Source organism: Mesorhizobium sp. WSM4976, assembly GCF_029625685.1.
GTDB lineage: Bacteria > Pseudomonadota > Alphaproteobacteria > Rhizobiales > Rhizobiaceae > Mesorhizobium.
The window spans coordinates 1-112634 of record NZ_JARTVT010000007.1 but is presented as its reverse complement, the minus strand read 5'-3'; the positions used below and the strand labels follow the sequence as shown (position 1 = coordinate 112634).

General features: G+C 64.0%; 110 protein-coding genes, 1 tRNA gene, 1 other RNA gene, 2 pseudogenes and 1 riboswitch (1 of these 115 running past the window's edge). Of the genes and pseudogenes, 69 read left to right on the top strand and 45 right to left on the bottom strand.

The window, feature by feature from the left end; genetic code table 11:
• Window positions 1-294, top strand: partial view of a dienelactone hydrolase family protein gene (locus P9272_RS10710; RefSeq protein ID WP_128258238.1) — the 3' end only. It extends 603 nt beyond the left edge of the window; 294 of the gene's 897 nt are visible here — the last part of the coding sequence; its start codon lies beyond the left edge, outside the window; it ends in the stop codon at window positions 292-294.
• Between the two features lie 12 nt (window positions 295-306).
• Here the strand turns inward: P9272_RS10710 and P9272_RS10705 are convergent, their stop codons facing one another.
• The 3 genes from P9272_RS10705 to P9272_RS10695 all read right to left on the bottom strand — a co-directional run bounded on the left by P9272_RS10705 (window position 307) and on the right by P9272_RS10695 (window position 2965).
• A complete protein-coding gene (locus tag P9272_RS10705) occupies window positions 307-756 on the bottom strand; it encodes a response regulator (RefSeq protein ID WP_128258237.1) in 450 nt (149 codons plus the stop codon).
• Window positions 753-1850 carry a histidine kinase dimerization/phosphoacceptor domain -containing protein gene (locus P9272_RS10700; protein ID WP_347404049.1) on the bottom strand — a complete coding sequence of 366 codons (1098 nt, stop codon included), beginning with the start codon at window positions 1848-1850 and terminating at the stop codon, window positions 753-755. Before P9272_RS10700 ends, P9272_RS10705 begins: the two co-directional genes overlap by 4 nt.
• 185 nt (window positions 1851-2035) lie before the next feature.
• The gene (locus P9272_RS10695; protein WP_278160517.1) at window positions 2036-2965 is read right to left on the bottom strand and encodes a DMT family transporter; all 930 of its coding nucleotides are present in this window, start codon (window positions 2963-2965) and stop codon (window positions 2036-2038) included.
• A gap of 88 nt (window positions 2966-3053) precedes the next feature.
• Here P9272_RS10695 and P9272_RS10690 point away from each other — a divergent pair, with 88 nt between their 5' ends.
• Entirely contained in the window at window positions 3054-3530 is a 477-nt protein-coding gene (locus P9272_RS10690; protein ID WP_128258235.1) for an Lrp/AsnC family transcriptional regulator, read from the top strand.
• Window positions 3531-3558: 28 nt separating this feature from the next.
• On the opposite strand, the gene P9272_RS10685 is transcribed toward P9272_RS10690, so the two are convergent.
• Complete coding sequence (locus P9272_RS10685; RefSeq protein WP_095815615.1) at window positions 3559-3756, bottom strand: hypothetical protein; 198 nt, start codon at window positions 3754-3756, stop codon at window positions 3559-3561.
• Window positions 3757-3902: 146 nt separating this feature from the next.
• Window positions 3903-4388, bottom strand: coding sequence for a thioesterase family protein (locus P9272_RS10680; RefSeq protein ID WP_128258234.1), 486 nt, complete (start codon window positions 4386-4388; stop codon window positions 3903-3905).
• 161 nt (window positions 4389-4549) lie between these two features.
• On the opposite strand from P9272_RS10680, the gene P9272_RS10675 reads away from it, so the two are divergent.
• Window positions 4550-5965, top strand: a complete 1416-nt coding sequence (locus P9272_RS10675; protein ID WP_278160516.1) for an FAD-linked oxidase C-terminal domain-containing protein — start codon at window positions 4550-4552, stop codon at window positions 5963-5965.
• 13 nt (window positions 5966-5978) lie between these two features.
• Here the strand turns inward: P9272_RS10675 and P9272_RS10670 are convergent, their stop codons facing one another.
• Window positions 5979-6947: a Dyp-type peroxidase gene (locus tag P9272_RS10670; RefSeq protein ID WP_278160515.1), complete on the bottom strand. Its 969-nt coding sequence runs from the start codon at window positions 6945-6947 to the stop codon at window positions 5979-5981.
• A gap of 195 nt (window positions 6948-7142) precedes the next feature.
• Between P9272_RS10670 and P9272_RS10665 the strand changes: the two genes are divergently transcribed.
• Entirely contained in the window at window positions 7143-11066 is a 3924-nt protein-coding gene (locus P9272_RS10665) for an AsmA family protein (protein ID WP_278160514.1), read from the top strand.
• 43 nt (window positions 11067-11109) lie between these two features.
• On the opposite strand, the gene P9272_RS10660 is transcribed toward P9272_RS10665, so the two are convergent.
• Entirely contained in the window at window positions 11110-11544 is a 435-nt protein-coding gene (locus P9272_RS10660; protein WP_128258230.1) for a helix-turn-helix domain-containing protein, read from the bottom strand.
• Between the two features lie 189 nt (window positions 11545-11733).
• Here P9272_RS10660 and P9272_RS10655 point away from each other — a divergent pair, with 189 nt between their 5' ends.
• Entirely contained in the window at window positions 11734-13542 is a 1809-nt protein-coding gene (locus P9272_RS10655) for a chloride channel protein (protein WP_278160513.1), read from the top strand.
• On the opposite strand, the gene P9272_RS10650 is transcribed toward P9272_RS10655, so the two are convergent.
• The 4 genes from P9272_RS10650 to P9272_RS10635 form a co-directional block, all read right to left on the bottom strand.
• On the bottom strand, window positions 13539-13766 hold the full coding sequence (locus P9272_RS10650; protein ID WP_128258228.1) for a ribbon-helix-helix domain-containing protein: 228 nt from the start codon (window positions 13764-13766) through the stop codon (window positions 13539-13541). The genes P9272_RS10655 and P9272_RS10650 overlap by 4 nt on opposite strands.
• Before the next feature lie 8 nt (window positions 13767-13774).
• Window positions 13775-13972 carry a DUF4169 family protein gene (locus P9272_RS10645; protein WP_278160512.1) on the bottom strand — a complete coding sequence of 66 codons (198 nt, stop codon included), beginning with the start codon at window positions 13970-13972 and terminating at the stop codon, window positions 13775-13777.
• Window positions 13973-13981: 9 nt separating this feature from the next.
• Window positions 13982-14512, bottom strand: coding sequence for an SspB family protein (locus P9272_RS10640; RefSeq protein ID WP_278160511.1), 531 nt, complete (start codon window positions 14510-14512; stop codon window positions 13982-13984).
• 117 nt (window positions 14513-14629) lie between these two features.
• Window positions 14630-15313 carry a TetR/AcrR family transcriptional regulator gene (locus tag P9272_RS10635; protein WP_278160510.1) on the bottom strand — a complete coding sequence of 228 codons (684 nt, stop codon included), beginning with the start codon at window positions 15311-15313 and terminating at the stop codon, window positions 14630-14632.
• 213 nt (window positions 15314-15526) lie between these two features.
• Here P9272_RS10635 and P9272_RS10630 point away from each other — a divergent pair, with 213 nt between their 5' ends.
• On the top strand, window positions 15527-16732 hold the full coding sequence (locus tag P9272_RS10630; protein ID WP_128258224.1) for a multidrug effflux MFS transporter: 1206 nt from the start codon (window positions 15527-15529) through the stop codon (window positions 16730-16732).
• 40 nt (window positions 16733-16772) lie between these two features.
• Here the strand turns inward: P9272_RS10630 and P9272_RS10625 are convergent, their stop codons facing one another.
• On the bottom strand, window positions 16773-17324 hold the full coding sequence (locus tag P9272_RS10625; RefSeq protein WP_278160509.1) for an AAA family ATPase: 552 nt from the start codon (window positions 17322-17324) through the stop codon (window positions 16773-16775).
• A gap of 100 nt (window positions 17325-17424) precedes the next feature.
• Window positions 17425-17785, bottom strand: a transfer-messenger RNA (tmRNA) gene (ssrA, locus tag P9272_RS10620).
• 167 nt (window positions 17786-17952) lie between these two features.
• On the opposite strand from ssrA, the gene P9272_RS10615 reads away from it, so the two are divergent.
• Both P9272_RS10615 and P9272_RS10610 read left to right on the top strand, forming a co-directional pair.
• Window positions 17953-18264, top strand: coding sequence for a DUF2853 family protein (locus tag P9272_RS10615; RefSeq protein WP_040982174.1), 312 nt, complete (start codon window positions 17953-17955; stop codon window positions 18262-18264).
• 143 nt (window positions 18265-18407) lie between these two features.
• Window positions 18408-19202, top strand: a complete 795-nt coding sequence (locus P9272_RS10610) for a thymidylate synthase (RefSeq protein WP_128258222.1) — start codon at window positions 18408-18410, stop codon at window positions 19200-19202.
• A 5-nt stretch (window positions 19203-19207) separates the two neighbouring features.
• On the opposite strand, the pseudogene P9272_RS10605 reads toward P9272_RS10610, so the two are convergent.
• Window positions 19208-19417 (bottom strand): annotated as a pseudogene (locus P9272_RS10605) (molybdopterin-binding protein).
• A gap of 161 nt (window positions 19418-19578) precedes the next feature.
• Between P9272_RS10605 and modA the strand changes: the two are divergent.
• The 4 genes from modA to P9272_RS10585 all read left to right on the top strand — a co-directional run bounded on the left by modA (window position 19579) and on the right by P9272_RS10585 (window position 22633).
• A complete protein-coding gene (gene modA, locus P9272_RS10600; protein WP_278160508.1) occupies window positions 19579-20373 on the top strand; it encodes a molybdate ABC transporter substrate-binding protein in 795 nt (264 codons plus the stop codon).
• 22 nt (window positions 20374-20395) lie between these two features.
• Window positions 20396-21100, top strand: a complete 705-nt coding sequence (modB, locus tag P9272_RS10595) for a molybdate ABC transporter permease subunit (RefSeq protein WP_278160507.1) — start codon at window positions 20396-20398, stop codon at window positions 21098-21100.
• A complete protein-coding gene (modC, locus tag P9272_RS10590) occupies window positions 21097-22206 on the top strand; it encodes a molybdenum ABC transporter ATP-binding protein (protein ID WP_278160506.1) in 1110 nt (369 codons plus the stop codon). Before modB ends, modC begins: the two co-directional genes overlap by 4 nt.
• An 85-nt stretch (window positions 22207-22291) precedes the next feature.
• Entirely contained in the window at window positions 22292-22633 is a 342-nt protein-coding gene (locus P9272_RS10585; protein ID WP_040982165.1) for a winged helix-turn-helix domain-containing protein, read from the top strand.
• 5 nt (window positions 22634-22638) lie between these two features.
• On the opposite strand, the gene cobF is transcribed toward P9272_RS10585, so the two are convergent.
• Complete coding sequence (gene cobF, locus P9272_RS10580; RefSeq protein WP_128258218.1) at window positions 22639-23412, bottom strand: precorrin-6A synthase (deacetylating); 774 nt, start codon at window positions 23410-23412, stop codon at window positions 22639-22641.
• Between the two features lie 141 nt (window positions 23413-23553).
• Here cobF and P9272_RS10575 point away from each other — a divergent pair, with 141 nt between their 5' ends.
• The 6 genes from P9272_RS10575 to P9272_RS10550 all read left to right on the top strand — a co-directional run bounded on the left by P9272_RS10575 (window position 23554) and on the right by P9272_RS10550 (window position 29247).
• The gene (locus tag P9272_RS10575; protein ID WP_278160505.1) at window positions 23554-24570 is read left to right on the top strand and encodes a DUF4424 domain-containing protein; all 1017 of its coding nucleotides are present in this window, start codon (window positions 23554-23556) and stop codon (window positions 24568-24570) included.
• Window positions 24570-25088 (top strand): dihydrofolate reductase, encoded by a 519-nt coding sequence (locus P9272_RS10570; protein WP_278160504.1) that lies wholly within the window; start codon window positions 24570-24572, stop codon window positions 25086-25088. The genes P9272_RS10575 and P9272_RS10570 overlap by 1 nt, the downstream gene beginning before the upstream one ends.
• A 247-nt stretch (window positions 25089-25335) precedes the next feature.
• The gene (hflK, locus tag P9272_RS10565) at window positions 25336-26442 is read left to right on the top strand and encodes an FtsH protease activity modulator HflK (RefSeq protein WP_128258215.1); all 1107 of its coding nucleotides are present in this window, start codon (window positions 25336-25338) and stop codon (window positions 26440-26442) included.
• Window positions 26442-27392, top strand: coding sequence for a protease modulator HflC (locus tag P9272_RS10560; protein ID WP_128258214.1), 951 nt, complete (start codon window positions 26442-26444; stop codon window positions 27390-27392). The genes hflK and P9272_RS10560 overlap by 1 nt, the downstream gene beginning before the upstream one ends.
• 6 nt (window positions 27393-27398) lie before the next feature.
• The gene (locus P9272_RS10555) at window positions 27399-27587 is read left to right on the top strand and encodes a DUF2065 family protein (protein ID WP_278160503.1); all 189 of its coding nucleotides are present in this window, start codon (window positions 27399-27401) and stop codon (window positions 27585-27587) included.
• 142 nt (window positions 27588-27729) lie between these two features.
• Window positions 27730-29247, top strand: coding sequence for a DegQ family serine endoprotease (locus P9272_RS10550; RefSeq protein WP_278160502.1), 1518 nt, complete (start codon window positions 27730-27732; stop codon window positions 29245-29247).
• Window positions 29248-29291: 44 nt separating this feature from the next.
• Here the strand turns inward: P9272_RS10550 and P9272_RS10545 are convergent, their stop codons facing one another.
• Window positions 29292-29864: a GNAT family N-acetyltransferase gene (locus P9272_RS10545; RefSeq protein WP_278160501.1), complete on the bottom strand. Its 573-nt coding sequence runs from the start codon at window positions 29862-29864 to the stop codon at window positions 29292-29294.
• Window positions 29861-30748 carry a phosphoserine phosphatase SerB gene (serB, locus tag P9272_RS10540; RefSeq protein ID WP_128258210.1) on the bottom strand — a complete coding sequence of 296 codons (888 nt, stop codon included), beginning with the start codon at window positions 30746-30748 and terminating at the stop codon, window positions 29861-29863. The genes P9272_RS10545 and serB overlap by 4 nt, the downstream gene beginning before the upstream one ends.
• Between serB and miaA the strand changes: the two genes are divergently transcribed.
• Window positions 30738-31682: a tRNA (adenosine(37)-N6)-dimethylallyltransferase MiaA gene (gene miaA, locus P9272_RS10535; protein ID WP_278160607.1), complete on the top strand. Its 945-nt coding sequence runs from the start codon at window positions 30738-30740 to the stop codon at window positions 31680-31682. The genes serB and miaA overlap by 11 nt on opposite strands.
• A gap of 126 nt (window positions 31683-31808) precedes the next feature.
• Window positions 31809-32600, top strand: a complete 792-nt coding sequence (locus tag P9272_RS10530; protein WP_278160500.1) for a GGDEF domain-containing protein — start codon at window positions 31809-31811, stop codon at window positions 32598-32600.
• A 136-nt stretch (window positions 32601-32736) separates the two neighbouring features.
• On the opposite strand, the gene P9272_RS10525 is transcribed toward P9272_RS10530, so the two are convergent.
• Window positions 32737-34560 carry an ATP-binding protein gene (locus P9272_RS10525; RefSeq protein ID WP_278160499.1) on the bottom strand — a complete coding sequence of 608 codons (1824 nt, stop codon included), beginning with the start codon at window positions 34558-34560 and terminating at the stop codon, window positions 32737-32739.
• Between the two features lie 152 nt (window positions 34561-34712).
• Here P9272_RS10525 and P9272_RS10520 point away from each other — a divergent pair, with 152 nt between their 5' ends.
• Genes P9272_RS10520 through P9272_RS10510 form a run of 3 tightly spaced genes read left to right on the top strand, consistent with a single transcriptional unit; the run spans window position 34713 to window position 36170 of the window.
• Window positions 34713-35279 carry an XRE family transcriptional regulator gene (locus P9272_RS10520; protein ID WP_128258207.1) on the top strand — a complete coding sequence of 189 codons (567 nt, stop codon included), beginning with the start codon at window positions 34713-34715 and terminating at the stop codon, window positions 35277-35279.
• 5 nt (window positions 35280-35284) lie between these two features.
• The gene (locus P9272_RS10515; RefSeq protein ID WP_278160498.1) at window positions 35285-35593 is read left to right on the top strand and encodes a hypothetical protein; all 309 of its coding nucleotides are present in this window, start codon (window positions 35285-35287) and stop codon (window positions 35591-35593) included.
• Window positions 35594-35630: 37 nt separating this feature from the next.
• A complete protein-coding gene (locus P9272_RS10510) occupies window positions 35631-36170 on the top strand; it encodes a GNAT family N-acetyltransferase (protein WP_128258205.1) in 540 nt (179 codons plus the stop codon).
• Here the strand turns inward: P9272_RS10510 and P9272_RS10505 are convergent.
• On the bottom strand, window positions 36162-37046 hold the full coding sequence (locus P9272_RS10505; RefSeq protein WP_278160497.1) for a LysR family transcriptional regulator: 885 nt from the start codon (window positions 37044-37046) through the stop codon (window positions 36162-36164). The genes P9272_RS10510 and P9272_RS10505 overlap by 9 nt on opposite strands.
• A 109-nt stretch (window positions 37047-37155) precedes the next feature.
• Here P9272_RS10505 and P9272_RS10500 point away from each other — a divergent pair, with 109 nt between their 5' ends.
• Both P9272_RS10500 and P9272_RS10495 read left to right on the top strand, forming a co-directional pair.
• Window positions 37156-38307 (top strand): gamma-butyrobetaine dioxygenase, encoded by a 1152-nt coding sequence (locus P9272_RS10500; RefSeq protein ID WP_278160496.1) that lies wholly within the window; start codon window positions 37156-37158, stop codon window positions 38305-38307.
• Entirely contained in the window at window positions 38304-38894 is a 591-nt protein-coding gene (locus P9272_RS10495) for an HD domain-containing protein (RefSeq protein ID WP_278160495.1), read from the top strand. The genes P9272_RS10500 and P9272_RS10495 overlap by 4 nt, the downstream gene beginning before the upstream one ends.
• Window positions 38895-38945: 51 nt before the next feature.
• Here P9272_RS10495 and P9272_RS10490 read toward each other — a convergent pair whose 3' ends face one another.
• Both P9272_RS10490 and P9272_RS10485 read right to left on the bottom strand, forming a co-directional pair.
• A complete protein-coding gene (locus P9272_RS10490) occupies window positions 38946-40754 on the bottom strand; it encodes an NAD(P)/FAD-dependent oxidoreductase (RefSeq protein WP_278160493.1) in 1809 nt (602 codons plus the stop codon).
• A 155-nt stretch (window positions 40755-40909) separates the two neighbouring features.
• Complete coding sequence (locus tag P9272_RS10485; RefSeq protein ID WP_278160492.1) at window positions 40910-42829, bottom strand: sigma-54-dependent Fis family transcriptional regulator; 1920 nt, start codon at window positions 42827-42829, stop codon at window positions 40910-40912.
• Window positions 42830-43216: 387 nt separating this feature from the next.
• Here P9272_RS10485 and P9272_RS10480 point away from each other — a divergent pair, with 387 nt between their 5' ends.
• The 9 genes from P9272_RS10480 to P9272_RS10440 all read left to right on the top strand — a co-directional run bounded on the left by P9272_RS10480 (window position 43217) and on the right by P9272_RS10440 (window position 53960).
• A complete protein-coding gene (locus tag P9272_RS10480) occupies window positions 43217-44998 on the top strand; it encodes an acetolactate synthase 3 large subunit (RefSeq protein WP_278160491.1) in 1782 nt (593 codons plus the stop codon).
• 78 nt (window positions 44999-45076) lie between these two features.
• Window positions 45077-45649 carry an acetolactate synthase small subunit gene (ilvN, locus tag P9272_RS10475; protein ID WP_042644054.1) on the top strand — a complete coding sequence of 191 codons (573 nt, stop codon included), beginning with the start codon at window positions 45077-45079 and terminating at the stop codon, window positions 45647-45649.
• Between the two features lie 122 nt (window positions 45650-45771).
• Window positions 45772-46368 carry a LysE family translocator gene (locus P9272_RS10470; RefSeq protein WP_128258198.1) on the top strand — a complete coding sequence of 199 codons (597 nt, stop codon included), beginning with the start codon at window positions 45772-45774 and terminating at the stop codon, window positions 46366-46368.
• Window positions 46369-46581: 213 nt separating this feature from the next.
• The gene (locus P9272_RS10465; RefSeq protein ID WP_128258197.1) at window positions 46582-47877 is read left to right on the top strand and encodes an efflux RND transporter periplasmic adaptor subunit; all 1296 of its coding nucleotides are present in this window, start codon (window positions 46582-46584) and stop codon (window positions 47875-47877) included.
• Complete coding sequence (locus P9272_RS10460) at window positions 47874-51026, top strand: efflux RND transporter permease subunit (RefSeq protein ID WP_278160490.1); 3153 nt, start codon at window positions 47874-47876, stop codon at window positions 51024-51026. Before P9272_RS10465 ends, P9272_RS10460 begins: the two co-directional genes overlap by 4 nt.
• A 61-nt stretch (window positions 51027-51087) precedes the next feature.
• Window positions 51088-51705: a nitrile hydratase subunit alpha gene (gene nthA, locus P9272_RS10455; protein WP_278160489.1), complete on the top strand. Its 618-nt coding sequence runs from the start codon at window positions 51088-51090 to the stop codon at window positions 51703-51705.
• Window positions 51702-52361 (top strand): nitrile hydratase subunit beta, encoded by a 660-nt coding sequence (nthB, locus tag P9272_RS10450; RefSeq protein WP_278160488.1) that lies wholly within the window; start codon window positions 51702-51704, stop codon window positions 52359-52361. The genes nthA and nthB overlap by 4 nt, the downstream gene beginning before the upstream one ends.
• Window positions 52348-52698, top strand: a complete 351-nt coding sequence (locus P9272_RS10445) for a nitrile hydratase accessory protein (RefSeq protein ID WP_128258194.1) — start codon at window positions 52348-52350, stop codon at window positions 52696-52698. The genes nthB and P9272_RS10445 overlap by 14 nt, the downstream gene beginning before the upstream one ends.
• 134 nt (window positions 52699-52832) lie before the next feature.
• On the top strand, window positions 52833-53960 hold the full coding sequence (locus P9272_RS10440; protein WP_278160487.1) for an ATP-dependent RecD-like DNA helicase: 1128 nt from the start codon (window positions 52833-52835) through the stop codon (window positions 53958-53960).
• A 12-nt stretch (window positions 53961-53972) separates the two neighbouring features.
• Here the strand turns inward: P9272_RS10440 and P9272_RS10435 are convergent, their stop codons facing one another.
• The gene (locus P9272_RS10435; RefSeq protein ID WP_278160486.1) at window positions 53973-54386 is read right to left on the bottom strand and encodes an STAS/SEC14 domain-containing protein; all 414 of its coding nucleotides are present in this window, start codon (window positions 54384-54386) and stop codon (window positions 53973-53975) included.
• A 109-nt stretch (window positions 54387-54495) separates the two neighbouring features.
• On the opposite strand from P9272_RS10435, the gene P9272_RS10430 reads away from it, so the two are divergent.
• The 4 genes from P9272_RS10430 to P9272_RS10415 all read left to right on the top strand — a co-directional run bounded on the left by P9272_RS10430 (window position 54496) and on the right by P9272_RS10415 (window position 59574).
• Entirely contained in the window at window positions 54496-55233 is a 738-nt protein-coding gene (locus P9272_RS10430) for a pyridoxine 5'-phosphate synthase (RefSeq protein WP_278160485.1), read from the top strand.
• Window positions 55234-55321: 88 nt separating this feature from the next.
• Window positions 55322-57235 carry a potassium transporter Kup gene (locus P9272_RS10425; protein ID WP_278160484.1) on the top strand — a complete coding sequence of 638 codons (1914 nt, stop codon included), beginning with the start codon at window positions 55322-55324 and terminating at the stop codon, window positions 57233-57235.
• Between the two features lie 147 nt (window positions 57236-57382).
• Window positions 57383-59302: a potassium transporter Kup gene (locus tag P9272_RS10420; RefSeq protein ID WP_128258189.1), complete on the top strand. Its 1920-nt coding sequence runs from the start codon at window positions 57383-57385 to the stop codon at window positions 59300-59302.
• Between the two features lie 128 nt (window positions 59303-59430).
• On the top strand, window positions 59431-59574 hold the full coding sequence (locus tag P9272_RS10415; RefSeq protein ID WP_278160483.1) for a hypothetical protein: 144 nt from the start codon (window positions 59431-59433) through the stop codon (window positions 59572-59574).
• Between the two features lie 36 nt (window positions 59575-59610).
• On the opposite strand, the gene P9272_RS10410 is transcribed toward P9272_RS10415, so the two are convergent.
• A complete protein-coding gene (locus P9272_RS10410; RefSeq protein ID WP_278160482.1) occupies window positions 59611-60504 on the bottom strand; it encodes an SDR family oxidoreductase in 894 nt (297 codons plus the stop codon).
• Window positions 60505-60772: 268 nt separating this feature from the next.
• Between P9272_RS10410 and P9272_RS10405 the strand changes: the two genes are divergently transcribed.
• The gene (locus P9272_RS10405; RefSeq protein WP_128258187.1) at window positions 60773-61183 is read left to right on the top strand and encodes a helix-turn-helix domain-containing protein; all 411 of its coding nucleotides are present in this window, start codon (window positions 60773-60775) and stop codon (window positions 61181-61183) included.
• Window positions 61184-61256: 73 nt separating this feature from the next.
• Window positions 61257-62486: an NAD(P)/FAD-dependent oxidoreductase gene (locus tag P9272_RS10400; protein WP_278160481.1), complete on the top strand. Its 1230-nt coding sequence runs from the start codon at window positions 61257-61259 to the stop codon at window positions 62484-62486.
• Here the strand turns inward: P9272_RS10400 and P9272_RS10395 are convergent.
• Window positions 62440-63160 (bottom strand): annotated as a pseudogene (locus tag P9272_RS10395) (glutathione S-transferase family protein). The gene P9272_RS10400 and the pseudogene P9272_RS10395 sit on opposite strands and share 47 nt — an antisense overlap.
• Window position 63161: 1 nt before the next feature.
• Window positions 63162-63467 (bottom strand): Rieske (2Fe-2S) protein, encoded by a 306-nt coding sequence (locus P9272_RS10390; protein ID WP_278160480.1) that lies wholly within the window; start codon window positions 63465-63467, stop codon window positions 63162-63164.
• 95 nt (window positions 63468-63562) lie between these two features.
• Here P9272_RS10390 and P9272_RS10385 point away from each other — a divergent pair, with 95 nt between their 5' ends.
• The 4 genes from P9272_RS10385 to P9272_RS10370 all read left to right on the top strand — a co-directional run bounded on the left by P9272_RS10385 (window position 63563) and on the right by P9272_RS10370 (window position 66352).
• On the top strand, window positions 63563-64018 hold the full coding sequence (locus tag P9272_RS10385) for a MarR family winged helix-turn-helix transcriptional regulator (protein WP_128258183.1): 456 nt from the start codon (window positions 63563-63565) through the stop codon (window positions 64016-64018).
• A 127-nt stretch (window positions 64019-64145) separates the two neighbouring features.
• Window positions 64146-64799, top strand: a complete 654-nt coding sequence (locus P9272_RS10380) for a TetR/AcrR family transcriptional regulator (RefSeq protein WP_128258182.1) — start codon at window positions 64146-64148, stop codon at window positions 64797-64799.
• Window positions 64800-64824: 25 nt separating this feature from the next.
• A complete protein-coding gene (gene ilvC, locus P9272_RS10375) occupies window positions 64825-65844 on the top strand; it encodes a ketol-acid reductoisomerase (RefSeq protein ID WP_128258181.1) in 1020 nt (339 codons plus the stop codon).
• A 235-nt stretch (window positions 65845-66079) separates the two neighbouring features.
• Window positions 66080-66352, top strand: a complete 273-nt coding sequence (locus tag P9272_RS10370) for a hypothetical protein (RefSeq protein WP_278160479.1) — start codon at window positions 66080-66082, stop codon at window positions 66350-66352.
• Window positions 66353-66368: 16 nt separating this feature from the next.
• Here the strand turns inward: P9272_RS10370 and P9272_RS10365 are convergent, their stop codons facing one another.
• Window positions 66369-66653, bottom strand: a complete 285-nt coding sequence (locus tag P9272_RS10365) for a PilZ domain-containing protein (RefSeq protein ID WP_278160478.1) — start codon at window positions 66651-66653, stop codon at window positions 66369-66371.
• A gap of 166 nt (window positions 66654-66819) precedes the next feature.
• Window positions 66820-67398, bottom strand: a complete 579-nt coding sequence (locus tag P9272_RS10360; RefSeq protein WP_278160477.1) for a BA14K family protein — start codon at window positions 67396-67398, stop codon at window positions 66820-66822.
• Between the two features lie 166 nt (window positions 67399-67564).
• Between P9272_RS10360 and P9272_RS10355 the strand changes: the two genes are divergently transcribed.
• Window positions 67565-68677 (top strand): endonuclease/exonuclease/phosphatase family protein, encoded by a 1113-nt coding sequence (locus P9272_RS10355; protein ID WP_278160476.1) that lies wholly within the window; start codon window positions 67565-67567, stop codon window positions 68675-68677.
• A 5-nt stretch (window positions 68678-68682) separates the two neighbouring features.
• Complete coding sequence (locus P9272_RS10350) at window positions 68683-69396, top strand: hypothetical protein (RefSeq protein ID WP_128258268.1); 714 nt, start codon at window positions 68683-68685, stop codon at window positions 69394-69396.
• A gap of 18 nt (window positions 69397-69414) precedes the next feature.
• On the opposite strand, the gene P9272_RS10345 is transcribed toward P9272_RS10350, so the two are convergent.
• The 3 genes from P9272_RS10345 to P9272_RS10335 are packed head-to-tail and all read right to left on the bottom strand — an operon-like array spanning window position 69415 to window position 72627.
• Window positions 69415-70632, bottom strand: a complete 1218-nt coding sequence (locus P9272_RS10345; protein WP_278160475.1) for an ABC transporter permease — start codon at window positions 70630-70632, stop codon at window positions 69415-69417.
• Window positions 70629-71336: an ABC transporter ATP-binding protein gene (locus P9272_RS10340; RefSeq protein WP_278160474.1), complete on the bottom strand. Its 708-nt coding sequence runs from the start codon at window positions 71334-71336 to the stop codon at window positions 70629-70631. The genes P9272_RS10345 and P9272_RS10340 overlap by 4 nt, the downstream gene beginning before the upstream one ends.
• Before the next feature lie 4 nt (window positions 71337-71340).
• Window positions 71341-72627 (bottom strand): efflux RND transporter periplasmic adaptor subunit, encoded by a 1287-nt coding sequence (locus P9272_RS10335; RefSeq protein ID WP_128258174.1) that lies wholly within the window; start codon window positions 72625-72627, stop codon window positions 71341-71343.
• A 132-nt stretch (window positions 72628-72759) separates the two neighbouring features.
• Here P9272_RS10335 and P9272_RS10330 point away from each other — a divergent pair, with 132 nt between their 5' ends.
• Both P9272_RS10330 and P9272_RS10325 read left to right on the top strand, forming a co-directional pair.
• A complete protein-coding gene (locus P9272_RS10330; RefSeq protein WP_278160473.1) occupies window positions 72760-73662 on the top strand; it encodes a PhzF family phenazine biosynthesis protein in 903 nt (300 codons plus the stop codon).
• A gap of 105 nt (window positions 73663-73767) precedes the next feature.
• Window positions 73768-73843: transfer RNA gene (locus tag P9272_RS10325), tRNA-Lys, on the top strand.
• A 124-nt stretch (window positions 73844-73967) separates the two neighbouring features.
• Here the strand turns inward: P9272_RS10325 and cobT are convergent.
• From cobT to cbiE, 7 genes are read right to left on the bottom strand one after another with little or no spacing between them, the layout of a single operon-like run.
• Window positions 73968-74993 carry a nicotinate-nucleotide--dimethylbenzimidazole phosphoribosyltransferase gene (cobT, locus tag P9272_RS10320; RefSeq protein ID WP_278160472.1) on the bottom strand — a complete coding sequence of 342 codons (1026 nt, stop codon included), beginning with the start codon at window positions 74991-74993 and terminating at the stop codon, window positions 73968-73970.
• 24 nt (window positions 74994-75017) lie between these two features.
• A complete protein-coding gene (gene cobS / locus P9272_RS10315) occupies window positions 75018-75785 on the bottom strand; it encodes an adenosylcobinamide-GDP ribazoletransferase (RefSeq protein WP_278160471.1) in 768 nt (255 codons plus the stop codon).
• Complete coding sequence (locus P9272_RS10310; RefSeq protein WP_278160470.1) at window positions 75782-77098, bottom strand: cobyrinate a,c-diamide synthase; 1317 nt, start codon at window positions 77096-77098, stop codon at window positions 75782-75784. Before P9272_RS10310 ends, cobS begins: the two co-directional genes overlap by 4 nt.
• Complete coding sequence (cobA, locus tag P9272_RS10305; protein WP_278160469.1) at window positions 77095-77892, bottom strand: uroporphyrinogen-III C-methyltransferase; 798 nt, start codon at window positions 77890-77892, stop codon at window positions 77095-77097. The genes P9272_RS10310 and cobA overlap by 4 nt, the downstream gene beginning before the upstream one ends.
• Window positions 77893-77906: 14 nt before the next feature.
• Window positions 77907-78671, bottom strand: a complete 765-nt coding sequence (gene cobM, locus P9272_RS10300; protein WP_278160468.1) for a precorrin-4 C(11)-methyltransferase — start codon at window positions 78669-78671, stop codon at window positions 77907-77909.
• Entirely contained in the window at window positions 78668-79048 is a 381-nt protein-coding gene (locus tag P9272_RS10295) for a cobalamin biosynthesis protein (protein WP_278160467.1), read from the bottom strand. The genes cobM and P9272_RS10295 overlap by 4 nt, the downstream gene beginning before the upstream one ends.
• Window positions 79045-80286, bottom strand: a complete 1242-nt coding sequence (gene cbiE / locus P9272_RS10290; protein ID WP_278160466.1) for a precorrin-6y C5,15-methyltransferase (decarboxylating) subunit CbiE — start codon at window positions 80284-80286, stop codon at window positions 79045-79047. The genes P9272_RS10295 and cbiE overlap by 4 nt, the downstream gene beginning before the upstream one ends.
• A gap of 1 nt (window position 80287) precedes the next feature.
• Here cbiE and P9272_RS10285 point away from each other — a divergent pair, with 1 nt between their 5' ends.
• Complete coding sequence (locus P9272_RS10285; protein WP_278160465.1) at window positions 80288-81055, top strand: cobalt-precorrin-6A reductase; 768 nt, start codon at window positions 80288-80290, stop codon at window positions 81053-81055.
• On the opposite strand, the gene P9272_RS10280 is transcribed toward P9272_RS10285, so the two are convergent.
• From P9272_RS10280 to P9272_RS10245, 8 genes are all read right to left on the bottom strand, one after another.
• Complete coding sequence (locus P9272_RS10280; protein ID WP_278160464.1) at window positions 81019-81783, bottom strand: precorrin-3B C(17)-methyltransferase; 765 nt, start codon at window positions 81781-81783, stop codon at window positions 81019-81021. The two genes, P9272_RS10285 and P9272_RS10280, sit on opposite strands and share 37 nt — an antisense overlap.
• Window positions 81780-82544, bottom strand: coding sequence for a precorrin-2 C(20)-methyltransferase (locus P9272_RS10275; RefSeq protein ID WP_278160463.1), 765 nt, complete (start codon window positions 82542-82544; stop codon window positions 81780-81782). The genes P9272_RS10280 and P9272_RS10275 overlap by 4 nt, the downstream gene beginning before the upstream one ends.
• Window positions 82541-83173: a precorrin-8X methylmutase gene (locus P9272_RS10270; protein ID WP_278160462.1), complete on the bottom strand. Its 633-nt coding sequence runs from the start codon at window positions 83171-83173 to the stop codon at window positions 82541-82543. The genes P9272_RS10275 and P9272_RS10270 overlap by 4 nt, the downstream gene beginning before the upstream one ends.
• Window positions 83174-84550: a precorrin-3B synthase gene (gene cobG, locus P9272_RS10265; protein ID WP_278160461.1), complete on the bottom strand. Its 1377-nt coding sequence runs from the start codon at window positions 84548-84550 to the stop codon at window positions 83174-83176. It lies immediately after the preceding gene.
• Entirely contained in the window at window positions 84547-88128 is a 3582-nt protein-coding gene (cobN, locus tag P9272_RS10260; protein WP_278160460.1) for a cobaltochelatase subunit CobN, read from the bottom strand. Before cobN ends, cobG begins: the two co-directional genes overlap by 4 nt.
• Before the next feature lie 18 nt (window positions 88129-88146).
• Complete coding sequence (gene cobW, locus P9272_RS10255) at window positions 88147-89184, bottom strand: cobalamin biosynthesis protein CobW (protein ID WP_278160459.1); 1038 nt, start codon at window positions 89182-89184, stop codon at window positions 88147-88149.
• Between the two features lie 2 nt (window positions 89185-89186).
• Window positions 89187-89612, bottom strand: a complete 426-nt coding sequence (locus P9272_RS10250) for a DUF1636 family protein (protein WP_278160458.1) — start codon at window positions 89610-89612, stop codon at window positions 89187-89189.
• 39 nt (window positions 89613-89651) lie between these two features.
• Window positions 89652-89855: riboswitch (cobalamin riboswitch) on the bottom strand.
• A gap of 30 nt (window positions 89856-89885) precedes the next feature.
• On the bottom strand, window positions 89886-91085 hold the full coding sequence (locus P9272_RS10245; protein WP_278160457.1) for a winged helix-turn-helix domain-containing protein: 1200 nt from the start codon (window positions 91083-91085) through the stop codon (window positions 89886-89888).
• A 334-nt stretch (window positions 91086-91419) separates the two neighbouring features.
• Here P9272_RS10245 and P9272_RS10240 point away from each other — a divergent pair, with 334 nt between their 5' ends.
• From P9272_RS10240 to proS, 20 genes are all read left to right on the top strand, one after another.
• Window positions 91420-91785, top strand: coding sequence for an NADH-quinone oxidoreductase subunit A (locus P9272_RS10240; RefSeq protein ID WP_278160456.1), 366 nt, complete (start codon window positions 91420-91422; stop codon window positions 91783-91785).
• Window positions 91776-92357, top strand: a complete 582-nt coding sequence (locus tag P9272_RS10235; RefSeq protein ID WP_128258156.1) for an NADH-quinone oxidoreductase subunit B — start codon at window positions 91776-91778, stop codon at window positions 92355-92357. Before P9272_RS10240 ends, P9272_RS10235 begins: the two co-directional genes overlap by 10 nt.
• Window positions 92358-92361: 4 nt before the next feature.
• Window positions 92362-92967 carry an NADH-quinone oxidoreductase subunit C gene (locus P9272_RS10230; protein WP_278160455.1) on the top strand — a complete coding sequence of 202 codons (606 nt, stop codon included), beginning with the start codon at window positions 92362-92364 and terminating at the stop codon, window positions 92965-92967.
• 9 nt (window positions 92968-92976) lie between these two features.
• Window positions 92977-94167, top strand: coding sequence for an NADH-quinone oxidoreductase subunit D (locus P9272_RS10225; RefSeq protein WP_128258154.1), 1191 nt, complete (start codon window positions 92977-92979; stop codon window positions 94165-94167).
• Window positions 94168-95499 carry an NADH-quinone oxidoreductase subunit E gene (locus P9272_RS10220; protein WP_278160454.1) on the top strand — a complete coding sequence of 444 codons (1332 nt, stop codon included), beginning with the start codon at window positions 94168-94170 and terminating at the stop codon, window positions 95497-95499.
• A 10-nt stretch (window positions 95500-95509) separates the two neighbouring features.
• On the top strand, window positions 95510-96814 hold the full coding sequence (gene nuoF / locus P9272_RS10215; protein WP_112127350.1) for an NADH-quinone oxidoreductase subunit NuoF: 1305 nt from the start codon (window positions 95510-95512) through the stop codon (window positions 96812-96814).
• Between the two features lie 67 nt (window positions 96815-96881).
• Window positions 96882-97562, top strand: a complete 681-nt coding sequence (locus tag P9272_RS10210; protein WP_128258152.1) for an NADH-ubiquinone dehydrogenase — start codon at window positions 96882-96884, stop codon at window positions 97560-97562.
• 73 nt (window positions 97563-97635) lie between these two features.
• Entirely contained in the window at window positions 97636-99717 is a 2082-nt protein-coding gene (gene nuoG / locus P9272_RS10205; RefSeq protein WP_278160453.1) for an NADH-quinone oxidoreductase subunit NuoG, read from the top strand.
• Between the two features lie 2 nt (window positions 99718-99719).
• Entirely contained in the window at window positions 99720-100763 is a 1044-nt protein-coding gene (gene nuoH / locus P9272_RS10200; protein WP_128258150.1) for an NADH-quinone oxidoreductase subunit NuoH, read from the top strand.
• Window positions 100763-101254: an NADH-quinone oxidoreductase subunit NuoI gene (gene nuoI / locus P9272_RS10195; protein WP_042643165.1), complete on the top strand. Its 492-nt coding sequence runs from the start codon at window positions 100763-100765 to the stop codon at window positions 101252-101254. The genes nuoH and nuoI overlap by 1 nt, the downstream gene beginning before the upstream one ends.
• Window positions 101255-101381: 127 nt before the next feature.
• On the top strand, window positions 101382-102002 hold the full coding sequence (locus P9272_RS10190; protein ID WP_278160452.1) for an NADH-quinone oxidoreductase subunit J: 621 nt from the start codon (window positions 101382-101384) through the stop codon (window positions 102000-102002).
• Between the two features lies 1 nt (window position 102003).
• Window positions 102004-102312: an NADH-quinone oxidoreductase subunit NuoK gene (nuoK, locus tag P9272_RS10185; RefSeq protein WP_027168992.1), complete on the top strand. Its 309-nt coding sequence runs from the start codon at window positions 102004-102006 to the stop codon at window positions 102310-102312.
• A gap of 11 nt (window positions 102313-102323) precedes the next feature.
• Window positions 102324-104297: an NADH-quinone oxidoreductase subunit L gene (gene nuoL, locus P9272_RS10180; RefSeq protein ID WP_278160451.1), complete on the top strand. Its 1974-nt coding sequence runs from the start codon at window positions 102324-102326 to the stop codon at window positions 104295-104297.
• Window positions 104297-105802 (top strand): NADH-quinone oxidoreductase subunit M, encoded by a 1506-nt coding sequence (locus P9272_RS10175; RefSeq protein ID WP_128258148.1) that lies wholly within the window; start codon window positions 104297-104299, stop codon window positions 105800-105802. Before nuoL ends, P9272_RS10175 begins: the two co-directional genes overlap by 1 nt.
• Before the next feature lie 14 nt (window positions 105803-105816).
• The gene (gene nuoN / locus P9272_RS10170) at window positions 105817-107253 is read left to right on the top strand and encodes an NADH-quinone oxidoreductase subunit NuoN (RefSeq protein WP_278160450.1); all 1437 of its coding nucleotides are present in this window, start codon (window positions 105817-105819) and stop codon (window positions 107251-107253) included.
• A gap of 4 nt (window positions 107254-107257) precedes the next feature.
• A complete protein-coding gene (locus P9272_RS10165) occupies window positions 107258-108079 on the top strand; it encodes a biotin--[acetyl-CoA-carboxylase] ligase (protein ID WP_278160449.1) in 822 nt (273 codons plus the stop codon).
• A 94-nt stretch (window positions 108080-108173) separates the two neighbouring features.
• Window positions 108174-109844 (top strand): ribonuclease J, encoded by a 1671-nt coding sequence (locus tag P9272_RS10160; RefSeq protein ID WP_128258145.1) that lies wholly within the window; start codon window positions 108174-108176, stop codon window positions 109842-109844.
• A 129-nt stretch (window positions 109845-109973) separates the two neighbouring features.
• Entirely contained in the window at window positions 109974-110378 is a 405-nt protein-coding gene (mce, locus tag P9272_RS10155; protein ID WP_128258144.1) for a methylmalonyl-CoA epimerase, read from the top strand.
• Window positions 110375-110659 carry a DUF1467 family protein gene (locus P9272_RS10150; protein WP_128258143.1) on the top strand — a complete coding sequence of 95 codons (285 nt, stop codon included), beginning with the start codon at window positions 110375-110377 and terminating at the stop codon, window positions 110657-110659. The genes mce and P9272_RS10150 overlap by 4 nt, the downstream gene beginning before the upstream one ends.
• A 576-nt stretch (window positions 110660-111235) precedes the next feature.
• Window positions 111236-112564, top strand: a complete 1329-nt coding sequence (gene proS / locus P9272_RS10145) for a proline--tRNA ligase (protein ID WP_128258142.1) — start codon at window positions 111236-111238, stop codon at window positions 112562-112564.
• Window positions 112565-112634 lie beyond the last annotated feature (70 nt).

The following is a 112634-nucleotide window of genomic DNA, read 5'->3' as shown; positions in this document are numbered from 1 at the left end:
CCTGATCTCAGCGCCGGCGTTGCCTATTACGGAATGCAGCCCACGGCGGAAGATGCTGCGAAGATCAAGGCACCGCTGCTTCTTCACTATGCCGGTCTCGACAGCCGGACCAATGCGGGCATCGATGCCTACAAAAAAGCGCTCGACGCCGCGCACGTCGAATATAAGGTCTATGTCTATGAGGGGGCCAACCACGCCTTCAACAACGACACCTCGGCCGCGCGCTATGACAAGAAAGCCGCCGATCTCGCCTGGGGCCGGACGATCGCGTTTCTGAAAGAGAAAATTGCCTGACGCCTGTGTGACTCAGGGAATCGAAGGCGCCCACACGGCCAGAAAGTCGGGCGCGAGCGTGAAACCTGCCGGTAGTACCGAGACGGGAGGCGGGCGCCGCACGCCTTCCTGCAAATAGCGCAGGGCCGACCTCACGCCGTTCATCGTATACGGCTTCGCAATGACGCCTACAGCCCCGACGAAGTTCTCGGGGATGCGCTTCGGGTTTGCTGTCATGAACACGACCATGGGCTGGCCCGATCGCTGAATATGCTCGGCCACGTCAAGGCCCGTCGGGCCATCCGAAAGATGGACATCGACAAAAGCAATGTCGGCTTTGCTGGTATCGACCATCGCTTTCGCTTCGTCCGACGACATCGCCCAGCCCACGACGCTATGGCCAGCTTCCTCGATGAGGCTTTCCAGTTCCATCGCCAGAAGAGCTTCGTCTTCGACGATCAGCACGTTCAGCGGTTCGGTCATGACACGTCCCCTTTATGCTGAGGCCCGTTCGGCATTTTTACAACAACTTGCGTACCCGGACTTGTGTTCCGCCATTCGACATCGGCGCGAAGTTGCCGCCCGAGTTGCCGGATAAGGCGCATGCCGAAGGTGCTGCCGCTGGCCTCGCCGTCCATGCCGGCACCGTCGTCGGAAACTTCAATGATCAGGTGCCCGTCGGGTTGGCTCATCCTGACGCCGATGCTGCCGGGCACCGCCTCGTCCTTGAAGGCGTGCTTGAGGGCGTTGGTGACGAGTTCGTTGACGATCAGCGCCACCGGCGTAGCTTTGTCGGCCGGGACGATGATCGGCTCCAGGTCTAGTTTCGATCTGATCTGGGGGCGGCCGGATGCGGTGAGCAAATCCGAGACGAGATCCCTGGCAAAATCGGAAATGTCGAACTTGCTGACATCCTTGGACTGGTAGAGCCTCCGATGGACGGTGCTCAGCGCCTCGATGCGCTCCAACATTGTCCTCAGGGAGCTTTTTACCGCTTCGTCGCGGATGGTGCGGCTTTGCATCAGGATCAGCGATGAGATCATCTGCAGGTTGTTCTTCACACGATGATCGACCTCGTGCAGCAGCGCAGTCTGCGTTTCGAGCGCAGCTTCGAGTTCCCTGGTGCGCTCTTTGACAGCCTCTTCAACGCGCTCCTTGTCTGCCGTGATCTGCTGCTCCGACCGCTTACGATCTGACACGTCCAGCTGCGACGCAAAGAAGAACAGAAGCTCGCCCTTGTCGTTGGAGACAGGGCTGACATAGAGCGCGTTCCAGAAGGTGGAACCATCCTTTCGGTAGTTCAAAAGATCGATGCTGATATCGTTGCCATCGGCAACGGCAGCGCGGACTTCGGCGACCGCGGCGGCATCCGTGTCAGGGCCTTGAAGAAAGCGGCAATTTCTGCCGATGACCTCTTCGCGTGTGTAGCCAGTCAGTCTCAGGAAAGAGTCGTTGGCGAACACGATTGGATTGTCCGGCTTGCGCGGATCGGTGATGATCATCGACATGCGCGTGGCCCGGATGGCTGCGGCAAAGGGATCGCCTTTGCCCTGTTCGGCATGAAGATCATCTGTCATGTGCCAGGCGTCTGGCGCCTCTCTCGTACGTTTTCCGTCCATTTCTCAACTCCAAGCCAATATTCGCCGCGACAACGGCGCAGGCTTGGAATTGGTTCAATCCCGGGTTTTGTTGCCTCGGGGGGAAAAGTGAAGGAACAAAAACGTTGTTTACGCAAGTTTCTGAGCCGCAGTTGTTTTCTAAACTATTGCGGCATCGGCTTGTGCATCGCCACGCCTGCGATCACCATTGCGATACCAAGGCAGCCGGGAATGCCTGGCATCTGGCTCAACACGACGATGCCGATGAGTGTCGCCGTGAGCGGCAGAAGCGAGAGCATCAGCGCGAAGCTCGCGCGCGGCAGCCTCGCCATGGCGAGCTGGTCGCAGATATAGGGGATGACGGAGGAGCAGATGCCCACGCCGATCGCAGCGACAAACAGTTGCGGCGACGAGAAGGCGGGCAGCGCCTCGCGGAGGCCGATCGGGAACACGATGACGAATGCGATTGCCATGGCGGCGCCGAGGCCGGCGATGCCGTAGCCTACCTGGGCGACGCGATGGCCGATCACGATGTAGCCGACGAAGAGAGCGCCGTTGAGAAAGGCCCAGAACACGCCGAGCGGATCGCTTGACCATTTGACGTCAATGAGCAGCAAGGTGCCGATGACTGCGACAGCCAGCGCCGCAAAGTTGCGCAGGCTGCGCAGGCCGACCAGCGCGACCCCGATCGTGCCGACGAACTCGATCGCCGCGACCAGCGAGATCGGCAGGCGCTCAAGCGCCAGGTAGAACGAGCAGTTCATCACCGCGAGGCAGGCGCCGAAGGCCAGCAATAGCAGTCGCTGAGCGCGGGCGGCGCGCGCGAAGATGCGCCAAGGCGTGGTCAAAGGGGCGAAGATGAGAGCCGCAGTGGCGATGCGCAGCCAGGCCATGCCGAGCACACCGACCTGGTCGAAAAGCAGCACCGCGAAAGCCGGTCCGAGATAATGAAACACGGCGCTGACGCAGAACCAGACATGCGGCGGCAGCGCATTGGCTAATCCGCCGAGGGCAGGGCCGGTAAGGACAGGATGGGTGGCGTCGGCCCTGCCGACGGCCCGGTTTGCGGCTCGAGTTTGCGTTTGGCGGGTCATGAGCGCATTATCACAGGCGAAATGCATGGCTTACAGGCGTGATCGGTGTGTCATTCGTCCTTCTGGCTTCCGATAAAAGAGAGAAAAGCTGAGAAACCTTCGAAACGAAAATGCTGACCTGGATGCCGTGGACCTGAAGATCCTGCGGCTCCTGGAAAAGGACGCGCGCATCAGCACAGCGGAATTGGCGCGCGGGGTCGGGCTGTCGGCGCCAAGCGTGGCGGAGCGCCTCCGCAAGCTGCAGGAGAACGGCGTGATCGAGTCCTATACGGTCAGGATCAATCCGGCCGCTCTCGGCATGAAGCTGTCGGCATGGCTCAGGATCAGGCCGGTGCCGGGACAGCTTTCCGTGGTGACGGACATCATTCGCGAACTGCCGGAAATCGCGCAATGCGACCGCGTGACCGGCGAGGACTGTTTCATCGCGCTCGCCCATGTCGGCTCGGTCAGCGAGCTCGAGCGCGTGATCGACCGGATCATCCCGTACGCGATGACCAACACGGCCATCATCCAGTCGTCACCGGTCGAGCCGCGCTCGCCGCTGGGCGGCTTCAGGCAGAAGTGACGGGCAGGGATGATGGCGGATGGGATAATCAGGCGTGGCCGCGCCGCATGCGCGCCTGAGTCAGAATCGCGCGCCAGCGGATCATGTCGAACGGGATGGGTTCGTTGTTGTTGGCGATGTGGAAGATCTCGTTGTTGACGTTCTTCAGCGATCGCCAGAAATCATAGTCGGTGATGCGTGGATCGGCCGCCAAGCGCTCCACCTCGACCTTGATATCGGTTTTCATGCACTGTCCTCGCACCGCATTCCGCCAGCCGCCCGCGCGCAAACCCGGTACGGCGGTTTTCAAACGCGTCACTGAGTCGTTCAACGGACTCAAGCGACTTGTTCACGTTAAAACCCTGGTAAGGTTAACGCCGGCGGTGAGGTGCTTCAAGCGCTCTTGCGTTTGATGCCGATCGAGCGCCCGGCGCGCTCCGGCATTGGCAGGCTCGCGTGGGCGGTGCGCATGGCTTCGACCTTCGCCATCACGTCGGCAGGGAATGGGGCGACCCGCGGCCCGGCCATGTCGACATGCAGCGCCAGCTGCTCGGAGGTGGCGGCCAACCAGCCGTCGACATGGCGGATTTCCTGATAGGCCCTGAGCCGCTTCTCATCGTGGTCGATGAGCTGGAACGAGACCTTCACCTTGTGGTCGAGGTGCAGCTCCTGCACATAGCAGACATGGACTTCCGCCGTGTAGATGGTGAGGCGGCGATCCCTTGCGTAGTTCGGCCCCATGCCCATCATCTCGAAGGCGACATCCGAACAGCGATCGAACAGCACGTTGTAATAGGCCATATTGAGATGGCCGTTATAGTCGATCCAATTTTTCTCGATGCCCATCGGGTCGGAAATGAAGGGGGCGGGGATGGTCATCTGATTTTCCTTGACGCTCGACAGGGCGTGGTGGGTGAGGTTCTCTTTGTTCTGGCGCAATTCCGGAAGGAAAACCGCTTCACACTTTTCCTGGAATTGCTTTAGGCATCATCCATAGCTGCATATCAAGAGTGGCCGCTGGTCCATTCGCGGAGGAATTCATGGCTTTAAGCGACCTCAATCCCGTCGAACGCAACGAGGAAGGCATCGCCGCGGTGCTCGGCATCCTCAAGCAGCGCCTTGGCGAACGATTCCAGACAGGCGAGGCGATACGAGGCCAGCATGCGCACACCACCACCTATATCCCGACCCAGGCTCCGGACGGCGTCGCCTTCGTCGAGACGACCGAGGAGGTGCAGGAGATCGTGCGCGCCTGCGCTGCCCACCGCGTGCCGGTGATCGCCTTCGGCGTCGGCTCCTCGCTCGAGGGGCACACCAATGCGCCGGGCGGCGGCATTTCCATCGACACCTCGCGCATGAACCGGATCCTCGCCGTCAATCCGCAGGATCTCGACTGCACAGTCGAGCCCGGCGTGACGCGCGAGGACCTCAACAGGCATCTGCGCGACACCGGCCTGTTCTTTCCGATCGATCCGGGCGCCAATGCTTCGCTGGGCGGCATGGCGGCGACCAGGGCTTCCGGCACCAACGCGGTGCGCTACGGCACGATGCGGGAAAATGTGCTGTCGCTGACCGCCGTCATGGCCGACGGCGAGAGGGTGACGACCGGCAAGCGGGCGAAGAAAAGCTCGGCCGGATACGATCTGACCCGGCTTTTGGTCGGCTCGGAAGGCACGCTCGGCATTATCACGTCGCTGACGTTGAGGCTGCAGGGCATTCCGCAGGCGATCTCCGGCGGTGTGTGCCCGTTCCCCAGCCTGGAGGCCGCCTGCAACACGGTGATCGCGACCATCCAGATGGGCATACCGGTGGCGCGCATCGAGCTGGTCAATGCGCTGCAGATGCGGGCGATGAAGAACTATTCCAAGCTCGACTATCCGGAGAGCCCGTGCCTGTTCGTCGAGTTTCACGGCAGCGATGCGGGCGTGGCCGAACAGGCCGAGACTTTTGGCATGATCGCCGAGGAGAATGGCGGCGGGCCGTTCCTGTGGACCAGCGTCGCGGAGGAGCGGACAAAGCTCTGGAAGGCGCGGCACGACGCCTACTGGTCGTCGCTGACGCTGCGCCCCGGCGCCAAGGGGCTGTCGACCGATGTCTGCGTGCCGATCTCCAGGCTTGCTGAATGCGTCACCGAAACGGAGGCAGACATCGCCGAGATGGGGCTTATCGCGCCGATTGTCGGCCATGCCGGCGATGGCAATTTCCATGTGCTGGTGCTGATGGATGTGGACAATCCGGCCGAGATCGCGCTTGCCGAAAAATTTGTCTCCAGGCTCAACATGCGTGCCATCGCGATGGACGGCACCTGCACTGGCGAGCACGGCATCGGCCAGGGCAAGGTCGGCTTCCTGCGCCATGAGCTCGGCCACGGCGTCGACGTCATGCGCACGATCAAGCAGGCGCTCGACCCGCTGAACATCATGAACCCGGGCAAGATTCTGCCGACGGCGGGGTAACGCGTCGCCCGATCTATTCCACCGCGCCTTCGACCAGCTTCTGCAGCATGGGCCGCGTCGGCGCGAAGAAGGTCGTGCCGGTGTGCGGGGTGGAGAAGTCGAGCAGCCGGTCATAGGCGCCGGGTGGCTCGCCGACATACATGCGCTGCAGCATCCTTTCGATCACCCACAGATAGCGCGTGTAGCCGATGAAATAGGTGCCGAACTCGTTCTGCCCGGGACGGCCGAACGGCATGTTGTCGCGCAAAATGTCGTATTCGTTGCCGGCGTCGTCCTCGATGCTGGCCAGCGACTTGTGCGACTTGCGCGACTTGTGGTCGTCATCGATCTCGATGTTGTCGATCTTGGTGCGACCGATGATCTCTTCCTGGACATGCGTCGGCGTTTCTCTCCAGGCGGCCATGTCGTGCAGGTATTTCTGCACGACGACGTAGCTGCCGCCGGCAAAGTCGTCGTCCTCGTCGCCGACCAAGGCGGAGGTGGGCAGGTCGAGACCGGTCGGGTTGGCGGTGCCGTCGACGAAGCCGAGCAGGTCGCGCGCGTCGAAATAACGGAAACCGGAGACCTCGTCGACGACGGTCACGCTGCGGCCAAGGGCGTCCAGCAGGATGCGCTCGAGCTCGAAGCACATATCCGGCCGCTCGGCACGGATGTGGAAAAGCAGATCGCCCGGGGTCGAGGGCGCCGAATGCGCCGCTCCCTCGATCGGCGCGAAGGGTTTCAGCTCGCGCGGCCGCCGGTTGGGCGACAGACGGTTCCAGAGCCCGGCGCCGATGCCGGCGATGCAGGACAGCCGGCCCGACAGGTCGCGGAAGCCGACATTCTTGACGAGATCGTCGAGCTCGCCCAGCACCGAGGCGGCGGTCGAAAGCGCGGCCTGGTCACTGCCGACCGTGACGACGAGGAAAATCGCAGCCGTCGACAGCGGAGCGTCGACGCTCTGCGCGTCGATGGGCACTCTATCCCAGTTTTTGCCTGACATCGGGAACGCTCCGTGTTGGGTTCAGATCTATCGCGGCCAAGGACATGGCCGGAAGGGCAGGGATGGGCAAAAGAGATATCCCGACGGCGAGCGATCGCGCAACTGGAGAGGTTGGCGGCCGCCGGGCGCTGAATTGCCTCTTTATCGACACGCGGATGCGGGTAGAGTGCGGCAGACTTTCAACCCGGGAAACAGATGCTCGCCCGCCTGTTCGTGATCTTCGGTGGCCTGTTCGTGCTGGTGCTGTGCGCGGCGCTGGTGGTGCCGTATTTCATCGACTGGACGGGTTACCGGGGTGATTTCGAGCGCGAGGCGAGCGCCATCCTCGGCCGCAAGGTGACGGTGAAGGGCGATGCCACCGCGCGGCTGTTGCCGTTTCCGTCGGTGACTTTCTCCAATGTCGAGGTCGCGGGCGGACCTGAAGGCCAGCCGGCTATGACGGTCGAGACCTTTTCCATGGATGCGGAGCTTGCGCCGTTCCTGCGCGGCGAAGTGCTGATCTTCGACATGCGGCTGGTCCATCCGAAGGCCATCATCAATGTCGCCGGTGACGGCACCGTCGACTGGACGCTCCGGCCGTCGACACCCTTCAACCCCGGCCAGATCGCCATCGAAAAGCTGTCGGTGACCGAGGGGCAGATCGAGTTGCGCCATGCCGCCGGAGGTCGCAGCCATCTGGTTTCCGAGATCAACTCGACGATCTCGGCCAAGGCGCTCACCGGCCCATGGCGGATGGACGGCACATTGCGCTTCGATGGTCTCCGCACCGATGTCTCGGCTTCGACCGGCAAGGTGGAACCGGACGGGCAGATGCGGCTCAGGCTGAAGGCAGATCCCGGTGCCTATCCGCTGGTCATCGAGACCGACGGCAATGCCGGCATCGTCAAGGGTGCGGCGGTCTATTCCGGCCAGTTCAAGATTTCGGGCGCGGACAAGAACTCGGCGGAGCTGCGCGGCACGGACGGGGAGCCGGTCAAGATCAGCACCGGCAAGCCCGATCCGGGCTTCCGGCTGAACGGCAAGTTCGCGCTAGACCACCAGAAGCTCAATGTCGACGCGTTCCGCTTCGAGACCGGACCGCTCGACAATCCCTACACCGCCGACGGCAAGGCTTCGGTCGATCTCGGGCTGAAGCCGCATTTCGCGGTCGAGGCCAGCGGGGCGCAGGTGCAGTTCGACGAAGCCGTCGGCGGAGCCTCCGGTTCAGGTTTCACGCTCGACCAGCGCATCGCGGCCTTCGAGCAGACGCTGCAACACATGCCGAAGCCGACGATACCGGGCACGCTCGAGGTCAGGCTGCCGGCGGTGGTGGCGGGCGACACGACGGTGCGAGACGTGCGACTGTCGGCCGAGCCGGTCGAAGGAGGCTGGTCGGTCAAGTCGCTTGCCGCGACGCTGCCGGGCCGCACGACGCTCGAAGCCGACGGCATGCTGAGCGTCGAGGACCATTTCGGCTTCACCGGCTCACTGCTGCTCGCTGTCGCACAGCCTTCCGGTTTTGCTGCCTGGCTGTCCAAGGATGTCGACGAGGCGATCCGCCGGCTGCCCGCGGCAGGCTTCAAGGCCAAGGTCGACCTCAGCGAGAACCGGCAGTCCTTCAGCGACCTAGAACTGATTCTCGGCAAGGCGAGATTTTCCGGCAGCATCGACTCCAGCCAGCCGGACGGTGCCAGGCCTTCCGTGCTGATGCGACTGACAGGCGGCGAGATGGACCTCGACGGGCTCGCGGCCTTCGCCTCGATCTTCATCAGCGACAAGGGCGCCAATCGCTTTTCGGATCGCGATCTCGATTTCCAGATCAAGGCAGGCCCGGTCAGCGCCGTCGGGCTCAGGGCCGACACCGTCGACACGGCGCTGCGGCTGCGCGAGGGCCTGCTCGAGATCGATCGGCTGTCGATCGGCGGCCTGGCCGGCGCCTCGATCAGCGCCACGGGCCGGGTCAAGGACTTTCCGCAAAGCCCGACCGGCAAGCTCAACGCTTCTGTGGTGGCGGTGGACCTCAAGCCGCTGATCGATGTCGCGGCCGAGCATTACCCCGACAATGCCATGCTCAAAGGCCTGGCAAGCCGCGCGGCGGCCTATCCCGAGCTGTTCCAGGACGCGCGCATCGATCTCTTGACCAGCGCCGCCGAGAATGGCGACGGCACCACGGGCCTGGCGCTCTCGGCCCAGGGCAAGGCCGGCGGCTCGGCCTTCTCGGCGTCACTCTCCGGCAAGGGGAGCGCGGACAAGCTCTCCGAGGCGCCGGTGTCGATCACCTTCAACGCCCGCAACGACAATGCCACGACGCTGCTGGCGCTTTACGGCCTGCCGGCGCTGCCTCTAGGCATGCTCGGCCACGCCAACACAGACGTCTCGGCGAAGGGCTCGATCGCCGGCGGTCTTGCGACGAACTTCAACCTAACCGCCGACGATTTCAGCGCGAGCTTCGACGGAACCGTAGCCGATACGGCGCAAGGCGCCACCGCCAAGGGCAAGGTCAATCTCGATGCCGCCGACATCGAGCCTTGGTTGATGACGACGGGGGTAGGCCTGCCCGGCATGGGGACCGGGACGTCGATGTCCCTGGCGGCCGATGCCGATTTCGGCAACGGGCTTTTGGTGCTGAGTGGTCTCACCGGCTCGATAGACAAGGCGGCGCTGTCCGGCGACATCAACATCGACGCCAAGGACGGGCTGCCGCATCTTGCCGGGGCGCTGGCGCTCGACGGGCTTGACCTCGACCCGCTGGCGGTCTCGCTGTTCGGCGACCAGTCCTTCGCGCCGCCCAAGGGCGGATGGCCAACGACGCCGTTCAGCCAAAAATCGACCCTGCCGTTCAACGCCGATCTCGATCTCAACACATCGGCGCTGACCGTCGGGCCATTCGCGACTGCGCATGACGCCGCCTTCTCGCTGAAGCTCGATCGCGAAGGCATCCACGTCTCCGACCTCAAGGCGAAGCTCTATGGCGGCGATCTGACCGGCCTGTTCGAGCTGAAGAATACAGAGGGCACCGGCCTGTTCTCCGGCCAGATGAGGCTGGCCGGCAGCGATCTTTCCGCGGTCCTGCCGGGCGCCGGTATCGGCGGCAGCGGCGATCTTTCAGCGGCGCTGTCGACCAGCGGCAAATCGGTCGACGCCATGATTGCGGCTCTGTCCGGATCGGGCACCGCGGCGCTGAAGGGATTGAAGGTGGACGGCATCAATCCGGACGGCTTTGCCGCCATCATCGCGAAGGCCGACGCGATCGGACGTGATATCGACACGGCCAAGACGGCGGAGTTCGCGCCGCAGATCGCCGGGGAGGGCAGCTTCGTCGCCGGCGCCGCCGATGTGGCCTTCACCGTCGCCAACGGTACGGTGCGGGCGCCGCCGATCAGCCTCGACAATCCCGGCGCGACCTTGTCCGCCGACGTGGCCGCCGATCTCAACACGAGCACCGTCACGGCAAAGGGAACACTGACCTACCGCCCCGGCGACGAATCACTGGTCGGTTCCGAGCCTGCTCTCAATTTCAGCCTGGCCGGTCCGCTTGGGGCGACCGTGCTTCAGTTCGACAGCGGTCCGCTGGCGCAGTTCCTCACGCAGCGCGCGCTGGAGAAGGAGCAGCAGCGGGTCGAAGCGATGCAGGCGGCGCTGCTCGAAAAGCAGCGGCTGCGGCGCGAGGTGCGCTATTACGCGGCGCTGCAGATGGAGCGCGACAAGGCGGCCGAGGAGTTGCGCCGGCAAGAGGAAGAGGCGCGGCAGAAGGCCGAGGCGGAAGCCAGGGCGAGAGCCGAAGCACAGGCACAGGCCGAGGCCGAGGCAAAGGCCAAGGCCGACGAAGAAGCGAGAGCGAAGGCGGAAGCCGACGCCAAGGCGCAGGCCGAAGCGGATGCTAAGGCCCAGGCCGATGCGCAGGCGAGGGCGGAGGCCGAGCAGCGGGCCGCGGACGTGGCGGCCAAGGCGCAGGCCGAGGCCGATCGCAAGAAGGCCGAGCAGGCGAAGCTGGAAGCAGCACGCAGGGCGGCCGAGCAGGCGCCAAAGACCGACCAGTCGCTGCCCGGCGTCAATGACGGTTCGACCCCCGCGCCGGCAAAACCAAAGGCCAACCCGTTCACGATCGATAATTTGTTGAAGTCGCTCGACGGCGGTTGAGTTTTACGCCGCACGCGTGGCGGAGCTTGTCGAAGTGGGGAGCCTAGGACTCTTCCTGGCGCGAAAGCAGACGCCGCAGCATCGGCTCGATGCGCGAAAGCTCGTCGAGATGCGCTGCCGACAATTCGGCCAGGCGATCGTCGGCCAAAGGGGTGAGCTGCAGCAGGACGCGGCGGTGATCGCTCTTGTCCTGATCGCGTATGACCAGGCCTGCCTCGGCAAGGCGGTTCACCAGTTCCACCGCGCTATGGTGGCGAATGCGCAGCCGCTCGGCGAGATCGCCCACCGCCACCGGTGCGCCGCCTGGAAATCCTTTGATCGCCAGCAGCGCCTGGTGCTGGCGTGGCGTGAGTCCCGCCTCATCCGCCTGGACCTGGCTGAATTCGAGGAAGCGGCGGATCAGGTAACGGAACTGCGACAGCCGCTGGTAGTCGGCCTGGCTAATGGCGGGGCGTGGCTTTTTCGGCGGAGATGTCATTTTTCGACTTATGGCTCTTTGCCGTCAAAGCTCAAACTCTTTTGAGAGTTCGGAGCCCGACGCGATCGTTGTTCAAAATGACGCGGATCGATGATCGAAAAACGACCTTGAAGGATTATATCGTATTACGATATGACGCCGGCTGAAACCGGACGGTCTTCGCGCCGCCAGAAAGCTCAGGTTCCCAACATGAAATCCGCCCACGCCGGCAACGGCCATCTTCGCGACTTCACGACCGACCCTCGCGTGCTCATCATCGCGGCCATCGCCGTGGTGGTGGCGACTGCCGGGCTGTTCGCCGGCATCGTGCTCCTGAAGCTCATCAGGCTTGCCACCAACATCGCCTATTTCGGCCAGTTCTCTCTTGCCGACCTCAAGCTCGAAGATACGCCGCTTGGGCTCGCCGCGGTGATCGTGCCGGTGATCGGCGCGCTGATCATCGGCCTAATGGCACGCTTCGGCAGCGAGAAGATCCGCGGCCACGGCATTCCCGAAGCCATCGAGGCGATCCTGCTCGGACGCTCGCGGCTCGACGCCAAGGTCGCGGTGCTGAAGCCGTTGTCGTCGGCGATCTCGATCGGCTCGGGCGGACCGTTCGGCGCCGAAGGCCCGATCATCATGACCGGCGGCGCCATCGGCTCGCTGATTGCGCAGATGCTGCCGGTCAGCGACAATGAGCGCAAGACGCTGCTGGTGGCGGGCGCCGCGGCCGGCATGACGACGGTGTTCGGCACGCCGATCGCCGCCATCATGCTCGCCGTCGAGCTGCTTTTGTTCGAATGGACGCCGCGCAGCTTCATCCCAGTCGCGGTCGCCGCGATCGTCGCGGAAGTCGAGCGCACCCTGCTGCACCTGCCAAGTCCGATCTTTCCGTTCTCTGGCACCATGGAGGCATCGATCGCCGGGCTGGGCGGCTGGGTGCTGGTCGGCATTTGCGCCGGTTTGCTTTCGGGATTGCTGACGCAATTGGTCTATGCCTGCGAGGACGCCTTCCTGAAGCTGCCGATACACTGGATGTGGTGGCCGATGATCGGCGGCCTGGTGGTCGGCATCGGCGGCCTGATCGAGCCGCACGCGCTTGGCGTCGGCTACGACAACATCGCCAACGTGCTCGACGGCCACACGGTCGCAACCGCCGCGCTGCTGCTTCTGGTGGTGAAGGCCATTATCTGGTCGGTTGCGCTGGGATCCGGGACATCGGGCGGTGTGCTGGCGCCGCTGCTCATCATGGGCGGCGCGATGGGAGCGGTGCTGTCAGGCGTCCTGCCCGAGGCGAGCCCCGGCTTCTGGCCGCTGCTGGCAATGGCCGCGACCATGGGGGGCACAATGCGCGCACCGCTGACTGCCACCTTCTTCGCCACCGAGCTCACCGGCAACACGCATGTTCTGGTGCCGCTGATCGCGGCCTGCGCCACCGCCCATGCGGTCACCGTGCTGTCGATGAAGCGCTCGATCCTGACCGAGAAGGTGGCGCGGCGCGGGCACCATCTCGTGCGCGAATACCGCGTCGATCCGTTTGCCCTGACCAGGGTCAAGGAAGTGATGACGACCAAGGTCGAGAGCGTGCCGGCGACGATGACACTGCATGGCGCGGCGACCTTCCTGACAGCGCCGGACACGCGGCATCCGAGCTTCCCGGTGACCGATGAAGCGGGCCATGTACTCGGCGTCATCGATCCGCCGGCGATCTTGCGCTGGCGTCGCAACGGCAAGCATCGCAAGGCAACCCTCGGCGAGCTGCTCGCCGGCAGCAAGATCACGCTCGCTTATCCGGACGAATATCTGGAGGCGCTTTCCGACAAGCTGCTCACTGCCAATGTCTCGCATCTGCCTGTGGTCTCACGCGAGGACGAGCGGCTCATCGGCTATATCGGCTGGAAAGACATGATGCGGGTCAGGTCGAAAAAGCAGGCGGAGGAGCGCGACCGCACCGCCTTGCTCAGCTTTGGCGCGCAGCGCAAGGAGGCGCAACAAAGCGTCAGCGACGGCGCGGTCTAGGTCTCGTTGCCGCCGCGCTTCGCCCAAGCCAGCACATAGAGTCTCAGCGCGGATGACAGGTTGGCGTCGCGGGTGCGCGTCTCGTCGATTTCTGCGACCAGGGCCGCGAGCGACAGCGAACGTTGCGCGGCGATGGCGACGAGGTCGTCATAGAAGGGCTGCTCCAGGGAAAAACTGGTGCGGTGACCGCGGATCGTTACCGAGCGCTTTTCGACCGCGGCCATCGCAGGGCTCAGCGCTTGCCCGGGTCGTCGGGTTCTTCCCGGCGATGGCCTGCCACGAATTTTTCGGCCTTCTCCGACGTCAGCCGGTCGCGCTCGCGCTCCGCCTTCGAGCGGCCGTGCAGTGCGCGGTTCTCGCTCGCCTGGCGTTCCTTCTCGCTGCGCGCTCTCTGCTTGCGGGCCTGGCGGAGATTGACGACCTCGCCCATGGCGCCGTGCTATTTCTTGCGGAAGGCGTCGAGCGAAACGACGTCGGCACCCTTGCCGCCGGTGTCGGCGACCGCCGGCTTCTTCTCGGCCTCGGCGGCCTTCTTCTTGGTTTCCGGCTTCTTCTCCGGAACGACGGCGATCGGTTCGGGCGCCGGAGCGGCGGCCTCGTCTTCGACGCTCTCCGTCTTCACGTCGAATTCGAGTTCGAAATTGACGGACGGATCGTAGAAGCCGCGCACGGCGGAGAAGGGGATTTCGAGCTTTTCCGGAACGTCGGAGAAGGAAAGTCCGACCTCGAAGCCGGCATCCGTCACCTTGAGGTCCCAATACTGGAACTGGATGACGATGGTCATCTGCTCAGGATAGCGCTCGCGCAGCCTGGAGGAGATGCGCACGCCCGGCGCGCCGGTCAGGAAGGTGATGAAGAAGTGATGATTGCCCGGAAGGCCAGTGCGCGCGACTTCGGCCAGGACCTTGCGCATGACGCCGCGCAGAGCCTCCTGGGCCAGAATGTCGTAGCGGATATGGTCGTCGGCCATGTGATGGTCGGGTTCCGTTGAATCGTCCGCATAGCTGTAATCAAGCTTGAGCGCGGCGTAAACCGCATATAGGCGCAAAGCCGTGAGGCCAAGAGGGGTGCCAGCGATTTTGATCGCTCAGGCGTGAACGAGCGCCGCCTGTTTGCCGGCTGGCGACTTCTTCTTGGCGAAGGCGCTAAGAAAGGTCCGCACGCCGTTGGTGGCGGAGCGCAGCACCTCTTCCTCGGTAGGCATGCCGCCCAACATGAACGTGGTCTGAAGCTCGGCGTTGACGAGCGCGAGGAACTGGCGCGCCGCGACGTCAGGGTCGCCGATCGAAAGATGCCCGGCGAGGGCGAGCCGGGCGAAGCGCGCGGCAAGCGCCGACCAGGTGCGGCCAGGCCCCTGTTCGCGCCATTCGGCAAACAGTTCCGGGTAACGCTCGCCTTCGGCCTGGATCAGCTTGCGCAGGAAACGGCCGTCGCGGTTGCAGATGCAATTGCGGTTCATGCGTACGGCGAAGGCGATCAGGTCCGCTTCCAGGTCCGTGGGTTGGTCGGGGAAACTGCCTATGGTGGCGAAGATGCCGGCATTGCAGCGCTCCGTCAGGTCGCGAACCACGGCGACGAAGAGCTTTTCCTTGTCGCCATGATGGTTGTAGACCGTCTGCCTCGACACGCCGGCCTCGGCCGCGATCAGGTCGATGTTGGCGCCGGCATAGCCTTCGCGGCAGAAGACGGAAGCGGCCGCATCAACCACCGACACGCGCTTGGCCTCGTGGCTGCGCGGCGGGAAAGTGTCAGGAGAAACGCCGTGCTTCATCGAAATCTATATAGCTGTGATTGACGAATTGGACAAGGGCGTCTAAATTTGTGGACACAATAATGGGAATTCCGAGCTTCGAGAGCCGTCCACATTCGCTCTTACGAGACGAATGATGGCGCTCTTCGGTGTCGGATTGCTACGGGATGGAACGTCCTGGGCTTTGGACGCCCGAATTCGGGGCGGCAAACCAGATTGAAAAGAGCCTTTATCATGAGTCCCAAATTCCTCCGCATCGCGGTCGTGCTCGGCTTGTTGTCCGCAATCGGTCCGTTTGCCATCGATATGTATCTCCCCGCGCTGCCTTCGATCGGCCAGGATCTCCATGCCGGCACCGCCGCCGTGCAGATGAGCCTTCTGATCTTCTTCCTGTCGATGGGTTTCGGGCAGATCGTCGTCGGGCCGATCTCCGATATGGTCGGCCGCAAGGCGCCGCTTTATGCCGGCCTCGCGCTGTTCATGGTCGGAGGCGTCGGCTCGGCCATGGCCCCCAACATCGAGTGGCTGATCGCCTTCCGCTTCCTGCAGGGCCTCGGCGCCAGCGCCGGCATGGCGGTGCCGCGCGCCATCGTGCGCGACCTGCACACCGGCAACGAGGCCGCCAAGCTGATGTCGCTTCTGATGCTGGTGTTCTCGGTGTCCCCGATCCTGGCGCCGCTGACCGGCAGCCAGATCATCGAGCGTTTTGGTTGGCGTGCCGTGTTCTGGACCGTCACGGGCGCGGCTGCCTTGGCCACGATCCTGCTTGCCACCTCGCTCAAGGAGACGCGGCCGGTCGAAGAGCGCGCCGGCTCGTCCTTCGGAACGGCGCTTGCCGGCTATCGGTATCTGATGGGCGACCGCAATTTCCTCGGCCTGGTGGCGATCGCCGGCTTCGGCATTGCGAGCTTCTTCGTTTATCTGTCGAGCTCGTCCTTCATCCTGATCGACCATTACGGGCTGTCGCCGTCGGTCTACAGCGTATTCTTCTCGATCAACGCGGTCGCCTTCATCGGCATGTCGCAGCTGACGGGAATGCTCGCCGACCGCTTCGGGTTGAAGCGCGTCGTCTGGGTGGCGGTCACCGGCTATGCCACGGTGATGGTAGCGCTGTTCGCGATCATGGCCGCGGGCGTCGACCGGCTCGACGTGCTGGCTGCGCTGCTCTTTGTCGGCTACGGCTTCCTTGGCCTCGTCATCCCGACCACCTCGGTGCTGGCGATGGAAGAGCATGGCGAGATCGCCGGCACTGCCTCGGCGCTGATGGGCACGCTGCATTTCGCAATCGGCGCGCTGGCGATGGGCGTAGCCGGCATCTTCTTCGACGGCACGCCGCTGCCGATGGTGGCCGGCATTACGCTGTGCGCCGTGATCTCCTTCACGCTGGCCAAGCTGACGCTCGGCCGCGCGCGTGAAGCTGTCGAAGCGCCGGCAGAGTAGAGCGCGAAACAACCCAAAAGGCCGGCTTGCCCGGCCTTTTTCATCGCAGGCCTGTTTGATCGATGATGAAGTGCGCCCGTTCCTCGACCGGAGCGAGGGGCAACGGCACCAGTTCATAGCCGAGTTCCGCATAGACGCTGATCACCGAACGGAACGTGCGCTCTGCCTCGTCCAGCGTCTGCTGGCGCTCCTCGTCCTGGGTAAAGATCTCCGGCCATGGCGGCGCGACGAAGACGCGGCGCGCGTAGCGGAATTTTTCAGCCGCGGTTGCGACGTGGTCGGGCACCGGCAGACCGCAGAGCCTGAGATAGCCGATTGTGTCGGGCGCGCCGCGGTCGAAGAAGACCGGGCCGGGCTCGGCGCGCGCGGTTTGCCAGGAACGCAGTTCCCACGACAGCATCAGCTCGGCAAAGAGCGCGCGATCCCGCCAGGGAAGGGCAGGGCCGCCGATGGCCATCTGATCGCGGATGATGCCGCGCCCGGCTTCGGGGGCCGTCGCGAAACCCTTGGCCTGCAGCGCCTCGATCAAGCTGGTCTTGCCTGAACCCGGACCGCCGGTCAGCACGAAGAATCGGTCGCAATCGTTTTGCATTGTTTGTCCATGCGTGATGAGCGGCAAGGCTGCGCGCCGCGGGTCGAGCGCCGGACAAGCTTTGGCCGTTCGATTAATTGGGAAGACGCAAAAAGGGGAAGGTGGAGGTTTCTGTTGCCAGGTACCTCCGAACCCCGCCTAGAAGTGCGAACCGCTAGGACTTGATTTGAAGCGTTCGCGCCGCATTAAGCAGCGAGACGAGCTTCCGCATAGTTGTCGTTGGCAACTATAAGTTTAGCCCGATGACGGTGGTACAATGCCGGGCAAAAGTACGATCTTTACACCTTCGTCGATCCTATTTCGCCCCCAGCAAAAGCCGCTCCGTCAGCCAGAGCGGTTTTTGGTGGAGGCGCCGGGTACCGCCCCCGGGTCCGAACGGCTTATTTCATCGCCTATTTATCGCCATAGTCGGTCAAGCCGACGAAGCGAATATAGGGAGCGACGAGAGAAAAATAAAGGTCAAACCGGCGCTTATCCGGTTATGACAAACGTGCAGCCAAGGGTTGACTTGCGCGCCCACTCAATCAAATCTCGTTCCCGGTGAGGAGACTCTGACCTAGCGCACAGGTTGCGCGGCGCGCCACAACCCTCATCGACCGGATCGGTGGCGCCGAGGAGGGGAAGTTCGATGGCCGACTATCTTGCGGATGTGAAGAAATACGATGCCGGCGCCAGCGCCGACGCGGTCGACAAGATCGTCAAGCATCTCGGCATTGCGCTGAGGAACCGCGATTCGTCGTTGGTGTCCTGCACCGACCCGAAGGAACTCGACCGCGTGCGGGAGAATTGGATCGGCAAGAAGCTCGGCGTTGCCGATGCCGCGAAGGCCAATGCGTCGATCGAGAAGACCTGCAAGGCGATGCAGGCCGACAACACCAAGAGCCGCGTGACCTTTTATTATCTGGTTGCCAAGGACCTCGGCAAACTCGGCTCTCTCTGAGTCTTGGCTGCCCGGCGGCCGGCACGAAACCGTGCCGGCACCGCGGACTTTTAGGTGCGGTTCGCGTCTGCAGCGCGCTTTGCGGTGTTCGACCGGCTGTCGGTCGGGTATGATTGCCTGTAACCCGAATCGAGGCAGAGCCGGTGCGTCAATATCTCGACCTGTTGAAGCATGTGCTGGAGAACGGTACCGACCGCGGCGACCGTACCGGCACAGGCACGCGCTCGGTGTTCGGCTACCAGATGCGTTTCGACCTTTCGCGCGGCTTTCCGGTCACGACCACCAAGAAGCTGCATCTGAAGTCGATCATCCACGAGCTTCTGTGGTTCCTGGCCGGTGACACCAACATCAGATATCTCAACGACCATGGCGTCACCATTTGGGACGAATGGGCCGACGAGAATGGTGATCTCGGCCCGGTCTATGGCAAGCAGTGGCGCTCATGGCCGGACATGCATGGTGGCGAGATCGACCAGATCGCAGGCCTTTTGAAAGAGATTCGCCGGAACCCCAATTCGCGCCGGCTGATCGTCTCGGCCTGGAATCCGGCCGAGGTCGAGGCGATGGCGCTGCCGCCCTGCCACTGCCTGTTCCAGTTCTATGTCTCGGAAGGCAGGCTCTCCTGCCAGCTTTACCAGCGCTCGGCCGACATCTTCCTCGGTGTGCCGTTCAACATCGCTTCGTACGCTTTGCTCACCATGATGGTGGCGCAGGTGACCGGGCTGAAGCCGGGCGACTTCGTCCACACGCTGGGCGACGCGCACCTTTATTCGAACCATTTCGAACAGGCGCGCGAGCAGATGCGGCGCACGCCTAAGGCCTTGCCGACGATGTGGATCAATCCGGAGGTGAAGGACCTCTTCGCCTTCCGTTTCGAGGATTTCCGCCTCGAGGATTATTTCGCCGACGCGAATATCAAGGCGCCAATCGCCGTTTAACTCGATCAGTCGATGCCGACCATGACGTCCGAGGCCTTGCTTATGACATAGGCCCGGTTGCCCTTTTTCGAGCGCAAGGTCGGCGACCGCCTCATTGGTGATCGATGCGGTGACGATCACGCCGCCGTCGATGCCGATCCTGACATGCGAAGTGGTCGCTCCCTTGACGATCTCGGGACCTTACCCTTCAGCATATTGCGGGCGTTGATCTTGATGCGTCTCTCCTTGAACAGCGCTGTTTCCGATTTGTCGTAAACCGGGACCATGCCGGCCCACAATGCCAGGACAGGTGAAAAGCCTTTCCTTGTTATGTTCATCCGGATATATCGGTTTGAGGCTTTTGGCCGTACGGATTTTAAGACCAGGGAGAGAATTCATGACGGGCAAGGGTTTCGGGGCGAAGGCGGCCGCCATCGGCGGTCTGACGGCAATGCTGCTGGCCGCGGTGCCGGCGGCGCATGCCGACGACAAGGTCGTCGTGTTTGCCGCGGCGAGTCTCAAGGACGCGCTCGACGCCGTCAACAAGGCCTGCGAGCCGGAAGTCGGCGAAGCCGCGACCATTTCCTACGCGGCGAGTTCGGCGCTGGCCAAGCAGATCGAAGGCGGCGCGCCGGCCGACGTGTTCGTGTCGGCCGACCTCGACTGGATGAAGTATCTCTCCGACAAGAAGCTGACCAAACCGGACACCGAGGTGAAGCTGCTCGGCAACCAGATTGTGCTGGTGGCCCCGAAGGACTCCAAAGTTGAGACCAAGGTCGAGAAAGGCTTCGATCTCGCCAGGCTCATCGGCGACGGCAAGCTTGCGATGGGCGACTTCAAGGTGGTGCCTGCCGGCAAATACGGCAAGGCGGCGCTGGAATCGCTGGGCATCTGGTCGTCGGTCGAAGGCAAGGTCGCGCAGGCCGAGAATGTACGTGCGGCGTTGAAGCTGGTGTCGACCGGCGAGGCGGCGCTGGGCATCGTGTACGCTACCGACGCGCATGCCGAGAAGGGCGTCAAGGTCGTCGGCACTTTCCCGGAAAATTCGCATCCGCCGATCATCTACCCGATTGCCCAGACCGCCGATTCGAAGCACAAGGATACGGCTGCATTCCTGAAATGCGTCGAGTCGGCCAAGGCTGCCGAACTCTTCAAGGAGCAGGGTTTCACGGTGCTCGCGCCGAGCAACTGAGAAAGACCGCGCAAACACTGACATGAACTGGCTGCTGGACCTCACTCCCGACGAATGGAATGCGGTCCGGCTGTCGATCAAGGTGGCGACGGTGGCGATGATCGCCAGCCTGCCGCCGGGCATCTTGCTTGCGCTTCTGCTCGCGCGAGGGCGTTTCTGGGGCAAGACGCTGCTCAACGGGCTAGTGCATCTCCCGCTGATCCTGCCGCCGGTGGTGACCGGCTACCTGCTCCTGCTCACCTTCGGCCGGCGCGGGCCCGCCGGCTCCTTCCTGGCCGAGCATTTCGGCATCGTCTTTTCGTTCCGCTGGACCGGCGCGGCACTGGCCTGCGGGGTCATGGGCTTTCCGCTGATGGTGCGCGCCATCCGGCTGTCGATCGAGGCGGTCGACCGCAGAATCGAGGCGGCGGCAGGCACGCTCGGCGCCAATCCGCTCTGGGTGTTCGCCACCATCACTCTGCCGCTGATCCTGCCTGGCCTGATCGCCGGCGCGATCCTTTCTTTCGCCAAGGCGATGGGCGAATTCGGCGCCACCATCACCTTCGTCTCCAACATTCCCAACGAGACGCAGACTTTGCCCTCGGCGATCTACACCTTCACACAGGTGCCCGGCGGCGACGAAGGCGCGCTCAGGCTGACGCTGATCTCGATCGCTATCTCGATGGTCGCGCTCATCGCGTCCGAGGTGCTGGCGCGCCGCGTTGGCCGGCGGATGGACATCGAATGACGCTCTCGGTCGACATCCGCCATAGTCTCGGCGATTTCGCCTTGGAAGCGCGTTTCGAGAGCGCAGGCCGGCTGACGGCAGCGTTCGGGCCGTCCGGCTCCGGCAAATCTACACTGATCAATCTCATCGCGGGCCTGATCCGGCCGGACAAGGGCCGGATCGCTGTCAATGGGCGCGTTCTGGTGGACACCGAAGCACGGGTCTTTGTGCCGATGCACAAGCGGCGGATCGGCATGGTGTTCCAGGATGCGCGGCTATTCCCGCATATGAGCGTCGCCGGCAATCTGCGTTACGGCCGCTGGTTCACTCCGTCTTCCGAACGCTACGCCAAGATGAATGCGGTCGTCGATCTGCTTGGCATCGACCATCTGCTCGACCGGCGGCCGGCGAGACTGTCGGGCGGCGAAAAGCAGCGGGTCGCGATCGGCCGTGCCCTGCTTGCCAGCCCGAAACTGCTTCTGATGGACGAGCCGCTCGCCTCGCTCGACGAGGCGCGCAAGGCCGAGATCCTGCCCTACATCGAGCGTCTGCGCGACGAGAAGATCCCGGTTGTCTATGTCAGCCATTCCGTTGCCGAGGTGGCGCGGCTGGCCAGTGACGTCGTAGTGCTTTCGCAAGGCAAGGTCGCGGCCTCAGGCCCGACCGAGGCGATTATGCAGCGTCTCGACCTGTTGCCGGCCGAAGAGCGCGGCGAGGGCGGGGCGGTGCTCGACACCAAGGTCCTGCGCCACGACGAGGCGTTCGGCATGACGGTGCTGGCCTCACCGGCCGGCGAAATCCGAGTGCCGAAACTGGCGATGGCAGCGGGGGCTCCGGTGCGCATTCGTATCCGCGCCCGCGACGTGATGATCGCGACCGGGCGGCCGGAAGGACTCAGCGCGCTCAACATTCTGGCGGGAACGATTACTGCTGTCAGGCCGGGCATCGGGCCGACCGTGGAAATCGCCATCGACTGCAATGGCGCGATCGTGCTGGCGCGGATCACCGAACAGTCCAAACACACTCTTCGTCTGGCGCGCGGCCAGCAGGTCTTCGCGGTGATCAAGACGGTAAGCTTCGACAGCGCAACGACCGGGGCAGGGCTGCCGGTTGAGGCGGATGGTTGACGAAAGAGCAACATCGCTATGTTGATCTGGAATAGCGATCTAGTGGCGGAGAAGGTAATCTCGGCATGATCGCGGAGGACAGGACATGCCATCGTTGAGCCTGCGGATAAACCTGGACCCAGACGGCCGGATCGGCCCGGGCAAGATCGAATTGCTGGAGCAGATCGCCGCCTTCGGCTCGATCTCGGCCGCGGCTCGCGGCATGGAGATGTCCTACAAACATGCCTGGGATTTGGTCGAGGACATGAACCGCGTCTTCGGCAAGCCGCTGGTCGCGGCACAGACCGGTGGCCGTAAAGGCGGTGGCGCGCAGCTGACATCGGTGGGTCTGGCGGTCGTCAGCCGGTTTCGGGCCATAGAGCGTGCCGCTTCATCGGCTGCCGCCGTCCATATGCAGGCGCTACAGGCGGAGATCGATGCTGGGTAAGGCGCCTATTCTTCTGGCTCGCCGGGTTTTCGCAGCAAGTACGTGTCCATGATCCAGCCCTTTTTCCGCCGGGCTTCCTCGCGGACCCTCTCGATCTCGGCGCCGACATCGCCTAAGCGTCCGGAAATGACGATCTCATCCGGGGTGCCGAGATAAGCGCCCCACTGGATGAGGACATCCTTGTCGGCCAGCGTGTTGAAGGCGCATTTGCCGTCGAGCATGACCACCGCCGAGCCGGCATTGGCCGGCAGTCCTTCCTCGGTCAGCCGGCGGCCGGTGGTGACCAGGATCGAATCGCCGATGCGGTTCAGCGCCGTCGCGTGGGCGGCGGCGAGCGCCTGGATCGCCGTGATGCCGGGGATAACCTCGAGTTCGAAACCGACATTGCCTCTGAGGCGAACGCGCTCGAGGATACGAAGCGCGCTGTCATAGAGCGAAGGGTCGCCCCAGATCAGGAAGGCGCCGCAACCGTCTTCGGCAAGCTCGTCGCGGATCAGGGCCTCGTAGATCTCGGCAATCGCTTCGTGCCAGTCGTCGACGGTTGTCCGATAAGACGATGTCGGCTCGGCCCGGACTGGCACGTCGAATTCGACGCGGCGCGATTTCGGGTTGGTGACGAAGCGGTCGCAGATCTGCCGGCGCAAATCGGCGAGATCGTTCTTTTTCGCTCCTTTATCGGGGATGAACAGCACGTCGGCGCGGTTCAGGCCGTCGATGGCTTGAACCGTCATGTGGTCGGGATTGCCGGCGCCGATGCCGAGGACGAGAAGCTTGCGCATGGCGATCTCCTGCCCGATCGGGGGCGCGGTGTCCAGAAGTACCGGCAACGGCGACGAAGGGCTTTGAAACGCTACCTTGAAACGGGTAGATGGAAGAGCGCATCCGGCTGGTCCCGGTATCGCGGCACAGAGGAGGGGTCCATGTTACGCACCATACTGACCGCGGCGCTGGCGATCATGGCCGTTCCGGCCTTCGCCAATGATTCCGTCGCCGAGCTCGGCACCGGCGGCCTGATCCTGTCGCGCAGCGATGCCGTCGCTATGCAAAGCGAGGAGCTTTTCATCTCGCAGGAGAAGGTGACGGTCGACTATGTCTTCCGCAACAACACCGACAAGGATGTCAGCTCCATCGTCGCGTTCCCGATGCCCGACATCGAGGGCGATCCCAACGAGATGCCGGCGATCCCGGAGGCTCAGAGCGACAATTTCCTCGGCTTCGAGGTGACGATCGACGGCGTCGACGCGAAGCCCCAGCTCGAGCAGAGGGCGTTTGCGCTGGGCATCGACATCACTGCCGACCTCAAGGCGCAGAACGTGCCGCTCTATCCGTTCGGCGACGCAGCCAAGGCGGCGCTGGCGAAGCTGCCCAAGGATGTCACCAAGGACTGGGAGGACCGCGGGATCGTCATCGAGGATACCGCCGATGACGGCTCGGGCATGCAGACCGCCTATGTGCCCTTCTGGCAATTGCGGTCGACCTATTGGTGGCGCTCGACCTTCCCGGCCAACAAGGAGGTCCATGTCTCGCACCGCTACAAGCCAAGCGTTGGCGGCACCTCCTCGGTCAGCTTCTTCTCCGAAGGCCAGTTCCAGAGCCCGCAATACGATACCTACAAGACCCGCTACTGCATGGATCAGACATTCGAGAACGCGGTGCGCAAGGCGGCCAAGGCGAATCCGGACGGCTATCCAAAATATTACGAGAGCCGGATCGCTTATATTCTCACCACGGGGGGCAATTGGGCTTCCGGCACTATCGGCAATTTCAAGCTGACGATCGACAAGGGCAGCCCCAGGAACCTCGTCTCCTTTTGCGGCGACAATGTCAAAAAGGTCGGGCCGACGACGTTCGAGATCACCGCGAAGGATTTCTATCCCGAGCGCGACATCGACATCCTGCTGCTCGAGCCACCGGACAATGGCGGGAATGGCGGCTGATGGATATCGCGATCTATGTCGCCATAGCCGAAAACTGCGTGATCGGCCGCGAGGGCGGCCTGCCGTGGCGGCTTTCCACCGATCTCAAGCGCTTCAAGGCCGATACGATGGGCAAGCCGATCATCATGGGCCGCAAGACCTATGAGGGCATCGGCCGGCCGCTGCCCGGCCGGCTCAACATCGTGGTGACGCGCGACAAGGCCTGGCGCGCCGAAGGCATCGAAGTGACCCACTCGCTGGATGACGCGATCGCGCTGGCCAAGGTGCGCGGCCGCTGCATTGCGGGAGCGGACGAGATCTGCGTGGTCGGTGGCGGCGAGATCTATGCCCAGGCCTTGCCGCTGGCCGACCGGCTGCATGTGACGCATGTGCTGGCCAGCGTCGATGGCGACGCGCATTTCCCTCCGATCGACCCGAGCATCTGGCGGCTCGTCAGCGCCGAGGATTTCCCCGCCGGTGAGAAAGACAGCCACGCGACGCGCTATACCGTTTACGAGCGCCGGCGCGACAATCATTGATGACGACAAAGGGTCGCTACCGATCCAAATCGCATGGGGACGATGGTCCATCGCGTTGAAAGCAGATCGACGCGACCCTATAGAAGAACAGTGTTGCAGCGGCCGGCGTCCAAACGGAAGCACAAGATGCCGCCGTAATGCTTTGATTTTGGCGCATGATTCCTTTTCGAAAACCGATATGGGTTTTCTGGGTCTTGCGTTAGGATTGCGCCGCAAGGCCTGAGGGAACCGAAGCGAAAGGACATTCATGCCCTGGAACGACAAGAGCGGCGGCGGCGGCCCATGGGGCGGCGGCGGCAATCAGGGACCCTGGGGGCAGGGACCGAAAGGGCCAAGCGGACCGCAGGGTTCCCCGCCCGATCTCGAGGACATCATCCGCCGTGGTCAGGACAGGCTGCGCCGCGCGCTTCCGGGCGGCGGCGGCGCCAGCCCGGCGGTGCTTGGGCTGATCGCTCTGGCGCTCATATTGCTCTGGGCCTTCAAGGCGATTTATACTGTGCAGCCCGACGAGGTCGCCGTCGAGTTGCGTTTCGGCCAGCCGAAGGCTGAGCTCTCACAGCCTGGCCTGCATTTCCACTGGTGGCCGATCGAAACGGTCGAGACGGCCAAGATTTCCGAGCAGCTCGTCAGCATCGGTGGCGGCGCGAGCAGCGGCTCCGGACTGATGCTCTCCGGCGACCAGAACATCGTCAACGTTCAATTCTCGGTGGCCTACCAGGTCTCGGATCCGAGAGCCTACCTGTTCGATGTCTCCGATCCCGACGGCATGCTGGCGCAGGTGGCCGAGAGCGCGATGCGTGAAGTCGTCGGCCGGCGCCCGGCCCAGGATATTTTCCGCGACGATCGCCAGGGCATCGCAACCGCGGTGCGCGAGATCATCCAGGGCACGCTCGACGGCTACAAGACCGGTCTCCAGGTCAACGCGGTCTCGATCGAGGACGCAGCGCCCCCGCGCGAGGTGGCCGACGCCTTCGATGAAGTGCAGCGCGCCGAGCAGGACGAAGACAAGTTCGTCGAGCAAGCCAACCAGTATTCCAACCAGAAGCTCGGTCAGGCGCGCGGCGAGGCGGCGCAGATCCGCGAAGATGCGGCCGCCTACAAGAACCGGGTCGTTCAGGAGGCCGAAGGCGAGGCGCAGCGCTTCATCTCCGTCTACAACGAATACGCCAAGGCGCCCGACGTCACGCGCAAGCGCCTTTATCTCGAAACCATGGAGAGGATCCTGAAGGACTCGAACAAGGTCGTCGTCGAGCCGGGCAACGGTCAGGGCGTGCTGCCTTACCTGCCGCTGCCGGCATTGCAGCCGAAAGCGCCGCCGTCGCCTCTGGGCGCCACGACGGGAGGTAATCAGTGATGGCCAACCGTCTTCCCATACTCGCCGTCATCGCGGCGGTCCTTTTGTTCTTGCTCTACTCGTCGGTGTTCGTGGTCAATGCCGGCCAGCAGGCGATCGTGCTACGGTTCGGCGAGATCATCGACGTCAAGAACGAGCCCGGCATCTACTTCAAGGCGCCGTTCGCCTTCTTCGATGCCGACAGCGTGCAGATGGTCGAGAAGCGCGTGATGCGCTTCGACCTCGACAACATCCGCGTCCAGGTCTCGGGCGGCAAGTTCTACGAGGTCGATGCTTTCATCGCCTACCGGATCTCAGATCCGCGCACGTTCCGCGCGGCTGTGTCCGGTCAGGTGGAACTCGCCGAAGCCCGGCTGAGGACGCGTCTCGACGCGGCGCTGCGCCGTGTCTACGGCCTGCGCGACTTCGAGGCTGCGCTCTCCGAGGAGCGCGGCAACATGATGCGCGAGGTACGCGATCAACTGCGCCCCGACGCGACCTCGCTCGGCCTCGACATCGAGGATGTGCGCATCCGCCGGACCGATCTGACGGCCGAGGTCTCGCAGCAGACCTATGACCGCATGAAGGCCGAGCGCCTGGCGGAAGCCGAGCGCTTGCGAGCCCGCGGCAACGAGGCGGCGCAGCGCATCAGGGCGCGAGCCGATCGCGAGGTCGTCGAGATCGTCGCCGAGGCGCAGAAGGAATCGGAAATCCTGCGCGGCGAGGGCGAGGCGCAGCGCAGCGCGACCTTCGCGGACGCCTATAAGCGCGATCCCGCGTTCTTCGACTTCTATCGCTCGATGAACGCCTACGGCACGGCGCTGGACAACACCGGAACGACGATGGTGCTCTCGCCCGAATCCGAATTCTTCCGATACTTCCGCGATCCGGGCAGCAAGCCCGGGCCGGCTCCCGCCGCGCCTGCGATGGCACCCGCCGCGCCTGCGGCCCAACCGGGCACCGCCCAGTAGCGGGCGGTGCAGGATTTTCTGGCGGCAATCGGGCTGGTCCTGGTGATCGAAGGGCTGGTCTATGGCGGGTTTCCGGCTTTGGCCCGGAAGCTCGCCACCGAGGTGCTGTCGATGCTGGAAAATGTGCTGCGGATCGGCGGGCTGGTCGCGATCGCCGTCGGTGTCGGCATCGTCTGGCTCGTCCGCGGCTTATGATATTCCTTGGTGCTGAAGCGATTGACGATTTATCTTCAGCCGATAGCTATAGCCGCAAACGTGCCGTATTTCTTGCCAACATGAACAGGACAGGCGCCTTTGTGGATGCGCCTTTCCTTTTCAGAACCGCCGGGAGGCCATGATGATATCCGACACCCTGTTGCGCGCGGCGCGGCGTATGGTCTTCGCCGGCGCCACGGCATTCGCGGTCGGCATTGTCGCCGTGCCGTCCTTCGTCACGCCGACGATCGCCTCCGACGGCCCGCCTTCGGTAGCCGATCTGGCCGAGCGCCTGCTCGGCGCGGTGGTCAATATCTCGACCTCGCAGACGGTGAAAGGCACCGAAGGACCGGGCGCGGTGCCGATGCCGCAACTGCCCGAGGGCTCGCCGTTCCAGGATTTCTTCGACGATTTCTTCAAGAACCGCGGCGGCGACAAGGGGGGAGCTGCGCAGAAAGTGCAGTCGCTCGGCTCCGGCTTCGTCGTCGACGCCGAGCAGGGCATCGTGGTGACCAACAACCACGTCATCGCCGACGCCGACGATATCGAGGTGAATTTCTCCGACGGCGTCACGCTGAAGGCGACGCTTGTCGGCACCGACACCAAGACCGACGTCGCGGTTCTGAAGGTCGATCCCAAGGGCCACAAGCTGACGGCGGTGAAATTCGGCGATTCCACCAAGATGCGCGTCGGCGACTGGGTGATGGCGATTGGCAATCCGTTCGGCCTGGGCGGCACGGTGACGGTCGGCATCGTCTCGGCACGCAACCGCGACATAAATTCCGGACCCTATGACGATTTCATCCAGACCGACGCCGCCATCAACCGCGGCAATTCCGGCGGCCCGCTGTTCAACGCGGCCGGTGAAGTCATCGGCATCAACACGGCGATCATCTCGCCGTCGGGCGGCTCCATCGGCATCGGATTCTCCATTCCCTCGCAGCTTGCCGCCGGCGTCGTCGACCAACTCCGCCAGTATGGCGAGACGCGGCGCGGCTGGCTCGGCGTGCGAATCCAGCCGGTGACGGCCGACATCGCTGAGAGCCTCGGCATGGCGACCGCCAAGGGTGCGCTGGTCGCCGGCGTCATCAAGGGCGGGCCGGTTGACAATGGCACGGTCCAGGCCGGCGATGTCATCATCAAGTTCGACGGCAAGGATATCCATGAGATGCGCGACCTGCCGCGCGTCGTGGCCGAAAGCCCGGTCGGCAAGGCGGTTGACGTCGTCATCGTGCGCAAGGGCGTCGAGCAGACGGTCAAGGTGACGCTCGGCAGGCTCGAGGACGGGGAGAAGCTGGCCAGCGGCGAGAACGGCAGCACGGACCAAGGCAATAGCGACAAGGCAACGCCGCCAGTGTCGACGGCTTCGGTACTCGGCATGACGGTCGGCGAGCTCAACGACCAGACGCGGCAGAAGTTCGGCATCGCCGCAGACGTGTCCGGCGTTGTCGTCACCGATGTCACCAAGGATTCGCCTGCGGCCGAGCGTGGCATCCAGCCCGGCGAGGTGATCACCGAGATCGCGCAGGAATCGGTCGGCACGCCGAAGGACGTGATGGACCGGATCGGCGCGCTGAAGCAGCAGGGTCGCAAGAATGCGCTGCTGATGCTGGCTTCAAAGACCGGCGAACTGCGCTTCGTGACGATCCGGATGGATTGATTGCCGCGTAATCCGGCAACGCAGATTGTCGATGAAAAGGGCGGCTATCGAGTCGCCCTTTTTCGTTGCTGCCACGCCTCCCGCGACAGCCTGTACATGACATGACGCTTGAGGTGCGCGTGGCTGTCGGGAACACTCGGATGGTCGAAGTCTGCGCCCGGGTCGGCTCGCATGCCGAGGCGCTTCATGACGGTGATCGAACGATGGTTATCCGCGACCGCGAACGATACGATCTCGGCGACGCCAAGCGTTTCGAAACCGAAGGCGAGCCAAGCTTCTGCCGCCTCCGTGACATAGCCATTGCCCCAGAATTCGGGCGCCAGCCGCCAGCCGATCTCGATCGTGCCGGGCGCCAGCACGTCGATGTCTTCCGTTCCGGATAGACCGACAAAGCCGACGCATTCGCCGGTTTCCGCGATCTCCGCTGCGGCGAAGCCATAACCGTCCTCTTCGATCCAGGCGCGGACTTCGTCCATCTTGGCGTCAGCCGCGACGCGGTCGCGGCGAAACGGGAAGAATTCCATCACGCGCTCGTCGGAGTTGATGCGATGGAAAAGCACGCGGTCGCGATCCTCCCAGTTGCGCAGGATCAGGCGCTCTGTGCGGATCGGCGTCATTCGACGAACTCATCCCGGCGGTAGCCCTGGAGATAGAGCAGCGCGGTCAGGTCGCCATGATCGATGCGGATCCGTGCCTGCTCGGCCACCGCCGGCTTGGCGTGGAGCGCGACGCCCGTGCCGGCAAGCCGGATCATATCGAGATCGTTGGCGCCGTCACCGACCGCGATGGCATCCTCTGTTGTCAGCGCGAGCCTCGCAGCTATGTCCAGCAGCGCTTCGGCCTTCGCGGCGCGGCCGAGGATGGGCTCGGTCACCATGCCGGTGAATGTGCCGTCTTCCTCCATCAGGCGGTTGGCCCGGTTTTCCTGGAACCCCAGCATGTCGGCAATGCGGCTGGTGAAGACGTCGAAGCCGCCCGAGACCAGCGCCGTCCAGGCGCCATGGGCGCGCATCGTTTGCACCAAGGCGCGGCCACCGGCGGCCAGCGTCAGCCGGTTGGCGATAATGCGGTCGACGACAGCGGTGTCGAGGCCTTTCAGCAAGGCGACGCGCTCGCGCAACGCAGGCTCAAAGGCGATCTCGCCATTCATCGAGCGAGCGGTGATCGCCGCTACATGGTCCTTGACACCGATTTCGTCGGCAAGCTCGTCAATGCATTCCTGCTCGATCATCGTCGAATCCATGTCGGCGAGCAGGATCTTCTTTCGCCTGCCTTCGGCGGGCTGGACGATGACATCGACCGGTTCGGAAGCCAGTGCGGCGCGCAGATTGGCGGTCATTTCGCCGATATCCGGCGTCTGCGGCAAAACGAGATCGCAAGCAACGTCTTCAGCCAGCCAACGGACGGCGCTTGCGCCGGCGGCCCGCAAGGCCATATTCGCAAGCGAGGCCGGCACGGCGCGGGCTTCTGGACGGGACACTAAAGTGGCGATCAGCGGCATTGCACATTCCGGCAGGCAGGCGGGCGAGGGCCGCGTCAAGAACGCGATCCTGATAGCCGGGCCGACGGCCAGCGGCAAGTCGGCGCTGGCGCTCGATTTTGCCGAACGCGGCGGCGGGGTCATCGTCAACACCGATTCCATGCAGGGCTATTCGGTGCTCGACGTTTTGACCGCGCGGCCGACCGCTGCCGAAACGGCACGCGTGCCGCACTTCCTTTACGGCCACGTGCATCCCTCCGCGGCCTATTCCACCGGTGCCTGGCTGCGCGATGTAACGCGATTGATGGAAGACGGCCTGCTGTCGGGCCGTCCAGTTGTTTTCGTCGGCGGCACGGGACTCTATTTCCGCGCGCTGGCCGAAGGCATCTCGGATATGCCGGACATTCCACCTGCCGTCCGTGAGCGCTGGCGCTACGAGCTCAAGGAGCAAGGAGCCGAAAGGCTGCATCGCCTGCTGATGCACGAGGATTCAACCATGGCCATGCAGCTCAGGCCAACGGACGGTCAGCGAATCGTGCGGGCGCTCGAAGTGCTCGATGCCTCGGGACGTTCCATCCTGGAGTGGCAGGCGGCGCGCGGCCGCCCGCTGATCGACCGCGACAGCGCCCGTTTCCTGGTCATCGAGCCGGATCGGCAGCAGCTGGTGCGGCGTATAGAGGCGCGTTTCGACCAGATGCTGGACAAGGGCGCGCTTGACGAAGTGCGGCGGCTTACGGCTCTCGGCCTCGACCCGGACCTGCCGGCGATGAAAGCGATCGGGGTGCGCGAGCTGCAGGCGGCGATGGCCGGACAGTCCGGTTTTACCGAGGCGATCGAGCGGGCCAAGATCGCAACGCGGCAGTATGCCAAGCGCCAGTCGACCTGGTTCAGACACCAACTGGGCACGGAGTGGCGCAGGCTGCGGCCGGGCGATCAATCTACGCTCCTTGACTGAAGAAAAGCTTTTTCAATCAGCACCTTAAACTCCCCCGTTCTAATTCTCGCCAAGGTTGTCCGGGTTAACGGTCCGTAAGGCCCGGCATGTCATAACCTCAGGGGGCTGCAGTGCCGCGGGGAGTAGATGCGTTTCCATAAGGCGGAATCCGCATTTTTCGTTTTCATTTTTGTGATCCTGGCCGCGGGCCTGGTGACCTTCCATGCCTACGGCCAATTGCAGGACATCGCCGCTGATCTCAATGCCGCATCGCGCGTCGACAAGATCGTCTATCTGAACAGATTGCTGTTCGTGACCGGCGCGCTGCTGGCGACCGCGCTGTTCTTTGGCACTTTCTTCATCTACCCGCTGATCCGTGGCCAGGTGCGGGAAGAGGGCAAGCTCAGGGCCATGACGGTCTCGCTCAGCGCCCGTTCGCAAACGCTCGAGCAAGCGGCGCTCACCGACGGTCTGACCGGCATGCAGAACCGCCGCTACTTCGACGATGCGCTGCGCGAATATCTCCAGGAATTTCGCCGCATCGACAGGCCCGTCGGGCTGATGATCCTCGATCTCGATCATTTCAAACAGGTCAACGACACGCATGGTCACGATGTCGGCGACGAGGTGCTGCGGGCCGTGGCCACCTGCCTGCGGGGCATGACGCGCTATCACGATGTGGTGGCGCGGCTGGGCGGCGAGGAATTTGCCGTCGTCACGCCCAACATGGATGTCGAGTTGCTTGCCCGGTTCGCCGAGCGCATCCGCAAGGCGATCGCCAATCTGTCGATCATGTCGGGCAATGTGCGGCTGAAGGTCACCACCAGCGTCGGCCTTGCCGTGTGGGACCACAAGGAGAGCGCCGAGGATTTCTACCGACGCGCCGACCGCCAGCTCTATGAGGCGAAGAAGCAAGGCCGCAACCGCGTCTGCGCCTAAAATTCCGAAGATGAATTCGTGAGGCCGGCCGTATGCCGCCGTTTCTGCGGTTCCGGTGCTCACGGACTTGATGTCCGCTCCTGCCTGACGAATTCCCTGGAATTTACTCACCGTCCAACGTCGGGCGGTTAGTCGTTCAACCGCGCATGCCGAAAGTCGAAGGCTTCAGACCGAAGCGGGTGTCGAAGTCGTCGTCGGGCTGGGGGCGGGGCGCGGCGGCCGGCTTCTTATAGTCCGGGTCGCCTGCCTGTCGCGCCGAGTCCACGGTCTCGGCGAAAGCCATGGCCTGCTGCGGCTTCGGCACGTTGCGGAGCCGCTCGACGATCATGGCCAGATCGACGTCGCTGCCGTCCACCGAGGGTTCGACCTGCTCCCTTTTCGCGGTTCCGGGGATGAACTCCTGCGCCAGCTTCTCGAATTTCAGCCGCATGGTGGTCGCGACGCCTTCGCCGAAGGCGATGGCTTCGCGCTGCCCCATCGACGACAGGAACGCGAGCGTGGAAGCCGAGGAGTCGGCGATCGCAGAGCGGATGATCGCCTGGTCCTGCTCGTTGGCGAGCCGCATGGCGAAGAAGGTCGAGCACTGCGACAGGATGGTCGGGTCGAGCTCGCCCGGGCGCTGGGTGACGACACCCAGATAGCAGCCATACTTGCGGCCTTCCTTGGCGATGCGCGACAACGCATGCCTGGTCGGCGCGAAGCCGAGGCGCGGGTCAGCCGGCATGTAACGATGGGCTTCCTCGCAAAGCAGGAGCAGCCTCAGCCGGCCCTCGCTCCACAAGGCCAGGTCGAAGGCCAGCCGCGCCAGCACCGAGCAGACCGAGTTGACCACTTCCGAAGGCATGCCCGCCATCTCGAAGCAGGTGACCGGGCGGCCGTGATTGGGGACACGGAAGATATTGCCGATCGTCTCGTGGATCGTGTCCTCGATCAGGCGGGAATTGAACATGAAGCGGTAACGCGGATCGGCGGCCGCCGATTCGATCCGCGTCTTCAGCGACTTCAGGATGGGGCGATCGTTCTTGCTTTCGAGGAGGCCCATGCGCTCATCGATCTGCTTGATGAGATCGGCAATGCGGTAAGGCACCGGCGTATCCGCCGTCAGCGCGTCGCTGCCGCGCCGAACATAGCTGCCGGAACTGGGGTTGCGATAGAGGTTCTTGGCCGCCGGGATCAGGTCGCGCAGGACATCCACTTCCTCGGGCACCGTCTCTCGGCCGCGAAACAGCACTTCCGCGAATTCCTCCAGCCGAAACATCCAGAATGGCAGGTCAAGTGTCTTGGAATCGACCTTGACGCAATATTCCGGCAGCGAGGCCGCGAACTCGTTATGCGGATCGAGGATGAGCACCCGAAGGTCCGGCCGAGCCTCGATCGATTTGCGCAAGAGCAGCGAGACAGCCGTGGACTTGCCGACGCCGGTGGTGCCGACGATGGCGAAGTGGCGCGCCAGAGTGTCGTCGATGGCGATGTTGGCGTCGATCGATTCGTCCTGCGACAGCGTGCCGATGGTGACGGAGTGGCGCCCGGCCAGATCGTAGACCGCTTGCAGGTCGCGACTGCGGATACGGTGGGCGATGGCGCCGATATGCGGATAGGCGGTGATGCCGCGGTCGAAGACCGGCTTGGCGCCAGGCTCTGCGCCGTCCCGCACTTCGCCGATCAATTCTATGCTGACCTCGATCGGGTTCTGGCCCTCATTGCTCCAGGCGCGGTCCGATTTGCCGATTTCATAGACGAGGCCGACCGTGCGCGTGGAGCCGAGATTGATGGAGATCATCTTGCCGACCGTCCATTGGCCGGTGACCGTGCCGTCGGCATCCTCGGCGTAGGCGCTTATGGTGGCGCGCGCCCCGTCGCATTGCACGACATTGCCGAGAATGCGTTTGTCGCTTTGCAGGGCATTGCGGCGCTCCTGCGAAATCGGTTCGCCAACGGAGGCTTCGCGTTCGACAAACATGACTGACCTGGTCCCATTCCCTGGAGCGTCGACCCTATTCAAGCGGGGTTAAATTGAGGTGAGGTCGAATGGTGTAGACGGTGTTAAGCCGGCCGCAACAATTCGATCGAATAGCCTCTTTCCAGATTTTTTGATTCCGATATATTGGACGAATGAACGATATATCGAATGACATCACCGCCACGATTGGCAGGCGAATACGTTCCGAAAGGACGATCAGGGGCTGGTCGCTGGCCCACCTTGCGGAGCGTTCGGACGTGTCCAAAGCGATGCTGAGCGCCATCGAACGCGGCACCACCAGTCCGACCGCGGCACTCCTTGTGCGCATCGCGGCCGCCTTCGGCATGACTCTGTCTACGCTGATCGCACGAGCCGAACTGCAAGGCAGCGGCGTTTTGCGCAGGGACGAGCAGCTGGTCTGGCAGGATCCGGCAACGGGCTACATCCGACGGCATCTGTCGCCGGCATCCCAGATGCCGCTGGAGCTGGTCAGGGTCAGCCTGCCGGCAGGCGCCAGGGTCAGCCTCCCAGCCGCATCCTACGCCTTCATCAAGCAGCAGATATGGCTGATCGACGGAAGGCTGGATTTCACCGAGGGCGATGTGGTTCACCGGCTCGAGCCCGGCGACTGCCTGGCGCTGGGGGCGCCGGCGGACTGCGTCTTCCATGCTCCCGGACCGGCCGCCGCGGAGTATCTCGTGGCGCTGGTCAGGGACTGATCCGGATGCCTCGACGACCGAAACGCTCGCACAATGGCGGGCCGCCGCTCGACGACTATGAAGGACCGCCCTGGGGCAAGGGCGACGCCTACATCTTCCTCGCCTGGCGCGCCGCCCTCGACAAGGCGTGGAAGGCGCCAAGCCGGGCCGTCATGCTGATGCGGCTGGAGAGAGCCGAGCGGCTCGGGCTGACCTACGAGGAATATACGCTCGAGATCCTGGAGCGTGGGCGCCATCTCAGCGAGGACGACGCCGACCGGATCGCCGAAATACGGCGGACGCGGCGGAGCAGGCGGAGCAGCCATTTCGAATGACCTTTCCTGATGTCGCATCACCTTGGAGAACACCCGCATGAACGCATTTGAAATCCGGGCGTTGACCGACGATGCCGCGACCGTCGCGATGCTCGCCGATCTGTTGATCGAGACCGTCGGTGCCGGCGGGTCGGTGAGCTTCATGCACCCTTTGCCGGCGGAGGCCGCGCGGGATTTCTGGCGCAAGTCGCTTGCCGCGGCCGCGCGCGGGGAAAGAGCGGTGCTGGGCGCATGGCAGGATGGGGTGCTTGCAGGAACCGTCACGCTGCTGCTCGACTTTCCGCCGAACCAGCCGCACCGCGCCGAGATCGCCAAGCTGATGACCGGCCGCGACCATCGCGGCAAAGGCGTCGCAAGCGCACTGATGCGAGCCGCCGAGAAAATGGCCGTCGAGAACGGTCGCACGTTGCTCGTGCTGGACACGGCAAGCGAGGAGGGCGCGGCGGGCTTCTATGAGAAGCTTGGCTTTACGCTGACCGGTGAGATCCCGGACTTCGCTCTGAAGCCGCATGGGGGACTGACAGGCACGCTGATCTACTGGAAGAGGATAGGAGCGCGTGCCCGTACGCTATCCTGAACTTCCGACAATACGCGACAGAAGCCAGCGGCGAAAATCCTGCTCGACGCCGGACAGCCGCGACGACGACGGCCTCGTCAGGAAATGGCCCGATGGGCTCGACAGCTCAAAATCCGAAAGCCTGACGAGGGCATTGTCCCTGAGCGCGGTGTCGATCAACGGCCGCGAGCCGAGCAGTGCGCCGGCGCCGGCCTTCGCCGCTTCCATGGCAGCGACGAAACTGTCGAAGCGATGCGAGCGCCGCGAATGGCCGGCAAGCCCCGCGGCGGCAAACCATTCCGCCCACAGTTCGCGCGCGCCGGCCACCAGGAGAAGTGGCAATGACGCCCAATCGTCATCTCGGGCGAGCGTTGGCGCCGCGACCGGGACAAGCCGCTCGACCGTGAGCCGGTCGGCCTCGCGGCCGGGAAAGGATCCGTTGCCGAAGCGAATGTCGAGCGTCGAGCCCGGCTGGTCGTAATCGGTCGGCCGATGGATGGTCACAATATCGAGCCGGATCTGCGGCAGCGCTTTTGCCAGGTCGGGCAGGGCCGGGATGAGCGTCAGAAGGGCAAAGGAGATCGGAACCCGGATCGACACGGTCTGTAAAGCGCGGGGCTCGAACAGCTCATTGGTGCTGTTACCAATGGTAGCAAATGCCGACTGGATGTGCGGGAGATAGGCCGCGCCCTCCGGCGACAGCGCTACGCCGCGCGCCAGGCGTGCGAACAAGCGCGTCTTCAGCCGCTCTTCCAGAAAGCGGATGTGCTGGCTGACGGCGGCTTGGGTGAGGCCTAGCTCGGCTGCCGCAGCGGTGAAGTTCGACAGGCGAGCAGCTGCCTCGAAACTGCGCAGCCAGTCGAGAGGGGGCAAGGTGTCGAGAGCTTTTGCAGCCATCAGAAATCTATGATCATTACCCAAAAAACGATAATTTGAATTATGCCTCATTGGAAGTCAGCATGCAATCCGTGCCCGCGGGCGGGGTTGGATATGGGAGGTTCTGGGAATGCTGACGAAGGTAACGCCAGGCGACGATGGGCGAACAATCGAGCTTGGCTGGCAAGATGGAACGGTGAGCCGCTTCCACGCCATGTGGCTGCGCGACAATGCACTGGACGACAAGACGCGCAGCGCCGGCAACGGCCAGCGGCTGATCACCATCCTCGACATTCCGGCCGAGACGCGGATCGGCGCAGCCTTGATCAAGAGCGAGATGCTGGAGCTCACATTCGTCCCTGAGGGCAAGACCGTCAGCTTTCCTGCAGGCTGGCTCCGCGCTCATGCCTACGATCGGGCGGAGGTTCAGCGGCCGGGTTGGACGGGAAGCGAGATAAAGCGCTGGACGAAGGCCACTATGCAGAATTCTTTGCCTCGTGTGTCATATGCGGAGGCCAGCCGCGACAGCAATGTTCTGCGGCGATGGCTGGCAGCGGTGCGCAGCTACGGCTTTGCCGTTATGGACGGCCTGCCCACTGAATCCGGCGCGCTGTGCAAGGTGGCCGACCTTTTCGGCTATATCCGCGAGACCAATTACGGGCGCTGGTTCGAGGTGCGCGCAGAGGTCAATCCGAACAATCTGGCCTACACCAATCTCGGCCTGCAGGCGCACACCGACAATCCCTACCGCGACCCGGTGCCGACGCTGCAGATCCTCGCCTGCATCGAGAACACGGTCGAAGGCGGCGAATCCAGCGTCGTCGACGGGTTTGCGGTGGTGGCGGCGCTCCAGGCGGAAAACCCCGAGGGGTTCCGGTTGCTCTCTTCCTATCCGGCCCGCTTCGAATATGCCGGCTCGTCGGGCGTGCGGCTGCGGTCCAAGCGGCCGATGATCGAGCTTGGGCCCGATGGCGAGCTGATCTGCATCCGCTTCAACAACCGCTCGCTGGCGCCGGCCGTCGACGTGCCTTTCGCCGAGATGGAGAAATACTATGCGGCCTATCGTCGGTTCGCCGAACTGATCGAGGACCCCGCCTTCGAGGTGAGCTTCAAGCTCGAGGCGGGAGAATCCTTCATCGTCGACAACACCCGCGTCATGCATGCGCGCAAGGCGTTTTCCGGCAGCGGCAAGCGCTGGCTGCAAGGCTGCTACGCCGACAAGGATGGCCTGCTTTCGACACTCGCCGCGATCGAGCATGGGTTCAAGGAGGCAGCGGAATGAAACCGAACGAATTGAACGCCGGCAACATCGTCGAATTCATCGCCGATATCTTCGAGCGCCGCGGTGCGGAATCCTATCTCGGCGAGCCGGTCTCGATGTCCGAGCATATGCTGCAGGGTGCGTGGCTTGCCGAGCAGGACGGTGCGCCGGAGGAACTGGTGGCGGCGGCGCTGCTGCACGACATCGGCCACTACACAAGCGAGTTCGGCACCTATTCGCCCGACGATGTGGAGGACAGACACCATGACGAGGCGGGCGGCGAGGTGCTCGCGCCTTTCTTTCCGCCCGTCATCGTCGAATGCGTCAGGCTGCATGTCTCGGCCAAGCGCTATCTCTGCGCCGCCGACCCGACCTATTTCAGCAAGCTGTCGCCGGCCTCAGTGCATACGCTGTCGCTGCAGGGCGGGCCGATGAGCGCCGAGGAAGTGGCCGAGTTCCGCAGCAATCCCTTCCACGACGAAGCGGTGCGCGTGCGTATTTGGGACGAGGGCGGCAAGGTCGCCGGCATGAAGACGCGGGCTTTTCGTGACTACGTGCCGCTGCTCGAGCGCGTCGTGAAGAAATTCGCCGCGGAGAAGGCGGCATAGACGCGGAAGCCCGGCTCGCCGGGCTTCCGCCATGTGCGAGAGCGCTGTGCGTCAGCTCTTGTGATAGACCTCCTGCAGTCCATAGACAGGCGTCGGTAACCCGACCTGCCTGGCCTTCAGTTGCAGCGCAAGATACTGCGAATAGTGGCGCGACTGGTGAAGGTTGCCGCCATGGAACCATAGCGCTTCCTGCTGCGTCGGCTTCCACATGTTGCGCTGCTCGCCTTCCCACGGACCCGGATCCTTGGTGGTGTTGGATCCGAGGCCCCAGACCTTGCCGACCTTGTCGGCCACTTCCTGCGAGATGAGGTCCGCGGCCCAACCGTTCATCGAGCCGTAGCCGGTGGCATAGATCACAAGGTCAGCCGGCAATTCCGTGCCGTCGACGAATTTGACGCCGGTTTCGGTAAGTTCCTGCACAGCGGCTCCCGGCCCGCTCTTCAGCTTGATCGAGCCGTCGATGACGAGATCGCAAGCGCCAACATCGATGTAATAGCCGGAGCCGCGGCGCAGATATTTCATGAACAGGCCAGAGCCGTCATCGCCCCAGTCGAGCATGAAGCCAGCCTTTTCCAGGTCCTCGTAAAACTTCGCGTCGCGCTCCTTCATCTGCTGGTAAAGCGGAATCTGGAACTTGTGCAGGATGCGGTAGGGCAGCGAAGCAAAGATCATGTCGGCCTTGCGCGTCGTCATGCCGTTCTCGACCGCCTGCTCGGAGTAGAGCGCGCCCAAGCCGATATCCATCAGCGTGTCGGACTTGACGATGTGCGTGGACGAGCGCTGCACCATGGTCACGTCGGCGCCGCCTTCCCATAACGCCGCGCAGATGTCGTGCGCCGAGTTGTTGGAGCCGATCACCACCACCTTCTTGCCGCGGTATTTGTCTGGGCCGGGATGGGTCGAGGAGTGCTGCTGCTCGCCCTTGAAGATGTCCTGGCCTTTGTATTTCGGCCAGTTCGCCTTCCCCGACATGCCGGTCGCCAGCACCAGCTGCTTGGGCTTGAGCACGATCTCCTTGCCGTCGCGCTCGACGACGAGGGTCCATTCCTTCGTCTTCTCGTCGTATTTGGCGGATTTGGCGGTGGTGGAGCTCCAATAGTTCAGCTCCATCACTTTGGTGTACATTTCCAGCCAGTCGCCGATCTTGTCCTTCGGCGCGAAAACCGGCCAGTTCTTCGGGAAGTCGATATAGGGCAGGTGATCGTACCAGACCGGGTCGTGCAGGCAGAGCGACTTGTAGCGCTTGCGCCAGGAGTCTCCGGGACGCTCATTCTTCTCGACGATGATGGTGGGCACGCCAAGCTGCTTCAGCCGGGCGCCGAGCGCGATGCCGCCCTGGCCCCCGCCGATGATGACGACATAGGGTTGCCTGGTGTGGCCTAGCTCGGCGATCTCGTCGTCCCGCTCCTCGCGCCACGTCTTGCGGTCCTTGCCGTGTCCGTGCTTGGCGCCGAGGGGACGGGTGAAGCCAGCTTTCTCCTCATGCCCTTTCAGCTCCGCCATTGTCGTCAGCAAGGTCCAGATCAGGTCGCCCTTGAACCGCACAAGGCCAAAGCCGCGCGCCACACTCGTCTCGAAGGTGATCCATGCGGTGGTGACGCCGCCGTCCTCGGTCGCTTCCTCGCCCTTGGCCACCGCCCAGCCGGTCGGCTTGGTGTTGGCCAGCGTCGCTTGCAGCATGTCGCGAACCTGGTCCTGGCCTTCCATGGTCTTCAGGTTCCAGGTGAAGGTGACGAGGTCGCGCCAGTAGCAGTCGGCCTGGAAGCAGTTGACGGCGCTGTCGATGTCGCCGGTTTCCAGCGCCTTGCCGAACTTGTCGAGCAGCGACTGTGCCTTGGTGGTGGGTGTTCTCTCGAGCATTTGTTCTCCTCCGCTTGCTAGAGTGCGTCATGAGCAGCAAGCGGCGTGCCAACCGTAGCGCTCATCAGGTATTATTAACGGAATCAATCTGTTAGGACGCTCTTGTGGCGCCTTGCCTGTTGCGTGCGCTGCGGCGCGCCACAGCCCTTGCAACGTTAGTTCGGCGCCTCCAGTCGCAGGCGCTTCATACGGCGATGGACCGTGGTGCGGTCGACGCCGAGACGCCGCGCGGCCTCGGAAATGTTCCAGCCGGTCCCCGCCAGCACGGCCAGTAGGGCTGCGCGCTCTTCCTCGGGCGAGGGGGCGCGAAGCGCGACAAGACTGGCGGAAGGAGCCGGGGGCGCCATGCGGGCCGCGGCGAAATCGGGCAGGTCGGTGGGCTGGATCGTCTCATCGTCGCAAAGCGCCACCGCCAGGTCCACGGCGTTGACGAGCTCGCGGATGTTGCCGGGCCAGTCATGGCGGATCAGCACCAGCCGCGCCGCAGGCGACAGTTTTGCCGGCCGACCAGCCAAGCGTGCGCGCTCGCCGACCAGCCGTTCCAGCAGCCATTCGAAATCGGTGCGCTCGCGCAGCGCCGGCAATGTCAGCGAGGCGGCGTTCAGCCGATAGAACAGATCCTCGCGGAACCGGCCTTCGGCAACCAGTCGCCGCAAGTCGTGATGAGAGGCGGAGATGATCTTGATGTCGACAGACCGGGGCGCAGTGCCGCCGACCGGGATCAGTTCGCGCTCGGCGATCACCCGCAGCAGGCGCGATTGCAGCGCGTAGGGCATGTCGCCGATCTCGTCGAGGAAAAGCGAGCCGCTGTCGGCGCTCTCGATGAGCCCCTTGCGTCCCTTGGCCGTGGCACCGGTAAAGGCGCCGGCCGCGTGCCCGAACAGCTCGCTCTCGATCAGATGTTCGGGAATGGCCGCGCAATTGATGGCCACGAACGGGCCGGAGCGCCCGGAGCTGTCATGCAGCGCGCGGGCGAGATATTCCTTGCCGGAACCGGTCTCGCCATGGATCAGGATCGGGATGGTGGTGCGCGCCAGCTTGGCGGCCCGCGTCTGCATGGCCGCCATGGCTGGATCGCCGCCGGAAAGCTCGGAGATGGGTTTCGGCAGCGCCTCGGTGGGCGCGCGGCGTCCGCTCGACGGCTGCGGTTCGATGGCATGCGCGAACAGCGCGCTGCCGTTGCGGCCGAACACCAGCCGCTCCTCGGTCGGGCGCCCGCGCGTCAAATTCGGCAAGTCGTCGATACCCATGTCGAGGTAACGCGAGATCGGGTGACCGATCGGCGAGGAGAGCCTCCAGTCGACGCCTCCGGCCTGCGCCAGAAGCAGGGCTCCGCCGCGCGTGGTGCCGAGAATGCGGCCCGAGGCATCGAGCGCCACGGCTGCCTCCGGATCGACATCGAGGAATTCGGGCGAGCGCGAGAAGCGCAGCACCCATTCCGAATGCATCTGCGCCATCAAATTGGCGAGCTCGATGCGCCGGGCAGACGCCGTCACCAAGTGAAGGGCAAGGTTCTGGCTGACTTTCGGGTGCGGCGATCGCAGCAGCGATATGTCGAGCACGGCGGTGAGTTCGCCCTTGGTGTCGAAGATCGGCGCGGCGGTGCAGGAGAGCGGCGTGTGAGTGGTGTCGAAATGGTCGGTCTGGTGGATGGTCATCGCCTCGCCCGTGACGATGCAGGAGCCGACGCCGCAGGTTCCGGTGCGGCTCTCAGACCATTCGGAGCCGAGATAGAGACCGGCCGTGCGCAACTGGTCCATGAACAGCGGGTCGCCGAGGAAGTCGACGGTGACACCTTTCGCGTCGGCCAGCAGCAGGACGTAGTTCTGTCCGGCCACCTGCTTGAACAATGTCTCGAGGCCGCTGCGGGCAATGGCGATCAGCCTTTCGGACTGCTCGCGATGCTCGCGCAGCTGGGTATCGGGCACGATGTAGGCTTCCGTCGGACGTGCGGGGTCGAGCCGATGCGTATCGATGCAGCGCAGCCAGGATTGCACCACGATATCGTCGCGGACCGATCGCGCGCCGGACAGCACCTCTTCGATCTCGCGGATATGCTCCCGTTCGCCAGCCATGCGTCCTCCTCGCAGCCAACGTCACATCATAGCGCATGTCGTGTCCCAAACCGCTCCACCCTTCCGGGCGACATGCATCGGCACATACTGGTGCCTCGGCGGCGGGCGCTCAACTGTACTATGGTAGCGCGAAACAGCGCCGTTTCTCACAGGCGGGTGAATTCGCGCCGGACCCCATTGACGAGCCCGCGTTTTCGCCCTTATTGTCCGCGCCCATGAAAACGGCACTCATTCTCGTAGGCTGGCGCGTGGGCAAGGCGGTGTAACCGCCGGGCGAAAACCTCCCATGCGCACCACACAGGCTCCCTCGGGGGCCTTTTTTATTGCCTCCAACCGAACTAAACGACCAGCAAATCGCCAGATGGCGAACAGTACGGGACCAGACCGATGAGCAACGGACAGAACGAGCGGCGCGAGATGACGGGCGCCGAAATGGTGGTGCAGGCGCTGAAGGACAACGGCGTCAAGCACGTCTTCGGTTATCCGGGCGGCGCGGTTCTCCCAATTTATGATGAAATCTTTCAACAAGACGAGGTCGAGCACATCCTGGTCCGGCACGAACAGGGCGCCGGTCACGCGGCCGAAGGCTATGCGCGCTCGACCGGCAAGGCCGGCGTGCTCCTGGTGACGTCCGGCCCCGGCGCCACCAATGCGGTGACGCCGCTGCAGGACGCGCTGATGGATTCCATTCCGCTGGTTTGCCTCACCGGCCAGGTGCCGACCTCGCTGATCGGCTCCGACGCGTTCCAGGAATGCGACACCGTCGGCATCACGCGGCCCTGCACCAAGCACAATTGGCTGGTGAAGGACGTGAATGATCTCGCCGCCACCATCCATGAGGCCTTCCATGTCGCAACGACGGGGCGTCCCGGCCCGGTCGTGGTCGATATCCCGAAGGACGTGCAGTTCGCCAAGGGGATCTACGTGCCGCCGCAGACGGCGCCGCGCACCAGCTATCAGCCGAAAGTCCAGGGCGACCTGGAAAAGGTGAAGGCTGCCGTCGAGCTGATGGTCGGTGCAAAGAAGCCGATCATCTATTCGGGCGGCGGCGTCATCAATTCCGGCCCGGAGGCCAGCCATTTGCTGCGCGAACTGGTCGACCTCACCGGCTTCCCGATCACCTCAACGCTGATGGGGCTCGGCGCCTATCCGGCATCCGGCAAGAACTGGGTCGGTATGCTCGGCATGCACGGCACCTACGAAGCCAACATGGCGATGCATGATTGCGACGTGATGATCTGCATCGGCGCGCGCTTCGACGACCGCATCACTGGCAGGCTCAACGCATTCTCGCCGAACTCAAAGAAGATCCACATCGATATCGATCCGTCCTCGATCAACAAGAACGTGCATGCGGATATCGGCATCTTGGGGGACGTCGGACGCGTGCTGGAAGACCTGGTGCGGCTGTGGCGGGCGACCGCCAAGACCGACAAGAAGGCGCTCTATCCGTGGTGGGAGCAGATCGCGAAATGGCGGGCGCGGGATTCGCTCGCCTACAAGATGAACAGCGATGTCATCATGCCGCAATTTGCGATCCAGCGGCTCTATGCGCTGACCAAGGACATGGACACCTACATCACCACCGAGGTCGGCCAGCACCAGATGTGGGCGGCGCAGCACTATCATTTCGACAAGCCGAACCGCTGGATGACCTCCGGCGGTCTGGGCACAATGGGCTACGGCCTGCCGGCCGCGCTCGGCGTGCAGATCGCGCATCCGGATGCGCTGGTCATCGACATCGCTGGCGACGCCTCGGTGCAAATGACAATGCAGGAGATGAGCTCGGCGGTGCAGTATGAGGCGCCGATCAAGATCTTCATCCTCAACAACCAGTATATGGGCATGGTGCGCCAGTGGCAGCAGCTCTTGCACGGCAACCGGCTCTCGCATTCCTACACCGAGGCGATGCCGGATTTCGTCAAGCTGGCCGAAGCCTATGGCGGACACGGCATTCGCTGCGACAAGCCGGATGAGCTCGACGACGCGATCTGCGAGATGATCTCGGTCAAGAAGCCGGTTCTGTTCGACTGCCGCGTGGCGACCCTGGCCAACTGCTTCCCGATGATCCCGTCGGGCAAGGCGCATAACGAGATGCTCCTGCCGGACGAGGCGACCGATGAAGCGGTGGCCAACGCCATCGACGCCAAGGGCAGGGAACTGGTGTAGTTAGCTACAAAGGCGGGGCTGTCGCGAGAAAGCCGTGCGCAAACAGAGAACTAGCTCAAAAATATAGAGATTCACGTCATGAACGCACAGCTCCAGCCGACCGGTTCGGCTTATTTCATCGCCAAGGAAACCGAGAAGCCGGAAACACATACGCTTTCCGTGCTGGTCGACAACGAACCGGGCGTGCTCGCCCGCGTCATCGGCCTGTTCTCGGGCCGTGGCTACAACATCGAAAGCCTGACCGTTTCCGAGACCGAGCACGAGAAGCATCTGTCGCGCATCACAATCGTGACGCGCGGCACACCGCACGTGATGGAGCAGATCAAGCATCAGCTCGAGCGCATCGTGCCGGTGCACCGGGTGGTGGACCTGACCGTGCGCTCGCATGAACTAGGACAGGAGCGGCCGCTGGAACGCGAGCTCGCGCTGGTCAAGGTCGCCGGCACCGGCGACGCCCGCGTCGAGGCGCTTCGGCTTGCGGATGCCTTCCGCGCCTCGGTCATCGACGCCAACACCGAACATTTCATCTTCGAAATCACCGGCAAGGGATCCAAGCTCGACCAGTTCATCGCCATCATGAAGCCGCTTGGGCTGGTCGAGATCTGCCGCACCGGCGTCGCGGCGATGAACCGCGGTCCTCAGGGCATGTGAGAGAGGCGAGCATCGCTCGCGCACTCAGTCTGCCTTGTCTCTGGTCCGGCAAGTCCCCCGCCGCTGGCTTTTGCGCATCCGCCAAAAAAGGACAACAAGGCTGACGTATCCGGGAGGATAACATGTCGCTCGACGCATTCCTTGCCCTGCTGATCTACGCCTTCGTGACGTCGATCACGCCGGGGCCGAACAACCTGATGCTGCTCGCTTCCGGCGTCAATTTCGGTATCGCCAGGACGGTTCCGCACATGCTGGGCATCAGCATCGGCTTTCTGATCCTGCTGCTAGCGGTCGGCCTGGGGCTCGGCGCGGTGCTGACGGCGTTGCCTGTGCTGCATGCGGCGCTGAAAATCGCAGGCGCGGCCTATCTGCTCTACCTCGCCTGGAAGATCGCCATGTCGCGCTCGATCAGCGACGGAAAAGGGGCGGAGGGGCGGCCAATGCGCTTCATTGACGCCGCTGCATTCCAGTGGGTCAATCCCAAGGCCTGGGTGATGGCGATCACCGCCATGGCCGTCTACACCAATGCCGACCACCCGTTCGTCTCGGTGGCGCTGATCGCGGTCGCGTTCACCATCGTCAATCTGCCAAGCGTCTCCGTCTGGGCCGGATTCGGCACGGCACTGCGCGGCTTCCTGTCGGATCCGGTGCGGCTGAAATGGTTCAACATCGCCATGGGTGTGTTGCTGGCGGCGACGCTGTGGCCGATGCTCCGCTGAGCTGATTTTCGGACCGGTGAGCCGTCCGGCTGCGGTACGTTAGCCGGCTGCCCAGATATTGTGCAGTGCACATTAAATCTTCGTAATGCCGCGTTTTGGCCCTTTTCCGCCAAGTCCTTGTCCTATCTACTCCACGAAAATCGCGGCACGACGCCGTGAATAGCGTTAGAATGGACCACCGGGATCGGCGTGTCGGATAGAGGACTATTGTCGATGCGCGGAAAAATCGCCTTTGCAGTTGTCGCGGTCGCCTGCCTAGTGGGCGCCGGTCTCTACTATTCGCCAACGACCTTAGATAAGATCGAACACCTCGTTTCAAGTCAGCAGACAGGCGCTGACAAGGCGGCGAGCGCGGACAAGACGCCCAAGGGTTCGGACACTACGAAGGCGACCGACAATGCAAAAGGCGGCGGCCCGCGTTCCGCCTCTATTGTCTCCGCCGCCGCCACTACCGCCGATTTCCCGATCCGCCGCTATGCGATCGGCTTCGTCTCCTCTCCGTCGGTTGTGAACATCAATGCCAGGGTTTCCAGCCAGATCGTGTCCATCGCGGTCAAGGATGGACAGATGGTGAAGGCAGGCGATGTCCTGTTTTCGCTCGATGATCGCGCGCTGAGGGCGCAACTGGCCAAAGACCAGGCGACTCTCGCCAAGGACCAGGCGATGCTGGTGAGCGCCCAGGCCGATCTGCAGCGCGCCAAGGATCTTGTCGCCAAGCAAGCCGGCACGCAGCAGACCTACGACCAGGCGCTGGCGGCGCAGAGAGCCGCTGCCGCGACCATCGATGCCGACAAGGCGATGATCGACGCCGACACCGTGCAGTTGAGCTACGCGACCATTTCGGCACCGATCTCGGGCAGGCTGGGTGCTGTCAACGTTTCGGTCGGCGATCTCGTAACCACCAGCAATGGCAACTCGAGCAGTTCGACGCCGCTGGTCACCATCACGCAGATGGACCCGTTGCAGGTGAACTTCACGTTGCCGGAGAGCAACCTTGCCCTGCTGCACAAGGCGCTCGCCGACCCGCAGCAAGGCGGCGTGACGCTGACCAAAAACGGCGATGCCGCGCCGATCGGCAAGGGTGCGCTCGATTTCGTCGATTCCAGCGTCGATACAGCGTCGGGCACCATCGCCACGCGAGCGAGCATACCGAACCCGGATCTGTCGCTGTGGCCGGGGCAATATGTGAATGTGGTGCTCGAAGCAGGCACGATGCCGCATATGACCTCGGTTCCGACGGTCGCGGTGCAGCCCAGCCAGAAGGGTCCCTTCGTCTATGTCGTCAAGCCCGACAACACCGTGGAGATGCGCCCGGTGCAGGTGGCGCTCACGCAGGGCGAAAACAGCGCCATCAGCGAGGGTCTGAAGAGCGGCGAGAAGGTCGTCGTCGAAGGTCAGACCCGATTGAAGAACGGCGCGTCGGTGCATGAAGGCAAAGCGGCCGGATCCGGCGAGCAGGCGTCGCCTAAGGTCGCGGAGGCAGACAAGGCTAGCGGAGCCGCCCAATGATCTCCGAATTCTGCATTCGCAGACCGGTCGCCACGCTGCTGATGTCGTTCGCCCTCATTCTGGGCGGCATTTTTGCCTACAAGTTCCTGCCGGTGGCGGCGCTGCCGAGCGCCGAATTTCCGGTGGTCAATGTTTCGGCCAGCCTGCCGGGTGCCTCGCCGGAGACGATGGCGACGTCGGTGGCGACGCCGCTGATCAAGCAATTCGCGACGATCGCCGGCATTGATTCGATTTCGACCACCAATTCGCTCGGTCAGACCTCGATCGCCATCCAGTTCGTGCTGAACCGCGACATCGATGCCGCCGCCGCCGACGTGCAGGCGGCGATCGCACGCACGCAAAAATCGCTGCCGCCGGAAATGACCTCGCCGCCTAGCTATCGCAAGGTCAATCCCGCCGACGCGCCGATCCTCTTGATGTCGCTGGTGAGCGACACCGTGCCGCTGACGGATCTCGACGCCTTCGCGGAAAACGTGATCTCGCCTTCGCTCTCGACCATCGACGGCGTTGCGCAGGTCTCGATCTTCGGCCAGCAGAAATATGCCGTGCGCATCCAGATCGATCCGACCGCGCTTGCCGCGCGGGGCATCTCGATCGATCAGCTGCAGACGGCGATCGCCTCGGCCAACAGCAATACGCCGCTCGGCGTGCTGCAGAACAACAAGCAGCAACTGACCATAACCGCCAATACGCAGCTGGCCAACGCGGCGGGCTTCTCCAATCTCATCATCGCCACCAAGAATGGGCACCCGGTGCGGTTAGGCGAGGTCACCCGCGTTGTCGATTCGGTGGAGACCACGACGACAGCAAGCTGGTATGACGGCACGCGCGCCATCATCATGGCGGTTCAGCGCCAGCCCGACGCCAACACTGTCGACGTCGTCGACAAGGTCAAGGCGATGCTGCCATCCTTCCAGGACCAGATGCCGGCCGCCGCCGAGATCAAGCTGCTCAACGACCGGTCCATCTCGATCCGTCAGGCCGTCGATGACGTCCAGTTCACGCTGCTGTTGACCATCGCCCTGGTTGTGATGGTGATCTTCGTGTTCCTGCGCCGCGTGACGGCGACCATCATTCCGGCGGTGGCGGTGCCGATCTCTCTGATCGCCACGCTTGGCGCGATGTTCCTGTTCGGCTTTTCCATCGACAATATCTCGCTGATGGGACTTACGCTCGCCGTCGGCCTTGTTGTCGACGACGCCATCGTCATGCTCGAAAATATCTTCCGCCACATGGAAGAGGATGGATTGTCGGCCTTCGACGCTTCGCTGAAGGGCGCGCGTGAGATCGGCTTCACCATCATCTCAATTTCGATCTCGCTGGTGGCGGTGTTCATCCCGGTGCTTTTGATGGGCGGAGTGATCGGCCGCATCTTCAATGAATTCGCCGTGGTGGTGACCGTAGCGATCCTGGCCTCGATGTTCGTTTCGCTGACGCTGACGCCGATGCTCTGCTCACGGCTGCTGTCGGTCAGCAAAGCGGATCGCGAGGCTCATGGCGATGGCCGCAGGCTTGACATTGTCACCCGCAGCTATGACTGGCTGCTGAGCTTCTGCTTGCGGCATACCTTCCTTGTGTTCCTCGTCTTCGCCGGCACGGCGGCCGCGTCGGTCTGGCTGATTGTGGTTTCGCCGAAAGGCTTTTTCCCACAGGAGGATATCAGCCAGATCTCGGTTTCCACGCTTGCGCGCCAGGACATTTCTTTCGATGCCATGGTCAAGCTGCAACAACAGGTTGCCGACGTTTTCACGCATTCTCCCTATGTGACGCATGTCGCCTGGTCGGTGGGCGGCGGCCAAAGCGCGCTCAATCAAGGCCGGCTCTACGTACAGCTGAAGGACAAGAGCCAACGGCCGGATATCGAGAAGGTGCAGTCCGATCTGAGGAAGCAACTTTCAAACGTGGCTGGCATCGAAACCTACATGCAGCCGGTCCAGAATCTCAGGCTGGGCTCGCGGCAGTCCGCCAGTGCCTACCAGCTGGTGGTACAGGGGCTCGATACCGGTCAGACCGACATCTGGGCGCAGAAGCTCAATGACGCAATGGTCGCCGACCACACACACTTCACCGACGTCACAAGCGATCTGCAGAACAACGCCCTGCAGGCGTCGCTGGTGATCGACCGTGACAAGGCCGCCCAGCTCGGCATCGATACCAGCACGCTGCGCACGGCTCTCTATGGGGGGTTCGGTACGGATCAGGTTTCGACGATCTTCGGTTCGGCGGACAGCTATGCGGTCGTCACCGAACTCGATCCCAAGATCAACTGGTCGCCGGAGCGGATGCTGGCCATCCAGGTAAGGACAGCTAGCGGCAGCCTGGTGCCGCTCGGCGCATTTGCCCATGTCGACCGCACGGCGGGCGCGCTCACGGTCAACCAGCTTGGTCAGCTTCCGGCGGTGACGATCTCCTACAATCTGCCGTCGGGCGTATCGCTCGGTGATACGGTGACCCGCATCGACCAGCTCAAGGAACAGATCGGCATGCCGACGGCGATCTCGACGAGCTTCGCGGGCACCGCCAAGACATTCCAGGATTCGCTGGCCAACCAGGGCCTGCTGATCGGCGGCGCGATCCTGACGATCTATATCGTGCTCGGCATGCTCTATGAGAGCTTCATCCACCCGCTCACCATCCTTACCGGCCTGCCGTCTGCGGTGCTCGGCGCGGTGGTGGCGCTGCACTTCGCCGGCATGGATCTCTCGGTGATCGCGGTGATCGGCATCCTGATGCTGATCGGCATCGTCAAGAAGAACGGCATCATGATGGTCGACGTCGCGCTCGAGCTCAGGCGACAGGGCATGTCGGCGAAGGATTCCATTCACAAGGCCTGCCTGATGCGTTTCCGGCCGATCATGATGACGACGCTGGCGGCACTGATGGGCACCTTCCCGATCGCGCTCGGCACGGGAGCCAGCGCCGAACTTCGCCAGCCGCTCGGCGTTGCCGTGGTAGGCGGCCTACTCGCTTCGCAGGCGCTGACGCTGTTCGTTACGCCGGTGATCTATGTCTATTTCGAGAACTTCTCGGGCTGGCTGCTCAGCTTCTCGTCGAAGAAGAGCCAGCCGGCGCTGCATGTTCTGGAAGGCGGCGAGCAGGGCTCGCTGTTCGACGGCGAGGCAGAGCCGAAGAAGGTGGCGGCCGAGTAGACCCGCTGCTGGCCCAAGGCGTCGCGCTTGCGGCCAAGGGCAGCCGATCTTAGTCTCGGGCATGACCCACGATCATGACCACGACAACAAGCTCGATCCGTTCGCGGCGCGCGTGCGCGCGCTGGAGACGATCCTGACCCAGAAAGGCCTGATCGATCCTGCGGCCATCGATGTCATCGTCGATACCTATGAGACGAAGATCGGCCCGCGCAACGGCGCGCGGGTGGTGGCGAAGGCCTGGAACGATCCGGCTTATGCCCAATGGCTGAAGCGCGACGCGACGGCTGCGATCGAATCGCTCTCCTACACCGGCCGCCAGGGCGAGCACATGCAGGCCGTGTTCAACACCGAGGAGACGCACAACCTCGTCGTCTGCACACTCTGCTCCTGCTATCCTTGGTCGGTGCTCGGCCTGCCGCCGGTCTGGTACAAGGCGCCGCCCTACCGCTCGCGGGCGGTGATCGATCCGCGCGGCGTCCTCGAAGAATTCGGGCTGACCTTGCCGGCGGAAAAGAAAATCCGCGTCTGGGATTCGACCGCCGAGCTTCGTTATCTGGTGGTGCCGATGCGGCCCCGCGGCACCGAGGGCTGGAGCGAGGAACAGCTTGCGGGGTTGGTCAGTCGCGACGCGATGATCGGCACGGCGCTGGCCAAAGAGCCGGAAGGGGAGCCGGCATGAACGGGCCGCAGGACCTCGGCGGCCAGATGGGATTCGGGCCGGTCGCGCCCGAGAAGGACGAGCCTTATTTCCACGCCGCATGGGAGCGGCGGGCGCTGGGCGTGACGCTTACCGCCGGCGGCATGGGGGCCTGGAGCATCGATGAAAGCCGGCACGCGCGGGAATCGCTGCATCCCGCCGATTATTATGCATCGAGCTACTACCAGATCTGGATCAAGGCGCTGGAAACGCTCCTGAAACGCCACGGCTTCGTCACGGAGCGCGACCTTGCCGCCGGCAAGGCGGTCGATGCGGCCGCTACGCCGAAAAGGGTGCTGAAGGCTTCGGATGTGCCGGCGGTGCTCGCCAAGGGCGGTCCATGCGACCGGCCGGTTGCCACGCCGGCCCGTTTTCGGGCGGGCGACCGGGTGCGCACGAAGAATTTCAACCCGGCCGGACATACGCGCCTGCCACGTTATGCGCGCGGCAAAAACGGGAGGATCGAGGCCGTTCGCGGCGGCTTCGTCTTTCCAGACAGCAACGCGCATGGCAGGGGCGAGAACCCGCAATGGGTCTATACCGTGATGTTCGACGGCCCTGGGATCTGGGGCGAGGGGGCCGATCCCACGCTCAGCATCTCGATCGATGCCTGGGAGAGCTATCTTGAGCCGGCATGAAGGTGCTTTGCCCGCTGGTTTCGACGAGCCTGTGTTCGCCGAACCGTGGCAGGCTGAAGCCTTCGCCCTGATAGTTGCGCTGCACGGCAAAGGCTTGTTTTCGTGGAGCGAATGGGCGGAGGCTTTGTCGGCCGAGGTGAAACAGCCGGGCGCGGCGAGTGATGGCCACGATTACTACGAGCATTGGCTGGCGGCGCTGGAGAAGCTTTTGTCCCGGAAGGGGGTCGCGGGCAAGGGGGAGGTCGATGAACTCGCCGCCGCCTGGGAGCGCGCCGCGCATGCAACGCCACACGGTAAGCCGATCCTGCTGGAGAATGATCCAGGCGCAGGTGGATAGATCGTCTCTGTTCACTTTACGTTCTTATCTGCTCCTGATAGCCTGAGCTGTCATAGGTACCTTCGCACGGCCGATGACCTTGGCTGAGGGCGGCCAATCTTGTCTTTCGCTTGCGAATCCGGTCTGTCGCACTGATGGAATTTTCTCCCCAGCAGGATGAGGCTTTGAAAGCGGTCGGGCGCTGGCTCAAGGAGGGCCGGCCGCAGGTCTTTCGGCTGTTCGGCTATGCCGGCACCGGCAAGACGACGCTGGGGCGCTATTTTGCCGAGCATGTCGACGGCCAGGTGCAGTTCGCCGCCTTCACCGGCAAGGCGGCGCAGGTGCTGCGCTCCAAAGGGGCGACCAATGCCCGCACCATCCATTCGCTGATCTATAGACCCAAGGGCGAGGAATCTGTCGAGGACGAAGTGACCGGCAAGACCTCGATGTCGCCGACCTTTTCGCTCAACCGGCAAAGCCCGATTTCGCGCGCCAAGCTCGTCGTCATCGACGAATGCTCGATGGTCGACGAGCAGCTCGGCCGCGACCTGCAGAGCTTCGGCACGCCGATCCTGGTGCTTGGCGATCCGGCACAGCTGCCGCCGATCTCAGGCGGCGGCTTCTTCACCGAGCACGAGCCCGATGTGTTGCTCACGGAAATTCACCGCCAGGCGCGCGACAATCCCATCATCCGGCTGGCGCTTGACGTCCGCGAGGGCCGGGGATTCATGCATGGCGATTATGGCACGGCGAAGGTGATCGGCAGGGAAGCAGTCAACCAGGAACTGGTGCTCAAGGCCGACCAGGTGCTGGTCGGCACCAACCGCACGCGTCGGCGCTACAATCAAAGGCTGCGCGAGTTGAAAGGATTCAACGCCGACTTTCCGCAGGCCGGCGACAAGCTGGTCTGCCTCCGCAACGATCCGGCCAAGGGGCTGCTCAACGGCTCGCTATGGAAGGTGATGACCTCGTCGCGCGAGACGGTGAAGCCCGGCATCAACCTTCTGGTCTCGCCGGAAGAGGACGATCCCGATCGTGGCGTCGCCAAGATCAAGCTGCTCAAGGCGGCGTTCGAGGATCCGGATGCCGAAATTCCCTGGCAGCAGAAGAAGCGCTTCGACGATTTCGACTATGGCTACGCCTTGACTGTGCACAAGGCGCAGGGCTCGCAGTGGAACGACGTCGTGCTGTTCGACGAGAGCTGGGCGTTCAAGGAGACCCGGCAGCGCTGGCTCTATACGGCAATCACCCGCGCCGCCGAACGGTTGACGGTGGTGCGCTAGGGGCGTTGAGATTCAGGAGAGACTGGCCTGGTCCGCGGGCCTTGCGCCAAGCCACTGCCAGGCGGCACCCTCATCGTCGACGTCGAAGCGTCTGACTTCGAAGGGTAGCGTTTTCGGGAAGACGCCGGCGACGAGGGAGGCCCAACTCGGTTCGCCGATGACCGCGCAGCGCACAACATGTTCCATCGCGTCGGCCACGCCCTGCCGGAGCGTGTCTTGCTTGATATTGGCCCAGTCGACGCTTTCCTCGTGGGTCAGCCTGATCAGCACGTCGATCCTCGGATGCAGCGCGTAGGCGGCCTCCAGCAGGCCGAACAGGTTTTCCGCATCGGCTGGCGAGACGTCGCCGACGACATCAATGGCGAAAAGCGCGTCGCGGTTGGTTTCGATGCGGCGGATCGCCGGCACGGCTTCGAGGAAATTCACTGGCAGATCCTTGTGTTAGCCTCCATCTATCCCCTGGAACACGCGAAACCCTCTATCTGTTCCCGTCAAAGGCGGTATAGATGCGCGCCGATCCACTGGACGCCAGATCATGCCCGCCAAGCTTTCGGTCAATCTCAACGCCGTCGCCATGCTGCGCAACCGTCGCGACCTGCCATGGCCGAGCGTCACCGGGCTGGGCCGCATTGCCCTCGCCGCCGGCGCGCACGGGCTGACGGTGCATCCGAGGCCCGACGAGCGGCACACAAGGCATTCCGACCTGCCAGAGATCAGGGCGCTGATAGACGATGAATTCCCCACGGCGGAGTTCAACATCGAGGGCTATCCGACCGAGGAGTTCCTGGCGCTAGTCGAGAAGAACCAACCCGAGCAGGTAACGCTGGTGCCGGACGACCCGGCGCAGGCGACCTCCGACCATGGCTGGAACTTCGTCGCCCAGGCGGCGTTCCTGACTCCGATCGTCAAGCGGCTAAAGAAAGGCGGGTTTCGCGTGTCGCTGTTTTCCGATGCGGATCCGGATGGGGTCAACGCGGCGCGCGACACCGGTGCCGACCGTATCGAGCTCTACACCGGACCATACGGAGGTTTCCATTCCGATTCCGCAAAAGCGGCGAAAGAGCTGGAAAGGCTGGGAAAAACCGCCGACGCCGCATTCGCGGCCGGGCTCGGCGTCAATGCCGGCCACGATCTGACCGTCGAGAACCTACCGCCACTGGCCAAACGCATCCCGGCCTTGGCCGAAGTGTCGATCGGACATGGGTTGACAGCGGATGCGCTGGAGTATGGCATGGCCAGCACTGTCGGGCGGTTCTTGAAGGCCTGCGGATGATAGGGGACTTTGGGTAGTTTCGGCGGTCTTGGTGCGTCCCGCGCGTCCAGCGACCTCGGAGCGTGACGTATCCGGTACAGTGGGGTTCATGGTGCTAGCCAACGCCAGCGAAACGGAGTCCGTCGAACGCCCGGGCCATGCCGAAAGCGAGCGGCGGCACAGCACCAAGGTGCTCATGCTTGGTGCGCTGGGCGTCGTCTATGGCGATATCGGCACGAGCCCGATCTATGCCTTCCGCGAGGCGCTGCATGCCTCGTCGAGCTCGGTCGCCCGCCACGATGTGCTGGGCGTGCTGTCGCTGATCGTCTGGGCGCTCACCATCATCGTCACGATCAAATATGTCGCCTTCGTGCTCAGGGCCGACAACAAGGGCGAGGGCGGCACGCTGTCGCTGATGTCGCTGGCGCGCAGCGCCTACCCCCCGGGCTCACGTCTCATCCTGGTGATCGGCCTCTGCGGCGCGGCGCTGTTCTTCGGCGATTCGATCATCACGCCGGCGATCTCGGTGCTTTCGGCGGTCGAGGGCTTGAAGGTCGTCACGCCGTCGCTCGATGCCTATGTGGTGCCGATCACGCTGATGATCCTTGCGGTGCTTTTCGCGGTGCAGCGCTTCGGCACCGGCAAGGTGGCGGCGGTGTTCGGACCCGTGACGGCGACATGGTTTGTGGCGATCGGCGCGGCCGGCCTCTACCATATCGTCGACGACCCGTCCGTCTTCCTGGCGATCAATCCCTATTACGCGATCTACTACCTGGCCACCACCCCGACAGGCGCCTTCGTCACCGTCGGCGCCGTGTTCCTGGCTGTTACCGGCGCCGAGGCGCTCTACGTCGACCTCGGCCATTTCGGCCGCAAGCCGATCGTGATGGCCTGGTTTGCAATCGTCTTCCCCTGTCTGCTCCTGAATTATTTCGGGCAGGGCGCCTTCGTGCTCTCGCATGGCGGCAAGCCCACCAATCCGTTCTTCCAGATGCTGCCCGAATGGGCGCTGATGCCGATGGTGGGCCTCGCGACCGCGGCCACGGTCATCGCCAGCCAGGCGGTGATCTCCGGTGCCTTCTCGCTGACCCGCCAGGCGGTGCAGCTCAATCTTCTGCCTCGCATCGAGGTGCAGCACACCTCCGAGATGCAGAGCGGCCAGATCTATATGCCGAGGGTCAACCTGCTGGTCGCGCTCGGCGTGATGCTTCTGGTCGTCGGCTTCGGCAGCTCGAGCGCCCTTGCCTCCGCCTACGGCATTTCGGTGACCGGCGAGATGCTGATGACGACGGTGCTTTTGTTCGTCGTCATGCGCTGGCTATGGAAATGGCAGCTGGCGCTGGCCTTGGTGCTGGCGATGCTGTTCGGCGTCATCGATCTCGGCTTCTTCTCGGCCAATGTCGTCAAGATCGTCGAGGGCGGCTGGGTGTCGATCACGGTCGCTTCGATCATGGGACTTATCATGTGGAGCTGGATACGCGGCAGCCGCTACCTGTTCGACAAGACGCGCCGCAACGAGATCCCGCTCGATTTCCTGGCGGCGAACCTCCTGAAGAAGAAGCCACAGCTCGTCTCGGGCACGGCCGTGTTCCTGACCAGCGACCCGCTGAGCGCGCCGACGGCACTGATGCACAGCCTGAAACACTACAAGGTGCTGCACGAGAAGAACGTCATCCTGTCGGTGGTGACGGCGCCGCAGCCGGTGGTGCCCGACAGCGAGCGCGTCAAGCTGGAGACGGTCAACGAACTGTTCATGCGCGTGACGCTGACCTTCGGCTATATGGAGCAGCCCAACATTCCGCGCGCCCTGGCCATCTGCCGCAAGCAGGGCTGGAAGTTCGACATCATGACGACCTCCTTCTTCCTGTCGCGGCGCTCGCTGAAGGCTTCACCCAATTCCGGCATGCCGGTCTGGCAGGACCGGCTGTTCATCAGCCTGGCGCGCTCGGCTGCGGATGCCACTGAGTATTTCCAGATTCCCACGGGGCGCGTCGTGGAGATCGGGACGCAGGTCGCGATCTGATGGCCGCGGTTTTCGTTGGATGAAGAAGCGCACGCGTTTCGTACCCTCAAAGCCTTGCGCAGGCGGCATGGGAGCCCTAACGCTGGGGCACTTGATATTGCACTGCAGCAAGCGTAGAGCACCGCGCGTTTTATCGGAGTGTCGTCCATGGCCCTTGCCAATGGTGGTGCAGACGCAGAACCAGCCGACCAGTCGAGCCATGCTGAAATCGAGCAGCACAGCACCAAGGTGCTGATGCTGGGCGCGCTGGGCGTTGTCTATGGCGATATCGGCACCAGCCCGATCTACGCGTTTCGCGAAGCGTTACATGCTTCCTCAGGCGGCGACGTCGCCAATCGCGCCGACATTCTGGGCGTGCTCTCGCTGATCATCTGGTCGCTGACCATAACAGTCACCGTCAAATACATCATGTTCGTGCTGCGCGCCGACAACCGCGGCGAGGGCGGCGTGCTGTCCTTGATGGCGCTGGCGCGCGGAACTTTCCCGACGCGTTCGGCGATCGTGCTTGGCATCGGCATTGTGGGCGCATCCCTGTTCTTCGGCGACGCGGTCATCACGCCCGCCATCTCCGTGCTGTCGGCGGTCGAAGGCATGAATGTCGTCACACCGGCCTTCCAGCCCTATGTCGTGCCGCTGACGCTTTTGATCCTTGCGGTGCTGTTCGCAGTCCAGCGCTTCGGCACCGGCGGTGTCGGCCTGGTGTTCGGCCCGGTGACGGCCATCTGGTTTCTCGCCATCGGCCTTTCCGGGCTGAAGCACATCATCGCCGATCCGGAAATCCTGTGGGCGATAAGCCCGCATTACATCGTGGCCTTCTTCATCAATTCCCCCGACGTCTCCTTCGTAACCGTCGGCGCCGTCTTCCTGGCGGTTACCGGCGCCGAGGCGCTCTATGCCGACCTCGGCCATTTCGGCCGCAAGCCGATCGTGCTGGCATGGCTTGCCATCGTGTTCCCCTGTCTGCTTTTGAACTATGCCGGACAGGGCGCGTATGTGCTTGCCAAGGGCGGCACCGTCGGCCATCCGTTTTTCGAGATGAACGAAGGCTGGGCGCTTGTTCCGATGGTCGTGCTGGCAACGGCGGCGACGGTCATTGCCAGCCAGGCTGTCATCTCCGGCGCCTATTCGCTGACCCGGCAGGCCGTGCAGCTCAACATGCTGCCGCGGCTCGAGATTCTCCATACGTCCGAAAAGCAGTCGGGCCAGGTTTATATGCCCCGCGTCAACATGCTGATCGCGCTGGTGGTGATGATGCTGGTGGTCGGCTTCGGCGAGTCCAGCAAGCTCGCCTCGGCTTACGGCATCTCGGTAACCGGCAACATGCTGGTGACGACGACGCTGCTGTTCATCGTCATGACCCGCATCTGGAGATGGAACATCTGGCCGGCCGCCGCGCTGACGGCGGTGTTTGCCTTCATCGACATCGGCTTCTTCGCCTCCAACATCGTCAAGGTGTTCGAGGGCGGCTGGGCGTCGCTCGCGGTCGCCTTCGCCATCATCCTCGGCATGTGGACCTGGGTGCGCGGCAGCCGCTACCTGTTTGACAAGACGCGCCGCAACGAGATCCCGCTCGATTTCCTGGCGGCGAACCTCCTGAAGAAGAAGCCACAGCTCGTCTCGGGCACGGCCGTGTTCCTGACCAGCGACCCGCTGAGCGCGCCGACGGCACTGATGCACAGCCTGAAACACTACAAGGTGCTGCACGAGAAGAACGTCATCCTGTCGGTGGTGACGGCGCCGCAGCCGGTGGTGCCCGACAGCGAGCGCGTCAAGCTGGAGACGGTCAACGAACTGTTCATGCGCGTGACGCTGACCTTCGGCTATATGGAGCAGCCCAACATTCCGCGCGCCCTGGCCATCTGCCGCAAGCAGGGCTGGAAGTTCGACATCATGACGACGTCTTTCTTCCTGTCGCGGCGCTCGCTGAAGGCTTCACCCAATTCCGGGATGCCGATCTGGCAGGACCGCCTGTTCATCGGCCTGGCGAAGACGGCGGCGGACGCGACCGAATATTTTCAAATCCCGACCGGACGCGTGGTGGAGATTGGCACGCAGGTCGCGATTTGACAGACTGCGCGCACAAGCCGGAGCAGGAGTCGAATTGAGGCAACGCAGGATCGCGCATTACGACCAGAGTGCTGCCGGATTAGCTGGTCCGGATCGTCGGGCTGTTCGACGGGCAGGCGGCCCAGATCGTGACGGGACCGGGCAAGGCCAGGAACGCGACGAGCGCCAAGGTCATGCGGTTGCTTGGCTGGACGCAGCGATCGCGCGAGGACGCGATTGTTACGACCGCTGAGAGCCTTGTCCAGCTTGGATTGCTCAAGAAGTCGAAGTGATGCGCGCCTGAGAAGCCTTCTCAGGCGCGCCGGTTTTCAGCCGAGCAGGGCAGATTTGTTCGCTTCGAGGAACTGCTTCAGCGTCCGCGGCTTGCGGCCTGAGAGCTTTTCGACGGCATCGGTCACCTCGCCTATGCGGCCTGCGCGGGTGTTCACATCGAAAGAGACGATGATGCGGGCGAAATCCTCGGGAACGCCTGCCGCCTTGACGCCCTCGGTCAACGCCTGGTCGGGCAGTTGGATGACCTCCAGCGGCTTGCCGGTCACCTCGCTTACCAGCGCCGCGATCTCATTCGTGGTGTAGGCCTGCGGGCCAGTCAGCGTGTAGATGTGGCTTTCCTTGGAGCCGGACGCGAGGCCGGCGGCGATAGCGGCCGCCATATCGTCGCGCGCGCCATGGGCGACGCGCCCGTCGGCGGCCGACGTGTACCACTTGCCCGACGAAATGGCGTGTGGCAGCGACATAAACAGGTTCTCCTGATACCAGCCGTTGCGGAAGATGGTGTAGGGGATGCCGCTCGCCTTGATCGCCTGCTCGGTGCCGTAATGGTCGCCGGCAAAGAGCACGGGCGAGCCCGGCTCGGGATTGGGCATCGAGGTGTAGAGCAGATGCGAAACGTCTTCGGTCTTGGCTGCAGCCACGGCCGTCTCATGCTGCTTCAGGCGCCGGCCAGTCTTCAGATCGAGGTCGCCGGTCGAGATGATCAGCACCCGGTCGGCGCCTTCGAACGCCTTCTCCAGCGAGGTGCTGTCGTTGAAGTCGGCGGCCCTGACGATGACGCCGCGCGCCGCCAGATCGTCAAGGTTCTCGGGGTTGCGGGTGGCGGCGATGATGCTCGAGGGCGCAATTTTCTGCGCATCCAGCAAGTGATTGATGACGGCTCGGCCGAGCTGGCCGGATGCGCCGGTGACGAGTAGGGTTTCGGTCATGGGAGAGTCCCTGAAATTGTGTCGCAGACGGATGAAGTGTTAGTCTCAAAAAGAGACCAGCACTAAAATAGGAATTGACCGCAAGCCGTAAAGAAGGCAGTTTTTCGGGAGGTAGGCACGGCAAGGGAACCACTCCGGCCGGCCTGAAGCGTGTCGCGATCTTTCAGATCCGCTCCGTGCGCTTTGGGTTTTGATTTTACGCATGTCATTATCCGACCGGTTCCCACTGTCGGGAGACATGCTTCAGTTTCGACCAGCGGATGTCGCGATGGACAGCAAGATCTTCAATCTGAAAGCCAAGCTCGAGGTCTATAAGGCGATGACCAACGGCGCCAATTTCGCCGATTGTCCGGTCCGCGACGTGATCCAGGGCATCAGCGGCAAATGGAGCTCGCTGCTGGTCATGGCGCTGGCCGAAAAGCCCTATCGCTTCGGCGAACTGCGCCGGCTGGTTCCCGACATTTCGCAGCGCATGCTGACGCAAACGCTCTACGACCTGCAGCGCGACGGCTATGTGCATCGCGAAGTGTTCCCAACCAAGCCGCCGAGCGTCGAATACAGCCTGACCGATCTCGGGCGCTCGATGTTTGCGCCCCTGCAGATGCTGGTCCAATGGGCCGAGCTCAACCATGACGCCGTGCGCGAGGCACGTGCCGTTTTCGACTCGGCTCAAGCCTGACAGGCGTCAAGGCGCAAGCTTGATTTGACTGTTGTGTTGGGGGATTGTCGCGCCGGCTTGGCTTGGGCGGACAATGAGCAGATCCTACGACATCGCGATCGCCGGCGCCGGGCCGGCCGGATTGGCCGCGGCGCTCTATCTCAAGCGGGCGGGGCACAAGGTCACCATCTTCGAGCGCTTCGATAAGCCGAAGCCTGTCGGTTCCGGCCTCATCCTGCAGCCGACCGGGCTGACGGTGCTCGCCGACCTTGACCTGCTCGACGACATTCTTTCGCTCGGCAGCCGCATCGAGCGGCTGCACGGCACCGATGCCCACACCGGGCGCACGGTGCTCGAGGTCCGCTACGACGCGCGGCCCGGCCGCCGCTTCGGCCTCGCGGTCCACCGGGCGGCGCTGTTCGGTGTGCTCTATCGCGCTGCCATGGGCGAAGCGATCGCGATCGAGACCAATGTCGAGGTCGAGACACTGGAGACGGCTGGGCGGGCGACGCTGGTCTGCGCCAAGGGCAGGCGGCTCGGGCCGTTCGACCTCATCGTCGATGCCAGCGGCGCGCGCTCGAAACTGCGGCACCATCTCGGCGATCCCTCCACGCTGAGGCCGCTCGCCTATGGCGCATTCTGGGCGTCGCTCGGCTGGCGGGACGGTTTTGACAGAAGCGCGCTGCTGCAGCGCTATGACAAGGCAAGCATCATGGTCGGCGTGCTGCCGATCGGCCGGCCGGAGCCCGGCGCGCAAGACATGGCGGCTTTCTTCTGGAGCCTGAAGCCGGCCGATGCCGAACGGGTAAAGGCGGAGGGGCTCGACGCCTGGAAGGCGAAGGTGATTTCAGTGTGGCCTGAATGCGAGGCGTTCACCGGCCAAATCGACAGCTTCGAGCAACTGTCGCTCGCCCATTACGGCCATCACACGATGGGGCTGCCGGCAGGCCGGCGGCTTGCGGTTATCGGCGACGCCGCGCATTCGACCAGCCCGCAGCTTGGGCAAGGCGCGAACATGGCGCTGCTCGATGCGGCCGCGCTCAGCCACGCGCTGGCGCGGGCGAACACGATCGATGATGCGCTCGAGACCTATGCCAGCGCACGCCGTTGGCATGTGCGCGTGTTCCAGGCGCTGTCACGGTCGCTGACGCCGTTCTACCAGTCGGACTCCGCGGCTTTGCCCTTTCTCCGCGACCGCCTCGTGGCGGCGCTGGCGCGTGTCCCGCCGGGGCCGCAATTCCTCGCCGCGATGGTTGCCGGAACGGTGATCGACCCGTTCAGGCGGATCGGACTTGCGGAGTTTCAGTGGCCTGCCGCGGGATGATTCCGGACAGATAGGATCCCTTTGCCTGCAGGAAGGCATGCAGCCGCCGCGGATAGTCAGCGCCGACCGCCTCCTTGACCGATTGCCGTCTGCTCAAGGCCCTGCGCCAGGCCTGGACGAGCGGCTTGCCGTCGAGAATGCCGAAATCACCAATGCGGTCGAAGGTGTCGAAATAGCGGAAGACCGGCCCGTAAACAGCATCGACCAGCGAGAAGCGCTCGCCGGCGAACCACGGAGTGCTTTGCCTTGCGGACAGTTCCGCCTCTAGACGCGCGAACATCTCGGACAACCCTTTTGCTTTCATGAAGGAAAGCGGCTTCGTCGGCAGCGGAGTAAAAACGGCCGATGGCGTTGAGGATGGCCGAGCCAAATTCGATCCAGGCGCGATGCCTGGCACGCGCCAGCGAAGCGGCAGGGTGCAAGGGATTGGCCTCGGTTTCCTCGAGGAATTCGAGGATGACGGCGGATTCGAAAATCACCTCCTCCGAGCGGCCGTGCCGAACGCGGAGCAATGGGACCTTGCCGAGCGGCGAGACAGCTTTGAACCAGTCTGGCTTGTTGGAAAGATCGACATAGACCCGCTCGAACGCCACGCCTTTCTCGGCGAGCGCAATCGCGGCGCGCTGGACATAGGGGCACAGATGATGGCTGACGAGACTCAGTCTTGCGGTCATCTCACTCTCCCCAGACATAGTTGAGCGCGCCATCCTCGACGCGGGTCGACAGGAACATCAGGCGCGAGCCTCTCGGCGCCGGCCCTTCGAGGCGCTCGCCGCTTTCCATGTCGAACTTCGCTCCATGCCAGGAGCAGACAAGCGCGCCGTCCTTGCAGTCCAGCGGTCCGCCGAAATGCAGGCAGACATTGGACGCCGCGCGGATGTGCTCGCCGCTGCGCCAGACATGGACCTCGCGACCGAAGAAGGGTGCGATCAGGCTGCCGGTCTGGGGAATGTCGGCGATCTTGCAGATTTCATGTTTCATGGGAGAACTCCTGTTGATGCAATTGCATTTATATGGATGCAATTGCATTTATCGTCAAGCTTGATGCAATTGCATCTATCCGCTAGGCTGCGTCGATGACGAAGAAATCCCCATCGCCCGAAGCCGTCGCCGCCTGGGCTCGCCTCGTGCGCGTCTCGCGCCAGCTGGTCGAGAGGACCGAGGACGCGCTGAAGGCAAACGGCCTGCCGCCGCTCGCCTGGTATGACGTGCTGCATGAACTCGCCGAAGCGGGCGAGGGTGGACTCAGGCCATTCGAGCTGATCGATCGCGTGCTGTTGGCGCAGTACGGCGTCTCACGGCTGCTGGCCCGGCTGGAGGCGGATGGCCTGGTCGAAAAGCTGCCCGTCTCCGACGACGGCCGCGGGCAGACCGTTCGCATCACGGCAAGCGGCCGGGAGATGCGCCGCCGCATCTGGGCGATCTATGGCGCTTCCATTGCCGAGCGAATGGACGGCGGGCTTTCAGCCCAGGAACTGAAGGCATTGGCCAGCCTGCTCGGACGGCTGCGCGATCCGCCGGCCAGCGATTAGCTGGCGAGCCTTCGCTGTTTCGCCGGTTATTTTTCGCGGCAGCCCTTGCATCGGAAACCGGAATGCGCAATAAGCCGAACCGTAACGTACGGTACGCCTTTCGGCGATCGTGGGAACGGGAAAGACCGTGCTACAGCTAGACGTCGAGATCGATACAAGCGAAACGCTGACGGAGCGCCAGCAGGCCGTTCTGGACGCGGCGCTTCGCCTGCTGGTCGAGGAGGGCGACAACCTCACCATGACTGCGGTGGCGCGGCGGGCCAGTTGTTCCAAGGAAACCCTCTACAAATGGTTCGGCGACCGCGACGGACTGCTCAATGCTACGGTGCAGTGGCAGGCCTCCAAGGTGCGTGTGACACCGGTCGATCGCAAGGGTCTTGACCTCGCGTCGCTGACGGCAAGCCTCGAACGCTTCGCCTCTGACTGGCTCAAGGTGATCTCCAGCGATACGTCGATCGCACTCAACCGCGTGGCGGTCGGCCATGCCGGCTCCGGCAAGGATGACCTCGGCGCCATCGTGCTGCAGAATGGCCGCTTCGCGCTTGCCAAGCGACTGAAGCCGGTGCTTGAAGCAGGGCGCCAAGCCGGGCTGCTCGAATTCGAGGACGCCGAGACGGCGTTCCGGACCTTTTTCGGCCTGGTCGGCCGTGACGTGCAGATCCGTCTCCTGCTCGGCGACCGGGTGGAATTGACTGAGGCGACGATCGGCGGCGATGCCCGCCGCGCGACGCAACAGTTTCTTGCTCTCTTCGGAGCAAAAACCGGGCCACTGGCCCTCTGATCTTCAAAAGGGAAGGAAACAGCAAATGCGTGTCTATTACGATCGTGACGCCGATCTCAATCTCATCAAGGGCAAGAAGGTCGCCATCATCGGCTATGGCAGCCAGGGCCGGGCGCATGCGCTCAATCTCAAGGATTCCGGCGTCAAGGAGATCGCCATCGGTCTCAAGGCCGGCTCGGCGACTGCCAAGAAGGTCGAGGCCGACGGCCTCAAGGTGATGAGTGTGGCGGACGCCGCCAAATGGGCCGACCTGATGATGATGGCGACGCCCGATGAATTGCAGGCCGACATCTACAAGAACGAAATCGCGCCGAACATCCGCGACGGCGCCGCGATCGCCTTCGCGCACGGCCTCAACGTGCATTTCGGCCTGATCGAACCGAAGGCTTCGGTCGACGTCGTCATGATTGCGCCGAAGGGCCCCGGCCACACGGTGCGCGGCGAATACCAGAAGGGGGGCGGCGTGCCGTGCCTGGTCGCGGTCAACCAGGACGCTTCGGGCAATGCGCTCGACCTCGCGCTCTCCTACGCCTGCGGCGTCGGCGGCGGCCGCTCCGGCATCATCGAGACCAACTTCCGCGAGGAATGCGAGACCGACCTGTTCGGCGAGCAGGTGGTGCTGTGCGGCGGTCTGGTCGAGCTGATCCGCGCCGGCTTCGAGACGCTGGTGGAAGCCGGCTACGCGCCGGAAATGGCTTATTTCGAGTGCCTGCATGAAGTGAAGCTGATCGTCGACCTGATCTATGAGGGCGGCATCGCCAACATGAACTACTCGATCTCGAACACCGCCGAATGGGGCGAGTATGTCTCGGGTCCGCGCATCATCACCGCCGACACCAAAGCCGAGATGAAGCGCGTCCTGAAGGACATCCAGACCGGCAAGTTCACCTCGGAGTGGATGCAGGAATATCGGGCCGGCCTGGCTCGCTTCAAGGGCATCCGCCGCATGAATGACGGCCACCAGATCGAAGAGGTTGGAGCAAAACTCCGCGCGATGATGCCGTGGATCGCCAAGAACAAGTTGGTCGACAAGGCCAAGAACTAAGACGATCCGCCTTCTTCCGCCTTGCGCGTCCTCAGGCTTTGCCCTGCGGTCGCGCGGGTTATCGCCAAGAACAAGCTGGTCGACAAGGCCAAGAATTAATTCGAAATCTCATATTGCTTGGAGAAGCCGGCGGAGCGATCCGCCGGCTTTTTTCGTCCGGCTGTTTCATTCCGGTATGACTACGCTGGCACACGATTCGACTTCGCATGGTCCAGAACGTGGTGGGAGACTGGCGATGGAAACGACGGATAGTGGTGCTGCATTTGCCGGCGAACGTCGGATCGAGCGGCGCAGGCGTGTGCTCAGGGGCGCAACCTTGCGGTTCAACGGGGGCTTCGGAGTGGTGGAAGGACTGATGCGCGATGAGTCCGAACACGGCGCGCAAATGAGTTTCGGCGATACGACAGGCGTGCCGCAGGGCTTCGAAGTGGTTGTCAATGGCGCTGCGCGTGCCGCGCTTGTGCGCTGGCGCTCGACAACGCTGATTGGCGTTCAATTCGTCGCCTGAGAAGGGTCGATCCGCTTCAGCCGTAGTGCCAGTGCGGCTTGGGCTCGGTGCCGGTGAATTCGACGCCGATGCGATCCTCGCGGCGCCAACGCACCGCGGCCCTGTAGCCGATACCATCGACCGGCACATAGAGAAGGAATTCGTCCGGCACGCGGGCGTCGATGGGCACTCTCAACTCCGCGCCGTTCGAATGCATGTTGCGCACCGTGCACCTCACCTCGGAATTATTGATGCCGGTCAAGATCGCCGCGCCCTTCAGGACGCGTTGGCGGCGTTGGATTCTGAGTTCGTTCTCGGCCATTGCAGGGTTCGTTCTGGCGAATTTGTCGCCGCGAATCGGCATGTGGAGCACCGGTATGGATGAATAGGCGCCGCTGATAAATTTAGCGTTATCACGGTCGCGGCACAGGGTTGCGGCAAAATAAAACGGCGCCGCGAAGGGCGCCGTTTCTGTGCCAGCAGGCCGCTCAGATATAGGGCGAAATGCACTGGCGGCGCGGGCCGTAGTTGGGCTGGAACGTGTTGTCCCAGGCCCGATAGGACCGGTAGCGGTCGTAGCACCATTGGACATGGGCCCTGGAAAGCCGCTCGGTCCGGTAAATGCGCCGCGGCTGGTAGTAGCGCGGATAGGGGTCGTAGTAGTAGGGATCGTAGTAATTGTTGTAGGCCAAGCTGCCCAGGCCCAGGCCGAGACCCAACCCAAGCAGCGCCGCGTCGCCGCTACGGAAGTGCCGGTGATGGTGACGCCGCCAGCGCCAGTCGCCATCGCCATTCCAATTGCCGCCGTCCCAGTTGCGGGAGAAGTGCCGATCGCCGCGCCACTTGAAGTCGCCGCCGCGATAACGCCAACGCCAATCTTGGAAGTTGCCGTTGTTGTTACCACCGGCCCAACTGTCGCGGACGGGAATGATCGTCGGGGCCACGGTATTCGTCGCGACGCCAAGATCGGGTTGCAGGATCGGGCCGGCGACCGACGGCGCGGTCACGCCGGCAACAAGCCCCAGGGCCAAAAGCCCGGATATCAAGGAAGAAAAGAGCGGTTTCATTTCACTCTCCAAGGAGTAAAGGCCCCACGCCCAGAGCACCCCGGGAATGGGCTTATTGTTGGAACTTTTCGTCTGAACGGAAGATGAACGGAAAGGTTCCATCAACCATGACGAGCATGCGCCCGGCTCTTGTTTTCGGCGTCGCTTGCGCGCAAAGGTCACGACCATGTCGCTGCGCCTTGCCACTTTCAACGTCGAGAACCTGATGAGCAGGTTCGATTTCTCGGGCTATCGCAACCAGCTCAATGAAGACCGCACGCTGGCGCTGTTCGACATCCAGAGCGAGGCCGAGTACCGGATCCTCGAACAGGCTCGCGCGATCGCCCAGTCCGACGACACCCGCCAGTTGACGGCGCTCGCCATCGCGGCCACCCGCGCAGACATCATCTGCATGCAGGAGGTCGACAATATCGAGGCGCTGAAGGCGTTCGAATATGGCTATCTGTTCAAGATGATCGGGCAGGGCTACCGTCAGAAATACACCACGGCCGGCAACGACTCCCGCGGCATCGATGTCGCGGTGATGATGCGCAACGAGACCATGCAGGGCCAGCCGATCGAGTTCGTGCGCATGACGAGCCACGTCTATGTCACGTTCGAGCAGTTCGGCCTCTTCAAGCCGGAGCTTGCTGCGCTCGGGCATGTTTCCAGCGATCGCATCTTTCGCCGGGACTGCCTGGAGGTCGACCTCACTGTCGGAGGCATGCCGCTGACACTCTACCTCGTGCATTTCAAGTCGATGGGCTCGCCGCGCAACGGGCTGGACGGCCGGGAGGCGACAATGCCGCTGCGCATGGCCGAGGCGCAGGCCGTGCGCCGCATTATCGAGGAACGTTTCGGCAAGGACCATGCCGCGGACAAGCGCTGGGCGATCTGCGGCGACATGAACGATTACCGGCAGCGTGTGAGGATCGAGGGCGACAGCTTCGACGGCTATCGGTTCGAGGTCGTCGATGAAGCCCAGTCCTCGATCAACGTGCTGACAGCCGGCGGCTTCTGCGAGAATGTCGTCGAGCGGCGGCCGGAGATGGACCGCTGGAGCTTCTATCACACACGCGGCCCGGAGGAGCGGCATCTCTGTCAGCTCGATTACATCCTCCTGTCGAAAGCCCTGGCGGCGAAGAACGCGACCGCCGTGCCCGACATCATCCGCCACGGCCAGCCCTGGCGCACAATCTTCCCGCCCGGACAGGAGGTCGAGCGTTTCCCGCGTGCCGGCTGGGACCGGCCGAAAGCATCGGACCATTGCCCCGTGGCGATCACATTGGACATGGCGTGACCCCGTTGAGTTTCGATCTGCCCCGCAACGTCATCCTGCCGGTCAATGCGGTCGATGTCCGCCTCGATCCCGGGCCGCATCCGTTCGCGCTGAGCAATGCGGCAGCCGTCGCCGAGAACTGGCTGCAGGAAACAGCAGCCAATCCCGCATTGTTCGACGGCACTGTGGTCCTGCTTTCCGAACTTGCCTACCGGGACGGGCGCCTCGTCGGCCGTTGCCATGCGGTCAACTATTCGACATTCATGCTATGGCGCAAGCGACGCGAGAACTCCGGCGCCGAGCACGCCTATGCGCATGCCGTGCTGGTCGCCGGCGATAATGCGCTGGTGGCGATCCGCATGGGAGCTCACACGGTCAATGCCGGCCGCGTCTATTTCGCCGCCGGTTCGTTCGAGCCGGTCGACTTCCACGACGGGTTGGTCGATGTCGATTTCAACATGATCCGCGAGGTGGGGGAGGAGACAGGGCTCGACCTCTCGCAGGCTGAACGCGGACAGCGCTATCACGCCTTGTCGACGGCGAGCGGCACGGTGATCTTCCGCCGCTACCGGGTGGCCGAAACGGCCGACGAGCTGGCGCGGCGCATCAGCGCCTTCGTCGCCGCCGAGGCCGAGCCGGAGATCGAAGGGCCGGTCATCATCCGGCATGCCGCTGATCTGCCCGACGGGCTGATGGGGCATATGAAGCCGCTGATCGAGTGGCATTTTTCCAACGAATGAGGTCGTCCGTCGGGCGTTTCACTCGTGCCGCAGCGCGTCGATCGGATCGAGGCGGGCGCCCCGCAATGCCGGGAAGAAACCGAACACCATGCCGATCAGCGCGGAGAAGCCCACGGCGAGCAGGATGACGGCGGGGCTTGGGGCGAACGGTATTGTCAGCGCCATCGAGGCCATGCCGGCAAGCGACAGCCCGATCAGGATGCCGATGATGCCGCCGAGCAGCGACAGCACCGTCGCCTCGACCAGAAATTGGATGAGGATGTGTTTTTCGTGAGCGCCGATCGCCAGCCTGATGCCGATCTCGCGCGTGCGCTCGGTGACGGAGACCAGCATGATGTTCATGATGCCGATGCCGCCGACCAGGAGGCTGACGCCGGCGACAGCGCCCAGCATGCCGGTCATGGTGGTTGTGGCGCTGGTCATGGCGTCGGCGATCTGGGTCATGTCGCGGATGGCGAAATCGGGGTCGCGGTCTGGCGTGATGCGGCGCGTGTCGCGCAAAATGTCCTCGACGCGCGGCTGCAGCTCGCTGGTCGGCGTGCGGTCGTCGGCGGCGATGTAGATGTTGTCGATGTCACGGTTGCCGGCGACGCGACGCTGATAGGCGTGCAGCGGCATCAACACGACATTGTCCTGGTCCTGGCCGAAGCCGGTATAACCCTTGGGCTCGAGCAGGCCGATGATCTTGCAGGAGGTGCGGTTGACGCGGATGATCTCGCCATCCGGATCGCCGGCGCCGAAGAATTGCTGGCGCACCGTTTCGCCGACCAGGCAGACGCCGGTGCCGGCGCGCGTTTCAGAATCGCTGAACGGCCGTCCCGACACCAATTTCCAGTCGCGGGCGTCGAGATAGGCGCTGTCGGTGCCGGTGACGCCCGAGGTGAGGCTTTCGGTGCCGAAGATGACGCGCACCTGTTTTTGCGAAGCAGGCGAAATCGCGCGTGCGCCGCTCAGATGCGCGACGAGCGCGGTCACATCCTTTTCGGCCAACGGCCGCACCGTCTGGTCGAGGCCACCCGGTCCGCCAGGCCCTGCCGGGCGGCCGGCACGAACGACGAGCAGGTTGCTGCCGAGCTTGGAAATGTCGGCCTTGACCTTCTCCGTGGTGCCGGAGCCGATGGTGAGCATGGCGATAACTGCGGCGACGCCGATGACGATGCCAAGCAGCGTCAGGAACGATCGCAGCACATTGCGGCGGATCGAGCGCAGCGAAAGGCGGACGGTCTCCCAGATCACGCCGCTTCCTCCCTTTTCAGGGTATCGGAGGCGACATGGCCGTCGAGGAATCGGATGGTGCGGCCGGCATAGTCCGCGACATCGGCCTCGTGCGTGACCATGACGATGGAGAGGCCGAGGTCGGCGTTCAGCCTGGCCAGCAACTCCATGATCTCGTGCGTGCGCGCGGAGTCGAGATTGCCGGTCGGCTCGTCGGCGACAAGCAGCGTCGGCCTGGTGACGATCGCGCGGGCGATCGCGACGCGCTGCTGCTGGCCGCCCGACAGTTCGGCCGGGGTGTGGTGCTCGCGCCCGACAAGCCCCACCTCGGCCAGCGCCTGCATGGCGAGATCGCGGCGCTCGCGCGCGGCGACGCCGCGATAGATCAGCGGCAGCTCGACATTTTCCGCCGCGGTGGTGCGCGGCAGGAGATTGTACCCCTGGAAGATGAAGCCGAGATAGAGGTTGCGCAAAAGCGCGCGGCGGTTGCGGTCGAGCCTGCCCGCATCGACGCCCATGAAGCGGTAGGTTCCCTCGGTGGGCGTGTCGAGGCAGCCGATTATGTTCATCGCCGTCGACTTGCCCGAGCCGGAGGGACCCATGATCGCAACGAATTCGCCGCGCCGGATGGCGAGATCGACGCCGGCCAGCGCATGCACGCGGGCCTCGCCCTCGCCATAGGTTTTCCAGACTTTGTCGAACGTTATGAGCAGGGGAGCCGACATTTCGTCAACTCCGCTGCTGCGCGCCGGTGATGACTTGAGCGCCATCGTCGAGGCCGGACGTGATCTCGGTCAGCTCGCCGTCGGTCGAGCCGATCTTGACGTTGACTGGATGCGGCCGGCCGTTCTCCAGCACATACAGCGTGCGCGAGCCATCGGTCGGCGCCTTGGTCGGCTCGCGCTGCCGATTGGGGCGGCCCATGCGGCCGGTGAAGAGGTCGCTCAGGCTCCAGCCGCGGGCCGCCTGTTGCGCCGGCCTATAGCGGAAGGCTGTCGAGGGAACGGTGAGCACGCCCTTGGCCTGCCTTGTGACGACCGACACCGTTGCCGTCATGCCGGGCCTGAGCAGAAGCTCGCCATTGTCGACTTCGAGCCGCGCATTGTAGGTGACGACGCCATCGGTGGTGACCGAGGCATAGGAGATGTCGCGGATCTCGGCGTCGAAGGGACGATCCGGGAAAGCGTCGACGGTGAAGCGGGCGTGCTGGCCGGGCTTGACCTGGCCGATATCGGCCTCGTCAACCGCGGCCCGCAATTCCATATTGCGGAGATCGGCGGCAATCACGAAGAGCACGGGCGCCTGCAGCGATGACGCGACCGTCTGACCGGGATCGACCGAACGGGTGAGCACGATGCCGTCAATGGGGGCATAGATGGTGCTTTTCGCCAGATCTGTCTGCTGCGCCTTGAGATCGGCTTGGGCGATGGCGAGATTGGCTTCGGCGCTGTCGAGCGCCGCCTTCGAGCGATCGCGCGTCGCAATGGCCGCTTCGAGGGACTGGTCCGTGGCCATGCCGCGCTTGGTGAGCGCGCTTGCGCGCGCCACCGCGTTCTCGTTCTCCTGCAAGGTCACCTTGGCGTCTTCGACGCTTGCTGCCGCCGCCTTGGCGGAGGCGGTGGCGCGCTCGATCTGGACTTCCAGCTTGGCGGTATCGAGCGTCGCCAGCACGTCGCCCTTCTTGACCTGCTGGTTTTCAACCGCGGAGACCGAGCGGATGATGCCGGAAAGCTCGCTGGAGATATCGACTTGGGTCAGCGGCTGCAGCGTGCCGGTGGCCGATACCTCGACCGTGAGGTCGGCGGGCGCGGCGGCCACGGTGGTATATTCGATCCTGGGGGGCGCCGCGGCGTACCACCGATAAAGGGCAATGCCGCCTGCGACGACCGCTATAGCCAGCAGAGCGTAAAGCCAGAAGCGGCGACGCTTGCGGCTTACGCCCTTGCGGTCGAGCCCGAGTGCGGCCTCTATGGAAGTATCGGATTCCGCCTTTGGCGGATTGACAACCTGGTCCACCCCGGACCCCTATGCTGGAAATGGATGTCCCTATCCGTGCACAGATCAGGCCTCGAGGTTCGAATTTCAAATTAAATTTCCCTCATGTTGGGATTGGGGCAGAAATTCGGGGCGGGGCGAAAGGTTTTCTCCATGGCGCGCAATTACTTGCTTTATGATGTGTTTACCACCGAAAGGCTGGCCGGAAATCCGCTTGCAGTGGTGCTCGACAGCGATGGGCTCGACACTGCCGGCATGCAGGCGATCGCGCGCGAATTCAATCTGTCCGAGACAGTGTTTGTGCTGCCTCCGGAAAATCCCAAGCATCGTAACCGGATTCGCATCTTCACGCCTGACTATGAAATGCCTTTCGCGGGCCATCCGACGGTCGGCTCGGCGATCGCGCTGGCTGAACTCGCCGGCGAGGCCGCCGGCATTTTTGTGCTGGAGGAGAATATCGGAGCGGTTCGTTGCGCGGTGAGCAAGCATGACGGCTCGAGCTTCGCCGAGTTCGACCTGGCGAAACTGCCGGAACCGTTGGAGCTCAAGGCCGATCCCGAAGCGATCGGCGCCGCGCTCGGCCTTGGCCCGCACGAGATCGGCTTCGAGAATCACCGCGTCGCCTTCTGGTCGGCAGGCGTGCCTTATGTGACGATTCCGGTTGCCGGGTTGGAGGAGGCCGCCAAGATCAGGCTCGACAATCAGGCATGGTCGGAATTGGCGCCGCGCAAAAGCGAATGGGCCTTCGCCAGCCCTTATATCTATTGCCGTGAGACGGTGCATCACGACAGCGCGTTTCATGTGCGCATGATCGTGCCCGGCACCCCGTCCTACGAAGACCCGGCGACCGGTTCGGCTGCCGCTGCCTTTGCCGGAGCCGTCATGCATTTCGACGCCCCGACGGACGGTATTTCACAGTTCTGGATCGAGCAGGGCCTGGAAATGGGCCGGCCATCGCGCATCCGGCTCGAGTTCAATGTCGATGGCGGAAAACTGGCCTCCGCACGCATCGGAGGCCATGCCGTCAAGGTCGCGGAAGGTAAGTTGTTTGTCTGACGCCTGCGGCAATTCGGCGATTTGTCGGGAAATGATCCGGCAGGGCTAGACATCCCCGAAAGCGGCGGCTATATGCGCCGCCGACGCTGGTTTTCCCGGCGGTGTGGGTGTGTAGCTCAGTTGGTAGAGCAGCTGACTCTTAATCAGCGGGTCCACAGTTCGATCCTGTGCACACCCACCAAATCTCTTTGATTAGAGGGAAGTCCCGCTGGCCAAGTCGATCGGCTGCTCTGGGCTGTTGGTAATTGCTTTTTAGCTTCGCTGACGGGCCGCCCCGGAAGGGCAACCCGCCATTTGTTTGCAGTCTACTTCTCAGAAACACCCGCCTCGGCAAAACTCGCCATCTTCGCATGACATTCCAGCGCCGAGCGAACGATGTTGACGGCGAGGCAGGCGCCTGAGCCTTCGCCGAGCCGCATGCCGAGATCGAGCAGCGGCGGCAGGCCGAGCGCTTCGAGCAGGCGGCGGTGACCGGCTTCCGCCGAGACATGCGCCGCGATGGTGTGGGCCAGCCCGGTCGGGTGCAGCCTTGCGAGCGGAGCGGCGGCGGCGGTGCACACAAAACCGTCGAGCAGCACCGGCACGTTGTTCTTGCGCGCGGCGAGCGTGGCGCCAAAGATGGCCGCCAACTCGCGTCCGCCGAGCGCCGCGGCAATCTTCAGCGGGTCCGACAGAGAATCGGCGTGGCGCTTGAGGCCCGCCTCGATGGCGACCACCTTGCGCTTCAGGCCGGCGTCGTCGACGCCGGTTCCGCGTCCGGTCCATTTTTCCGCGCCTCCGCCGAACAGAGCTGTCGAGATCGCGGCCGCCGGCGTGGTGTTGCCGATTCCCATCTCGCCGAAGCAGACTAAGTCGAGCTCCTTGGTCACGGCATCGTAGCCGGCCGAGACGGCAGCGAGGAACGCCTGTTCGTCCATCGCTGGAACCTGCGTGAAATCGCCGGTCGGATGGTCGAGATCGAGCGGGATGACGTCCAGCTTCGCGCCGGCAATGCGGGCCAGCTGATTGATGGCAGCACCCCCGCCGGCGAAATTCGCCACCATCTGTACCGTGACTTCCGATGGATAGGCCGAGACGCCCTGCGCGGTAACGCCGTGATTGCCGGCAAACACGAAGACCTTCACATGGTCGAGCTTGGGCACATCGCGGCCCTGCCAGCGGCCGAGCCAGGCGGCGATCGTTTCCAGCCTGCCAAGGCTGCCCGGTGGCTTCGTCAGCGTGTCCTGTCTCCTTGCCACGGCAGCGGCGGCGGTGTCGCTGCCGGCCGGAAGATCGAGGCAGGCGGCGCGAAGGTCTTCGAGCGATTTGAAGGACGCTGATTGAGTGGACATGGGGGCAAGGTCTCCGAAAGAGAATCAGGATAGGCAAACGGAAGCGACGAGCAGTACCGCGACCTCGCCGAGCTGCTGCAGAGCGCCGATCGTGTCGCCCGTCTGGCCGCCGATCTGGTTGAGGCAGAGCGCGCGGAAGCCTGCGAAGACCAGACCGAGCAGGATCAGCGCCGCTATTGCGCCGCCGAGGCCGAGCGCCAGCAGCGCCACGGCGCCGAGCGCGGCGCCGATGGCGGCGGTCTGGCTTGCGACAAAGCCCGCACTCGCCGACAGGCCGTCGCTGCGGGCCGGCGGCAGAAGGTGCATGAAGGCGCCGAACAGGCCTCGCGAGCCCGCATGCGCAGCGAGCAGCGCCAGGAAGATGTGGCCGGGACCGGCGAGTTCGGACAGCGCGCTCCAGCGGATGAGCAGCGACAGCCCAAGCGCGGCGGCGCCATAGGCGCCGATGCGGCTGTCGCGCATGATCTCCAACTTCCTGTCGCGTGTCCTGCCGCCCCAAAAGCCGTCGGCGATATCGGAAAGCCCATCCTCATGCAGGCAGCCGGTGACGAGCATCGTGGCGGCGAGTGTCAACGCCGCGGCCGGGCCGCTGGCAAGACCCAAGCTGTAGGCGATGGCGTAGACAAGCGCGCCGATGATCGCCACCGCGAGGCCAGCGAAAGGCGCCGCCCAGATCGCGTCCGCCAGGCTGCGGCCGCCGAAATCGCTAGATGGCAGCCTCAGCCTAGTGAAGAAGACGAGGCTGAGACCGATGTCGTCAAGCAATTGCCTTGGTGCGGAAGGGCCGCTCATGCGCTCCTCGCAATGGCATGGAAGAAGGTGCCGCTGACAAGGCAACGCCGGTAGCCCGAGGCGCCGAGCGGATTGCCCTGGCCGTCGGCAAGGTCGGCCAGCGGCTCGTCATTGCCGGTGGCGGTCATCTGCGCATAGTGGAACTCGTGCCCCCGTATCAGCGTGCCCTCCCGCCCTAACGGACAGGTGGCGCGCAACCGCGCCTCGCGATAGCCGAGGTTCATCTTACGCTTGGCGAAGCTGGTCGAATGGCCAAGCAGGCCGAGCATCCTGTGGCTCTTGCCGTCCGCGTCTTCCAGCACTTCGCCCAGCACCATGAAGCCGCCGCACTCGCCGTGAACCGGCTTCGTCGCCGCAAAGCGCGCCATTCCCGCCTGGAATTTTGTCGCGGCAGCAAGCTTGCCGGCATGCAGCTCGGGATAACCGCCAGGGAGCCAGCAGACATCGCAGTCTTCGCCAGGCGCTTCGTCGGCAAGCGGCGAGAAAGGCACGATCTCGGCGCCGGCCTTGCGCCAATGCGTCGCGACATGCGGATAGAGAAAGGTGAAGGCGGCGTCTTCCGCCAGCGCGACGCGCTGCCCGGGCGGCTGCAAGGCATCGCCGAAGTCGCCGGCCGCCGGTTCCAGCGGGGTGGCCAGCGCCAGGATGGTGTCGATGTCGAGCGACTTTTCGACCATGTCGGCCAGCCGGTCGAGATGCGCCATCAGGTTCTGGTATTCGCCGGCTTGGATGAGGCCGAGATGCCGCTCCGGCAGGTTGAGCGTGGGATCGCGCAGGATGGCGCCGACCACGGGCAGGCCGATCGCCTCGATGGCGTCGCTGGACAGCCTCCGATGGCGTTCGCTGCCGAGCCGGTTGAGCACGACGCCGGCCATGCGCACATCCGGATCGTAGGTGGCAAAGCCCTTGGCAACGGCGGCGGCCGTGGTCGACTGTCCGGAAACGTCGAGCACCAGCAGCACCGGCAGGCCATAGAGCCGGGCAAGATCGGCGGCCGAGCCCGAGCGGCCTTGCGGCGCGGGAATGCCGTCGAACAGGCCCATCGCGCTTTCGAGGATGACATATTCGACTTCATCCGCGGCTTGGGTCGCCAGCGCGTTTAGCAGGGAAGGCGACATCGCCCAGCTGTCGAGATTGACGCCGGACAGTCCGGTGGCGGCGGTGTGGAAGCCCGGGTCGATATAGTCCGGTCCGGACTTCGCGCCGCGCACCCTGACGCCGCGCCGGGCCAGCGCGCGTAACAGACCGATGGTGACGCTGGTCTTGCCCGAGCCGGAGCGCGGCGCCCCAATGATGATCGCGCGGGCGGTCACGAATCACCCGCCAGTGCCGCGCGCAGGGCGACGATACCGCCGACGGCGATCAGCGCCGGCGAGGCAAGCCCGGCGGCCGCAGCCTCTTCCGCGATGGTTGTGAGCGTGGCGACGACGATGCGTTCCTGCGGCGTGGTTGCCGCGACGATCACCGCGGCGGGGGTGGACGGCGCGAGGCCGCCCTCGAGCAGCTTTGCCGCGATCACCGGCAAATTGGCCATGCCCATATAAACGACAATGGGCTGTCCGGTGCGGGCGATGGCAGCCCAGTCGATGTCGTCATCGGTGCCGGCGGCATGGCCGGTCGCCAGGATCACGGCCTTGTTGATGCCGCGCATGGTGGCGGGAATGCCGGCTGCGGCGAGTGCGCTGAGTCCGGAGGTGAGGCCGGAGAGCACCCGGAACGGAATCTCTTTGCCCGCGAGCGCCAAGGCCTCTTCGCCGCCGCGGCCGAAAATATAGGGGTCGCCGCCCTTGAGGCGCACGACACGGCGGCCTGCGCGCGCCAGCCGCACCAGCAGGGCGTTGATATCGTCCTGCTTCATCGAGGGCTGGCCGCCGCGTTTTCCGGCGTAGAAGAGCTCGGCGCCCTGGGCGACCGCCACGACATCGGGCGAGACCAGCGCATCATAGACCAGCGCATCGCATTGTCCGAGCGCGGCCAGCACTTCCAGCGTCAGGCAGCCGGGATCGCCGGGGCCGGCGCCGGCCAGCCAGACGTGGCCTGGCTCCAGCTCGCGCGGCTTGAAGTTCAGGCGCGCAAGCGCCTGCTCAACCGTAGCCCGTCCGTTCATGTTGGCGCTGCCGTTCACAATCCGTCCCGTCCGCGAAAACGCCGCTGGTAGTGAGCGTCGTACAATGAGCTTTCGCCGAAATCCTGCGCAGCCAAGGCGCTGCCGACGAAGATGATCGCCGTGCGTTCCATCGGGTTCTCCGCCAACTGCGTCTCGATGGTGCCGAGCGTGCCGGTCAGGATGCGTTCGTCGGGCCAGGAGGCGCGGAAGACGACCGCGACCGGGCACTCGGCGCCGTAGAGCGGCGTCAAATCGGCAACGACGCGGTCGATGGCGTGGATGGCAAGATGAATGGCGAGCGTGGCGCCGGTACGGCCGAAGCCGGCCAACGTCTCGCCCGGCGGCATTTTCGAGGCGCGGCCGGAAACGCGGGTCAGCACCAGGCTTTGCGCGAGCTCGGGGATGGTCAGCTCGCGGCGCAGTGCCGCCGCCGCCGCCGCGAAGGAGGGCACGCCTGGCGTCAATGTGTAGGGGATGCTGTGTCTTTCCAGCCGCCTTATTTGCTCGGCCACCGCGCTCCAGACCGAAAGGTCGCCGGAATGCAGACGCGCAACATCCTGGCCGGCCTTGTGCGCGGCGACATACTCGGCCTCGATCTCGTCGAGCGACATCGGCGCGGTGTCGATCAGCTTGGTGCCGGGCGCGCAATGTTCGAGCAGTTCCGGCGCGACGATCGAGCCCGCATGGAGGCAGACCGGGCAACTGGCGAGCAGCCGCGCCCCGCGTAGCGTGATGAGATCGGCCGCACCGGGACCGGCGCCGATGAAATGAACCGTCATGGCGCATCTCCGCTGATAGCGATGGCGCAGGTGACCGGGCCAAGCACCGTGCGAGGCCCGAGCAGTCTCGCACCGGCGCCGGCGACCGCGAGGGCGGACGCCTCCGAAACAGACGGCGTGCCGGCGCGGCTCTGTGAGAGATCGCAACGGCTGCGGGGCGAAGCCAGCTGCAGGACGCGGTCATCCGCAATGACCACCGGCAGGTTGAGCGCGCGGCCGGCGGCGGAAATCGCCGCCTCATCCTTCTTGAGCGGGGCGGTCGCAAGCGCCGAAAGCGCCGTCATCGCGAGCCCATGAGCTTCAAGCGCCGTCTCAATCGCCGCCAGCACGTCTTCGATGCTCACGCCTTTGCGGCTGCCGATTCCCGCGACCATCATGGTTTTATCCAGTTCCACTGCGTGACCGGCATGGCCGGCCGCCAGGACTGCATCGAGCCGACAGGCGCCGCGCGCGACAGCGCGATGCGGGTGAGGTCGCCGCCGCGCCTGTTGTACTGGTCGAGCAGCAGCGCCTCCATCTCCAGCGTGACCGCGTTAGCGACGAGCCGGCCGCCGGGACGCAGCGCCTTGATCGCTTTCTCCAGCACGCCGGCATCGCTGCCGCCGCCGCCGATGAAGATGGCGTCGGGTGTCTGCAGTTTCGCCAGCGCTTTCGGCGCAGAGCCCTCGATCACGACCAGGCCGGGCACGCCGCAATGCGCGGCATTGCGGGCGATGCGGGCGACGCGTTCGCCGTCCGCCTCGATTGCGATGGCGCGCAGCGACGGATGGGCCATCATCCATTCGATGCCGATCGAGCCGGAGCCGGCGCCGATGTCCCACAACAACTCGCCGCGCCGCGGCGCCAGCGCCGACAGCGTGATGGCTCGGATCTCGCGCTTGGTGATCTGGCCGTCATGCTCGAACAGGTGGTCGGCAAGACCAACGGTCAAGGGCAGGACGCGCGCATCCGGCGTCGTTTCAATTTCCAGCGCCAGCACGTTGAGCGGGTTGATGTTTTTGAGGTCGAAAGCATCTGCGCGGGCCGCTCGATGCGCTTCATCCGCACTGCCGAGTGCTTCGAGGACCGTTAACCGCGACGGTCCGAAGCCAAGTTCGTCGAGCAGCGCGGCGATAGCGGCTGGCGCGTCGGCGTCCGATGTCAGGGCAAGGATGCGCGCGCCGGGTTGGAGCAGGGGGCGGATCAGGTCGATCGAATGGCCGTGCAGCGAGATCGTCTCGACGTCTTGCAAGGCCCAGCCGAGGCGCGATGCCGCCAGCGAGAGAGACGAGGGCGCCGGGAGAACGAGCATCTCACCCGGCTTCACCTTGCGCGCAAGCGTGACGCCCACGCCGTGAAAGAATGGGTCGCCGGACGCGAGCACGCAGACATCTTTGCCCGCGAGCGCCAGCACGTCGCGCATTTCGGCATCGAAGGGCATCGGCCAAGGTGTCGCTTTCCCGTTGACCAGGGATGCGACGAGACCAAGATGCCGCTTGCCGCCGAAGACGAATTCCGCCTGGGCGATGCGCTGCTTGGCCTCGTCGCCGAGACCCGCTACACCGTCCTCGCCGATGCCGACGATGGTGAGCCATTTTGAGGCGAGCTTGGCAGCGCGCGGACCCTTAGCAGGCATGATGACCCACCGCATTCTGATCCTCGGCGGAACCACAGAAGCCCGGCAACTGGCCGGGAAGCTGGCTCGTCGCGAGGGTTTCTCGGTCACGCTGTCGCTTGCCGGCCGCACCGAAAGTCCGGTCGCGCAAGGCGTGCCGGTGCGTGTCGGCGGCTTTGGCGGCGTGGCAGGGCTCGCCGCCTATCTTCGCCAAGCGCACGTCGATCTGCTGATCGACGCCACGCACCCATACGCCGCGCGTATCTCGGCCAACGCCGCCGACGCGGCCAGGCAGTCCGGTGTTTCGATCCTCGCGCTGCGCCGTCCCGGCTGGGAACCTGTCTCGGGCGATCGCTGGACGCTGGTCGACAGTGTCGCTGAGGCGGCGAGGGCGCTCGGCCCGGCGCCGCGCCGCGTTTTCCTCGCGATCGGCCGGCAGGAGGCCGGCGCCTTCGAGGCCGCTCCCCAGCACCGTTATCTGATCCGCAGCGTCGATCCGGTAGAGCCGAAGCTTGCCGTGCCCGATGCGCGCTACCTGCTGGCGCGCGGGCCCTTCCCGGAGGCGGATGAGCGAGCGTTGCTCGAAAAATACGACGTCGACGTGATCGTTTCCAAGAACAGCGGCGGCGAGGCGACGTACGGCAAGATCGCCGCCGCGCGGGCGCTCGGCATCGAGGTGGTCATGGTCCGAAGGCCGTTCCTGCCGGACGTGCCGTTGGCCGAGACCGTCGATGCGCTCGCCGCGATGGTCGATCATCTTTTCGACCCCGTTGCCGAACGCGGCGTGTAGACCAGCGCCGGCTTATCGCCGCGCCTGATGATGCGGGTCTCCGGCGAGCCGATGATGATGCAGGTCGACATGTCGGCTTTTGCCACATCGGCGTCCGCCAGAAGGAAAACCTCGATGCGCTCGTCGGGCCGGCCGGCGGCGCGGCCGAAGATCACCGGCGTGGTGCCGGGCAGGATCGCCTTCAGGCACTCGAAGGCTCGGCCGAGCTGCCAGGGGCGGGCCTTGCTGATCGGGTTGTAGAGCGCGATGACGAAGCCGGCGCCGGCAGCCGCCAGCAGGCGCAGCTCGATCAGCTCCCACGGCTTCAAATTGTCGGAGAGCGAGATGGCGCAAAAATCGTGGCCGAGCGGCGCGCCGATGCGGGCCGCGACGGCAAGCATGGCGGTGACGCCGGGAACGACAGCGAGGTCGATGGCGCGCCATTCGGCGGGACCGGCCTCGATCGCCTCGCAAACGGCCGCAGCCATGGCGAAGACGCCGGGGTCGCCTCCGGAAACGACGGCGACGCTATGGCCCTCGGCCGCCTTGACCAGCGCCTCGTTGGAACGGGCGAGCTCTTCGCGATTGTCGGAGGCGATGCGGGTCTGATCCGGCCGCAGCTCGAGCCGGTCGAGATAGGGCTTGTAGCCATAGAAGTAGGAAGCCTCGGCGACGGCATTGGCAGCCTCCGGCGTGACCTGGTCGGCATTGCCGGGGCCGAGACCGATAACGGTAAGGCGGCCGCTCATGCCTTGGCTCCGGGCCGGCTCGACCAGCCGGCGACGAGCACGATGGCGAAATAGGGCGCCTTGTCGTCCGGCTTGTCGGCAAGCTGCATCGAGACGCTGCCCGGCATGGTGCCGCGCTCGACATAGACAGCCTTTGCCAGCTTGCCGGTCGCTTCCAGCGCGCGCCTGATCTTCGTTAGGTTACGGCCGACCTTCATGATCACGGCGGCATCGGTGTCGGCGAGGCGCCGGGTCAGTTCGAACTCGCTCATCGTGCCAGGCAGCACGGTCAGCACATCGTCGCCCTGGACGATCGGCAGGCCTGTGGCCGACCAGCAGCCGGACATGGCGGTGATGCCGGGGATGACCTCGGTCGGGAAGCGATGCGCCAGGCGCACATGCAGATGCATGTAGGAGCCGTAGAAAAGCGGATCGCCCTCCGACAGCACGGCCACCATCCTGCCGGCGCCGAGATGCTCGGCGACCTGCTCGGCCGACTGCTCGTAGAAATCGGTGATCTGCGAACGGTAGTCGTCGTGATCCTTGTCGATTTCGGTCGTCACAGGATAGAGCAGCGGCAGCTCGATCATGTCCGGCCGGAAGCGCGTCTCGACGATGGCGCGCGCATTGCTGTTGTTGCCGCGCTTGGCGAAGTAGGCGACCACGTCAGCTTCGGCCAGTGCCCGGGCAGCCTTCAGTGTCAGCAGCTCCGGATCGCCGGGGCCGGTGCCGACGCCGACCAGACGGCCTTTTGCCAAACCTTCTTTAACAGGCGCGTTCACAGGCCGGGCCTCGCCAACGAATTGAGGGCGGCGGCGGTCATGGCGCTGCCGCCGAGCCTGCCGCGCACGATGGCATAGGGCACGCCATAGGAATTCTCGGCCAGCGCATCCTTGGACTCGGCGGCGCCGACGAAGCCGACCGGCATGCCGATGATCGCGGCCGGCTTTGGCGCGCCGTCGCGCAGTTTTTCCAAAAGATAGAAGAGCGCGGTCGGCGCATTGCCGATGGCGACGACCGAGCCGGCCATGCGCTCGCCCCAGAGATCGATCGCGGCGGCCGAGCGGGTGTTGCCGATTTCTCTGGCGATGTCATGCGTGCGCGGGTTGCGCAGCGTGCATATCACCTCATTGCCGGCCGGCAGGCGGGCGCGGGTGACGCCGTGTGCGACCATCTCGGCATCGCAGAAGATCGGCGCGCCGGCGGCGAGGGCGGTACGAGCGGCGGCGACGAAACTGCTGGAGAAGACGAAATGGCTGGCGGCCTCGACCTGGCCGCAGGCATGGATCATGCGGATCGCAACATCGGCTTCCGCCTCGGAGAAGCGCGACAGGTCCGCCTCGGTTCGGATGATGGCGAAAGAGCGCTCGTAGATCGCCATCCCGTCATGGATATAGTCGTAGGCGGCCATTCACTGGTTCCGTCGATAGAGTTCGGCGATGCCGGCAGCGCCAAGCCTTGTGAGGCAAGCGGCTGCGGTTTCGCCCTGATGTCGTTCACCGCGGACCGCAGCCGCAATGGCGGCGACCCCGCGCGCGGCGTCATAGCCCGGCCTGTATCCGGCAGGAAGGGCCTTTGCCGTCCCGTCCACGACAAGTCCGGCTCCGTTTTCGTCGCCGACCAAGGTCAGCATCGCCGCACCGGGATGCGCGCAGCCCTTTGCGCAACCGGAAATGTGCAGCGTCAGTGAAGTATCGAGGAAGTCCGGGCTTTCGGTTGCGATTGTCTCAGCGATAGCGCGCGTGGAGAAACGGCCGGAGGCGCAGGCCGGCGTGCCAGGGCATGCGGCGATGCGGGTGCGCGGGTCGGTGGAGGAGGTGACGAAGCCGAGGGTGGTGGCGGAGGCTTGCAGTGAGGCGCAGGTGGTGGGGGAGAGGCCGATGAAGAGCAGGGCGCGGCCTGGGGCGAGGCGAATCTCAGTCGTGCCAATTTCTGCCGCCTTTGTGGCAAGCTCGATAAGGTTCTGCGCGGGTATGCTGCCGTAGGGCAGGGCAATGCCGAGGGCGTGTGCTGCGTTCAGGCCGAAAAGGCCAATCGGCGCGCGATGGCGCTCTACGGCATCCCCCTCTGTCCTGCCGGACACCCTTTTGGGGGAGATGTCCGGCAGGACAGAGGGGGACGCGATGGAATGCCAGCCTGCGAGAGACGCCAACTGCCGGTGCGACAAATCCCGCGTATGCGCCTCCCGGCCTTTTTCCGCGACCATCCGGAGTGCAGCAACTGCAATGTCACGCGCAGCATCCGCATCGACAGTGACTAGCGGCTTCGCGCTGCGCCCGTCGCCGGCAACCGATACGCCCCAACGAACATCCTCGCCGGCCCGCACTGCCTTGAGCCGCACATCGGCCGACAGCGCATCCATGCCCAGCTGCCCACCGCCGTCGACAACCACCGACACCTTCGGCCCCAGCCGTGCCGTCAGCCCAGCTTCGATCGCCGCCCTGAGCCGCCCGGCCAACAGACGCGGGTCCGCTACCTCTTGCGGATCGATTCCCGCCAGTGGCCCGGTCTCCACCGGCACGCCGGTCCGCACCGCAATGCCCATCGCATCGACCTCAGCCGCCAGCAGCCTAGCGCTTTCGGCGCTCAGCCCGCGGATCTGCAGGCTGCCGCGCGCGGTCACTTCCATGATGCCGTTGCCGTGGCGCAGAGCGGATTCGCCTAATCGGATCAGCAAGTTTGGCGCAAGTCCTCCAGTGACTGGATTGAGCCTCACCAAAAGCCCATCGCCAGTCTGCATCGGCGCGCTGAGAGCAGGGCAGGCGCCGCGGCGCGAAAAGGCATTCATGCCGTCACCTCGTTTGTTTCGGCTTCGGCGATCAAGTCAGCGAGATCGTCGTCGATTGAATTCCTGAGCGGATGCCAGAGGCCGCGCCGCCGCGCGGCGAGGAAGCGCTCGGCAATGACCTTTGCGGCGGCCGGGTTCTCGCGTAGCAGGAAGGCGCGGACGTCCGGGTCGCCGACATAGGCGTCATGCACCGCTTCGATCAGCGCGCCTGATATGGCATGTGTGGTCTCGGCGAAGCCGACCAGACGGTCGACCGTCTCGGCGAATTCCGAGGCGCCGCGCGGGCCGTGGCGCATCTGGCCGGCGATGAAGCGCGGGTTGACGGCGCGCGCCCGGACCACGCGCGAAACCGCCTCGCCGACAGAACGCGGCTTCGGCTTCTTCGGATCGGTGGTGTCGAGCACGATGACGTCGGCATTCCGGCCGAGGGCGGCAAGGGCGGCCGAAAAGCCGCCAATAAAAGCGACATCGGCCGAGCCTTCGAGGATATCGCGGCCGGGATCGTCGCCGGTGTGGACCAGGAGATCGGCCTCGGCGACCCGGCCTTCGAAGGCGCCGGGCGCGGCAATCGCTTCGCCGTCGGCGCCGCCATAGGCGTGCGAGGTGGCCTCCAGATACGCGCGGCCGATCTCCTCGCGCGCGCCCCATTCGCCGCGCGACAGCAGATCCTCGACACCGGCGCCATAGGTGCCGGGCGACGTGCCAAAGATGCGCGGGGCGATCTTGCAATGAGCGCGGGTCGCGGCGGCGAGCGGGTTCTCCGTATTGTCCTCGTCGCGGCTGGCGACGGCGTTCGCAGCGGCGTCGATCAGCGCGATCTGGGTCGGGAACATGTCGCGGAACAGGCCGGAGATGCGCCAGGTGACGTCGACGCGCGGGCGGCCGAGCGCTGCGGGCGGCAGCACCTCGATGCCGGTGACGCGGCCGGTCGCGGCATCCCATTGCGGGCGGCAGCCCATCAGTGCCAGGCCTTGCGCGATCTCCTCGCCGCCAGTGCGCAATGAGGCCGAGCCCCACAGGTCGATGACCAGCGAGCGCGGCCAATCGCCATGGCTCTGCATGTAGCTGCGCACCACTTCCTCCGCCGCCGCTTGGCCAAGGTCATAGGCGGTCGGCGTCGGCATGGTGCGCGGGTCGGCGGTGAAGAGGTTGCGGCCGGTGGGGAGCACATCGGAACGACCGCGCGCCGGGGCGCCGGCAGGGCCGGCCTTGATGTGGCGGCCATCGAGCGCGGCGAGCAGGTTGGCTTTTTCGGCCGCCGCGCTTTGACGGCGCAGCGGGTCGGCTTCGTCTTCCGGTGCACGGCCATAGACATGCAGCCCGTCCTTGACGGCGAAATCCTTGAGGTCGCAGAGCCAGGCATCGATGCGGCGCAGCGCTTCATCGGGCTGGTCGGTCCTGGCTACGCCGGCTTCCGAGGCAAGCCCGGTCTTCCGTGCCGTCTCGACGATCAGCTTTGCCAGGCGGTCGCTGCGGCGGCGATCGAGCCCGTCGGCCTGGGCATATTCGTCGACCAGCCGCTCGAGCTTCTGTTGCGCCTCGTCGAGGCCGGCGCCGGTCAGCGGCGGCGGCAGGTGACCAAGTGTGACGGCTGAGATCCGGCGCTTGGCCTGCGCGGCTTCGCCGGGATTGGAGACGATGAAGGGATAGATGACCGGCAGCGAGCCGGTGACGATCTCGGGAAAACAATTGTCGGAGAGCGCGACGGTCTTGCCCGGCAGCCATTCCAGAGTGCCATGCGCGCCGACGTGGACGATGGCATGGACGCCGAGCGATTTCTGCAGCCAGAGCCCGAAGGCGAGCAACTCGTGGCGGGGAGGCAGGGTAGGGTCGTGGTAGTCGGCGCGGCGGTCGGCCGAGCGGCCGCGGTCGGGGGCCAGCGCCACGGTGACGTTGCCGAAAGTTGCGGCGCGGAAGGGGAAGGTTGCCGAGGGGAGTGCCTCGGGCGAATCTATCTGTTCTGCCTTGCCCCACGCCGTCTCAACCGAAGCTCGCGCCGCCGCAGGCAGCTCGGTCGAAAGGGCCAGGTAGTCCCTCAAGGCAAGGCCCTGGCTGCCCACTTCCAGCGTATCCAGCAATTCCCGCGCTGATCGCGGAATCCCTTCAACCGCATAGCCCTGTTCCTTCAGGTCATGCAGTATCGCGAGCACACTGGAGGGCACATCCAGCCCGACCGCGTATCCGGTCCGGCCGGGCGCGCTCGGATAATCCGGGATCAGGATGGCAAGCTTGCGCTCGGCCCGCTCCGTCCGCTGCAGGCGAATAAAGACCGCGATGCGCCTGGCGACCTGCGCGACGCGATCCGTTTCGGGGCGGTTGGCGAAGGCGCGGAAAGCCAGCGCCGGATCGGTCTCGACCTCGCCCTTGAAGGAGATGGCGCCGGCCAGGATGCGGCCGTCGAGTTCGGGCAGGACGACATGCATGGCAAGATCGGCGGGCGCGAGGCCGCGCTGGTTCTTCTCCCAGACCTCGCGCCTCGTCGTGGCGACAATGACCTGGAACACCGGCACGCCGGCACGGTCGAACAGGGTTTCGGCGCCGGGGTTCGCGCCGGAGGCGAAGGCGGTTGCGGTGACGATGGCGGCGGGGCTCAGGGAGGCGAGGGCGGTTTCGACGAAGGCTAGGGAGGCCGGGTCCTTGAGGCTGGAGACGAAGATCGGCACGGGCGTCAGGTCTTGCAGCTTCAACGCCTCCGCGAGAGCGTCGATCGGTGCTACGTCTGCCGCCAACAGCATCGAGCGGTAGAAGAGGATGGGGACGACGGGGAAGCCAGTGTTGTCGGCGTCGAGTTCCGTCACACCCCCCTCTGTCCTGCCGGACATCTCCCCCGCAAGGGGGGAGATTGCTCTGCCGTCGACGGTTTCGCCAATCGCAGACGTTGCAGATGGCTCTTTTGATGCCCTCAAAGAATATGTGCCAGGGTTGGTTACGGCTGATCTCCCCCCCTGAGGGGGATATGTCCGGCAGGACAGAGAGGGGGGCGAAGGATCGCCGACCTCTGAAAGGTTCGGCTTCTCGACGACACCAGCCCCAGGCTCGTAATACCCCGCCTTCGGCACGCTCGCCGGCTCGGCAACCGCCGCATCAGCCCCCGCAAGCTTTGCCAGCCTTTGCACCAGCGCCGCCATATTGGCCGGTCCGCCTTCGCGGAAATAGCCGAGCAGGGCGTCCAGCTCCGCACGCGGCAGGGTCGAGGCTTCGATCAGGCGCTGGTCCTCGTCATGGCTTTCGCCCGGCAGCAATGCCAGCTTGATACCCAGCTCGCGTGCCACCGCCGCGAGCTGGTCGCAGCCGTAGCGCCACCAGTCGTAACCGCCGAGGATGCGGACGAGGACGACCTTGGCGTGACGGGCGACACTGTCGATCCAGAGATCGACCGACATCGGATGGCGGAGATCGCGCAAGGTCGCCAGCCGCATCGAGGGCAGCCGCTCCGCGTCCGCCTTCCAGGCGGCCGCCAGGCCGGCGAGGTCGCTGTCGGTAAAAGACAACGCCACGACATCCGCAGGCGTCTGCCTGAGGTCGATGGGCTCGGCGAGGTCGTCGAGCGAAGCGGATGTCGTGGCGAGGATGTGCATCGCGGTTCGGGTCTTGCCTCAGCCGGCGAGGATACGCTCGATCGCCGGGCGGTTCAGCCCCTTGAGGCCGATGACTACGAGCCGCGAGCGGCGGTCGTCCTCGGTCGTCCAGGCGCGATCGTAGTAGTGGTTGACGCGTGGGCCGACGGCCTGGAGCAGGAGCCGCATCGGCTTGCCGCCGACCTCGACGAAGCCTTTGACGCGCAGCACGTTTTCCTGCTCGGCGGCAAGGGCGACGCGCTTTGCCAGTTCGTCCGGGCTGGCGATCGAAGGGATGTCGATAACGAAGGAGTCGAAATCGTCATGCTCGTGGTCGAGCTCGTCGTCGTGATGGGTCTTGCGGTTCTCGATGTCGTCTTCGACGGCAAGGCCAAGGCCAAGCAGCACCGAGGGGTCGACCTTGCCCTGCGCGGTCGGCACGACCTTGACGGCGCGCGCGACGTGCTCGCCGATGACGGCGTTGGCGCGAGCCGAGCCTGCCGCATCCATCAGGTCGCTCTTCGACAGGATGATCAGGTCCGCGCAGGCGATCTGGTCCTCGAACACTTCTTCGACCGGATCGTCATGGTCGAGGGAATCGTCAGCCGCGCGCTGCGCCTGCAGCGCGTCCATGTCGGAGGCGACCCGGCCTTCGGCCAGGGCCGGGCCGTCGACCACGGCGACGACGCCGTCGACAGTGACGCGGCTCTTGACCGTCGGCCACTGGAAGGCCTGCACCAGCGGCTTCGGCAAAGCGAGGCCGGAGGTCTCGATCAGGATGTGGTCGACCTTCGGGGTGCGTGATAAAATCTGGTCAAGCGCCGGCACGAAGTCATCGGCCACGGTGCAGCAGATGCAGCCATTGGCGAGCTCGACGATGTTTTCCTCCGGACAGGTATCGACGCCGCAACCCTTCAGGATCTCGCCGTCGATGCCGACATCGCCGAACTCATTGACGATGATCGCCAGCCGCTTGCCCTTGGCGTTTTCAATGAGGTTGCGGATCAGCGTCGTCTTGCCGGCGCCGAGGAAGCCGGTGACGACGGTGCAGGGCACGCGGGAAACGGAAGCGTTCATGGTCAGTCCTTCAGCATATCGAGGGGAGGGATGCGGGCAACCAGGCCGCGCTTAAGGGAATCGGGCCGGCCGCGCCAGGGGATCAGGCCGTCGGTCGAGGTGGCGAAGAGCTTTGCGCCGGCGACGAGATCGGCGCCGCTGGTCGTGTCGAGGTCCCCGAAGACGTAGCTCCAGCAGCCGTCGCGCAGAAGTGCCGCGCTCAGGCGGCGCTTGCAATTGCCGAGGCATTCGACGGTACGGATGCGGATCTTCTCGCCCGATGCGGCGCGGCGCGTGTCCTCGGCCAGCAAGACGCCAGCGCGCGGATGGGCGTCCGAGCCGGTTTCGTCGCGGCAGGACGAGCAGACGATGACGGTGACGCCAGCCAAAGTGCCGGGCTCGGACGAAATGTCCGCGATGTTTGCCGGGAAACTGCCGTTGCGATCCAAAACCTGGCTCCTTGCCCGGAAAACCCGCCGGGCATTCGGATACTTAGAGTCTCAGACGGCAGGTCTCCTGGCTCGCGGGTCTTCGCCTCAGGTGCCGCCTTCCCGGGAACATCCCAGTGGTTTTCGGCCGAGGCTCGTCGCTTACAGTTGCGGGGACAGCCGCGGATTTGGGTTTTGGCCCGCACCGCATTCCCTCTTGGCTCCTCCCTTTGCCGGGAGAAGACCGTCCGGGTCAGGGTTTAGGCTCTCGGCTAGGCGCCTGTCAACGCGCGGCTACGACACCTTGATGTCGGCCAGCGCCGGACCGAGGTCGCCCGCTAGCGCCACCTCGATCGCTTCCAGGCCAAGCCACGCCTGCATCTGCTTCAGTTCGTCGAAGAGTTGAGCGGCCGTTTCGGCTGGGGCGCCGGCCTCTGCATAGGCGGCATGGACGCGCAGCACACTGGCCGGGCGATCGGCCCTCAGGTCGACGCGGGCAACGATGCGGTCACCGAGCAGGAAGGGCAGCACATAGTAGCCATACTGGCGCTTTTCGGCGGGCGTGTAGATCTCGATACGGTAGCGGAAACCGAACAACTTTTCCGTCCGGGTGCGCTCGAAGACGACCGGATCGAAGGGCGCCAGCAGCGCGCGGGCTTCTATGCGGCGTGGGATACGCGCGTCCTTGTGGAGATAGGCGGGCTTGTCCCAGCCTTCGACCTTGACCGGCAGCAATTCGCCGGCTTCGACCAACTCCTCGATGCGGTCCTTGGTATCGCCGGGCGCCAGACGAAAATAGTCGCGCAGGTCGCCATAGGTGGCGATGCCATGGGCGCGGGCCGAGATGCGCAGCAATTCGCGATGCGCGTCCTCAACCGAGGGCACGGGCAGGTCGAGCACCGCCTGCGGCAAAACGCGCTCGGGCAGGTCGTAATAGCGCTCGAAGCCGCGTCGGTAGGCCGTGGTGATGCGTCCGGCCCAGAACAGCCATTCGAAGGCATGCTTGGCCTCGCTCCAGCCCCACCAGCCGCCATTGCCCTTGTGGCCCTCGATATCGGAGGCGGCGATCGGCCCGCGATCGGCGACCTCTCTATAGATCTCGTCGATCATTTCCCTGCGCTCACGGCCCCATTTGGCCAGGCCGAGATACATCTCGTCGCCCTGCTCGGCGCGCTGCATGCGCCAGCGCAGCAGAGGGTAGGTCTCGACGGGCAGGAATGACGCCTCATGCGCCCAATATTCAAACACAGCACGCTTGCGGGTGATCGCGGCGTTGTCGAGCAATGACAGCGGGTAGGGGCCGAGGCGCGAATAGAGCGGCATATAATGCGCGCGCACCACCGCGCTCACGGAATCGATCTGCAACAGGCCGGTTCGCGAAAGCACGCGCGCAAGGTGGCGGCGATCCGGAACACCGTTGGGTCTGGGGTCGTTGAACCCTTGCGCGCCGAGCGCAATGCGCCTGGCCATAGCGAGCGTGAGTTTCTCCTTCATCAAGGTGTCCTTGCCCCGATCGTCCGTTGGATTTTTAGCCGGTGATTCCGGCCATGCTAACAGGCAAATGGCGGGAGATATGTCAGGAGAGAAAAGTGGAGTAGAAAATGAAGGAAATCAAACAGGAGCGGATCGGACCAGTTTCTTCCGATAAGGCGTCCAGGGTCGCGATTTGAACAAGGTTTGACTTGCGTCACCGAAACCGCTGCGCTAACCCTCGCCGCGTTGCAGCATGGGCCCCCTTAAAACGGTTCAGCGGTTAAACTGTCACGCTTCCGCATTAGAGTTCGTTGCTGTAATCAAAGTGAACTGCCCGCCGAAGGAAAGCCGCCGCATGAGCGCACTCCTGAGTTCATATCTGCCCATCATCCTGTTCATCGCCGTGGCGATGGTCGTGGGTCTGGCGCTCATCATCGCCCCCTTCCTGGTGGCCTACCGCAATCCCGATCCGGAAAAGCTTTCCGCCTATGAATGCGGGTTCAACTCGTTCGACGACGCTCGCATGAAGTTCGACATCCGCTTCTACCTGGTGTCGATCCTGTTCATCATCTTCGATCTCGAGGTCGCCTTCCTATTCCCGTGGGCGGTGTCCTTCTCGAAGCTCGGCATGCTCGGCTTCTGGTCGATGATGGTGTTTCTGGCGGTGCTGACCATCGGCTTTGCCTATGAATGGAAAAAAGGAGCGCTGGAATGGGATTGAACGACAGTTCACGCACCCTCGTCGCGCCGAAGCCCAAGGGCATCATCGACCCCAACACCGGCAGGCCGGTTGGGGAAGACGACCCCTTCTTCCTGCAGATCAATGATGAACTGGCCGACAAGGGCTTCCTCGTCACCTCGACCGAGGCGCTGATCACCTGGGCGCGAAGCGGCTCGCTGATGTTCATGACCTTCGGCCTCGCCTGCTGCGCGGTCGAGATGATCCACACCTCGATGCCACGTTACGATTCGGAGCGTTTCGGCGTCGCGCCGCGCGCTTCTCCGCGCCAGTCCGACATCATGATCGTCGCCGGCACGCTGACCAACAAGATGGCGCCGGCGCTGCGTAAGGTTTACGACCAGATGCCGGAACCGCGCTACGTCATCTCGATGGGCTCCTGCGCCAATGGCGGCGGCTACTACCACTATTCCTATTCGGTGGTGCGCGGCTGCGACCGCGTCGTGCCGGTCGACATCTATGTGCCTGGCTGCCCGCCGAGCGCCGAAGCGCTGCTCTACGGCATTCTGCTCCTGCAGAAGAAGATCCGCCGCACCGGCACGATCGAACGGTGAGCCGATGACCCTGGCGTTGAACGAACTCTCCACCTATCTCGGCGAGAAACTGGCCGGTCGCATCGGCGAAGCCGTGCTCGCCTATGGCGAGCTGACGGTTTCCGTCGAACCGGGCAATCTGATCGAGGTGGCCACCTTCCTGCGCGACGATCCGCGCTGTCAGTTCATCTCGATCATCGACATTTGTGGCGCCGACTACCCCTCGCGGGCCAGCCGCTTTGATGTCGTCTACCATCTTCTGTCGCCAAAGCAGAATGTGCGCATCCGCCTCAAGGTCCAGGCAGACGAGGAGACGCTGGTGCCGTCGCTGACCGCCGTCTATCCCGGCGCCGACTGGTACGAGCGCGAAACATACGATCTTTACGGCGTGCTGTTCAGCGGCCATCCGGATCTGCGCCGCATCCTCACCGATTACGGCTTCGAGGGGCATCCACTGCGCAAGGATTTCCCGCTGACCGGCTTCGTCGAGGTGCGCTACGACGACGAGGCGAAGCGGGTCATATACGAGCCGGTCGAGCTCAAGCAGGAATTCCGCAATTTCGATTTTCTTTCTCCTTGGGAAGGGACGGACTACGTCCTGCCGGGGGATGAAAAAGCCAAGACGAATTGAGGCGCCACAATGGCTGAAACCTCCGTCCGCAACTTCAACATCAACTTCGGTCCGCAGCACCCTGCGGCGCATGGCGTTTTGCGCCTGGTGCTGGAGCTGGACGGCGAAGTGGTCGACCGCGTCGATCCGCATATAGGCCTGCTGCATCGCGGCACGGAGAAGCTGATCGAGGCCAAGACCTATCTACAAGCCGTGCCCTATCTCGACCGGCTCGACTATTGCGCGCCGATGAACCAGGAGCATGCCTTCGCTCTCGCGGCCGAGCGCCTGCTCGGCATCGAGGTGCCGAAGCGCGGTCAGTTGATCCGCGTGCTCTATTCCGAGATGGGCCGCATCATGTCGCACATCCTGAATGTGACGACGCAGGCGATGGACGTCGGCGCGCTGACGCCGCCGCTATGGGGTTTCGTCGAGCGCGAAAAGCTGATGGTGTTCTACGAGCGCGCCAGCGGCTCGCGCATGCATGCGGCCTATTTCCGGCCGGGGGGCGTGCATCAGGACCTGCCGCGGAAGCTGGTCGAGGATATCGGCAAGTGGATCGACCCATTCCTGAAGTCGATCGACGATCTCGACGCGCTGCTCACGCCCAACCGCATCTTCAAGCAGCGCAATGTCGATATCGGCACGGTGTCTCTGGCGGACGCCTGGGCGTGGGGCTTTTCGGGCGTGATGGTGCGCGGCTCGGGCGCGGCCTGGGACCTGCGCAAATCACAGCCTTATGAATGCTATTCGGAGATGGATTTCGACATCCCGATCGGCAAGAACGGCGACTGCTACGACCGCTATCTCGTGCGCATGGAAGAGATGCGCCAGTCGGCGAAGATCATGCGCCAGTGCGTCGATCTGCTGCTCGGCAAGGAAAGTGCCGGCCCGGTGTCGAACCTCGACGGCAAGGTCGTCCCGCCGAAGCGCGCGGCGATGAAGCGCTCGATGGAAGCGCTGATCCACCACTTCAAGCTTTATACCGAGGGCTACCGCGTGCCGGCCGGCGAGGTCTATGCGGCCGTCGAGGCGCCGAAGGGCGAGTTCGGCGTCTATCTGGTCTCCGACGGCACCAACAAGCCTTATCGCTGCAAGCTGCGCGCGCCCGGTTTCGCGCATCTGCAAGCCATGGACTTCCTGTGCCGCGGCCACATGCTGGCCGACGTCACCGCCGTGCTTGGCTCCCTCGACATCGTGTTTGGTGAGGTCGATCGCTAAATGTCAGTCCGCCGTCTTGCAGATGCCAGCGTCCAGCCAGCCTCGTTCGCCTTTAACAAGGAGAACGCGGCGGCGGCTGAGAAGTGGATCGCCAAATATCCGAAGGGGCGCGAACAGTCGGCCATCATTCCGCTGCTGATGATCGCGCAGGAGCAGGAGGGCTGGGTCACCAAGGCGGCGATTGAGACCATCTCCGACATGCTCGGCATGCCGCGCATCCGCGGCCTCGAGGTCGCGACCTTCTACACCCAGTATCAGCTCAATCCTGTCGGCACGCGCGCGCATATCCAGGTCTGCGGCACCACACCCTGCATGCTGCGCGGTTCGGAAGCGCTGATGGATGTGTGCCGCTCGAAGATCCATCACGACCAGTTCCACACCAACGACAAGGGCACGCTGTCGTGGGAGGAGGTCGAATGCCTCGGCGCCTGCGTCAACGCGCCGATGGTCATGATCTTCAAGGACACTTTCGAGGATCTGACGCCTGAGCGACTGGCCGAGATCATCGATCTCTACGACGCCGGCAAGGGCGCCGAGGTCAAGCCGGGACCGCAGAATGGCCGCCACGGCTCCGAGCCGGCAACCGGGCTGACGACGCTGACCAGTGAAAAGGCGATCCTGAAGTCGACACGCGACAAGGAGGCAAGGGCTGCCGCGAAGGCTGCCAAGGATGCCGCCGCCGCGGCGCCGGCTGCTGCTCCCGCCGCCGTGGTCTCGCAGGCGGCGCCTGCGGCCGCAGCCCCGGTACCTGCTGCTCCCCCCGCTTCTGGCCCGGTTGCGCCATCAAAATCCAGCAAGCCGAAGACCGATGCGCCGGAGACCAGCCCGGCCTTGGCGACGCCGTCGCCGGTCAAGGTCGCCCCGGCCACCGAGAAGGCTGCCAGCGTCCGCGCGCCGCGCCATTCGGCCGCCAACGCCAACCAGGCTTCTCCGGAAGTCGAGGCGGTTTCCAAGCCGCGCAGCGGGCCCAAGAACAAGGCCGAGCCGAGCGCCGCCTTCAAGGCCCCGGAAACCAAGCAGCCGGTCGCCAAGACGGCAAAACCTTCGCTCGACGACAAGAGCCGGCCCGCCGGCATCGAGCGTCCGGCCACGGTCGATGATCTCAAGCTGATCTCCGGCGTCGGTCCGAAGATCGAAGGTATCCTGCATTCGCTGGGCATCTACACCTTCGCCCAGGTCGCCGCGTGGAAAAAGGTCGAGCGCGAATGGGTCGACGGCTATCTCAACTTCCGCGGCCGTATCGAGCGCGACGACTGGGTGAAGCAGGCCAAGGCACTCGCCAAGGGCGGCGTCGCCGAATACATCCGCGTCTTCGGCAAGAAGCCGGTCTGAGGAACGACAAATGCTTCAGGACAAAGACCGCATCTTCACCAACATCTACGGCCTGTTCGACAAGTCGCTGGCCGGCGCGCAGTCGCGTGGCATCTGGGACGATACGCCCGGCCTTATCGCCAAGGGCCGCGACTGGATCGTCAACGAGATGAAGGCGTCCGGCCTGCGCGGCCGCGGCGGCGCCGGCTTCCCGACCGGGCTGAAATGGTCGTTCATGCCCAAGCAGAGCGACGGCCGTCCGAGCTATCTGGTCATCAATGCCGACGAATCGGAGCCGGGTACCTGCAAGGACCGCGACATCCTGCGCAATGATCCGCACACGCTGGTCGAGGGCGCGTTGGTCGCCGGCTTCGCCATGGGCGCGGTCGCGGCCTACATCTATGTGCGCGGCGAGTTCATCCGCGAGCGCGAGGCGCTGCAGCGCGCGATCGACGAGGCTTACGCGGCCAAGCTCATCGGCAAGGGCAACACGTCCGGCTACGACTTTGACGTCTATATGCATCACGGGGCCGGCGCCTATATCTGCGGCGAGGAGACGGCGCTGCTCGAAAGCCTGGAAGGCAAGAAGGGCCAGCCGCGGCTGAAGCCGCCGTTCCCGGCCAATGTCGGCCTCTATGGCTGCCCGACCACGGTCAACAATGTCGAGTCGATCGCGGTGGCGCCGACCATCCTGCGCCGGGGCGCGGCCTGGTTCTCGTCCTTCGGCCGTCCGAACAATGCCGGCACCAAGCTGTTCTGCGTGTCAGGCCACGTCAACAATCCGTGCACCTTCGAAGAGGCGATGTCGATCCCGTTCCGGGAACTGATCGAAACGCATTGCGGCGGTATCCGCGGCGGCTGGGACAATCTGCTCGCGGTCATTCCGGGTGGCGCTTCGGTGCCGCTGGTGCCGGCCGAGCAGATCATGGACGCGCCGATGGATTTCGACGCACTGCGCGATCTCAAATCCGGCCTCGGCACGGCGGCCGTGATCGTGATGGACAAGTCGACGGATGTCGTGAAGGCGATCGCCAGGCTGTCCTACTTCTATAAGCATGAAAGCTGCGGCCAGTGCACGCCGTGCCGCGAAGGCACCGGCTGGATGTGGCGGGTGATGGAGCGGCTGGTGCGCGGCGAAGCCCAGAAGCGCGAGATCGACATGCTGCTCGACGTCACCAAGCAGGTCGAGGGGCACACGATCTGCGCGCTGGGTGACGCGGCGGCCTGGCCGATCCAGGGCTTGATGAGGCATTTCCGCGGCGAGGTGGAACGCCGCATCGACGAGTTTTCGCGCAACGCGCACCGGGTCGAGCCGGTGATGGTGGCGGCGGAATAAGATTTAGGGGCGCAAGCCCGAGACGGAAGCAGGGCGGGGCATACGAAGAAACGACCAGGAGATCTCTGTGGCGCCGTATTCGATACCCTATCCGTTCATGCCTGATTTGGACCAGCTCGAGAAGATGAACCAGGACCTGACCAAGATGATGCCGAAGGAGATGGCCAGCGCCGTCAACCTTTTCGCGCATCCGGTCGCGGGTGCTGCCGCGATGTCGGCGCTCGGCATCGGTCTCGCCAACCATGCCGTCGGCATGTGGATGGGCGCCTTCGCCGGCGCGCTGGAAGCTTCGCAGCGCATGTTGCAGCCTTTCCTCGACGATCTCGAGGCGCAGAGCGAAGCGGCCGCCAACGCGTCCAAGGCGCGTAAGGCGACGGAGACGCTGATCGCCGAGGCGCAGACCTTTGCCCGCGACGTGACCGATTTCGCGGCGAACGCGACCGAGAAGGCTCTCGACGCGACCGGGACCGATATTGTCGCTCAGCCGGCAGCGACCGGGTTGATGCCCGAGGATTTCAGGCAACCGAAAGGCGTCGACAAGCCGGCGAAGCCGTCGGACCTGAAGGCGATTTCGGGAATAGGACCGAAACTGGAGAAGGTGCTCAACGGTCTCGGCATCTGGACCTATGAGCAGATCGCGGCCTGGACGTCGCAAGAGATCGCCTGGGTGGAAGATTATCTGTCGCTGGCCGGCCGTGTCGGCCGCGACGACTGGACCGCGCAGGCGGCGGCGCTCGCCGCAAAATGATCTTGAGAAGCCGGGCGCCGCGCAAGCCGCGCCCGCAAGGTAGATTGCGGACATCCGCAGGGGTTTGAGGCGAATGGCAAAGCTGAAGGTCGACGGGAAAGAGATCACGGTACCCGACCATTACACGCTGCTGCAGGCGGCGGAGGATGCCGGCGCGGAAGTGCCACGCTTCTGCTTCCACGAGCGGCTGTCGATCGCCGGCAATTGCCGTATGTGCCTGATCGAGGTGAAGGGCGGCCCGCCCAAGCCGCAGGCATCCTGCGCCATGGGCGTGCGCGACCTGCGCCCCGGCCCGAACGGCGAGCCGCCGGAAATCTTCACCAACACGCCGATGGTCAAGAAGGCCCGCGAAGGCGTGATGGAATTCCTGCTGATCAATCATCCGCTCGATTGCCCGATCTGCGACCAGGGCGGCGAGTGCGACCTGCAGGACCAGGCGATGGCCTTCGGCGTCGATTCCTCCCGCTATCATGAGAACAAGCGCGCGGTCGAAGACAAGTATATCGGCCCGCTCGTCAAGACCGTGATGAACCGCTGCATCCACTGCACGCGCTGCGTCCGCTTTACCACCGAAGTCGCAGGCATTTCCGAGCTCGGCCTGATTGGCCGCGGCGAGGATGCCGAGATCACCACCTATCTCGAACAGGCGATGACGTCCGAACTGCAGGGCAATGTCATCGATCTGTGCCCGGTTGGCGCGCTGACCTCCAAGCCGTTCGCCTTCCAGGCGCGGCCGTGGGAGCTGACCAAGACGGAATCAATCGACGTTATGGACGCTGTCGGCTCGGCGATCCGCGTCGATTCCAGGGGTCGGGAAGTGATGCGCATCCTGCCGCGCGTCAACGAGGCGGTGAACGAGGAGTGGATCTCCGACAAGACCCGCTTCATCTGGGACGGCTTGCGCACGCAGCGCCTCGATCGCCCCTATGTGCGCAAGAACGGCAAGCTCGCTCCGGCAAGCTGGGCGGAAGCCTTCGCGGCGATCAGGGACGAGGTGTCGAAGACCGCGCCCGAGCGGATCGGCGCGATTGCCGGCGATCTCGCGGCCGTCGAGGAAATCTATGCGCTCAAGCTTCTGATGAGCGCTCTCGGCTCGAAGAACATCGACTGTCGCCAGGATGGCGCCGCGCTCGATCCGTCACTCGGCCGCGCGAGCTACATCTTCAACCCGACCATCGAAGGCATCGAGCAGGCCGACGCGGTGCTGATCATCGGCGCCAATCCGCGCTTCGAGGCTTCGGTGCTCAACGCCCGTATCCGCAAGCGCTGGCGCGTCGGCAATCTGCCGGTCGGCGTGATCGGCGAGATCGGCGACACCCGCTACGATTACGAGCTCATCGGCGCCGGCCCGGAATCGCTGAAGGATCTCGCCGACGGCAACGGCAAGTTCTTCGAGGTGCTGAGCAAGGTCACGCATCCGCTGATCATCGTCGGCCAGGGCGCGCTGGCGCGCACGGATGGTGCTGCGGTGCTCGGCCAGGCGGCAAGGCTCGCGGCCGCCGTCAACGCCGTCACGGCCGAGTGGAACGGCTTTGCGGTGCTCCACAATGCGGCGTCGCGCGTCGGCGGCCTCGATGTCGGCTTCGTGCCCGGCGAGGGCGGCAAGAACGTTGCCGGCATGCTGGGCGACACGGATGTGCTCTTCCTGCTCGGCGCCGACGAGATCGACATGGCCAGGACCGGCGGCGCGTTCGTCGTCTATATCGGCACGCATGGCGATGCCGGCGCGCATCGCGCCAACGTGATCCTGCCGGCCGCCGCCTATACCGAAAAATCCGGCACCTATGTGAACACGGAAGGCCGTGTGCAGCAGACCAATCGCGCCGGTTTCGCTCCCGGCGAGGCGCGCGAGGACTGGGCGATCCTGCGGGCGCTTTCCGACGTGCTCGGCAAGAAGCTGCCTTTCGATTCGCTGGCGCAGCTGCGCGCCAAGCTCTATGGCGAATTCCCGCATCTCGCCCGCATCGATCAGGTGCAGGCCGGCAGCGCCGACGACGTCGCCAGGGTGGCGAAGCTCGGCGGCCGTTTGAACAAGGGCACCTTCACCTCGTCAGTGAAGGACTTCTACCTGACCAACCCGATCGCGCGGGCGTCGGCCGTGATGGCTGAATGCTCGGCGCTGGCCAAGAGCGGCTTCAAGCAGGCGGCGGAATAAGCATGGATACCTTCTTCTCCTTCTACGTCCTGCCCGCGCTGCTGATCCTGTTGAAGTCGGTCGTGCTGATCGTCGTGCTTCTGGTCTTCGTGGCGTATATTCTCTACGCCGACCGCAAGATCTGGGCGGCGGTGCAATTGCGCCGCGGCCCGAACGTGGTTGGCCCGTGGGGAACGCTCCAGGCCTTCGCAGACCTTCTGAAATTCGTCTTCAAGGAGCCGGTGATCCCGTCCGGTGCCAACAAGGGCGTTTTCCTGCTGGCGCCGCTGGTGTCGGCCGTGCTGGCGATTTCGGCCTGGGCGGTCATTCCGGTCAGCGAAGGCTGGGCGGTCGCCAACATCAATGTCGGCATCCTTTACGTCTTCGCCATCTCCTCGCTCGAGGTCTATGGCGTGATTATGGGCGGCTGGGCATCCAACTCCAAATATCCGTTCCTCGGCGCGCTGCGCTCGGCCGCGCAGATGGTGTCCTACGAAGTTTCGATCGGCTTCGTGATCGTGACCGTGCTGCTCACCGCCGGATCGCTGAATCTCTCCGACATCGTGCTGTCGCAGCATGATGGGCTCGGCACGCGGCTCGGCCTGCCCAACACTTTCCTCGACTGGAACTGGCTGGCGCTGTTCCCGATGTTTGTGGTCTTCTTCATTTCGGCGCTGGCCGAAACGAACCGTCCGCCTTTCGATCTGGTGGAAGCCGAATCGGAGCTGGTCGCGGGGCATATGGTCGAATACTCGTCGACGCCGTTCCTGCTGTTCTTCCTCGGCGAGTATGTCGCGATCGTGCTGATGTGCGCCCTGGCGACCATCCTGTTCCTCGGCGGATGGCTGCCGCCGTTTGAGTTCGCGCCCTTCACCTGGGTGCCCGGCGTCATCTGGTTCGTGCTGAAGGTCTGCTTCGTGTTCTTCGGTATCTCCATGGTGAAGGCTTTCGTGCCGCGCTACCGCTACGACCAATTGATGCGGCTGGGCTGGAAGGTGTTCCTGCCGTTGTCGCTGTTCATGGTCGTCGCCACCGCGGCCTTCCTCAAGATCACGGGGTTTGCGTGATGTCCGCTCTGGCCCAGGCCGCAAAATCGCTGCTGCTGAAGGATTTCGTCAGCGCCTTCTTCCTGTCGATGCGCCAATTCTTCGCGCCGAAGGAAACGATCAACTATCCGCACGAGAAGGGGCCGACCAGCCCGCGCTTCCGAGGTGAGCACGCGCTGCGCCGTTATCCGAATGGCGAGGAACGCTGTATCGCCTGCAAGCTCTGTGAGGCGATCTGCCCGGCGCAGGCGATCACCATCGAGGCCGGTCCGCGCCGCAATGACGGCACGCGCCGCACCGTGCGCTACGACATCGACATGGTGAAGTGCATCTATTGCGGCTTCTGCCAGGAAGCCTGCCCGGTCGACGCCATCGTCGAGGGGCCGAATTTCGAATTCGCGACCGAGACGCGCGAGGAGCTTTACTACAACAAGGAAAAGCTGCTCGCGAACGGAGATCGCTGGGAACGTGAGCTGGCGCGCAACATCGCGCTCGACTCGCCTTATCGCTGACATTTGACGCATGGACGGGGCGAGCGGCCTCGTCTAAGGAACACGCGGCTTCGGTACCGGAGGCGGAACGAAGCCAGAGAGTACGGAGAGGGCGAATGTCCGACCCGACAAGAACCCGGGGAATCCCATGCTGACTGGATTAGAGGCGGCCTTTTTCTACCTCTTCGCCTTTATCGCCGTGGCGTCGGCCTTCATGGTCATTTCGTCGCGCAACCCCGTACATTCCGTGCTGTTCCTGATCCTCACCTTCTTCAACGCCGCCGGCTTGTTCATGCTGACGGGCGCCGAGTTCCTGGCGATGATCCTGCTGGTCGTCTATGTCGGCGCGGTGATGGTGCTGTTCCTGTTCGTCGTCATGATGCTCGACGTCGACTTCGCCGAGATGAAGCAGGGCGCGCTGCAATATGCACCGATCGGCGCGCTGGTCGGGCTGATCCTCGCGGCGGAGCTGATCATCGTGCTCGGCGGCTACACATTCGCGCCTCAGCTTGCCTCGACGGTCGCCAAGGCAACGCCGGATCTCGCCACGCGTTCCAACACGGCCGCGCTAGGCGATATCCTTTACACGGACTACCTCTATTATTTCCAGATTTCCGGCCTGGTGCTGCTGGTCGCCATGATCGGCGCCATCGTGCTGACGCTGCGCCACAAACCAGGCGTCAAGCGGCAGTCGATTGCCGCGCAGGTCGCCCGCACGCCGGCCACGGGCATGGAAATCCGCAAGGTCAAATCGGGCGAGGGCATCTGAGATGGTCGTCGGCATTGCACATTACCTGACCGTATCGGCGATCCTGTTCACGCTCGGCGTGTTCGGCATCTTTCTGAACCGCCGCAACATCATCGTCATTCTCATGTCGATCGAACTCATCCTGCTCGCGGTCAATATCAACTTCGTCGCGTTCTCGGCGGCGCTGCATGATCTCGTCGGACAGGTGTTCGCCCTGTTCGTGCTGACGGTCGCGGCTGCCGAAGCCGCGATCGGTCTTGCCATTCTTGTCGTCTTCTTCCGTAACCGCGGTTCGATCGCGGTCGAAGACGTGAGCGCGATGAAGGGTTGACGGGCACCACCATGTATCAGGCTATCGTCTTCCTTCCGCTGCTCGGCTTCATGATTGTCGGCCTGTTCGGCAATTCGCTCGGCGCCAAGGCTTCCGAATACATCACCTCCGGCTTCCTGGTGATCGCGGCGGTGCTGTCCTGGATCGCCTTCTTTACCGTCGGCTTCGGCCATGGCGAGGTGTTCGCCGTGCCGGTGCTGCGCTGGATCCAGTCGGGCGGCATCGACGCCTCGTGGGCGCTCAGGATCGACACGCTGACGGTGGTGATGCTGGTCGTCGTCAACACCGTGTCGGCGCTGGTTCATATCTATTCGATCGGCTACATGCACCACGATCCGAACCGGCCGCGCTTCTTCGCCTATCTGTCGCTGTTCACCTTCGCCATGCTGATGCTGGTGACCGCCGATAACCTCATCCAGATGTTCTTCGGCTGGGAAGGCGTCGGTCTCGCTTCCTACCTGCTGATCGGCTTCTGGTACAAGAAGCCGTCGGCCAACGCCGCGGCGATCAAGGCCTTCGTCGTCAACCGCGTCGGCGACTTCGGCTTCGCGCTCGGCATCTTCGGCGTGTTCGTGCTGTTCGGCTCGGTCAATCTGAGCACCGTGTTTGCCAATGCGGCGTCATTTCTGCCGGCCGAAGGCGCACCTGCCGGCGCCGCCGTGCTGACTTTCCTCGGCCATGCGCTCGACAAGCAGACGGCGCTGACCGTCGTCTGCCTGCTGCTCTTCATGGGCGCCATGGGCAAATCGGCGCAGGTGCCGCTGCACACCTGGCTGCCGGACGCCATGGAAGGCCCGACGCCGGTCTCCGCGCTCATCCATGCCGCGACCATGGTGACCGCCGGCGTGTTCATGCTGGCGCGGCTGTCGCCGCTGTTCGAGCTGTCGCACTCGGCGCTGACCGTCGTCACCTTCATCGGCGCCTTCACCGCCTTCTTCGCGGCGACCGTCGGCCTCGTCCAGAACGACATCAAGCGCGTCATCGCCTATTCGACCTGCTCGCAGCTCGGCTATATGTTCGTGGCGCTCGGCGTCGGCGCCTATGGCGCGGCGATCTTCCATCTGTTCACGCACGCCTTCTTCAAGGCGCTGTTGTTCCTCGGCTCCGGCTCGGTCATCCATGCCGTGTCGGACGAGCAGGACATGCGCAAGATGGGAGGGCTCCGCAAGCTCATCCCCGCCACCTACTGGATGATGATCGTCGGCACGCTGGCGCTGACCGGTGTGGGTGTTCCGGCAACGGTGATCGGCACCGCCGGCTTCTTCTCCAAGGACGCCATCATCGCGACCTCCTTCGCCAGCCACAATGCCGTCGCCGGCTTCGCCTTCATCCTGCTGGTGGTCGCGGCCTGCTTCACCAGCTTCTACTCATGGCGCCTGATCTTCATGACCTTCCACGGCGAGCCGCGCGCCAGCCACGAAGTCATGCACCATGTCCATGAATCGCCGCCGGTGATGCTGGTGCCGCTCTATGTGCTGGCGGCCGGCGCGCTGTTCGCGGGCATCATCTTCCATGGCGCCTTCATCGGCGAGGGCTATGCCGAATTCTGGAAAGCGTCGCTGTTCACGCTGCCGGACAACCACATCCTGCACGAGATCCACGAACTGCCGCTCTGGGTGGAACTGGCGCCGTTCGTGGCCATGGTGATCGGCCTGCTGGTTGCGTGGAAATTCTATATCCGCTCGCCGGAACTGCCGCGCAGCGTCGCCGCCAACCACCGCCTGCTCTACGCCTTCCTGCTCAACAAGTGGTATTTCGACGAGCTCTACGACTTCCTGTTCGTGCAGCCGGCCAAGCGCCTCGGCAGGTTCCTGTGGAAGACCGGTGACGGCACGATCATCGACGGCCTCGGACCGGACGGCATCTCGGCGCGCGTCGTCGATGTTACCAACCGCGTCGTCAAGCTGCAGACTGGCTACCTCTACCACTATGCTTTCGCCATGCTGATAGGCGTGGCCGCTCTCGTCACCTGGATGATGCTCTGATGACCGACTGGCCAATCCTCTCGCTGGTCACCTTCCTGCCGCTGGTTGGTGTTCTCTTCATTCTGCCGATCAGCGACGACAGCGAAAACGCGCGCCGCAATATCCGCGGTATCGCGCTTGCGACGACAACTTTCACCTTCCTGGTGTCTCTGTTCATCTGGAAAGGCTTCGACAATTCGCAGGCCGGCTTCCAGTTCGTCGAGAAATACGCTTGGCTGGATTCGGGCATTTCCTACCACATGGGCGTCGACGGCATCTCGATGCTGTTCGTCATCCTGACGACCTTCCTGATGCCGCTTTCCATCCTCGCCTCCTGGGAAGCGATCGAGAAGCGGGTCAAGGCCTATATGATTGCCTTCCTTATCCTCGAAACGCTGATGATCGGCGTGTTCTGCGCGCTCGACATCGTGCTGTTCTACGTCTTCTTCGAGGCCGGCCTGATCCCGATGTTCATCATCATCGGCGTATGGGGTGGCAAGCGGCGCGTCTATGCCTCGTTCAAGTTCTTCCTCTACACGCTTGCCGGTTCGGTGCTGATGCTGCTCGCCATCATGGCGATGTTCTTCCAGTCGGGCACCACGGACATCCCGACTCTTCTGACACATCACTTCCCGGCCAACATGCAGACCTGGCTGTGGCTGGCCTTCTTCGCCTCCTTCGCGGTGAAGATGCCGATGTGGCCGGTGCACACCTGGCTTCCCGATGCCCACGTCGAGGCGCCGACGGCGGGCTCGGTCATCCTGGCAGCCATCCTGCTGAAGATGGGTGGGTACGGCTTCCTGCGCTTCTCGCTGCCGATGTTCCCGGAAGCGTCGGCGATGTTCGCGCCTCTGGTGTTCACGCTCTCCGTAGTCGCCATCATCTACACCTCGTTGGTGGCGCTGATGCAGGAGGACATGAAGAAGCTGATCGCCTATTCGTCGGTCGCCCATATGGGCTTCGTGACCATGGGTATCTTCGCCATGAACCAGGAGGGCGTGCAGGGCGCGATCTTCCAGATGCTCAGCCACGGCCTGGTGTCGGGCGCGCTGTTCCTGTGCGTCGGCGTCATCTACGACCGCATGCATACGCGCGAGATCGACGCCTATGGCGGTCTGGTCAACAACATGCCGAAATACGCGACAGTGTTCATGATCTTCACCATGGCCAATGTCGGCCTGCCGGGCACCAGCGGCTTCATCGGCGAGTTCCTGACCATGCTCGGCGTGTTCAAGGTCAACACCTGGGTGGCGTTCTTCGCCGCGACCGGCGTCATCCTGTCGGCGGCTTACGCGCTTTGGCTGTATCGACGCGTGATCTTCGGAGCGCTGACCAAGGACAGCCTGAAGAACCTGCTCGATCTTTCGCCGCGCGAGAAGGCGATCATCTACCCGCTGGTGGTGCTGGTCATCTTCTTCGGCGTCTACCCGGCGCCGGTGTTCGACGCGACGGCCCAATCGGTCAAGTCGCTCGTCACCAACGTCACCGCTTCCATCAATTCCGCGCAGACCGCGGCGGCGAACTGACTGGGGAATAGACCATGACGCCGGACCTTCTCTCCAGCCTTTCGCTCTCGACGCCGGAATTGATCCTCGCCGTTGGCGCGCTGGTGCTGCTGATGATCGGAGCCTATTCGCGCTCCAACAACACCATGACCGTGACCGGCCTGGCTGTCCTCGTTCTGGTGGTGGCCGGACTCTGGCTGGTCTTCTCCGGGGGGCAGGGCGCTGCCTATGGCGGCGCCTTCGTGCAGGATGCCTTCGGCGCCTTCATGAAGATGCTGGCGCTGATCGGCTCGGCGGTGACGCTGGTCATGTCGATGCGCTTTGCCCGCCAGGAGCATTTCGACAAGTTCGAATTCCCGGTCCTGGTGCTGCTCTGCACGCTCGGCATGCTCCTCATGATCTCAGCCAATGGCATGATCGGGCTTTATCTAGGGCTCGAGTTGCAATCGCTGGCGATCTATGTGCTGGCGGCGATCAACCGCGACAATTTGCGCTCGACCGAGGCGGGTCTGAAATATTTCGTCCTCGGTGCGCTGTCCTCGGGCATGCTGCTCTACGGCATCAGCCTCGTCTACGGCTATACCGGCAACACCGGTTTCCAGGAGATCGCGACGGCCCTGGGCAGCGGCGAGCGCCAACTCGGACTTGTCTTCGGCCTGGTGTTCGTGCTCGCCGGCCTTGCCTTCAAGATTTCCGCCGTGCCGTTCCACATGTGGACGCCGGACGTCTATGAAGGCGCGCCGACCCCGATCACCGCCTTCCTGGCCGCGGCGCCGAAAATGGCGGCGATGGCGCTGATCGTGCGCGTCACCATGGGCGCCTTCAAGCCGATCGCTTCGGACTGGCAGCAGATCGTCGTCTTCATCTCGATCGCCTCGATGGCGCTCGGCGCGTTCGCGGCCATCGGCCAGACCAACATCAAACGCCTGATGGCCTATTCCTCGATCGGCCATATGGGCTACGCGCTGGTCGGCCTTGCCGCCAACAGCCAGGCCGGCGTGCGCGGCGTCGCCATCTACATGCTGATCTACCTGGTGATGACGCTCGGCACCTTCGCCTTCATCCTTGCCATGCGGCGCAAGGAAGGCAATGTCGAGCAGATCAGCGACCTTTCCGGCCTTGCCTCGACCAACCCGGTCATGGCCACCATCCTCACCATCCTGATGTTCTCGCTGGCCGGCATTCCGCCGCTCGCGGGCTTCTGGGGAAAATGGTATGTGTTCCTCGCCGCCATCAACGCACATCTCTATGCGCTGGCGATCATCGGCGTTCTGGCCTCGGTGGTGGGCGCCTACTATTACCTTCGCATCATCAAGATCATGTGGTTCGACGAGCCGGTCGGCGGTTTTGTGCCGATGGCGAGCGAACTGCGCCTAGTGCTCGGCGTCAGCGGCGCCTTCGTGCTGTTCTATGTGCTGATCGGCGGGCCGATCGGCAGTTATGCCGAAGCCGCCGCGAAGACCTTCTTCTGACGGCATGGCGTTTCGGCTGGCTCCAACCGCGGCGTCGGAGGGGTTCCGGCTCGAGGCGCATGACAGCGTCGGCTCCACCAACGCGCTGGCGCTGGAGCACGCGCGCACCGGCGATCCCGGCAAGCTTTGGGTCGTTTCGAAAAAGCAGGAGAGCGGTCGCGGCCGGCGCGGCCGAGCCTGGGCGACGCCCGAAGGCAATCTTGCGGCGACACTGCTCCTGGTTCCGGGCGGCGAGCTTCGGCTGGCCGCGACGCTTGGCTTCGTCGCAGGGCTGGCGCTGGCTGAGGCGCTCGACGCAGTCGTGCCGAAGGGCCGGATCGCCGTTGCCGTCGACGGCGCGAGCCAGGGTCGCAACCGCTTCGAGCTGAAATGGCCAAACGACGTGCTGGCTGCGGGCGCCAAGCTTGCCGGCATTCTGCTGGAATCGACGATGCTGCAAGGCGGCCGCTTCGCGGTTGCCATAGGCATCGGCGTCAATGTCGTGGCCTATCCGCGGGATCTGCCTTATCCGGCGACATCTCTGCAGGCGCTGGGCGCCGACTGCGACGCCGAAACACTGTTCCTGGCACTGTCCGATGCCTGGAGCGAGAATGCCAGGCTCTGGGATGACGGCCGTGGGCTCAATGCCGTCAGAAAGCGCTGGCTTGCCCGCGCGGCGGGGCTCGGGGGCGAGGTTGCTGTCAGAATTGACGGCAATGTGGTGCGCGGCATCTTCGAAACCATTGACGAGGACTGCCGTTTCGTGATCCGCGACGATCAAGGATCGGTTTTGACGATCGCGGCTGGCGACGTGCATTTCGGCGCTGTCGCCTCGGCCAGGGTATAGTTTTATTTTGCGCCATTCTGGACGAAGTCATTGACTGCGGTTTTCCCGGAATTGGCCCAACGGCTTGACCTGACGGTCAGGAAGGAAAGAATTCATGGCGAATAAGGAAAACGCCGAGCTCGTCTTCGCGCCGCTGGGCGGCGTCGGCGAGATCGGCATGAATTTCGCCCTTTACGGCTATGGGCCCGCTGACGCGCGCGAATGGATCGTCGTCGATGTCGGCGTCACCTTTCCCGATAGCGCGCATCCCGGCGTCGATCTCATCCTGCCCGATACGCGTTTCATCGAAGAGAATATCGACGGCTTGCGCGGCATCGTGATCACCCACGCGCATGAGGACCATTACGGCGCGTTGCTCGATATCTGGCCGAGGCTCAAGGCGCCGGTCTGGATGACGCCGTTCACCGCAGGCCTGCTTGAAGCCAAGCGGCAGGGCGAGCAGAACGCACCGAAGATTCCGGCATCGATCTACCGGGCCGGCGAGAAATTCTCCATCGGACCTTTCGAGATCGAGGCCATTCCGGTGGCGCATTCGATTCCCGAGCCGATGTCGCTTGCGATCACCACGCCGGCCGGCACCGTAATCCATACCGGCGACTGGAAGATCGACCCGGAGCCGACGATCGGGCCGAAGACCGACGAGGCGCGGTTCCGCGCCTATGGCGACAAGGGCGTTCTGGCGCTGATTTGCGATTCCACCAACGCGCTGAGGGAAGGGGAGTCGCCGTCGGAAGTGGCCGTAGGCGAAGGCCTCAAGGGCGTCATCGAGAAGGCCAAGGGCCGCGTCGCGGTCACCACTTTCTCCTCCAATGTCGGGCGCATCGTCTCGATAGCGCGCGCGGCGCGCGATGCCGGCCGGCAGTGCCTGGTGCTCGGCCGCTCGCTGAAGCGCGTCATCGATGTGGCGGGCGAGCTCGGCTACATGGATGGCCTTCCGGAGTTCATAGCCGAGGAAGACTATGGCTATATCCCGCGCGAGAACCTGGTGATCATCTGCACCGGCAGCCAGGGCGAGCCGCTCGCCGCGCTTGCCAAGCTGTCGCGCGACGAGATGAAGTCGGTGGCGCTGACGGCCGGCGACACGGTGGTGTTTTCCTCGCGTACCATTCCCGGCAACGAGAGGGCGATCCTCGAGATCAAGAACCGGCTGATCGACCTGGGCATGAAGATCATCGAGGACGGCGACGCGCTGGTGCATGTCTCGGGCCATCCGCGCCGCAGTGAGCTGCGCAAGATGTATGAATGGGTGCGGCCGCAGATCGGCGTTCCCGTGCATGGCGAGGCGGCGCATCTGGTGGCGCAGGGCTCGCTGATGTCGATGTCGGGCATTGGCCAGGTGGCGCAGGTGCGCGACGGCGACATGCTGAGACTGTGGCCCGGCCCGGCGACGATCATCGACCAGTTGCCGTTCGGCCGGCTTTACAAGGACGGGTTCTTGATCGGCACCGACCAGGCGATGGGCATACGCGACCGCCGCAAGCTCTCCTTCGCCGGCCACGTGGCGGTCAATGTAGTGCTCGACGACAAATATGAGCTTGCCGGCGACCCTGACCTGGTGGCGATCGGCGTCGCCGAGGCGGATGCCAGCGGCGAGACGCTGGAAGACCGGATGCTCGATGCGGCAATCGGCGCCGTGGACTCGATTCCGCGCCAGCGTCGAAAAGACCTTGACCTGGTGCAGGAAGCAGTGCGCCGCGCCGTGCGCGCCGCCGCCAACGAAGCCTGGGGCAAGAAGCCGCTGGTGACGGTGTTCGTCACGCGGTGACGAATAAGGGGATAGGGGAGTAAGGCAGTAGGGGAGTAAGGAAGAACGAGCGGTTGCTTTCTTGTGCCTTGTTTTTTCCCTACTCCCTTACTGCCCTACTGCCTTACTCCCCTAAAAGCGGAGCGCTTTATGCTTGGACGCCTGAACCATGTCGCGCTTGCCGTGCCGGATCTCGCCGCGGCAATGGCTGCCTATCGCGATACACTGGGCGCGCGATTGAGCGAGCCGCAGGCGCTGCCGGAGCACGGTGTGACGGTGGTGTTCGTCGATGTCGGCAACACAAAGATCGAGTTGCTGGAGCCGCTGGGCGATGCCTCGCCGATCGCGGCGTTTCTCGAAAAGAACCCTTCGGGCGGCATGCATCATGTCTGCTATGAGGTCGACGATATCCTGGCTGCTCGCGATCACTTGAAGGCAAGCGGCGCGCGCGTGCTGGGCGACGGCAATGCGAAGATCGGCGCGCATGGCAAGCCGGTGCTGTTCCTGCATCCCAAGGATTTCTTCGGAACGCTGGTCGAACTGGAGCAGGCATGAACTGGGTGCTGCTCGTCGCGCTGTTCTTCGTTACCTGGTGGCTGGCGCTATTTATCGTCCTTCCGTTCAGCCTGCGCACCCAGGACGACGACCAGGACGTCACGCTTGGCACGGTTTCCAGCGCGCCGCGCGGGCCGCATATGCGGCGCGCCTTTCTGCGCGCGACGATCGTGACGGTGGTGGTGATGGGCACTTTCTACGGCCTGACGATGGGACTGGGGTTCAGCTTCGACGACATCATGCGGATCATGCCGGACTTTAGTCCGAATACCCATCACTGAGGCTGAGGACACAGTTCTCCCAAGTATTGCGAAGCACGCGCGCGCAAGGGTTGGGATCGGAAGCCGGCTTCCGATTTTCGCGGGCGCAGGACGGTCAAGCTGTTTGGCAGAGGGCTGTGCTAAGCAGATGATTGCACAAAAAAAATGCAAGGCACGAGGCCTTGCAATTTAAACGCGTCCGATCCGTTTCCGGTGTCCGGCGGCAGCGAGTTACCGCGCCTAGATCGCATCCTCCCAAGACTTTGACCGCGTAGGAGAGCAGATTTTTCTCCGCCCTCTCGGTTATTGGCGCACACTAGACCAAGGCAGGTGAAAATGTCACGAAGAATTTTGCCCGGAAACAGGCAATATCGTGCTGCACTGCACAATAGTGCGGCAGGGCTTGCTTGTGAATCGATCAAAAAGCCATTTGCGGCACTTTGCAGCCAAAATCGCCTTTTTGGTAAGGTGCAGAAGCACCCGATACTTTGGGCCCCTCGGGTTTCCATTCGGTCATGAAATGGCTATGAAGCCCGGGCAAGCAGCCTCGGTTGCGCCGATTCCCCCGCGCCGCCATTTTCATTCACGGACCAGTCCATGCGTTTGTCGCGCTACTTCCTGCCCATTCTCAAAGAAAATCCCCGCGAGGCCGAAATCGTCTCGCATCGGCTGATGCTGCGCGCGGGCATGATCCGCCAGCAGGGGCAGGGCAGCTTTTCGTGGCTGCCATTGGGCAAGCGTGTGCTGGACAAGGTTTGCCAGATCATCCGTGAGGAGCAGAACCGCGCCGGCGCGCTGGAAATTCTGATGCCAACCATCCAGTCAGCGGATCTTTGGCGCGAAAGCGGCCGCTACAACGATTACGGCAAGGAGATGCTGCGCATCAAGGATCGCCAGGACCGCGACATGCTCTACGGTCCGACCAACGAGGAGATGGTCACCGAGATTTTCCGCGCCTACGTCAAGTCCTACAAGGACCTGCCGCTCAATCTCTACCACATCCAGTGGAAGTTCCGGGACGAGGTGCGTCCGCGCTTCGGCGTCATGCGCAGCAGAGAGTTCCTGATGAAGGACGCCTATTCCTTCGACCTTGATTTCGAGGGCGCGAGGGCCGCCTACAACCGCATGTTCGTTTCCTATCTCAGGACGTTCACGCGCATGGGCCTGCAGGCCATCCCGATGCGCGCCGACACGGGTCCGATCGGTGGCGATCTCAGCCACGAGTTCATCATCCTGGCGGAGACCGGCGAGAGCCAGGTGTTCTGCGACCGCGCCTATCTCGCGCTCGACGTGCCCGGCGCTGACACCAACTTTTCCGACGACGCCGAGATCGGCGACATCGTGACGAAATGGACGACCCCTTATGCGGCCACCGATGAAATGCATGAGGAGGCAGCCTGGGAGAAAGTCGCCGAAAGCGACCGGCTTTCGGCGCGCGGCATCGAGGTCGGCCATATCTTCCATTTCGGCGAGAAGTACTCCAAGCCGATGAACGCCAAGGTGACTGGCCCCGACGGCAAGGACCACTTTGCGTCTGGCGGTTCCTACGGCATCGGCCCGTCGCGCCTGGTCGCGGCGATCATCGAGGCAAGCCATGACGAGAACGGCATCATCTGGCCGGAAGCGGTGGCGCCCTTCGATATCGGCCTGATCAATATGAAGGCTGGCGACGCCGAATGCGACCGGGTCTGCGACGAACTCTATGCAGCGCTGACTTCGGCCGGCAAGGACGTGCTCTATGACGACACAGACCAGCGGCCCGGCGGCAAATTCGCCACCGCCGACCTGATCGGCCTGCCGTGGCAGGTGATCGTCGGTCCGCGCGGTGTGGCGACGGGCGAGGTCGAGATCAAGAACCGCAAGTCGGGCGAGCGCGAGACGCTGCCGATCGCCGAGGCCAAGAAGCGCCTGGGTGTCGTCGCATGAGACTTCCTGTGTCAACCTGTTGTGAGCAAGGCGTTTGCGGCGGGGTGTTTTTGGGGATCGTAAGGGGTGC

Coding starts and splice junctions, on each gene's coding strand:
- P9272_RS10705 (WP_128258237.1), bottom strand. CDS start 756: ATGACCGAACCGCTGAACGTGCTGATCGTCGAAGACGAAGCTCTTCTG.
- P9272_RS10700 (WP_347404049.1), bottom strand. CDS start 1,850: ATGACAGATGATCTTCATGCCGAACAGGGCAAAGGCGATCCCTTTGCC.
- P9272_RS10695 (WP_278160517.1), bottom strand. CDS start 2,965: ATGACCCGCCAAACGCAAACTCGAGCCGCAAACCGGGCCGTCGGCAGG.
- P9272_RS10685 (WP_095815615.1), bottom strand. CDS start 3,756: ATGAAAACCGATATCAAGGTCGAGGTGGAGCGCTTGGCGGCCGATCCA.
- P9272_RS10680 (WP_128258234.1), bottom strand. CDS start 4,388: ATGACCATCCCCGCCCCCTTCATTTCCGACCCGATGGGCATCGAGAAA.
- P9272_RS10675 (WP_278160516.1), top strand. CDS start 4,550: ATGGCTTTAAGCGACCTCAATCCCGTCGAACGCAACGAGGAAGGCATC.
- P9272_RS10670 (WP_278160515.1), bottom strand. CDS start 6,947: ATGTCAGGCAAAAACTGGGATAGAGTGCCCATCGACGCGCAGAGCGTC.
- P9272_RS10665 (WP_278160514.1), top strand. CDS start 7,143: ATGCTCGCCCGCCTGTTCGTGATCTTCGGTGGCCTGTTCGTGCTGGTG.
- P9272_RS10660 (WP_128258230.1), bottom strand. CDS start 11,544: ATGACATCTCCGCCGAAAAAGCCACGCCCCGCCATTAGCCAGGCCGAC.
- P9272_RS10655 (WP_278160513.1), top strand. CDS start 11,734: ATGAAATCCGCCCACGCCGGCAACGGCCATCTTCGCGACTTCACGACC.
- P9272_RS10650 (WP_128258228.1), bottom strand. CDS start 13,766: ATGGCCGCGGTCGAAAAGCGCTCGGTAACGATCCGCGGTCACCGCACC.
- P9272_RS10645 (WP_278160512.1), bottom strand. CDS start 13,972: ATGGGCGAGGTCGTCAATCTCCGCCAGGCCCGCAAGCAGAGAGCGCGC.
- P9272_RS10640 (WP_278160511.1), bottom strand. CDS start 14,512: ATGGCCGACGACCATATCCGCTACGACATTCTGGCCCAGGAGGCTCTG.
- P9272_RS10635 (WP_278160510.1), bottom strand. CDS start 15,313: ATGAAGCACGGCGTTTCTCCTGACACTTTCCCGCCGCGCAGCCACGAG.
- P9272_RS10630 (WP_128258224.1), top strand. CDS start 15,527: ATGAGTCCCAAATTCCTCCGCATCGCGGTCGTGCTCGGCTTGTTGTCC.
- P9272_RS10625 (WP_278160509.1), bottom strand. CDS start 17,324: ATGCAAAACGATTGCGACCGATTCTTCGTGCTGACCGGCGGTCCGGGT.
- P9272_RS10615 (WP_040982174.1), top strand. CDS start 17,953: ATGGCCGACTATCTTGCGGATGTGAAGAAATACGATGCCGGCGCCAGC.
- modA (WP_278160508.1), top strand. CDS start 19,579: ATGACGGGCAAGGGTTTCGGGGCGAAGGCGGCCGCCATCGGCGGTCTG.
- modB (WP_278160507.1), top strand. CDS start 20,396: ATGAACTGGCTGCTGGACCTCACTCCCGACGAATGGAATGCGGTCCGG.
- modC (WP_278160506.1), top strand. CDS start 21,097: ATGACGCTCTCGGTCGACATCCGCCATAGTCTCGGCGATTTCGCCTTG.
- P9272_RS10585 (WP_040982165.1), top strand. CDS start 22,292: ATGCCATCGTTGAGCCTGCGGATAAACCTGGACCCAGACGGCCGGATC.
- cobF (WP_128258218.1), bottom strand. CDS start 23,412: ATGCGCAAGCTTCTCGTCCTCGGCATCGGCGCCGGCAATCCCGACCAC.
- P9272_RS10575 (WP_278160505.1), top strand. CDS start 23,554: ATGTTACGCACCATACTGACCGCGGCGCTGGCGATCATGGCCGTTCCG.
- P9272_RS10570 (WP_278160504.1), top strand. CDS start 24,570: ATGGATATCGCGATCTATGTCGCCATAGCCGAAAACTGCGTGATCGGC.
- hflK (WP_128258215.1), top strand. CDS start 25,336: ATGCCCTGGAACGACAAGAGCGGCGGCGGCGGCCCATGGGGCGGCGGC.
- P9272_RS10560 (WP_128258214.1), top strand. CDS start 26,442: ATGGCCAACCGTCTTCCCATACTCGCCGTCATCGCGGCGGTCCTTTTG.
- P9272_RS10550 (WP_278160502.1), top strand. CDS start 27,730: ATGATATCCGACACCCTGTTGCGCGCGGCGCGGCGTATGGTCTTCGCC.
- P9272_RS10545 (WP_278160501.1), bottom strand. CDS start 29,864: ATGACGCCGATCCGCACAGAGCGCCTGATCCTGCGCAACTGGGAGGAT.
- serB (WP_128258210.1), bottom strand. CDS start 30,748: ATGCCGCTGATCGCCACTTTAGTGTCCCGTCCAGAAGCCCGCGCCGTG.
- P9272_RS10530 (WP_278160500.1), top strand. CDS start 31,809: ATGCGTTTCCATAAGGCGGAATCCGCATTTTTCGTTTTCATTTTTGTG.
- P9272_RS10525 (WP_278160499.1), bottom strand. CDS start 34,560: ATGTTTGTCGAACGCGAAGCCTCCGTTGGCGAACCGATTTCGCAGGAG.
- P9272_RS10520 (WP_128258207.1), top strand. CDS start 34,713: ATGAACGATATATCGAATGACATCACCGCCACGATTGGCAGGCGAATA.
- P9272_RS10515 (WP_278160498.1), top strand. CDS start 35,285: ATGCCTCGACGACCGAAACGCTCGCACAATGGCGGGCCGCCGCTCGAC.
- P9272_RS10510 (WP_128258205.1), top strand. CDS start 35,631: ATGAACGCATTTGAAATCCGGGCGTTGACCGACGATGCCGCGACCGTC.
- P9272_RS10505 (WP_278160497.1), bottom strand. CDS start 37,046: ATGGCTGCAAAAGCTCTCGACACCTTGCCCCCTCTCGACTGGCTGCGC.
- P9272_RS10500 (WP_278160496.1), top strand. CDS start 37,156: ATGCTGACGAAGGTAACGCCAGGCGACGATGGGCGAACAATCGAGCTT.
- P9272_RS10495 (WP_278160495.1), top strand. CDS start 38,304: ATGAAACCGAACGAATTGAACGCCGGCAACATCGTCGAATTCATCGCC.
- P9272_RS10490 (WP_278160493.1), bottom strand. CDS start 40,754: ATGCTCGAGAGAACACCCACCACCAAGGCACAGTCGCTGCTCGACAAG.
- P9272_RS10485 (WP_278160492.1), bottom strand. CDS start 42,829: ATGGCTGGCGAACGGGAGCATATCCGCGAGATCGAAGAGGTGCTGTCC.
- P9272_RS10480 (WP_278160491.1), top strand. CDS start 43,217: ATGAGCAACGGACAGAACGAGCGGCGCGAGATGACGGGCGCCGAAATG.
- ilvN (WP_042644054.1), top strand. CDS start 45,077: ATGAACGCACAGCTCCAGCCGACCGGTTCGGCTTATTTCATCGCCAAG.
- P9272_RS10470 (WP_128258198.1), top strand. CDS start 45,772: ATGTCGCTCGACGCATTCCTTGCCCTGCTGATCTACGCCTTCGTGACG.
- P9272_RS10465 (WP_128258197.1), top strand. CDS start 46,582: ATGCGCGGAAAAATCGCCTTTGCAGTTGTCGCGGTCGCCTGCCTAGTG.
- P9272_RS10460 (WP_278160490.1), top strand. CDS start 47,874: ATGATCTCCGAATTCTGCATTCGCAGACCGGTCGCCACGCTGCTGATG.
- nthA (WP_278160489.1), top strand. CDS start 51,088: ATGACCCACGATCATGACCACGACAACAAGCTCGATCCGTTCGCGGCG.
- nthB (WP_278160488.1), top strand. CDS start 51,702: ATGAACGGGCCGCAGGACCTCGGCGGCCAGATGGGATTCGGGCCGGTC.
- P9272_RS10440 (WP_278160487.1), top strand. CDS start 52,833: ATGGAATTTTCTCCCCAGCAGGATGAGGCTTTGAAAGCGGTCGGGCGC.
- P9272_RS10430 (WP_278160485.1), top strand. CDS start 54,496: ATGCCCGCCAAGCTTTCGGTCAATCTCAACGCCGTCGCCATGCTGCGC.
- P9272_RS10425 (WP_278160484.1), top strand. CDS start 55,322: ATGGTGCTAGCCAACGCCAGCGAAACGGAGTCCGTCGAACGCCCGGGC.
- P9272_RS10420 (WP_128258189.1), top strand. CDS start 57,383: ATGGCCCTTGCCAATGGTGGTGCAGACGCAGAACCAGCCGACCAGTCG.
- P9272_RS10410 (WP_278160482.1), bottom strand. CDS start 60,504: ATGACCGAAACCCTACTCGTCACCGGCGCATCCGGCCAGCTCGGCCGA.
- P9272_RS10405 (WP_128258187.1), top strand. CDS start 60,773: ATGGACAGCAAGATCTTCAATCTGAAAGCCAAGCTCGAGGTCTATAAG.
- P9272_RS10400 (WP_278160481.1), top strand. CDS start 61,257: ATGAGCAGATCCTACGACATCGCGATCGCCGGCGCCGGGCCGGCCGGA.
- P9272_RS10390 (WP_278160480.1), bottom strand. CDS start 63,467: ATGAAACATGAAATCTGCAAGATCGCCGACATTCCCCAGACCGGCAGC.
- P9272_RS10385 (WP_128258183.1), top strand. CDS start 63,563: ATGACGAAGAAATCCCCATCGCCCGAAGCCGTCGCCGCCTGGGCTCGC.
- ilvC (WP_128258181.1), top strand. CDS start 64,825: ATGCGTGTCTATTACGATCGTGACGCCGATCTCAATCTCATCAAGGGC.
- P9272_RS10370 (WP_278160479.1), top strand. CDS start 66,080: ATGGAAACGACGGATAGTGGTGCTGCATTTGCCGGCGAACGTCGGATC.
- P9272_RS10365 (WP_278160478.1), bottom strand. CDS start 66,653: ATGGCCGAGAACGAACTCAGAATCCAACGCCGCCAACGCGTCCTGAAG.
- P9272_RS10360 (WP_278160477.1), bottom strand. CDS start 67,398: ATGAAACCGCTCTTTTCTTCCTTGATATCCGGGCTTTTGGCCCTGGGG.
- P9272_RS10355 (WP_278160476.1), top strand. CDS start 67,565: ATGTCGCTGCGCCTTGCCACTTTCAACGTCGAGAACCTGATGAGCAGG.
- P9272_RS10340 (WP_278160474.1), bottom strand. CDS start 71,336: ATGTCGGCTCCCCTGCTCATAACGTTCGACAAAGTCTGGAAAACCTAT.
- P9272_RS10330 (WP_278160473.1), top strand. CDS start 72,760: ATGGCGCGCAATTACTTGCTTTATGATGTGTTTACCACCGAAAGGCTG.
- cobT (WP_278160472.1), bottom strand. CDS start 74,993: ATGTCCACTCAATCAGCGTCCTTCAAATCGCTCGAAGACCTTCGCGCC.
- cobS (WP_278160471.1), bottom strand. CDS start 75,785: ATGAGCGGCCCTTCCGCACCAAGGCAATTGCTTGACGACATCGGTCTC.
- cobA (WP_278160469.1), bottom strand. CDS start 77,892: ATGAACGGACGGGCTACGGTTGAGCAGGCGCTTGCGCGCCTGAACTTC.
- cobM (WP_278160468.1), bottom strand. CDS start 78,671: ATGACGGTTCATTTCATCGGCGCCGGTCCCGGTGCGGCCGATCTCATC.
- P9272_RS10295 (WP_278160467.1), bottom strand. CDS start 79,048: ATGATGGTCGCGGGAATCGGCAGCCGCAAAGGCGTGAGCATCGAAGAC.
- cbiE (WP_278160466.1), bottom strand. CDS start 80,286: ATGCCTGCTAAGGGTCCGCGCGCTGCCAAGCTCGCCTCAAAATGGCTC.
- P9272_RS10285 (WP_278160465.1), top strand. CDS start 80,288: ATGACCCACCGCATTCTGATCCTCGGCGGAACCACAGAAGCCCGGCAA.
- P9272_RS10280 (WP_278160464.1), bottom strand. CDS start 81,783: ATGAGCGGCCGCCTTACCGTTATCGGTCTCGGCCCCGGCAATGCCGAC.
- P9272_RS10270 (WP_278160462.1), bottom strand. CDS start 83,173: ATGGCCGCCTACGACTATATCCATGACGGGATGGCGATCTACGAGCGC.
- cobG (WP_278160461.1), bottom strand. CDS start 84,550: ATGAATGCCTTTTCGCGCCGCGGCGCCTGCCCTGCTCTCAGCGCGCCG.
- cobN (WP_278160460.1), bottom strand. CDS start 88,128: ATGCACATCCTCGCCACGACATCCGCTTCGCTCGACGACCTCGCCGAG.
- cobW (WP_278160459.1), bottom strand. CDS start 89,184: ATGAACGCTTCCGTTTCCCGCGTGCCCTGCACCGTCGTCACCGGCTTC.
- P9272_RS10245 (WP_278160457.1), bottom strand. CDS start 91,085: ATGAAGGAGAAACTCACGCTCGCTATGGCCAGGCGCATTGCGCTCGGC.
- P9272_RS10240 (WP_278160456.1), top strand. CDS start 91,420: ATGAGCGCACTCCTGAGTTCATATCTGCCCATCATCCTGTTCATCGCC.
- P9272_RS10235 (WP_128258156.1), top strand. CDS start 91,776: ATGGGATTGAACGACAGTTCACGCACCCTCGTCGCGCCGAAGCCCAAG.
- P9272_RS10230 (WP_278160455.1), top strand. CDS start 92,362: ATGACCCTGGCGTTGAACGAACTCTCCACCTATCTCGGCGAGAAACTG.
- P9272_RS10225 (WP_128258154.1), top strand. CDS start 92,977: ATGGCTGAAACCTCCGTCCGCAACTTCAACATCAACTTCGGTCCGCAG.
- P9272_RS10220 (WP_278160454.1), top strand. CDS start 94,168: ATGTCAGTCCGCCGTCTTGCAGATGCCAGCGTCCAGCCAGCCTCGTTC.
- nuoF (WP_112127350.1), top strand. CDS start 95,510: ATGCTTCAGGACAAAGACCGCATCTTCACCAACATCTACGGCCTGTTC.
- nuoG (WP_278160453.1), top strand. CDS start 97,636: ATGGCAAAGCTGAAGGTCGACGGGAAAGAGATCACGGTACCCGACCAT.
- nuoH (WP_128258150.1), top strand. CDS start 99,720: ATGGATACCTTCTTCTCCTTCTACGTCCTGCCCGCGCTGCTGATCCTG.
- nuoI (WP_042643165.1), top strand. CDS start 100,763: ATGTCCGCTCTGGCCCAGGCCGCAAAATCGCTGCTGCTGAAGGATTTC.
- P9272_RS10190 (WP_278160452.1), top strand. CDS start 101,382: ATGCTGACTGGATTAGAGGCGGCCTTTTTCTACCTCTTCGCCTTTATC.
- nuoK (WP_027168992.1), top strand. CDS start 102,004: ATGGTCGTCGGCATTGCACATTACCTGACCGTATCGGCGATCCTGTTC.
- nuoL (WP_278160451.1), top strand. CDS start 102,324: ATGTATCAGGCTATCGTCTTCCTTCCGCTGCTCGGCTTCATGATTGTC.
- P9272_RS10175 (WP_128258148.1), top strand. CDS start 104,297: ATGACCGACTGGCCAATCCTCTCGCTGGTCACCTTCCTGCCGCTGGTT.
- nuoN (WP_278160450.1), top strand. CDS start 105,817: ATGACGCCGGACCTTCTCTCCAGCCTTTCGCTCTCGACGCCGGAATTG.
- P9272_RS10165 (WP_278160449.1), top strand. CDS start 107,258: ATGGCGTTTCGGCTGGCTCCAACCGCGGCGTCGGAGGGGTTCCGGCTC.
- P9272_RS10160 (WP_128258145.1), top strand. CDS start 108,174: ATGGCGAATAAGGAAAACGCCGAGCTCGTCTTCGCGCCGCTGGGCGGC.
- mce (WP_128258144.1), top strand. CDS start 109,974: ATGCTTGGACGCCTGAACCATGTCGCGCTTGCCGTGCCGGATCTCGCC.
- P9272_RS10150 (WP_128258143.1), top strand. CDS start 110,375: ATGAACTGGGTGCTGCTCGTCGCGCTGTTCTTCGTTACCTGGTGGCTG.
- proS (WP_128258142.1), top strand. CDS start 111,236: ATGCGTTTGTCGCGCTACTTCCTGCCCATTCTCAAAGAAAATCCCCGC.